Genomic DNA, 114286 nt, shown 5'->3' on the forward strand with positions numbered 1-114286 from the left:
CTCGTCGGGCTCATAACCCGAAGGTCGTCGGTTCAAATCCGGCCCCCGCAACCAACATAACAAACACCCTCAAGGGTGTTTTTTTGTTTCTGCCGCCGGCAAAACCTCTGCCGAAAACGGGAACGGCCATTGCCGCCCCCTCGCCGGTTTGCTTTATGTCATCCGTAACAGCCCCTGAAATACAAGAAACCGCAATTTATCAACGTTTTTTTATACTTCCCTGTATCTCTCAGGAGATCCACAGATGATGCGTGGACAAATGAGTGTACGGCTAAAAGCCACTTACTTAATCCACTCATTTAGAGTTTTGCGCAATAAAAGGACTAAATTCCCGGAACTACCGTTATCTTTACGTTTGTAATCGGCCCCTGGCCAACAAGAATGAAGATAGCAGACTTGATATAATCATTATATTTCGGTGCTTATCTTGCCAGACAGGGCACTGCAACAAACAGGATTTAATTGAGATAATGTATCTATGATAGTTTTCATTATAAGTCAGCACCATACTTTCATTACTGAATAAATCATGATAATTGATGCAAATGTTATATTTTTGATACCAGAGCTTCTTCTGATTGTTTTAAATCATGGTATTAATCCCATCTTTTCCCTTCTGTACTTCACTAATCTCGCAGTAGATGGTCGAACTTTTTGCCACCAAATCATTCACAGCAAAAATATCATTTATTAAAGAAGCTTTTATTTATTCCGAAAAAGTGGCGTTGCGATATTATTACGCGATCGTTTATCGGTATTTTATGCTTATACTTAGCCATAACCAAGCAGATTGCCCTTGATGGTCAATAAATTGAGAAACTTCATATAAATAAAACTATCTTAGGATACGAGCCAAATTATTTATAGTAGTAATAATAACGATCTTTCAGACACTGACCACATTGCACCACGCTTTATTTAACTGTTAAATTGGATCAAGGTCAGATACTTAAACAGGGGTTAGTTAGACAGGGAGAAGCTACATGGCTAAAAAATTTCTAAACGATGTTCCCGAAACTCGCTTTAACATAAAGCCGGGCCTGAAAACAGGAAGCGCCATGAATGTGAAGTTACCTCTACATCTTCTCTCCGCCAGGGATTGTAGTGTCCACCAGACATTTATTAACTATAGCCCCAATAATTGGCCTTAATTTAAACCAAAACAACTTCACTAACGCCATGACTGAACCTGGAGCGATGGAAGAATTAACAAGAATGTCGTTACAGGAGAGGGGTTAACCTGCACGCCTGGGAAAGTCATTGGGCAAAACCGGATAAAAGTTTCAAAAGGGAAATTTTGATGTCTGCAAAGGAACATATTTCTTCATCTGCGGCTATGTCAACAATGATGGGATCAGACGGTATTTATCAGTCGTTGTTTAGAAAAATACATCTGACGGTAGCTATCCATACTCCACTTTCCTGTCTGGCGAAATCTGCAGAGGATGTGGTTATGCATCAGCCAGACGTCCAGCACGTTAAGTCACGCTGGCACGGTCTCAGGTTTCTCAAATGCCAAAAGCAAAAACCTGACCGGGCGGTGGTGTAGTATGAAAATTCATCGACCACTATGGGCTGAGGGAACGTTCCTGTCCTCACAACAGTTTCAGCAGCAGGCCCGCTGGGAAACGTACAGTAACAACAGCATTGCACAGCTGGGTATCCGTCATCCATGGGGTGTGGCGAGAGTCGAGTTTGACAGAGAAGCGCTGGCGTTAGGGAAGTTAAAATTACGTACCCTGCGCCTGCGTTTTTCCGATGGCTCGTTGATCGACTCCGAAGTTTCCGATGCGCTGCCTCTGGCTTGTGATTTACATACTCTGGCGGTGGAAAATACGGCAATAGTTGTCCTGGCGTTACCGCTGGAACATGCGAATGGCGGTAATCTGGGACAGGAAAAGCATACTGAAAGACCCCTGCGTTATCGTCAGGAATGGCATAAAGTACAGGATATTTATGGCAGCGACAGTGAAGAAATGGCCGTTGAATGCCATGCGCTGTCATTGCGTTTCGCCCATGATAACAATCAGGATTACATCACCTGCCCGCTTGCACGTCTGACGCGGAATGGTCAGGGTAACTGGTCTCAGGATGAAAGCTACATCCCGCCGCTGCTTGCCCTCAGCGCACATATTGGTCTGGTGGAGCGACTGGATACGTTGCTGTTGCAGCTACAAGCGAAGTGCCGGCGTCTGATGGCCCTGCGCCGGGAAAGCAATCAGCGTATGGCGGACTTCGCGGTAGCGGATGTGTCCCTGTTCTGGTTACTCAATGCGTTGAACAGCGCTGAACCGGTTCTAAGTGATTTTTTACGGTATCCGAGCATCCATCCTGAACTCGTCTGGCGCGAACTGGCTCGTCTGGCCGGCGCGTTGCTGACCTTTTCCCTTGAACACAACGTGAGCGCCATTCCCGCATATGTCCATGATGCTCCAGCCTCCGTTTTTCCGCCGCTTTTTACCCTGCTCAGCGAACTGCTCGAAGCCAGCCTGCCGTCGCGGGTGATTGCGCTCGAGCTGGAATCCCTTCCCGGCAACCGCTGGAAAGCCGAACTTCACGATCCACGCCTGCGGGAAGAGGCGGATTTTTACCTTTCTGTTCGCTCCTCGCTGCCGACGCACGTCGTTCTGCAACAGTTACCACGGCTCTGCAAAATCGGGGCGCCGGATGACGTTACGTTGTTGGTTAATGTTGCGCTGAACGGTGTCCCTGTTGTTCCGCTGACGCAGGTTCCGGCTGCATTGCCATTACGGCTGGAGAATCAGTACTTTGCGCTGGATATGCAGAGCGCTCCGGCTAAAGCCATGCTGGATGCCGGGTGCTGCATGATTTACGCGCCGGGTACGCTGGGCGATCTGAAACCCGAGCTTTTTGCGGTACTGCGGTCATGACACAGGAACGGAAAATCGACATTGACGTACTACTTCGCGACACCTTTCTGACGGTGGTGGAACTGCGTCAGGGCACTTCTGCAAGACACGGACAGGAACTATATCGCCATTGTCTGCAGCAGGTGGAAGGGGTACGCGAGCGTCTGACAGCGGCCGGATTCAGCCAGCAGGACATAGAACATATCACTTACGCTCAGTGCGCGCTGCTGGACGAAACCGTTCTCAGCCGGGACGTGATGGATGATGGCCAGATGGTCTGGCTAAAAAACCCTCTCCAGTCGCATTTTTTCAATACCCTTCAGGCGGGCGAACTACTGTATGAGCGTATGAAGCGGTTTTTACAGGAGCCAGCCCCCACGCCGGCGGTCCTGACCTGTTTTCATCGCGTGCTGTTGCTGGGGTTTCGCGGGCGCTATCAGGACCCCGAATCTGATGAACGGCAGCATCTCATTGCGATGTTCAGCAAGCGGGTTGAGCCATTCAGGGTGCAAGAAGATTCGGCAGTGCTGAACGTGCCTTTGACCAGGCGTCAGCATTACCTGTGGCAGTCTCCTTTTTGCTGGCTGCTACTGCTAATGCTTGTGCTGGTTGGCGTCTGGTGGGGGTTGCATAGCTGGCTGAATGTACTGGTGGATGAACTGCTGCCAACAGGCAAGTCTTGAAGATGAGCCGGGTGAGTAACACGCTGAAACAGGCGCTTTTGCTGTGGAGCATGCTGCTGGTGCTGGCGCTATGGCTGGGATTCAATCAGGCCTCTACGGCGATGAAATTTGGCGTGACAGTGGCGCTTATCATCATCGCAGTAGGCCTGCTGGCGTGCTGGCGCGGAAAAAAAAGACAGACTGAGGCCGACAGCGCATGGCTGTCCCGATTGCCGCCCAAAACATATCGGCAGCCCGTAGTGCTGGTGTGCGGCGACGCGGCAGCATCGTTATTCACAGAAAACCCGCTGCGGCAGGTCGCGGGAGGGCTGTACCTGCACGTTGCGGATGAAGAGCAACTTATCAGACAGGCTGAAGTGCTGCTAGCTGACCGCCCCGCATGGGCTTCTCAGTTATGTGTGGCCTGCACGGTCGTGCCGGTTGTTCATCTGGATATGGCTGTTCTGGCGGGACGATTGCGACGCTTTGTCGGCGGTCTGGCGACAGTGCGCCGCAGGGCGGGCATAAAAGTGCCGCTGCTGCTGTGGAGCTGGCTGCCCGGCACAGGGCGAGAGGATGATCTACCGTGGTTTATCTGCGCCGGCGGCAAGGTTCAGGTGGTGACACCCGCCGGAGAAAGCTCTCCGACGGCATGGGCGGCACAGCCCGGAACCGATGGGAGCAGCCTGCGGCTTTGCCATCTTCTGCGGATGGAAAGCCTGATGCAGTGGCTCAATCAGATGGTGTTACCAGAGCTGAACGGGTATCCGCCGCTGGCGGCGGGCATGGGGCAGGCGCCATCGCTGCCTGCGCTGGAAGGCAATCTGTGGCAGACATGGACAACGGCAAAAACGGGACTGACGCCGGAGGCGATACCGAAGATCGGCGCATCTCCCCTGCCGTTCCCGGACATGATGCTGCCGCTGTTACCACGTCAATCAGGATTTACGCCAGTGCGCCGCGCCTGCGTGGCGGCGCTGCTGATGACCACCGTGGCAGGAGTGGCTGCGCTCTGTCTGTCAGCAACCGCAAACCGCAGCCTGCTGCTGCAGGTGAGCGACGATCTACATAAATATGATGCCGTTCCGGCAGACAACGACGCCGCTAAAGCCCACCACCTGTCGGTCCTGAAGGACGATGCAAATATTCTGGATAGCTATTTTCGCGAAGGGGAGCCATTACGTCTCAGTCTGGGCTTATATCCCGGCGAACGGCTACGCCAGCCGGTATGGCGGGTTATTCGCGATTACCGTCCACCTGAGAAAAAAAGGGATGTAGCAGACGCATTACCGGTACAGAGCGTGCGTCTCGACAGCATGGCGTTGTTTGACGTCGGACAGGCCCGTCTGAAAGACGGCTCGACAAAAGTGCTGATTAACGCGCTGGTAAATATCAGGGCAAGGCCGGGCTGGCTGATTGTGGTCACCGGATATACCGATACCACCGGCAATAAAAAAGCCAATCAGCAATTGTCGCTGCGACGCGCGGAAGCCGTGCGCGACTGGATGCTACAGACCAGCGACATTCCGGCCACCTGTTTTGCCGTACAGGGGCTGGGCGAAAGCCATCCTGCGGCAACTAACGATACGCCGGAAGGCAGGGCCGCTAACCGGCGCGTCGAAATCAGTCTGGTTCCCCGCACTGACGCCTGTCAGGACGTGAAACAGAACATGCTGCCAGAACCGGCGTTATCTCAGTTAAATCCACAAGGAGTTTCAGCCATCTAACCATGGCCGGCAGGAAGCCTTCTGCTTTTTTGGCACGGGTTCGATATGCGGCTCGCTGAATATCGGTGGTACCGGTACCGAGCAACCGCTATTCACAATTTAGCCTGATGTAAACCTGATGGGCACGAGGTCATGGCTATGGGCGGTAGCGTGCCTGAACAGGGCCCCGCAAGAGGAAATTCTGTGGAATTTGTTACGAAATAAGGAAGCCCACGATGGATGTACAGAACTTCGACCACTCACACCACGCGTTAAAAATCCGCGGCCTGAGCAGCGGCGTGGACGTACTGTCCTTTGAAGGCAAGGAGCAATTAAGCGCCCCGTTCCGCTATGACATTCAGTTTACCAGCAGCGATAAGTTTATTGCGCCGGAGTCGGTACTGATGCAGGACGGGGCATTCAGCCTGACCGCCCCGCCGGTGCAAGGGATACCGACGCAGACTCCCCTGCGTACCTTGTACGGGGTGATCACCGGATTTAAGCAATTGTCTTCCTCACGGGACGAGGCGCGGTATGAGGTGCGGCTGGAGCCCCGTCTGGCGCTACTGTCCCGCAGTCATCAGAACGCGATTTATCAGAACCAGACGGTGCCGCAAATCGTGGAGAAAATACTCCGCGAGCGGCATGAGATGCGCGGTCAGGACTTTGTGTTTAACCTGAAAAGCGACTACCCGTCACGCGAGCAGGTCATGCAGTACGACGAAGACGATGTGACATTCATCTCACGGCTGCTGTCGGAGGTGGGTATCTGGTTCCGGTTCAGTACCGACGCCCGACTGAAAATCGGGGTTATCGAGTTTTACGACGACCAGAGTGGCTATGAGCGCGGCCTGACGCTGCCGCTGCGTCACCCTTCGGGGATGAGCGACAGCGGAACCGAAGCAGTGTGGGGTCTGAACACGGCCTACAGCGTGGTATCGAGGTCCGTCACGACGCGGGATTACAACTACCGTGAAGCGATGGCGGAGATGACAACAGGCCAGTTTGACGTAACAGGCGGGGATAACACCACCTACGGTGAAGCCTATCATTACGCTGACAATTTTCTGAAAACGGGTGACAAAGCGACGCCGGAGAGTGGTGCATTCTATGCGCGTATCCGCCACGAACGCTACCTGAACGGACGCGCCATCCTGAAGGGACAGAGCACCAGTTCTCTGCTGATGCCGGGGCTGGAGATAAAGGTCGAGGGTAATGATGCGCCAGAGGTATTCCGCAAGGGCATTCTGATAACCGGGATTACCGCCAGCGCAGCACGAGACCGCAGCTACGAACTGACATTCACCGCCATCCCCTATTCCGAACGCTACGGCTACCGCCCTCCTCTCATTCGCAGGCCTGTGATGGCAGGGACACTCCCGGCGCGGGTGACCAGCACCACGGCAAATGATGTCTACGCTCATATCGACAAAGACGGGCGCTATCGAGTGAACCTGGACTTTGACCGGGATACGTGGAAGCCGGGTTTCGAGAGCCTGTGGGTACGGCAGTCACGCCCCTATGCGGGAGATACTTACGGTCTGCACCTGCCGCTGCTGGCGGGAACCGAGGTTAGCATCGCGTTTGAGGATGGCAACCCGGACAGGCCATATATCGCCGGGGTGAAACACGACTCGGCGCACACCGACCATGTGACCATCCAGAACTATAAGCGCAACGTGCTGCGCACCCCGGCGAATAACAAAATCCGGCTGGACGATGAGCGGGGTAAGGAGCACATCAAGGTTAGCACAGAGTACGGCGGAAAGAGCCAGCTGAACCTGGGACATCTGGTGGATGCTGGGAAGCAGCAGCGCGGTGAGGGTTTCGAACTGCGCACCGATATGTGGGGTGCGATAAGAGCGAAAAAAGGTGTCTTTATCAGCGCCGATGCGCAGGAAAAGGCGCAGGGGCAGGTACTGGATATGCAGGCAGCAATAACGCAACTGGAAAATGCGTTATCGATAGCAAAAAGTCTGTCACAGGCGGCGGAGGTGGCGAAGGCGCATGGTGCGGATCTTGATGGGCATACGTCGCTGAACGGCGCGCTGTCGGAGCTTGTAAAGGCAGGGATAGTGCTGAGCGCGCCGGAAGGCGTGGGGATTGTAAGTCCACAGGGCGTCAGACTGGGTTCGGGAGAGAGCAGTATAGGGCTGATGGCGGGAACAAATATTGATGCAGGGGCGATGGAGAAGGTGACTGTCTCGGCGGGAGACGCGGTGAGTGTATTTGCGCGCAAGGGAGGGATAAAGCTGTACGCAAACCAGGGAAAAGTTGAAGTGGAGGCTCAGAACGAGAGAATGCGGCTGACATCGCGCCATGGGATGAAGATAAGCAGTACGGAAGATGTGGTGGAGATAGAGGCAGAGAAGGAACTTGTGCTGAAATGCGGCAAGGCGTACATCAGGCTGAGCGGCGGCGGGGTGGAGGTAGGAGGACCGAAGAATATCCTGTTGAAATCAGCGAATGTGCAGAAGATGAGTAAAGCGCAGTTGCCGGTTGAGATGCCTGTGCTGCCGGGAAAAGGTAATTACGATCTGTCGCTGGATCTGCGGGACTGGGATGGTATTCCCATTGGTGGCGCGAAGTACACAATCGCTTTTGAGTCAGGGGCTGTATTGTCGGGCATGTTAGATGATAAAGGGTACGCACTGCATACCATTGTCCTCCCCGAATCAGCAACGGTGGAATACGAATTTCCAGAGCCGGAACCGGACAAACCTTGGGATCCCTATTCGTCCCTGCTTGCCTCAGTAGATGCTGAATTAGGGGCGGATGGACAGGGAGCATAATAATGGATACAGACACTGATTTAGACAGAGCGCTGGCTTTTTATCAGCCGCCACCAGAAAGCTGGTATTCTGGCATACATAAGAAAATTGAAGCGACCGGGCAGTGGATTTGGGAAACCATTCAGGGGGATTTTAACGATAACCAGAGTACCGGGCAGGTAGTAACAGGTACTGTTATTTCTATGATCCCTCTGGTGGATCAGATTTGCGATGTCCGTGATCTGGTTGCTAACTGCATGAAAATAAAGGAAGGAAACGATAAAAAAACAGATACCACCTGGGCATGGGTGGCAATGATCCTCACTCTGGTTGGTCTTATTCCAGTTGCGGGTTCCCTGATTAAAGGGATTTTCAAAGTGCTATTTAATTCGATAAGAAAAGCTGCTCTTGCTGGGAAGATAACCTTAAAAGCTATTGATGCTGCTGTCTCGTTATTTAACAGATTCATTGATATGACCGTAGTGCAGGCCACAATGAAATATATGAAGATTTATAACCCCTACCAATATGCCGAGAAGCAGGTCAGAGAGCTGATTGCGCAGCTAAATGTGTCCGTGCTGTTGACGAAATTTGATGAATTAATGGAAGTCACTGGAAGCCTGCTGGATAAAGCCAAATCTTGGGGGCCGGAATCTATTCGCCAGCCGATTGAGACGACCTGGAAATTGCTGGTTTCTATTCGTAGTCAGGCCAATACTATGCTGGAGAAGGCACTGGCTCCGCTGAATGAGACACTGGAAAAGCTGGCCGCGCGTCTACGACAGGAAGGCGATAATTATTATAAGGCGCATACTGGCGCTAATCCGCATCGCCCGACTCGTCTTAAAGATGCAGAAGAGGCTGAGTTATTGGTTCATAATAAGCCGGACTGGGTGGATGTGGGGGTAACTGAGAAATATCCAGGGTTGAAACAGGCGAGCGCAGAACAGAAGAGTCTGATGCGACTGGAAAAGGATAAGGAAGGCTGGCCTGCTTTGTCGGAAGATAATATAAAAAGCTTTCATCAAATGCGTTATGTTGAGCTGCCACAGAATGAAAAATTGTACCGTGTATTGGATCCTGCCAGTAGTGATAACAGTTTTTGCTGGATGCGTGAGGCTGAGTTTATGGCTCTGAAAAGCAAATCGCAGTGGCGGCGACGTTTTGCGGTATGGAAGAGCTGGAATGAAAATGGCGAATATGTTGTGTATACCGTCCCGCCAGGCACCACAATGAAAGTCTGGGAAGGTCCCGCTGCCTCACAGTCGCGTAGTGTGACTGATAATGGTAAAAATGTGGACATAGTGTTGGAAGGTGGGGGAATTCAGATAGTGATAGACCCGGCCGATCTGAATCTGAATTATCTGGGGAAACGTCAGCACACAGGGTGGGGATATAGGGATTTTTCTGATGAAGTGGATATGTATATCGGCATTCCCCAGTTGCAAACTAAAATTTTCGTGCCTGAAGAGTGATAACCACAGGAAAGATTGATAAATAAAGAAGGAGGTAATATGGCGATATTGCACCCCCAAGAGTGCTGGCTGCTAGAGCGAGCAATGTCGGTGGAATATTATCGGAAGCGTTATGAGGCGTGGCGGGCATTGGTTGAGTTATGTGAGTATCAGGTGGCTGAATGGGCAAAAAGCATGCCTCTGGATATCCGTCGGCGCCCGCTGTATGAACAGATTGATGCTGTCTGGGGGGGGCGGGTACTGCCCAATATTCGCGGTACATTAAAGTCGGTACATTATGATTTTCTACAGCGTCAGCAAAACGATCCAAATGCACTGCATTCTGGGGGAAATATCAGTAGTGATCGGCGGGGGTTGATAGATTATTTCCCGAACTGGATGCCTGATGTAGCTCAGAAGCAATATCAGAAACTACTCTGGCGGGCGGGGTTCTATGATGATCTGATAAAAGACACTTCGACGGGTTATTGGTACGAAGGTTCGCTGACTTATTACTATGAAGAGAGTCTTTATGGTCCACTGGCGCTACCTATGCAACTGCCACTCTATGAACTGGATCACAGCGTGTATCTCCGGGAAGGCGATCCGGTGACGATTGACGGTTTGTACCTGCCGGATCTGCTTGATGCGGGGGCGCGCCTGATGTATCTGAGGGAGAATATTCCTGATGCATGGCAGGGACGTGTGCGAACTCAGTATGTCAATGATGTTGGTCAGCAGGAGTATTACTGGGAGGAAGGGGCATGGACAAAAACCAACTGGATACGGATACGGCGGGTGAAAAACCGGTTTATCAACGTGCCGCTGGAAGGCTTTTTCCCGCGGGGAACCCCGGAGGAGCTTTACAACTGGCCGCAACGTCAGCAACAGTACATCACGGAACAGCAGCGGATAAGCGCGTCCAGCGGCGAACCCTGTCCACACGGCGGTGAATGGTCGATTTTTGTGGAGGACAAACCGGTCACGGTAACGCTGGAGCAGGGGGAACTGATGCCGGAATGGGAAGACAGAACAATGGAGGAGGAGCATAAACAAGGCGAAAAGTTTCATGTTTTGTGGTCCCTGATGGCGCGACACGACGGCGGCCCGGTGTGGGTTTCTGAAGCGGGATAACGTCCGTCAGAAAGAAATGGCAGGCGGGGATAAAAACGCGGAAAGAAATAATGTCCCCTACACTCACTGGGGACATAAAAGGATTTTATTCTGACAGGAGAAAGCGTAATGCTGAAATCATTATTGACAGGATTGTTCTTTATATATTTTCTAGCAGGCAATGCATATGCCGAGGATTATAATGATATTTTCTGGGGCATGTTAAAAAAAGAAAATCAGGAGATTGTTTTTGTCCGTTGCGACAGTCCGCCATTAAAAATGAAAATAGTCAGAACCGCAGATGCTAATCAAGAAAATATAGAAAAGGCGTACCAGACGTTTAATCAGAGTAAAGGCCAGTCGATGTATTTTGCGTTTATCGGAAACGTCAAAGATACCGGGAATGGCAATTATGTATTTAATATGTATGACGTGATGGAGACGAAAACGGGGCGCTGTAATCTGACAGATGCGCTCAATAACTGGAATGTGTCACAGTGACATTTAGCGTAACGTATTTTTCCGTTTAATCACGCCACCTGATAAAGATAAAATCATGTTCAAACGGTGGTGAAGCTGTTTATTTCGAGTTGAATGAAGTTGGCTTTAATGAATTCATTTTCAAAAATCATACTTCAGGCGCTATCAATGATGAAAGATGGAAGCTACATGTGGGCGGAAACTGGTTTTTATAGATCGCAAGGTAAATATGACTGGTGAAGTTGAGCATATTTACATTCTTAAATAGCTCACTGCTAATACCTTCCACCGATTGATGACTTATTTTTATTAAATGGATAAACTTTATGGCATGGAAAAGAAAACATATTGAAGAGCCAGATAGGCCACTGAAAATACCTCTTTATAAATGGCTTCTCACCTTCCTTATTCTTAGTGCGTTTTTATTGCTACTCTTTTATCTCTTTCGTGATGAAATCATTAGAGATAATGTTACTTTATTAATCTTGTTTTCTCCTCTAACCCTGTGTCTTTTCCTCTTCTGTTTACAAATATATTTTTATGCCAGAGCCATGCAAAATTATACGGTAATAATGCATAACATCAATAATATCAACACAGAATGGGAAAAATGGGGAGGCCGTTATGTCTCTGTACTGGGCAGTAAACTTTTCCTTCCCGGTGAAGTGGATGGATCGTCACTATCAGATAATCAATCAGAGGTAATGTATGGTCTAGCCGTGAGGATTGATTATTTTAGATGGGAAACTAATGACTGGTTTTCTTTCTTTACTCTTCTTATTAATGAAAATGATATTTTTAATCTTCCCGTTCGGATTGCAAAAGAGTTTATTATCCTTACGGACTGTAATGAAAGAGAATATACCCGTATGGAGGCCGATTTTTCCAGAGTGCTGGCGGAGATGAACATCATGTTGCCGTCCGGATCTATCCGTCTTGTTCCTTCTCTTTTATTTGAACAACTTGACGCCTGGCTGAAAGTGACAGAAGAAAAAATATATATTGTTCTGGTTTTACAGCTTAACGGCAAAGAAAATTATTCAGATGGCATAGTTTCCTTTTTATTCGCAGCAGATGATGTAGTAAAAAAATATCAACTGGATGAAAAAGCCAGAATTTTTCGTCCGATGGTTGTGGTAGCCGATCGTTTTGATAAAGATCTGGATATTTTTATTGATACGCAAAAAATAGCCAGAAATGCCACAGGACTGACAGGGGACTGCGCTGGTCTGTTACCCGTCAGCGGTAGTATTCTTCAATGCTTCAACGAAAAAGAAGGGAAATTACAAGTTGATAATATCCACGTAATGGAAAGCCTCAGTGGTCTACCCGGATTGAATTCGGTCTGGTTAACTGCGGCGTTAGCAGTCTCGGCGGCGTCTTATCAAAAATCAGATTATCTGATGATGGCCAGATATGAAGACGACTGGATAATTACTACTGTCCACCCGGTGGAGGCTTCATGAAATCTGCAAACAATAAGTTAACGATTATTGCAGACGTATTGCTGCTCCTGCTTTTTGCGGCTGTATTGGGTTTTATTATCTGGCGTTTTGGTGATCTTTTTGGATTAACCGGGGATAAAAATAAGTTTTATATATGGCTGGCTGGCATAATGTCGTTTATTTTTCTGCGGGCATCCTGGTATTTTTCCCGTTTATACAGGGTTCGCAGGGAACGGCGGCAGTCTGAGGAACAGGGGGAATACCCGGAAAAAGAAATTCGTTATGAACCTGGGCAAAGAACATCTTTGTATTCTGAACTATTTTTTCATCTTCGCGACCGTTACGGTCTGTTCTGGCAGCGTCAGGTCCGTCTGCTGCTGGTGACGGGCGAGCCTGAGCAGGTGGAAGCCATCGCGCCGGGGCTGACAGAGCAGCGCTGGCAGGAAGGCGACCATACGGTGTTGATATATGGCGGCAAGGCGTCGGCAGAGCCGGATACCACCCTGCTGGCCTCCCTGAAAAAACTGCGCCGCTTCCGCCCGCTGGACGGTATTATCTGGCCGCTGACGGAGAAACAGAGTTCCCAGACGGCGCAACTGGATAAGGGCTGGCGCGAACTGGGTAATGGTGGAAAATTGCTTGGCTTTCAGGCTCCGCTGTATCTGTGGCAGGTCTGTGATGACGGAGGTTATCAGGCCGGGCGCACACTACAAAGCGTCGGCTGCCTGCTGCCGGAGCGAAGCACACCGGAACAACTGGCTACACAACTGGAAGCACAGACCCCGCAACTGACGGAACAGGGAATGTCGCAGTTGCTGACCAATAACCGGCACGATTTTCTGTTGCGTCTTGCCCACACACTTACAGAGCGCGGCATCGCTCACTGGCAAACCGTCCTGAAGCCCTTGCTGGCAGGCGGCGCATTCCCTTCTCTGCACCTGCGCGGCCTGATGTTCAGCCCTCCACTGGCCGCCGTGCCGGAAGCGGCTCCCCACGCGTGGCTGTCATCGCTGGTGTGGGCGGGCGTTACTGGCGACAATGCAAAAGGCCGCACCGTGGGCTTTCCGTGGCTGCGCACCGCGCTGATGGCCTGCTTCTGCGTGCTGGCGATATGGTGGACCGGAATGATGACCTCGTTCTTTGCCAACCGCGCCCTGATTCAGGAAACCGGGACGCACACAGCGCGGGCCATCAATACCCGACTGCCGCTGGCAGAGCAACTGGTTGCGCTGCACACCTTGCAGGGCGAGCTCGAGCGTCTGCAGTATCGTATCCGCCACGGTACGCCGTGGTATCAGCGTTTCGGTCTGGAGCGTAATGCTCAGTTGCTGAACACGGCGTTCCCCGGCTATGCGCAGGCGGCAAACCGACTGGTACGCGATGTAGCGGTCGCCCACCTGCAGCAGCAACTGAACGCCTTTGTCGCCCTGTCTCCGAACAGTCCGCAACGCACCGCAACGGGAGAACTGCGTTATAAGCAACTGAAGGCGCTGCTGATGACGTCCCGTCCCGAAAAAGCCGACGCCGCCTTTTTCAGTACCACGCTGAAGGCAGATAACCTGCGCTATGCAGATGTAACGGAAGGTACCCGGCAAAGCGTGCTGCCGTCGCTGCTGACCTTCTGGATGGCGAATCTGCCGGAGCATCCACAGTGGAAAATCGCCCCGCAGCCGGAACTGGTCGGCGCGGTACGCAAAATTCTGCTGCGCCAGATTGGGGTGCGCAATGCGGAAAATACCCTCTATCAGAACGTCCTGAAACAGGTCTGCCGCAACTACGCCGATATGACGCTGGCGGATATGACCGGCGACACGCAGGCCGGCTCGTTGTTTGGTACTGAGCAAACGGTGCCGGGAATGTTCACCCGCCAGGCATGGGAAGGTCAGGTTAAGGAGGCCATAGAGCAGGTGGCGACGGCCCGACGTGAGGAAATCGACTGGGTACTCAGCGACCGTCAACAGGACGCTTCCGCCGATATTTCGCCGGAAGCCCTGCGTACCCGCCTGATGGAACGTTACTTCACCGACTTCGCCGGAAGCTGGCTGACATTCCTCAATAGCATTCGCTGGAAGAAAGAGGACTCGCTGTCCGGCGTGCTGGACCAACTGACGCTGATGGCCGATGCCCGCCAGTCGCCGCTGATTGCGCTCACGGATACGGTGGCATGGCAGGCGGCGGCAGGAAGGGAAAGCCGTAGTCTGTCAGACTCGCTGACACAATCAGCAAAAGAGTTGTTTAGCGGTAAAGAAAAAACACCGCAGAACACCCGTGCCGCCCGTGAAGAAGAAGCACCAACGGGACCGATGGACAAAACCTTTGCCCCGCTGCTGCGGCTGACCGGTGATAAAGCCGGAGGCACTGGCGACAGCCAGCTCAGTCTGCAAACTTACCTCACCCGCGTGACCCGCGTGCGCCTCAAGCTGCAACAGGTCACCAACGCCCCGGACCCGCAGGAGATGACGCAGCAGCTGGCGCAGACGGTATTGCAGGGCAAAACCGTCGACCTCACCGATACCCGAGATTATGGCCGTCTGATAGCCGCCAGTCTGGGCGAGGAATGGAGCGGCTTCGGCCAGTCGCTGTTTGTTCGTCCGGTGGAGCAGGCGTGGCGGCAGGTGCTGACGCCCGCAGCGGACAGTCTGAACCGGCAGTGGCAGCGGGCCATTGTCAGCCACTGGAATCAGGATTTCGCCGGGCGTTATCCGTTTAAGAACACTCCGAACGACGCCTCTCTCCCCCTGCTGGCTAAATATCTGCGCGATGACGGACGTATAAGTCAGTTTATCGCTACCAACCTTGCAGGCGTTCTGGAACGCGAAGGTCGTTATTGGGTGGCTGACACCATGAACACGCAGGGACTGACGGTCAACCCGGCGTTTTTACGCGCCCTGAATCGCCTGCGCGATGTGGCCGACACAGCCTTTGCCAGCGGCGATGCCGGGGTACATTTTGAACTGATGGCAAAACCGGCACGTGACGTGATGAAAACGCATCTGGTGATTGACGGCCAGCAACTGGAATATTTCAACCAGAAAGAACGCTGGCAGCGTTTCAGCTGGCCGGATGAGCAGTGGCAGCCCGGCGCATCGCTGAGCTGGACCAGTACGCAGAATATGGAACGTATTCTGGCCGACTTCCGGGGAAGCTGGAGCTTTATTCGTCTGCTGGAACAGGCGCAGGTCACACAGCTGGACAGCAGCAGCTTTATGCTGCAGTGGCAAGCGCCGGACGGTCTGCCGCTGCATTACCTGATGCGCGTCGAACAGGGTAAAGGGCCGTTGGCGCTGCTGGCGTTGAAAAACTTCCGCCTGCCGGGACAGGTGTTTCTGACCGGGAAAGCCATAAGTGATGCAGAAGAATACAGGGACAACGCAGATGAGTGAGTTACTGCAACAGTTAACCCGGAATTGTTTCTCTGACCGGGATGCGACGGCCGTCGCACAGGAGCAGGCTGCACTGTGGCAGAGCTGGCTGCTGCCGGTGACGGAGGATTCGCCGGTGGGTGAAGACCCCGGCTATCATGACGATTTTTTGCTGATGCGCGACGAAATGAACAAATCCACCGCGCAGGGGCTGACGCTGACGCAGTGGGAATCGGAACTGCTGTTTGAGGTAAAAACGCGGCAACTGAAGCTGTTGCGCCTGCGGGCGCACCGCCACGCGGACAAAGCGGCGCTTGCCCGGAAAATGGGAAACCTGCTGGGAACGCTGGTGGTAATGGATCCGGCACGGGCGGCGGTACTGTGCGACACGCAGCATAAGGACTGATGGCGTTTATCAGAAGGACTAATACCTGCTGTCTGTGATCAAGGGCTTAGGGGGACTAAGAGGGAAGGAGTTATGGCGCGAAGGCTGGCAAGACTGGGAGATAAAACGACATACGGCTATGTGGCAAGCGCTACGTCATCGATCATAGACGGCAAAAAACTGGCGCTGAATGGCGACAGGGCGTGGTGTAACAAGTGCAAAGGGATGTTCGGGATTGTCGGCACGGCGCGTGGGTGGTCTGAGGATTCGCTCTTTGTCGGTAACGGCGACCGTGTGGCGTGTAAATGCGCGAACAATCAGGTGATTGCCACTTCGGATTTGTTTGATGAATGAGGTGGCACGGAAAACCATACCACATCAGGCAAGACGAATAATCTTACCGCAGCAAGTACAAAGCCGCAGAATAAAAAATACAGCCATCAGATAAAACTTTTAACGAAAGAGGATGACGTTGGTTTAGAGGGTATCCCTTATGTATTCATTCTGAGTGATAGTACCTTCAGAAAAGGGAAAACGAATCCGAACCGGGAAACGGAGCGAATTTATACGGATGCGGCGGAGAAGGTTACGGTGTTAGTTGGTAAGCTGGCGTATTCTTGGGAAAAAAGAGGCGGCAACTTCGGTTCATTAAAGGAGATAAATGAAAGAAAAATTGAACTGATGACAGCTGAGCAGGAGCCGGTTGAAAATGTTCAGTGGGTTACTGGCCGGGATTATATTGTGGTGGTGGCCGCAAGGACGAAATTTAAAGATTCTATGGGGAATCAGTATCGTTTTGTAAACTGCGGATTAAGACAGCTACGGCTTTTTCCTGAAGTGAATAAAGATAATTATTCTATACAGCGTATTTTCCTGATGTTTCAGCAGGGATATGTGGAGAAAGGCATTGAATTAATTAATGAATATGTTGAAGAATTAAGTGGTCGCGTGGTTTATGTGAAAGACAAGGCTGAATTTATTAAATTCCTGAACAGCTGAAAAGACAAGAACAGAGTAATTAAGGAGATGGTTATTCTGTGTCACGGAATTATCGACACTGCATCATTTGATTATCATCATGAAAATAAAGGAAAGGAAAAGACCGGTGAGTTTAAATCCAGAGATGTCGTTGACGTTCAGGAGGCTGTCTTTGATTATGATGCCGTTGTCACAACCTATGCCTGCCGGGCCGGTATTTCTGTTGATGGAAAAGACCTGACCGGAATGGATGCCGGACAGGAAAACAGTCCGGCACAAAAGATGGCGGATTGCTGGGACGTGAGTGTCAGAGCGTTTGAAATGCGGTCGGATTATTCATCGATTTACGGAACGGAAAAAGAAATACGTGCAGCAGAAAATTATGAAGATGTTATTGAAGAATACGAGGAAAGCCTGAGTGGATATAATAAGAAAAAGGCGAATGGTGATGTCGATATTACGCCGCCCCAGAAACCCGAAAATTATGATGAGATGTCAAAACGCTATGATGATGTCACAGCGAGAGATGCTAACGCTAAACGCGGTGCTGGTCCAATTGCGCCAAATGGTGCGTGGCGTATGCCGGGAACCGGGGATAGCCCAGAGGGGCTGAAAGAAGGATTACAGACCTATCAACCCGGAGAGTGGACATTGTGAACTCTTTAAAAATGAAGGGATATTACTTTCTGGTTGTTCTTTTGCTGACAGCCTTATGTGGTGGAGGATATGTTATGTATCAACAGCAATACAGAATGGCGGTGCATGTGACACCGGAGAGTGAAAACGATCCGGAGTGGCCGTCGAAAAAGAAGTGGTTTGATGCCAGTGAATGGTTAAGTACTCCACAGTATATAAAAATCAATGATTTTTATGTGATAAATACCCGCTATGTTCCAATTGGTGATCTTAACAGCGATCAGATAATATTTTATCTAAAGAAAGGTATTAATGGTTCAGAAAAAAGATTTTCAGAGTTATCTGTATTATCTGATCTGGATAATCAAGAGTTTCGGGAACTAATGAAAGATAAGCTATCCTCTGAATATCTCGAAACTCAGTTTGACAAAGAGACCTTAACGCCAACTATTGATTTCTTTCTTATCTATTTTATCTTCAATAATAAGAGGTATGAGGTGCCGATCCGTAGGGAGTATTCGGGGAATAAATATCATTATTGGGTATTAGAGGGTTCGGTGAAAAAAGCCGGATACTGGCATGAAAGATTTCCCGCCTCATATTCATACAGAAAGTATCTGAATAAGTAAAAAATTAAATAAACGCAACCGTAAAAAACATGATTTAATTATTATATATTGATAATTGCTCGCGATATATTTTTCGTAAAATAATATCAACATCGGTTTTACATCTGAAGACTTGCACTATATTTACTTTTAATGAAAGGAGAATAACTCCTGCTTATGGACGACCTGACCCAACGCTATTACGAAGCCGAAATGCGCTACCTGCGTGAAGCGGGTAAAGAGTTTGCACAAGCGTATCCTGATCGCGCCGCTATGCTCAATCTCGATAAGCCCGGCGCGCGCGACCCTTATGTCGAACGTCTCTTCGAAGGTTTCGCCTTCCTGATGGGCCGCCTGCGGGAAAAACTGGATGACGATCTACCTGAACTGACTGAGGGGCTGGTGAGCCTCCTGTGGCCTCATTATCTGCGTACAATCCCGTCGCTGTCGGTGGTGGAACTGTTAACCGATCATCGGCAAATGAAGCAGAGCGAAACACTGAGTGATTTTCAGGTGCTCTCGAGGCCCGTCGGCGAACACCGGACACGTTGCTGCTACAGCGCCACGCGGGATATCACCCTGCTTCCGCTGGCTTTACCAGAGGTGTCGTTACAGTACGAACAGGATGGACGCTCGGTTATCCGTCTGCGCTTTGAGTGCAGCCCGCTGGCTGGCGACGGGTCACAGATTGATTTATCGAGACTGCCGCTCTATCTCAATGCGGACAGTCCGCTGGCTTGTGCATTACACCGGGCGCTGACGCTGGGGGTGCAGCAAATCTGGTTTCGCCTGCCGGGGGAGGAACGTCGGACACTGGACGGCTATTTTTCCCCGATGGGGTTCGGTAAGGACGATCCGCTCTGGCCAAAAGGCGAATCGGCCTTCAGCGGCTACCAACTGCTGCTGGAGTATTTCACCTTCCGCGAGAAGTTTATGTTTGTCGCCCTCAACGGGCTGGAGAATGTGGTCTGGCCAGCAGGAATGAGTGGATTCGAAATTGACGTGGTGCTCGCGGAAAGCTGGTCTCACGATCTGCCGTTCAGCACCGAAAATATCCGCCTGCACTGCGTACCGGTGATCAACCTGTTCCCGCTGGAAGCCGATCCACTGCATCTTTCTCCGCTGGAAAATGAATACTTGCTGCGCCCCATGCGTATTCAGGACGGGCATACGGAAATTTACTCCGTCGATAATATTATTTCTTCGCGACACACCGGCAGTCAGGCATATGTGCCCTTTTCCAGTTTTCGCCACCGGGGCGGGATGTTGCGTCACGATTCGCCGGAACGTTATTACCATACGCGGGTAAAACGCGGCCCTTCCGGTTTGCATGATACCTGGCTGATCCTTGGGGGCGACGCATTCGATATCGACCGCCTGCTGGAAGACGAAACCCTGTCCCTGAGCCTGACCGGCACCAACGGTCAGCTTCCGCGTAAAGCGCTGCAGAGCACGGTGCTGGACACCCCCGTCTACGCCACGCAGCATACACTGCGGGTGCGCAACCTGTGCGCGCCGACGCAGCCCTGTTATCCCCCGGCGCGTGACCGTTTCCACTGGCGGGTTCTCAGCCACTTAGGCTCCAACTTCCTGTCAATGATGGACAACGCCGAAATCTTGCGCGGCACGCTGGCGCTGTACGACTGGACGGAAAGCGAAATGAACCGACGCCGTCTGGAGGCAATCGTTGACGTTCAGCATCACCTGATTCAGCGTTTTGAAAAAGGTTTTCTACTGCGCGGCGTGGATATTCAGGTCACGCTGGACAGCAACGGTTTCGCCGGCGAAGGCGATATCACCCTGTTTGGCGAACTGCTGCACCGCTTTTTCGCCCTGTATGCCGACATCCACTTATTTACTCAGTTGACGCTGATTCTGCAACCTACAGGAAAATGTTTGCAATGGACAGAACACCACAGCCAGCGCGTACCGGGCTGACGGAAAGGCTTGCTCCGGACATTAACCGAATTAACTTTTACCGTTTCTGCCAGCTTCTTGAACAAAGCCAACCACAGACGCCACTGCTGGGGAGCACAACCAATCCGGCAGACGATCCTGTCCGTTTTCGTCCACATCCGGGGATGGGGTTCCCGGTAAGCGAACTAAAAAGCGTCGAACAGGATTTGGATCATCCTGACGCGCCACCCACGGTGCGCACCACGTTTCTGGGGCTGTACGGTGTGGATTCACCGCTGCCGACAGCCTATCTCGACTACATCGCGCAGCGCCGGGACGGCCATGAAGCGATGATGGCGTTTCTGGACATTTTTAACCATCGCTTTATCACTCAGTACTATCGTATCTGGCGCAAATATAATTACCTTACGTCGTTTGAACCGGGAGCCGTGGATAATATTTCCCGCTGCCTGCTGGGGTTGATTGGTCTGGGCATTCCCGGCAGCGAAAATCATATCGCCACGCCGGTCTCGCGTTTTCTGGCATTACTCAGCGTGATGCGTCTGCCGACGCGTACAGCAGAAGGCATAACGGCGCTGGTCAGATTACTGGCCCCCCAGACGCAAGCGACAGTTATCCCGCACGATCCACAACAAATTGTCCTGCCTGAACCTGCGGGTTTATCAAAAAGATCACGTATTTGCCTGAAAACTCGGGCACTGCTGGGCAACACCGGCACTGACGTTAACAGCCAGTTACTGATGAAGCTGTATACCGAAGACGACGGAGAGGCACGCGGCTGGCTGCCGGGCGGGCAACTACATACCGACCTGCTGGTGCTGTTGCGTGTCTATCTGGGCTGGCGCTACCAGGCCCGCCTGCAACTGACCTTGCCCGTCAGTCTGCTGCCTCCGGCACAGTTAGGAAATCAGCGCGTTCAGGTAAGCCGAACGGGCGTGCTGCGGGCGTCTTTTGCTGCCCCAGTCGCCGGTACGGTCACGGTCAGTCTCGGGCGTTATCAGGGACTCATGCCCACATCATCCACCCGCGACAGGGAGAGTGTTACTCATGTTTCTTACACCCTATAAACGACATGCAATCAGCGTACTTGCCGCCGTGACGCTGCTGAGCGGCTGCGGTCTGACTCAGAGAGTGACTGACGGCACTAAAGAAGTGGCATCGGCGATTTTCTACAAGCAGATCAAAACGCTGCATCTCGATTTTGTATCGCGCAGCGCGCTGAATACAGATGCGCAAGACACACCGCTTTCCACGATGATCCATGTCTGGCAACTGAAAACACGTGAGCGTTTTGACGAGGCCAACTATGACACGCTGCTTATGCAGGAAGAAAAAACGCTGAAATCAGATGTACTGGCCAAACATACCGTCTGGATGAAGCCAGCGGGTGCGGTTTCCCTGAATGTCCCTCTGGATAAAGAGACCCAGTTTATCGCCATCGTTGGTCAGTTTTATCACCCCGATGAACAAAGCAACAGTTGGCGATTGGTACTCAAAAGGGATGAACTGGAAGCTGACAGGCCCCGCACCATAGAGCTGATGAGAAGCGATCTCCGCCTGCTCCCCCTTCAGGATAAGTAACCGATGGCAGCATCTTCTTTATTTGAAATGCTGACTTTCAGCTTCAGTGGCGAGCTGCCGCTGGAGCAGGTCAGCGAGCGGGATCAGCTTATTCTCTCCGTTATGGACAACATGCAGCGCATCATCAACTGCCGGGCAGGAACGCTGGCGCATTTACCGGATTATGGTTTGCCGGACCTCAGCATGATTCATCAGGGAATGACCGCGGGTATTCATGGTTTGATACACCAGATAGAAGAGACGTTACTGCGCTACGAACCCCGCCTGAGCCAGTTGCGCGTGGAGTTGCAGCCGCAGCCACGTCCGGGGCATCTCAATTATCTTATTTATGCCCAACTTCCCGATACCGGCTGGATACGCTTTGATGGTATATTTTCTGCGGAAGGCCGGATTGTGCTGCGTCATCTTAAACAGCAGGAGCGCGCGTGACTTATGTCAGGTAGCGCACCTTCATTGAGCTTGCAGATTGCGCCAGAAAAGTAACAAGGAAAATCAATTTATTGATTTTCGGCTGATAACCACAAAGGAGGAAAAACCACGCTTTTTCCTTTTTTGCCAACAACCTGAAACACCCTCAAGGGTGTTTTTTTGTTTCTGCCGCCGGCAAAACCTCTGCCGAAAACGGGAACGGCCATTGCCGCCCCCATCTCCTGCTTACCCCTTCGGTAACACAATATTGCTTGCCGCCAGCATGCCCATGCGATGGTACATCGCGCAGGCCGCCTCGACGATCGGCATCGCCAGCGCCGCGCCGCTGCCTTCTCCCAGACGCATGCCCATATTGAGATACGGTTCGAGACCCAGGTGCGCCAACGCGATACGCGCCCCCTTCTCCGCCGAATAGTGGGACGGGATCAGATACGGTTTCACCTCCGGCGCTATCTGACACGCCGCCAGCGCCGCCGCGTAGGAGAGAAAGCCATCCAGCACCACCGGCAGCCCACAGGACGCCGCCCCCAGCATGACACCGGTCATCCCCAGCAGATCGAAACCACCGACTTTGCTCAGCACATCGAGGCCATCATTCGGGTCGGGCTGATTGACGGCGATAGCCCGCCGCACCACCTCCACCTTGTTGCCAACCTTCGCCAGCGGCAGATTGGCGCCAATCCCGACCACCTCCTGCGCATCGCTGCCGGTCAGGACGCTGACGATCGCCGCCGCCGGCGTGGTATTGGCCATCCCCAGTTCGCCGACGCCAAACAGGGTAACGCCCTCCTGGGCCAGCGCGCGGGTGTAGCGCATCACCTCCAGCAACAGCTCCTGCCCCTGCTCACGGCTCATCGCCGGACCGCGGGCAATATTGCCGCAGCCCCGCGCCACCCGCATATTCACCACGCCGGGCAGCGGTTCGCTATCGATACCGACATCAATTACATGCACTTTCGCCCCGGCCTGGGCGGCGAGCACGCAGACGCCGGTGGTGCCGCGGGTCATATTTGCCGCCTGGATGGCGGTGACCGCCTTCGGCGAAATCGCCACCCCTTCGTCCCACACTCCATGGTCGGCGCACATCACCAGCAGGGCCTTTTTCGCCACCTGCGGCTGGCCGCCCAGGCCGGGCATTCCCGCCAGCTGCACCGCCAGCGCCTCCAGACGCCCGAGGCTGCCGGGGGGCTTGAGTAAGCCGTCGATGTGTTGCTGTGCCCGCGCCATGGCGTCGGCGTCCGGCGCGGGGATCGCCCGCAGAACCGTGTTTAAATTTTGCATACAGAATCCCTGCCAGGGCTGGCCCGGTCAGCCAGCGATTGAGTTATTTGATTTTGACGCCGATGCCGGAGACCACCAGCCAGACCGCATCCGCCGCGGCCGCCAGGCGCTGATTAACCCGCCCGGCAATATCGCGAAAATGCCGCGCCAGGCGGTTCTCCGGCACAATGCCCATCCCCACCTCGTTGGTCACCAGCACGACGTGCGCCGGACAGCGCTGACAGGCGGCAATCAGCACGCCAATTTCGTCATCAATAGCCCGTTCCATGGCGGCGTAATCCCAGCCGTCGGGGTCGCTGTCGCCGCCGAGCGCGAACAGCAGGTTGGTGACCATGGTGGTGATGCATTCCAGCAAAATCGCCTCCGCTGGGGCGATAGCCGGGGTGATCAGTTCATCAAGCTGCTGCCAGCGCTCGGCGGTGCGCCAGTGGGCGGGCCTGCCGTCGCGATGATGCTGGATCCTTGCGGCCATCTCGTCGTCAAAGATTTGCGAGGTGGCGATATATAACACCTGCGGCGCATCGGCAATCAGCGCCTCGGCATGGCGACTTTTGCCGCTGCGCGCGCCGCCGGTAACCAGAGTCAGCATAGGGGCTCCTGATGTTGGCGCATGATGGCGTAAATTTTATCGATGGCGATATGTTCGCGCATGGCCTCGGCCAGCCGATCAAACTGGCGGGTTTTATAGCGGGCATACTCCAGGGCGCTGTCCAGCGGCGCCAGCCCTTTGCGCTGGCGCAGGCCGTTGAGCAGCGCCCGGGTAAAGGCATCGCTGTCGAACAGGCCATGGAGATAGGTGCCGAACGCCAGGCCGTCGTCGCTTATCGCCCCGTCGTCTACTGCCTGCCCCGCTTTATGCAGTTGCAGCAGGGGCGGGCAGCCTGCCTCGCGGCGCGTCTCGCCCATATGAATTTCGTAGCCACTGACGCGCAGCCCCGCCGCGTCGGCTAACCAATCCGGGAGCGCAGACCCCAGGGTCGCCTGCACCTGGGTGGTGGTTTTGTGCTGGGCGAAGTGGGTCACGGTCTTCAGCACCCCCAGCCCGGGCTGGGCGCCAAGGCCAGACTCCACCTCATCGATAATGGTTTCGCCCAGCATCTGATAGCCGCCGCAGATCCCCAGCAGCGGCACCTTGCGCTGCCGGGCCTGCTCGACCGCGTGCGCCATGCCGCTCTCGCGCAGCCAGCACAGATCGCCGAGGGTATTTTTACTGCCCGGGAGAATGACCAGGTCGGCGTCGGCCAGCGCCTGCGGATCGCGGACATAGCGCACCCGGACGTCTGGCTGTGCCGCCAGGGCGTTAAAGTCGGTAAAATTGGCAATATGCGGCAGGTGAACCACGGCGATGTCGATATCGCGCCGGTCGGTGCGATGGTATTTCCCGGCCTGCAGCGCGACGCCGTCCTCATCCTCAAGATCCACGTCAAGCCATGGCATAACGCCCAGCACCGGCACCCCGGTCAACGCCTCGATTTGCTCTATCCCGGAGCGCAGGAGCGCCACATCGCCGCGGAATTTATTGATGATCACCCCTTTCACCCGCGCCCGCTCCTGAGGCTGCAGCAGCGCCAGCGTGCCGTAAATCGCGGCAAACACCCCGCCGCGGTCGATATCGGCCACCAGGATCACCGGGCATTGCGCCATCTCGGCCATGCCCATATTGACGATATCGCGGTCGCGCAGGTTAATCTCCGCCGGACTGCCGGCGCCTTCCAGCACCAGCGCCTCATACTCTCCGGCCAGGCTCTGGTAGACCGCGAGGATCTGCTCGCGCAGGCGCGGCTTGTACTGGTGATAGCTCACCGCATCCATGCTGGTCGCCACCTGCCCCATCAGGACCACCTGCGCCTGACGGTCGCTGGTGGGCTTGAGCAAAATCGGATTCATGCGGACATCCGGCGCAATCCCGGCCGCTTCGGCCTGGAAAATCTGCGCCCGGCCCATCTCTTTGCCATCCGGCGTAATGCCGGAGTTCAGCGCCATATTCTGTGATTTAAACGGCGCGGTACGCAGCCCATCCTGATGAAAAATGCGGCACAATCCCGCCACCAGCACGCTTTTCCCAACGTCGGAAGCCGTGCCCTGCAACATCACTGCCAGCGTCATGACGCCTCCTTTATCGCGCCTATCGCGTTGTTGTGCATCCGCTGAAAAAACTCCGCCTCGGTTTTACACAGCGGCAGCCCCAGTTCGCTATGAAGTTTCACCAGCCACGGCTGCGTCAATCCCGCCCTGTCCATCGTCTCCGCGCAGGCAAATACCTCGCCGGGATCCCCCGCGGCCAGTACTTCGCCGTGACGCAGCACGTAAACGGCGTCGCTCACCTCATAGATCAGATCGATATCGTGGCTGGAGATCACCACGCGCCGCCCCTGCCCGACAATGCGGCGGATGATGGCGATCATCTGCGCCCGCCCGCGTGGATCGAGGCCCGCGGTGGGCTCGTCAAGCAGCAGGTAGCGCGCCTGCAGCACCAGCGCCCCGGCGATTGCCACCCGTTTTTTCTGCCCATGGCTGAGGCACTGGATCGGCTGCTGGCGAAACCCCTGGGCATCGACGAGGGTCAACGCCTCATCCACCCGGCGGGCGATCTCCTCTTCCGCCACCCCGAGGTTACGCAGACTAAAAGCGATATCGCTGTCGATATCGGTATAGAATATTTGCTGGTCCGGATCCTGAAACACCGTCGCCACCTGCTGGCGCAGCGCCAGCAGACCGCGCTTGCTGTAATTCAGCGCCTCTCCCTGCCACAGCACCGCCCCCTGCTGCGGGCGCAGCAGGCCGCTCAGGTTCATAAACAGCGTCGACTTTCCGCAGCCGTTGGCCCCCACCAGGCCGGTCACCGCATGGCGGGAAAAATCCAGCGTCAGCCCTTTAAGTACCGGCTCATCCTGATAGCGAAACCAGAGATCGGTTGTGGCAAGCATACTTATCCTTAGAGGTGAAAATCACCCTGGTACAATTTGATATCCAGCGCCGTGCTCATCTGCTGATAGCGCAGGAGGACGCGGGTGAACAGCAGTCCCACCAGCATCGCCAGCGAGCGATAGCCCTGCGGCACGCTACCATAGCCAAAACGCAGGGTTTGCGCGCGGTGAATCGCCATCGCCTCGTCCAACAGAATAAAAATGAAGCGCCAGGTCAGCAGGATCTGCTCCGTCAACAGCCGCGGTACGCGACCGCGCTTGAGCAAGATAATCAGCTGTGGGAAAGGCAGATTAAGCACCAGCCAGAGCGTGGCCGCCATCGCTGCCAGGCTGCGCCAGAAGGTCTCCCCGGCCACGGCCAGCCCCGGAGCGGAAATCCCTATCGAGAAAGCGCCCAGCCGCAAGCTCGCTAACAGCATCTGCGGGTCGCGGCTAACGCTGAACAGAATGGTCAGCACGCCGACCAGCAAAAAGCCAAAGGGTAGCGCCATCCAGCGGCACCAGCGCCAGAATGAGACCCGCAGCAGCCAGCAGGTCAGCGCGGCGGTCAGCGCCAGCGTCAGCGCCTGGCCCCACGCCGGCAGCGTAAAGGCCAGCGCCATCAGCAGTAGCCAGAGCAGAAACTTCCGCTCTGGCGCCACCTGCAACCAGCGGCTCTGGTAGCTGAGTCGGTCAAACCCGGTCATCACGGCGCTGTCTGCCCCTCGCATATCCGAGAATGTAAAAAATCACCGCCGCGCCAAGCGAGCCCTGCAGGGTAAACAGCAGACTCTCAATCTCGCCGCTCGCCGGTTCATATAGCGGCTGGAACCAGGGTTGATAATCCGGCGCCACCACCTGGATCTGGCTCTCCGCTTCGCCGTCCGAGCCGCCAAACTCGCCGCCGTGGTTAATAAAAAATGGCAGGATCATCAGGGCGGCCACCATCGCCAACAGGATCAGGGTCTTTTTCATATTAATGTGCCTCCGCGGCGATCAGTCGCCGTTTGGTTAGCTGATCGTAGATCATCACGGTGAGCAAGCCTTCCGCGATGGCGATCGGGATCTGCGTCAGGCAGAAGATGCCCATAAACTTGGCGATCGATCCGCCTGCCCCGGTTGCCGGATCGGGAAAAGCCACCCCGAGCTGGACGGAGGTGACAAAGTAGGTCATCAGATCCGCCAGCATGGCGCAGAGAAAGACCCCGACATCGCGACGGATCCCCGCCCGACAGGCCAGCTTCCACACCAGATAGCCGACCATCGGGCCGATCACCGCCATCGACATCCCGTTGGCGCCAAGGGTGGTCAGGCCGCCATGCGCCAGCAGCAGCGCCTGGAACAGCAGAACGATCGCCCCCAGCACCGCCACCACGCCCGGCCCGAAGAGGATCACCGCCAGACCGACGCCGGTCGGATGCGAGCAGCTGCCGGTCACCGACGGGATCTTCAGCGCCGAAAGAACAAAAATAAACGCCCCGCAGAGGGCCAGCAGCACCTTCTGATTGCTCTCTTCCTGAACGATACGCCGCAGGCGCACCAGGCCGTACCACAGGCAGGGTAAAAACAGCAGCCACCACGCCAGCGCCCACATCGGCGGCAAAAAGCCCTCCATGATATGCATGGCGAACGCCTCCTGCGGGACGATGATCAGCAGAACAGCGGCCGCCAGCCCCCCATACGAAAGCTGCTTCAGCGATTTCACCTGATTCATTACGCCTCCTCCCACTGTTTGTTAACCAGAATGGTCGAGAAATAGGGCAGCGGCTGGTCATCGCTGACCTCGCGCAGACGACGCCAGCACTGCTCGCCCGGCAGGGTGGCCTCTGACATCATCAGCGCCGCATCCAGCAGCCCCGCCTGCGCCAGCAGCGCCTTAATGCGGGCGAAGCGGCCGTAGACTTTCATCAGCACCAGACTGTCATGCTGGCGCAGCGCCGCGGCAATGTCCGCTTCCGGCGCGGTGCAGGAGATCACCGCCAGCGACTGCTGCTCCATGGCCAGCGGGGTTTTCGCCCGCGCGGCAATGGCGGCGAAGGAGGTAACGCCAGGGACAATCTCCAGCCACTCCGGGCAGCCAATCCGCTGCAGCAGAAAGACCCAGGTGCTGAACAACATGGCGTCGCCGAGGGTGATAAACCCGACCTGCCTGCCCGCCGCCACCTCCTGGGCCAGCGCCGCGGCAACGTCGTTCCACACCGCCTCTTTTTCCGCGCTGTCGGCGCTCATCGGAAAATGGCAGCAGCGGACCTCCGTGTGTGCGCCCAGGTACTCGCGTACGATGGAGAGCGCCAGGCTGTCGCCGCCTTTGCGGCCGGCTGGCGCATACAGCACATCCAGCTGGCCGAGGATCCGCGCCGCACGCACGGTGATCAGATCGGCCGCCCCCGGCCCGCTGCTCAGGGCGTATAGTTTGCCGCTCATGCTGCTTTCTCCATCGTGTCGTTCAGCGCCTGCTGCAGATGGGCGACAAACATCGCCCGCACCGCCGGATTCTCCCCTAACCCGTTAAGCCACGGCGTGGCGGGGATACCGGCGGCATTGAAGCGGGTTTTCCACGAATCGTCTTCGTCGGAGGCCATATCATTAATGGCATGATCGCCGGCCACCAGCATCAGCGGCATCAGATGCACGCCGGTCACGCCCTGGCGGGAGAGTTCGTTAATGACGATGTCCACTTCGGGATAGCTTTCCACCGCCCCCACCCGCGCCGGAAAACCCTGCACCGCCATCATATGATCCAGACAGGCGTAGGCCGCGAAGGCGTGGTGGCTGGCGCCGTGCCCCATAAACACCACTCGCTCCGTCGCCGCCAGCGGCGGCATCTGCTGGCGCAGGGCCTGCATCAGCTGCACATAATCGCCATTACCGCTCAACAGCGGCGCGCCCAGCGTCAGACGCTGAAAGCGCGGGCGCATGCTCTGCACTTCGCGAACGATCTTCTCGTACTCGTCGCCGTTGATAATGTGCAGGGACTGGATCGCCACATCCTGGTATCCCTGCTCGGCCAGCTTTTGCAGAGCCTGCAGCGGAGTATCGATATGAATACCGTCGCGCTGCTGCAGTTTGCGAATAATCATCCCCGAGGTGAAGGCGCGGAACAGCGTGCGGTCCGGGCAGCTGGCGGCCAGATCGCGCTCGCAGGCGGCGATGTTCTTCTCGCGGGTGTCGTGATAGCTGGTGCCAAAGCTCACCACCAGAAGTGCTTTTTTCATATCCTCTTCCTCAAGTCGCCGACAGCCAGCGCGTCAACCGCGTAGTGAAATCGGCCTGGCTTTGCAGTAGTTCATCGCCCGTCACCAGCGGCGCCGGACGGGTAATGACGATGCAGGGGATCCCCGCATCAAGACAGGGTTGTACTTTTTCCTGATAGCCTCCTTCCGCCCCCGAGGCTTTCGTCACCACAACATCGGCCCGGCACTGGCGATAAAAGGCGGCGTTAAATTCGGCGCTGAACGGCCCGCAGAGGGCGAAGATCTCCCCGACGCCAAACCCCAGATCGCTACAGTGCTGAACCACCTCCGGCACCGGCAGCACCCGGGCGAGCAGCGTTTTCTCCGCCAGTCCCGCCCGCCAGGCCGCCAGATCTTTGCTGCCGGTGGTCAGCAGGATCCGCTCGCCGAGGCGACGAGCCACCGCGCAGGCCTCGTTCAGATCGCCGACCACGTGAAGTAGCGGATGGCGCAGATCGCTCAGCTGCTCCGGCCTTTGATAGCGGCTGAGCAGAACCCCGACGCTGGCGCAGGCGCGCACAATATTCTGGCTGACCACCTCGGCGTAGGGGTGAGAGGCATCGATCACCCAGCGGGTGCGCTGCGCTCTGAGCCACTCCGCCATCTGCTGCCACTCCATTCGCCCGCAGCGTATCTGCCCGCGGATATCGCCGGCCAGCCGCTCGCCGGTAGGGGTCGCCACCGACAGGGTGTAGCGCACGTCGGCGGCGTCCAGCTGCTGGCAGATCGCCCGCGCATCGCTGGTGCCCCCGATAACCAGCACGTCGCCGTGATTCACAGCGCGTAGCCTCGCGGGGTGATCATCAGGCCGTTGTCGATGTAAGTCGCTTTGTTGCCAACGATCACCAGACTGGTCATATCCACTGGGGCAAAATCCATCTCCCCGAGGGTGGTCAGCCATTTCTCCTGCTTTTTGCGTCCGGCGGATTTGACTACGCCGACCGGCGTATCTGCGCTTTTACTGGCCGCCAGCAGCGCAAAGGCGCGCGCCAGATGTCCTTCGCGGCCGCGGCTGCGGGGGTTGTAGAAACAGATAACGAAGTCCGCTTCCCCGGCGGCGACTATGCGTTTTTCAATCACCGGCCAGGGCGTCAGCAGATCGCTAAGGCTGATATGGCAGAAATCATGCATCAGCGGCGCGCCGAGCAGCGAGGCGGCGGCGATACTGGCCGTCATCCCTGGGATCAGACGGACCTCAATGTCCAGCTGCTGCTTATTGACCAGCTCCAGCACCAGCCCCGCCATGCCGTAGATGCCGGCGTCGCCGCTGCTGATCAGCGCAACGTTGTGCCCGGCCTGCGCCAGCTCGATGGCCGCCTGGCAGCGCTCAATCTCTTTGCACATGCCGGTTTTGATCACCTGCTTGTCGCCGGTAAAGGCTTTTACCAGGTGGGTGTAGGTCTTGTAGCCCACCACGATCTCTGCCGCCTGCAGGGCCTCCACGGCTTCCATGGTCATCATCGCCTGCGAGCCAGGGCCAATTCCGATTACGCTTAACATCAGTGTGTTACTCCCAAAGTAATGGTCACGCCCTGCTCACGCAGGGTTTCGCCGGACAGGTTTCCCTGACTCAGCAGCCAGGCCACCGGGCCGGAGACGCTGCCGACGCCGACCGTCTCCCGGACAAAAGACGAGGCCGGAAAGCGGTGCTCGTGCTCGCGCAGCGCCTCGGCGCTGAAGGTTTCGAACGGCACCCGGCAGCGGCGAGCCAGCTGGCGCAACCCCGGCTCGTTTGCCTTCAGGCTCACGCTGCCGATCGCTTTCAGCGCCAGCGGGTCAAGACGCTGAGCGGCAAGCTGGCGATCCAGCAACGTACTGAGCAGCGCGCAGGGGGTGTCGCGCCGACAGCCGATCCCCGCCACCACCCGCTGGGGCACCAGCTTCCAGTGAGGCACCGGCAGCGGCGGCAGCGACCGGCGCAGGGTGACGCAGATCAGGGCGTCGAGCGCCGGCAAGCGCGCCAGGTCGCTTACCGGGATAAACCCGCGCCGGTCGCAGCGGCTTAGCGCCCCGGTGAATTCGCCGTCGCACCACAGCCCCACCCGCTTACCGCTCACCAGCATCTGGTTAACAGTTTTCACCGCCGCGCGAAAATCGGTCATCCGGGCGTTCAGCTGGAAGGCCAGCGTGTCGAGGGCGGCCAGCTCGTTGACGTCGGTGGCGGTGGTGATCACCGGGTCGGCGTCGAGCATCCCGGCGAGATAGCGGGTCAGCGCATTGGCCCCCCCGGCATGGCCGGAGAGCAAGCTGATGACGTGCCGGGCGCGCTCATCAATCACCACCACCGCCGGGTCGCTGAGCTTGTCATTCACCAGCGGGGCCAGCACCCGCACGGCAATCCCGGTGGCGCCGATAAAAATCAGCGCCGAGAAGCTGCTGAACGCCTCGCGGGCAGCGCTGGCAACGCCGCCGTTGAAGGGGATAAACCCCTCTTCCTGCAGCGCTTCGCTGGTGTAACAGGTAAGCGGCAGCATGGCCGCCAGCCGTTTTGCCAGCCGCACGCCGCCGGGCGTCAGGCAAAACAGGGCAATGGATTCAGGCTTTACGGTATTCATGGCTAAAATCCGCTGCGTACAGTTTTGAGTAGTGATACTCATCGCCGAGGAAGGGGCCGACCAGGATCAGCGCCGTTTTGCGGATCCCGGCGTCGCGTACTTTGTCGCCGATGTCCGCGAGGGTACCGCGGACGGTCTGGCTTTCCGGCCAGGTGGCCTTGTAGATCACCGCGACCGGGGTGGTCGCGGGGTAGCCGCCCTCCACCAGCCGCTCCGCCACCCGGTGAATACGTTGCACCGACAGGTAAATCGCCATCGAGGTTTGATGGCTGGCAAAGGCTTCCAGCTGTTCGCGCGCGGGAACCGGCGTGCGCCCTTCCAGACGGGTAATAATCAGACTCTGCGAGACTTCGGGTACCGTGTACTCCACCCCCAGCTCCGCCGCCGCGCCGAGGAAAGCGCTGACGCCCGGCACCACCTGCCAGCGGATCCCGCGGCGGGTCAGCTCTTCGCCCTGCTCGCGCACCGAGCCATATAGCGAGACGTCGCCCGTCTGCAGACGCACCACCGTTTTTCCCGCCTTCACCCCCGCCTCCATCAGGTCGAGGATCTGCTCCAGATGCAGCGCGGCGCTGTCGTGGCACTCCGCCTGTGGCGGACAGTAGGCCAGTAGCTCGGTGTTGATCAGCGACCCGGCGTAGATCACTACCTGCGCCTGCTGTAGCAGACGGTAGCCTTTGAGAGTAATCAGTTCGCGATCGCCTGGACCGGCGCCGACGAACCACACGCAATGGGGATCAAAAGTCTCAGCCATGGTTTTCTTCCTTCTGACAGGCGATGACAAAAACGGGATTATGGGGTTTGAAGTAGTGGCCGCTGCCCAGGGTAGCCAGGGTGGAGACCGCCAGCTGCTGGCAGTCCACCTCGTGGATGCCGCTCTGCCGCAGGTGCGCCAGAGCGCTATGAAGGTTTTCCTGCAAAATAAAAGTCATCACCAGCCGGCCGCCGGGATGCAGCTGCGCCAGCGACCAGTCGATCAGCGCCGTCAGGTGGCCGCCGCTGCCCCCCATAAAGATCGCGTCGGCTTTGTCGGCGACCGCCAGCGGCGCAACGCCCGCCACGATAGCGATGTTGTTGCAGCCAAAGCGCTGCCGGTTCTCCGCCAGCAGGCGCAGCGCGTCGGCCTGACGCTCAATCGCCGTCACCCGCAGCGCCGGGTTCTGTAGAGCAGCCTCAATGCTGACGCTGCCGGTGCCCGCGCCGATATCAATCAGATGGCGCGCCCGGTGCAGCTCCAGCTTCGCCAGCGCCAGCGCGCGCACGGCCTCTTTGGTCATCGGCACCTGGGCGCCGCGCAAAAACAGCTCATCTTTCATCGAGGATCACCACCGCATTCATCTCATATTCGTCCTCCACGGCGCTGACCGGCAGCCAGTGGATCCGCTCGTTTTCCATCGCCAGGTTCTCGCCTATCACCATCCAGCGATGGCCTTTGCCGCGGGCCATCAGCTGGGCGGCTATCTCCCGCGGTCCGCAGCGGCCGTCGGTCACCATGGCGACTTTCCGGTGGGCGGCCAGAGCATCGAAGCTCACCGCCCGGCCATGGCTGCTGGTCAGCCACATATCGTTCATGTCGATGCCCGCCCGGGCGCAGAGGTACTGCACCGCGCTGATGCCGGGGATCACCTGCACTCGTTCCCGGCCAAAATGGGCAATCAGCCGGGTGCCAATGCCATAGAACAGCGGATCGCCAGAGGCCAGCACCACGACGCGGCGCCCGGTACGGGCCTCAATCCACGCCAGCAGCGCCGGCATATCGGCCCCCAGCGCGAAGCGCTCGCCGGCGAAGTCGGGAAACTGCTGGAGATGGCGGCTGCCGCCCACCAGCGCCTCAGCGGCGGCGATTGCCTCGCGCGCGGCCGGGATCAGCCACTGCAGCCCCGCCGGGCCCATTCCCACAACCGTCAACATGTCAGCTCCCGGGCAATCGCCTCCAGCGGACGGCTGCTGCCCAGTACCTGGTTATCAAAAGAAAACAGAACCGCGTCGCAGGTGGGCGGTTGCTGAGTGAAGCGCAGCATCTCAAGAACACGCTGGCAGATTCGCTCAGCCAGATGGTTATAGAGGCGCTGGTATCCCCAGGCGTCGATATGCTCCATTGCCGCTTCGGTAGTGTCGCACTCGCTGACCAGCGTCAGCAGCGGCAGCGGCGCGCCAAGCAGCGCCAGATGAGCGACGAGAGTTTCCATCCGCGCATCGGCGATATGGCTGTGGGTATGAAAGATCCCGGCGGCGATTTTGATCAGTTTGCCGGGATGGCCAATGAGCACAATCTGGCGGAAACCGAGCCGAACCGCCTCTTCAATCATGTAGCCGACGAAGTTGCTCATGGTGACCACCATCTGCGGGTCGATGCCCATCTGCTCGCGGACAAAGCGCTCACCGTGGTTGCCCGGCACCAGCACCACGCGCTCCAGCCCGGCGGCGCGTTTTATCTCCAGCTCGAGGGAGAGCGAGCGCTTCCAGCTCTCTTCCGACATCGGGGTAACGATCCCCGTGGTGCCGATAATCGAGATGCCGCCGAGGATCCCCAGCCGGGCGTTATAGGTTTTTTGCGCGCGAAGCGCGCCTTCCGGGGCAAAAATCTCCACCTGCGCGCCGCGGGTAGGACCTATCGCTTCGCGCACGGCGGTCTCGATGGTGTGCCGCGGAGTGCGGTTTATCGCCGGGCTGCCTGTCGGCAGGCCGATCCCTTTGCGGGTCACCGTGCCGATACCCTCCCCGCCCTGCAGGCTAATCTCTCCGCTGTCATTGAGGGTGACCCGGGCAAAAATCAGCATGCCGTGGGTGGCGTCGACATCATCGCCGCCGTCTTTACGGATCGCGGCGACCGCCTGCTGCCCTTCGACGTGCGGGGACTCAACGTTCAGGCACAGGGTGACGCCGGAGGGGGTGACGATCGAGACCTGATGAATCAGATGCTGGCGCATCACCATCAGCGCCGCCACTTTTGCCGCCGCTGTGGCGCAGGAGCCGGTGGTGTAGCCCTTGCGCAGCGCTTTGCCGTGATGCCACACCGGGGCGTCAAAGGTCTGATCGCTCATTGCGCCTCCCGCAGGTGGTAAAGCAGAGCGTTCACAATCGCTGCCGCCACGTTGCTTCCCCCTTTGCGGCCGAGCGCGGCGATGGCCGGCAGGCCGCTCTCGCTGAGCGCCGCTTTCGACTCCGCCGCGCCGACGAACCCGACCGGCACCCCCACCACGCCGCCGATGGCGGTCTCGCGATGTTCCAGCAGGCGAAACAGCGCGGTTGGCGCATTGCCGAAGACGAACACTTTCTCCCCGGGCTCCTGCACCGCAATATCCACCGCCGCCATCGAGCGGGTCATCCCCCGGCTTTGCGCCTCGCGCACCACCCGCGGGTCGCTGATATAGCAGCGGCATTCGCCGCCAAAGCGGGCCAGCAGGGTTTTGTTGATCCCGGACAGCGCCATGGTGGTATCAGTATACAGCGTGCAGGGCCGGCTCAAGGCCTCACTCAGCGCGATCAGGGCATCCGGAGAAAACCACAGAATATCCAGCCAGTCGAAGTCAGCGGTGGTGTGGATCACCCGCTTGATAATCGCCTCGTGCAGCGGGCTGGCGAAACGGTAGTCCGGTCGCGTTTCGGCGATGATCTCGCTGATGATGTCGAAGCTTTTCGCCTCGATCGCCTGCGGTTGTTGGATGTACTGCATCAGGTTCTCCTCAGGCCGCGCCGACCAGCCAGTAGCGCACGCCGATAAACAGCGCCAGCGCCAGGCTTGACGCCACCCACATTAATCGAATGGTTCGGGAAATATCGTCCACCGCGATGTCGCGGACGGCGTCGCCTATCCAGGGCTTTTCAACGCGCTGGCCGAAGTAATCGTTCGGGCCGCCAAGGCGGATCCCCAGCGCGCCGGCGACGGTCGCTTCCGGCCAGGCGCAGTTAGGACTGCTGTGCTGATAGCGATCGCGCCAGCCCGTACGCAGCGCCCGGGCGCCATCTTCCCGGCATAGCACCGCGGCAAGGCTGAGCAGCAGCCAGCTCAGCCGGGCGGGAAGGAAGTTGGCTACATCATCAAGACGAGCGCTGACCATGCCGATCGCCCGGTATTTTTCGTGTTTATAGCCGACCATGGAATCGAGGGTGTTGACCGCTTTATAGGCCATGGCCAGCGGCGCGCCGCCGAGGAGCAGGAAAAAGAGCGGCGCGATAATGCCATCCACCGTGTTCTCCGCCACGGTCTCCACCACCGCACGGTTGATCTGCGCTGGCTGGAGCTGAGAGGTATCGCGCCCGACAATCCAGGAGAGCTTATGCCGGCTTTCGGCGAGATCTCCGGCCTGCAGCGGCCGGGCCACCGCCATCGCCGACTGTGCCAGACAGCGTCCCGCCAGCGCGGTGAAGATCATCCACACTTCCACCAGCCATCCAAGCCAGGGGTGGATCCCGTGCGCCAGCGCCAGTACGCCCCAGGCCACGCCCCATGTCAGGCCGATAACCACCAGCCACATCACCCCGCCGCCGATGCGCAGCGCCCGGTCGCTATGGCAGACGCGTCGCACTACACGCTGGCTGACGGCGATCAGGCGACCTATCCAGCGCACCGGATGCGGCCAGTGCGGCGGATCGCCAATGACGACATCAAGTATCCAGGCTACACACCAGGCGAGAAGGGTCATAGCGCCCTCCTTGCTGCCCGCAACCAGTGGTTGAGCATGGTGGGACGCTGGGCAAAATGGACATGGAGATAGCTGGCAAAGGCGCTGCCGGACTGCCATCCTCCCTGCCACTGCTGGAGCGTCTTACCGTCTCGCTGTTTACGGCAGGCCAGTACGGCGGGGGTGGCGGGAGAAAAATCGGAGTAATGAAATTCATGGCCGCGCAGCCACTCGCCAGGGGCTGCCAGCAGCGTCTGCTGCTGCGCCTGCGCTTCGCAGTAGCCGAACCGGGTCAGACGCGTCCCCATTCGGCTGTGTCCGGGAATAATATCCGCCATCGTGTAGCGCTCGCCGCTGGTGACTTCCAGGGTCGTGCCCAGATACATCAGGCCGCCGCACTCGGCGTAGATCGCCACCCCGCGCCGGTGCGCCGCGCGAAGCTGTGTCAGCATCTCGTGGTTAGCGGATAGCCCGGCCGCATGCAGCTCCGGATAGCCGCCGCCGAGCCAGATCATCTGGCAGGCCGGCAGCTGGCGATCGCGCAGTGGGCTAAAGCGCACCATCTTCACGCCGCAGCGCGCCAGCAGCGCCAGGTTATCGGGGTAATAAAAATTGAAGGCCTCATCGTCGGCGAGGGCCAACGTCAGTCCTTCGCCGGCATCGGCGGCAAGCTGTTCTCCCCACTCGCCGATCGGCATGGCGGCCAGTTCGCTGAGGGCCAGCAGCCGGTCTATGTCGAGGGTGCGCCCCAGCAGGCTGGCAAAATCCCGCCATGCCTGCTGATTGACCATCGACTCGCGGGCGGTCACCAGTCCCAGATGTCGTTCGGGCAGCGCCACGCCTTCCACGCGCGGCACATAGCCGAGCACTGGCACCTGACAGTAGCGCTCAATGGCGCTTTTCAGCAGCTGGAAGTGCGCGTCGCTGTTGACCCGATTGACGATAACGCCAGCGATGTCGAGAGCCGGATCAAAATGTTGAAAACCCATCACCGTGGCGGCGATGGAGGTCGACACCGCTTTGCCATCCACCAGCAAAATCACCGGGCAGCCAAGCTGCTTAGCCATTGCCGCGCTGCTGCAGTAGTTAGGGTCGGTGCCGTAGCCGTCATACAGGCCCATCACCCCTTCGATAACCGCGATATCGGCCTGCTGTAGCTGTTCGGTAAACAGCGCGTTGAGTATCGGGGCGGGAAGCATAAAGCTGTCGAGATTGCGGGAAGCGATGCCGCTGATGGCGGTGTGCCAGGCGGTATCCAGGTAGTCAGGCCCGACTTTACAGGGTTGCACCCGCATACCGCGCTGTTGGAGCAAGCTGAGCAGGCCGAGCGTAACGGTGGTTTTGCCACAACCGCTGCCGGTACCCGCAAGAATGAACGCACGCCTGGTTGCCATACCCTGTCCTGTTCTGGCGGTCAGGGTATAGCTACGCGCATGCCTGGTCCTGCGACCACGCACCGCTAAGCCACCCACTTCCCACCGAAGTTGTTGGTCAGTTACCGGCAGGCAGGTCTTCTGGCTTAGCCTCGTTCTCGCCCGCCCTTCCCAATCTTTCGATCAGTGGTTTTTGCGGGGTCGTCAGCATCACAGCAGCGGGGGCTGCGGGGGATTTACACCCCCTTCCCTGACACCAAACTGGTGTCGAACCTGTCGGTTTGTTTCGCCGATGCGCCCTGCATCGACGGGTATTACTTTATGTTTTCTTTTACCGTTTCATCACTCGTCACAATGACGTCAGTGAAGGAAAGCGGTGTTGTGATAATCAGCTGTCTCGTATTAACGGACACTCTATCTCATCACAAAAATAAAAACTGGTGTAGTTTATCCCTCGAATATCACTATTTTGTTGCGCTATGACAATTTATTGCTCTACTGTCGTTTTTTTCATTTTATATTGATGAAGATACTCGGGGATATCAAAAATCGGCAATAGCAAAATATTGTCATTTAAAAAGACTCAGTTTGTGATCCGGCATTAATTTGCTGACGAAATGCCTGCGGCGTTACCTGATAGGTCTGGCGAAACACTTTGCAAAAATAGCTGGTTTGCGAAAAACCTAAATTCCGCGCGATGCTGGCGATGCTCCAGTCGCTGTGGCATAGCAGCTCTTTTGCGCTCGCCATCCGCTGCTGATTGACCCAGGCGTTAAAACCGATCCCCTGATACTTTTTAAACAGTTTGCTGAAGTAGTACGGGCTGAGATAGACATGCGCCGCCACATCCTCCAGACGCAGCTCATCGGAGAGATGCGCGTCGATATAGCGCAGCGCCTTCTTCATTTTGCCATCGTGCGGCGAGGGCGCCCGGCTGGCCTGCGCCGGGTCGTTCTGCGACGGGTTATCTTTGATAACCACAAAGTTGAGCTGTTTTTTCAGGCAATTCTCGACGATCAGCTTCAGCAGATCCGCCGAAGCGATAACCCGCGAATAGTCCATCTCCGGCACATCGCGAAACGCCTGGACCAGCGCCGGATCGTCCTGCCAGCGGTCATCGACGTTCAAGATATCAACCAGTTCAACATCATTGCTCAGACGCACCTGCCCGCACAGCACGAAGCCGACCAGGTGGCCGGCGATCACCAGCGGGATGGAAAAATCGGTTAACCCCGCATGACAGCGGTAGATACACAGCTGGTCTTTTTTCGAGGCTTCCAGCCCGCCGCAGCGGTCGCTCATGCGACAGCGTCCGCTGTGCTCCGGGTGCTGACGCATCAGCTGGCAAAACGGCGTGAAATTAAACAATTCAGAAATCTCATCACCGTGAATATTGACGACCACAACCGCCAGACTGGTGGCTTGCGCAAAATCCTGTGCGATTTTATTGATGAGTTCTGAGTTTAGGGTACTCGCAGAAATCATGATAAAACCCCTCAGTTAATTTTTTGTTATAAATAAAACATATTTTTCATATTTACCTTTTTTAGCATCAGATCCCATCGACGATAAAAAAGTGCATTGACAATAACAAAAGTCTCCCAACCCGGGGAGACTTTTTGAGCGGTTCGTGATATCGGTTCATGAAATTAGCCTGGCTATTTCACAGATACATTCCCCTTATGACGCTAACGCGTATTTTCTTCCTCCACGCAGGTATGACAGGGCAGATTATTGGCGATAAGAAAACGATAAATTGCGGCGCCGAGGCAGGCCCCTAACAACGGTGCGATAATGGGCACGATAAAATAGGGAATATCTCTTCCCCCGGTCATGGCGATATTGCCCCACCCGGCGAACCAGGTGAACAATTTCGGGCCAAAATCGCGTGCTGGATTCATCGCGAAGCCGGTAAGCGGCCCGGTCGAGGCGCCGATCACCGCCACCAGAATGCCAATCAACAGCGGCGCCAGTGGGCCCTTGGGTACGCCGTTGCCATCATCGGTGAGCGCCATGATCATCCCCATCAGCATCGAGGTGATCACCACCTCCACCAGCGCCGCATGCCAGATGCTGAGCTCAGGCGCCGGGTAGGTGCTGAATATACTGGCCAGCTGCAGGCTTTCCAGGCTGCCACGCACCATATGATGCACCGTTTCAAATTGCGTAAACAGGGTGCTGTAAAGTATCCAGGCCAGCACGGCGCCGCCAAACGCGCCGGCGACCTGAGCCAGGATATAGGGCACCACTTTTCTGCCCGGGAAGCAGGCAAACAGCCACAGGGCGACGGTGACCGCGGGGTTCAGATGTCCCCCCGAAATGCCGGCCGTCAGGTACACCGCCAGAGAAATACCCAGTCCCCAGATAATACAGATCTCCCACAGCCCCAGGCTGGCGCCGGTCAGTTTCAGGGCGCTCAGGCAGCAGATACCAAAAAACAGAAACAGCCCGGTGCCTAATAACTCGGCGATACATTGCGCGCGTAAAGAACCATTCATTGTGACACCTCGTGACGAAGTTCGTGTCCAGGCCAGCCAACCATCCGCTGGCTCGTTGGGTACGGCGAGGCCCACTATAGAAACCGGCAGCGGCAAAGTGTTGGCATCCTGCGGAAATCGGGCGGCGTAAAGTCGCCGAAGAAGAATAATTTATTGCTATTTGTTCGCGAATCCATGCAGCAATGGCGGGCGTTCAGGGGGTATTTTAATTTCCAACTAAATGATAAAAAATTGCGAAAGCGCAGTGCTTATTTTCCAACAAATATCACATCACGCAAAATATCGCATAGCAAAAACAATTTAAAAAATCACCTCTTAAAATGTAAATACGGAGCGTGAATTGCAATATAATCACATTTATACAAACAATAAAATCAAATAAAAACAACGATATAAAATAAAATAAATCCATTTTATATTATATAAAAACCACTATTTTTTCGCTCTCCACCATCAACTCAGCCATTCTTTTTCGCCGCTCCGCCATATAGTTCCCTCACTGGCACATATCCTGCGAGGTCTTTATGCAACAAGAAGCATTAGGAATGGTAGAAACCAAAGGCTTAACCGCAGCCATAGAGGCCGCTGACGCAATGGTTAAGTCGGCCAACGTTTTATTAGTTGGCTATGAAAGGATCGGTTCAGGCCTGGTGACCGTCATCGTGCGTGGCGACGTGGGGGCAGTTAAAGCCGCCACCGACGCCGGTGCCGCCGCAGCCCGCCACGTGGGCGAAGTGAAAGCCGTACACGTCATTCCCCGCCCCCATACCGATGTTGAAAAAATCTTACCGAAGGGGAATAGCCAATGAGCAGCAATGAGCTGGTTGAACAGATCATGGCGCAAGTCATAGCCCGTGTAGCGACGCCAGAGCAGCAGGCGCTTCCCGATACCCCCCATCCCACAGGAGAGACGGCTATGGCAGAGAAAAGCTGCAGCTTAACGGAATTTGTCGGGACCGCCATTGGCGACACCCTCGGGCTGGTCATCGCCAACGTGGATGCCGCGTTGCTGGAGGCGATGAAGCTCGAAAAACGCTATCGCTCTATCGGCATCCTCGGCGCCCGCACCGGCGCCGGGCCGCACATCATGGCCGCCGATGAAGCGGTCAAAGCCACCAACACCGAAGTGGTCAGCATTGAGCTTCCTCGCGACACCAAAGGCGGCGCCGGCCATGGCTCGCTGATTGTGCTGGGCGGGAATGATGTTTCCGACGTCAAACGCGGGATTGAGGTCGCGCTGAAAGAGCTGGACCGTACCTTCGGCGATGTCTACGGCAACGAAGCGGGTCATATTGAGCTGCAGTATACCGCGCGCGCCAGTTATGCCCTGGAAAAAGCGTTCGGCGCCCCACTGGGCCGCGCCTGCGGCATTATCGTCGGCGCCCCGGCGTCCGTTGGCGTGCTGATGGCCGATACCGCGCTGAAATCAGCCAACGTCGAGGTGGTGGCTTACAGCTCACCGGCCCACGGCACCAGTTTCAGCAACGAAGCCATTCTGGTAATTTCCGGCGACTCTGGCGCGGTGCGCCAGGCGGTGATCTCCGCCCGGGAAATCGGCAAAACCGTACTGGCGACGCTGGGCGCCGAACCGAAAAACGATCGCCCCTCCTACATTTAATACCCGCGAGGCTGATTCATGAGATCGAAAAGATTTGAAGCACTGGCGAAACGCCCTGTGAATCAGGATGGTTTCGTTAAGGAGTGGATTGAAGAGGGCTTTATCGCGATGGAAAGCCCTAACGATCCCAAACCTTCTATCCGCATCGTCAACGGCGCGGTGACCGAACTCGACGGTAAACCGGTTGAGCAGTTCGACCTGATTGACCACTTTATCGCGCGCTACGGCATTAATCTCGCCCGGGCCGAAGAAGTGATGGCCATGGATTCGGTTAAGCTCGCCAACATGCTCTGCGACCCGAACGTTAAACGCAGCGACATCGTGCCGCTCACTACCGCGATGACCCCGGCGAAAATCGTGGAAGTGGTGTCGCATATGAACGTGGTCGAGATGATGATGGCGATGCAAAAAATGCGCGCCCGCCGCACGCCGTCCCAGCAGGCGCATGTCACTAATATCAAAGACAATCCGGTACAGATTGCCGCCGACGCCGCTGAAGGCGCATGGCGCGGCTTTGACGAGCAGGAGACCACCGTCGCCGTGGCGCGCTACGCGCCGTTCAACGCCATCGCCCTGCTGGTCGGTTCACAGGTTGGCCGTCCCGGCGTCCTCACCCAGTGTTCGCTGGAAGAAGCCACCGAGCTGAAACTGGGTATGCTGGGCCACACCTGCTATGCCGAAACCATTTCGGTATACGGTACGGAACCGGTGTTTACCGATGGCGATGACACCCCGTGGTCGAAAGGCTTCCTCGCCTCCTCCTACGCCTCGCGCGGCCTGAAAATGCGCTTTACCTCCGGTTCCGGTTCTGAAGTACAGATGGGCTATGCCGAAGGCAAATCGATGCTTTATCTCGAAGCGCGCTGCATCTACATCACCAAAGCCGCCGGGGTGCAAGGCCTGCAGAATGGCTCCGTCAGCTGTATCGGCGTGCCGTCCGCCGTGCCGTCCGGGATCCGCGCCGTACTGGCGGAAAACCTGATCTGCTCAGCGCTGGATCTGGAGTGCGCCTCCAGCAACGATCAAACCTTTACCCACTCGGATATGCGGCGTACCGCGCGTCTGCTGATGCAGTTCCTGCCAGGCACCGACTTCATCTCCTCCGGTTACTCGGCGGTGCCGAACTACGACAACATGTTCGCCGGTTCCAACGAAGATGCCGAAGACTTCGATGACTACAACGTGATCCAGCGCGACCTGAAGGTCGATGGCGGCCTGCGGCCGGTGCGTGAAGAGGACGTGATCGCCATTCGCAACAAAGCCGCCCGCGCGCTGCAGGCGGTATTTGCCGGCATGGGTTTGCCGCCTATTACGGATGAAGAAGTAGAAGCCGCCACCTACGCCCACGGTTCAAAAGATATGCCTGAGCGCAATATCGTCGAGGACATCAAGTTTGCTCAGGAGATCATCAACAAGAACCGCAACGGCCTGGAGGTGGTGAAAGCCCTGGCGAAAGGCGGCTTCCCCGATGTCGCCCAGGACATGCTCAATATTCAGAAAGCCAAGCTCACCGGCGACTACCTGCATACCTCCGCCATCATTGTTGGCGAGGGCCAGGTGCTCTCGGCCGTGAATGACGTGAACGATTATGCCGGTCCGGCAACAGGCTACCGCCTGCAAGGCGAGCGCTGGGAAGAGATTAAAAATATCCCGGGCGCGCTCGATCCCAATGAACTTGGCTAAGGGGTGAAAAATGGAAATTAACGAAACGCTGCTGCGCCAGATTATCGAAGAGGTGCTGGTGGAGATGAAATCAGGCGCAGATAAGCCGGTCTCCTTTAGCGCGCCTGCGGCTTCTGTCGCCTCTGCCGCGCCGGTCGCCGTTGCGCCTGTGTCCGGCGACAGCTTCCTGACGGAAATCGGCGAAGCCAAACCCGGCACGCAGCAGGATGAAGTCATTATTGCCGTCGGGCCAGCGTTTGGTCTGGCGCAAACCGCCAATATCGTCGGCATTCCGCATAAAAATATTCTGCGCGAAGTGATCGCCGGCATTGAGGAAGAAGGCATCAAAGCCCGGGTGATCCGCTGCTTTAAGTCTTCTGACGTCGCCTTCGTGGCAGTGGAAGGCAACCGCCTGAGCGGCTCCGGCATCTCGATCGGTATTCAGTCGAAAGGCACCACCGTCATCCACCAGCGCGGCCTGCCGCCGCTTTCCAATCTGGAACTCTTCCCGCAGGCGCCGCTGCTGACGCTGGAAACCTACCGTCAGATTGGCAAAAACGCCGCGCGCTACGCCAAACGCGAGTCGCCGCAGCCGGTGCCGACGCTTAACGATCAGATGGCTCGTCCCAAATACCAGGCGAAGTCGGCCATTTTGCACATTAAAGAGACCAAATACGTGGTGACGGGCAAAAACCCGCAGGAACTGCGCGTGGCGCTTTAACAAAGGATATCCCGATGAATACCGACGCAATTGAATCCATGGTACGCGACGTGCTGAGCCGGATGAACAGCCTACAGGACGGGATAACGCCCGCGCCAGCCGCGCCGACAAACGACACCGTTCGCCAGCCAAAAGTTAGCGACTACCCGTTAGCGACCCGCCATCCGGAGTGGGTAAAAACCGCTACCAATAAAACGCTCGATGACCTGACGCTGGAGGACGTATTAAGCGATCGCGTTACGGCACAGGACATGCGCATCACTCCGGAAACGCTGCGTATGCAGGCGGCAATCGCCCAGGATGCCGGACGCGATCGGCTGGCGATGAACTTTGAGCGGGCCGCAGAGCTCACCGCGGTTCCCGACGACCGAATCCTTGAGATCTACAACGCCCTGCGCCCATACCGTTCCACCCAGGCGGAGCTACTGGCGATCGCTGATGACCTCGAGCATCGCTACCAGGCACGACTCTGTGCCGCCTTTGTTCGGGAAGCGGCCGGGCTGTACATCGAGCGTAAGAAACTCAAAGGCGACGATTAACAGGGGGGTAAGCATGCGCTATATCGCTGGCATTGATATTGGCAACTCCTCGACAGAAGTCGCCCTGGCGACGGTCGATGACGCAGGTGTGCTGAACATTCGCCACAGCGCGTTGGCTGAAACCACGGGTATAAAAGGCACATTACGAAATGTGTTCGGTATCCAGGAGGCGCTAACGCAGGCGGCAAAAGCGGCCGGCATTCAGCTCAGCGATATTTCGCTTATTCGCATTAACGAAGCCACGCCGGTCATTGGCGATGTGGCGATGGAAACCATCACGGAAACCATCATCACCGAGTCCACCATGATCGGCCATAACCCGAAGACACCCGGCGGCGTCGGACTGGGGGTCGGCATCACCATCACACCAGAGGCGCTGCTGTCCTGCTCCGCGGACACTCCCTATATTCTGGTGGTCTCCTCGGCCTTTGACTTTGCCGATGTCGCCGCGATGGTCAATGCGGCAACGGCAGCGGGCTATCAGATAACCGGCATTATTTTGCAGCAGGATGACGGCGTGCTGGTCAATAACCGGCTACAGCAACCGCTACCGGTGATCGACGAAGTTCAGCATATCGACCGGATTCCACTTGGCATGCTGGCGGCCGTCGAGGTCGCTTTACCCGGTAAGATCATCGAAACGCTCTCCAACCCTTACGGTATTGCGACCGTTTTCGATCTCAACGCCGAGGAGACCAAAAATATCGTGCCAATGGCGCGGGCGCTGATTGGCAACCGCTCGGCCGTGGTGGTGAAAACCCCCTCCGGCGACGTCAAGGCCCGCGCTATTCCGGCAGGTAATCTGCTGCTCATCGCTCAGGGGCGCAGCGTACAGGTTGATGTGGCCGCCGGGGCGGAAGCCATCATGAAAGCGGTTGACGGCTGCGGCAAACTGGACAACGTCGCGGGAGAAGCGGGCACCAATATCGGCGGCATGCTTGAGCACGTGCGCCAGACCATGGCGGAGCTTACCAATAAGCCAGCTCAGGAGATCCGCATTCAGGATCTGCTGGCCGTTGATACGGCGGTGCCAGTCAGCGTGACCGGCGGTCTTGCGGGAGAGTTCTCGCTGGAGCAGGCGGTGGGTATCGCCTCGATGGTCAAGTCGGATCGCCTGCAGATGGCCCTCATCGCCCGTGAAATTGAGCACAAACTGCAGATTGCGGTTCAGGTGGGCGGCGCCGAAGCGGAGGCGGCCATTCTTGGGGCGCTCACCACTCCCGGCACCACGCGCCCGCTGGCGATCCTCGATCTGGGCGCCGGGTCGACCGACGCCTCCATTATCAATGCGCAGGGAGAGATCAGCGCCACTCACCTGGCCGGCGCCGGCGATATGGTCACGATGATCATCGCTCGCGAGCTGGGGCTTGAGGACCGTTATCTGGCGGAAGAGATCAAAAAATATCCGCTGGCAAAAGTCGAAAGCCTGTTTCATCTGCGTCATGAAGACGGCAGCGTCCAGTTTTTTCCGTCGGCCTTACCACCGACGGTATTTGCCCGCGTCTGCGTGGTGAAACCGGATGAACTGGTTCCCCTGCCCGGCGATCTGCCGCTGGAGAAAGTGCGCGCCATTCGCCGTAGCGCCAAATCACGCGTCTTTGTCACCAACGCCCTGCGAGCGTTACGCCAGGTGAGCCCTACCGGCAACATTCGCGACATCCCGTTCGTGGTGCTGGTGGGCGGCTCGTCCCTCGATTTCGAGATCCCCCAGCTGGTCACCGACGCGCTGGCGCACTACCGGCTGGTTGCCGGGCGCGGCAACATCCGCGGCTGTGAAGGCCCACGCAATGCGGTCGCCAGCGGATTACTCCTTTCCTGGCAAAAAGGAGGCACACATGGAGAGTAGCGTAGTCGCCCCCGCCATCGTCATTGCCGTCACTGACGAATGCAGCGAACAGTGGCGCGATGTCCTGCTGGGCATTGAAGAGGAAGGCATTCCTTTTGTTCTGCAGCCGCAGACCGGCGGCGATCTTATCCATCACGCCTGGCAGGCGGCGCAGCGTTCGCCGCTGCAGGTAGGCATCGCCTGCGACCGGGAACGGCTCATCGTGCACTACAAAAATTTACCCGCATCAACTCCGTTGTTTTCGCTGATGTATCACCAGAACAGGCTGGCCCGGCGAAACACTGGCAACAATGCGGCTCGTCTCGTCAAAGGGATCCCATTTCGGGATCGCCATGCTTAATCCACAGGAGAACGCAGTATGAATAACGCACTAGGACTGGTTGAAACGAAAGGCCTGGTTGGCGCCATTGAAGCCGCTGATGCAATGGTGAAATCCGCCAACGTGCAGTTGATTGGTTACGAAAAAATTGGCTCCGGGCTGATTACCGTGATGGTCCGCGGAGACGTCGGCGCGGTCAAAGCCGCCGTTGACGCCGGCAGCGCGGCGGCCAGCGTGGTCGGCGAGGTCAAGTCCAGCCATGTGATCCCGCGCCCGCATAGCGATGTTGAGGCCATTCTGCCGAAATCTGTCTGACCCTCAAAAAAGGAGCACCGCGTGAAGCAATCACTGGGATTACTTGAGGTCAGCGGTCTGGCCCTGGCCATCACCTGCGCCGACGCTATGGCGAAAGCGGCCGCCATCACGCTGCTCGCCCTGGAAAAGACCAACGGTTCCGGCTGGATGGTGGTGAAGATCGCCGGTGATGTGGCCTCTGTCCAGGCGGCGGTGATGACCGGGGCCGAACTCGCCGAACGGCAGCAGGGGCTGGTAGCGCAGAAGGTTATCGCCAGGCCCGGGGAAGGCCTGCTGCCGGCCCGCGTCCAGGCGCCTTCACCAGCGCCTGACGTCGCCGTGACGGAGGAGAACACGGCCCTCACAGACGCCCCCTCCCACTCTACGGAGCGGGTGACCTGCAACCTGTGCCTGGACCCACACTGCCCACGACAAAAAGGCGATCCCCGCTCGCAGTGCCTGCACGCCGGTAAACGAGGTGACGCGTAATGGATAAACAACAGCTGGCTTCGACAGTCAACAAAGTGCTGGATGAGATGCGCCAGCGTCCCATTCCAATCGGTATCTCCAGTCGCCATATCCATTTAGTGGCGGCTGACTATGCCAGGCTTTTTCCCGCGCAGCCCATCCAGCCGAAAAAAGCGCTGCTGCAGCCGGGACAATATGCTGCAGAGCAGACGGTGACCCTGGTTGGCCCCAAAGGGCGATTAAACAACGTGCGCCTGCTCGGCCCTTTGCGCCAGACCAGCCAGGTGGAAATCTCACGCACCGACGCCCGGATCCTCGGTATCGCCGCGCCGCTGCGCATGTCCGGCAATCTGCAGGGCACGCCGGGGATCCGCCTGATAAGCCCCTTTGCCGAACTGGAGTTGAGCGGCGGGACGATTGTTGCCCAGCGACATATTCATATGTCGCCACTTGATGCGTTGATCCTGCGCGTCTCCCATGGCGATAGCGTCGCGGTGGCGATCGAAGGCAGCGACAGGCGGCTTATCTTCGACAACGTGGCGGTCCGCGTTGCCCCGGATATGCGTCTTGAGATGCACATCGATACTGACGAGGCCAATGCGGCAGGCGCTGACGCTGCGCAAGCCTGGGCAACGCTGGTGACGAAGCCATGAACCACGCGATGCTGCAGCGTATCGTCGAAGAGGTCGCCGCCCGTCTGCGCCATCGCGCCCTCAGCACGGCCACGCTCAGCGTGGCCCAGCTCGGCGAAGCGGATATCCGCAGCCTGCTGTGCCAGCACGCTTCGCTGCGCATCGTGCAGGTGGATTTACCGCTGCTGGAGCAGCTTGCCGGCCAGCGTGCGCTGGCGGCAGCCGGTTGCGCACTGCATGAGGCGATGGCCTGGGGCGTTCGGGTACAGCTAACGCTGCTTCCCGCCCTGCTCCCCGCGCTGGCGGTAAAAAAACTCGCCCGCTTGCCGCTGACGTTCAGCGATCCGCTTGGCCAGCCCGTCAGGCTTCACGCCGCGTCGGTGCTCACCTATGCCGACGTAGCCCGTTTCAGTGGCGGCTATCTGGTGCTGCGCCGCCGTCCCATTATCACCGCCCTCGCCCGCGAAGCGGCCGTCGCGCGGCATGTTCAATTGATTAAGCAGGAGTGAACTATGCATCTGGCACGCGTGACCGGCGCCGTCGTCTCGACGCAAAAATCGCCCTCTCTGAACGGCAAAAAACTGCTGCTGGTGCGCCGGGTAAGCGCGGACGACGATCGTCCGATTCTCCCCACGAGCGGCGATGAAGTGGCGGTAGATTCGGTTGGCGCTGGCGTCGGCGAGCTGGTGCTGCTCTGCAGCGGCTCGAGCGCACGCCACGTTTTCAGCGGCCCGAATGAGGCCATCGATCTTGCCGTCGTGGGCATTGTTGACTCACTTTCACGCTAAGGGGGCGCCTGTGGCTATCTATACCCGAACCGGCGATGCCGGCAGTACATCACTCTTTACCGGCCAGCGGGTCAGCAAGACGCATCCGCGCGTCGAAGCCTACGGCACCCTGGATGAACTGAACGCCATGCTGAGCCTGTGCGTCTGCGCCGTCGCTGAAGAGGAACAGCGCACCCTGCTCGAAGCCCTGCAGCAGCACATTTTTTGGTTCAGCGCGGAGCTCGCCAGCGACAGCGAACAGCCATCACCGGGTAAGCGCTATATCAGCAGCGAAGAGATTGCCCTGCTGGAGCAGACCATCGATCGCGAGATGGCCCGCGTGCCGGCGCTGCACCAGTTTGTATTGCCCGGACGCTGTGAAGCCGCCAGCCGTCTGCACCTGGCCCGCACCGTTGCCAGACGGGCGGAGCGCCGGCTGGTCGAGCTGGCGGCAGAGGTTACTATCCGTCAGATACTGCTGCGTTATCTGAACCGCTTATCTGACTGCCTGTATGCCCTGGCGCGCAGCGAGGATCATGCCGCTCACCAGCGCCGCCTTGTGACGGAGATCGCGGCCCGCTATCTGGCCGCCAGCGGGTCGCCTGCGCCCGACGCGCCCAAAGCCCAGGCCGGGTCGCTCTCCTTTCACGAGCTGCATCAGCTCATCCGTCAGGCCATTGAACACGCCCGCCAGCTGCAGGTGCCGGTGGTGGTCAGCATCGTTGACGCACACGGCACCGAAACCGTGACCTGGCGAATGCCCGATGCGCTGCTGGTCAGCAGCGAGCTGGCGCCGAAAAAAGCCTGGACCGCCGTCGCCATGAAAACCGCCACCCACGAGCTCGCGACGACCGTACAGCCAGGCGCTGCGCTGTACGGTCTGGAGAGCCATCTGCAGGGCAAAGTCGTCACCTTTGGCGGCGGATATCCGCTGTGGCGCGATGGCCAGCTAATAGCCGGCCTCGGCATTAGCGGCGGCAGCGTCGAGCAGGATATGGCTATTGCACAGGCTGCCATGGCGGCCATTAACGTGAGAACTCATCAATGAATACAGCAGAACTGGAAACCCTTATCCGCACCATCCTCAGTGAAAAGCTCGCGCCGACGCCCCCTGCCCCTCAGCAAGAGCAGGGCATTTTCTGCGATGTCGGCAGCGCCATCGACGCCGCTCATCAGGCTTTTCTCCGCTATCAGCAGTGTCCGCTAAAAACCCGCAGCGCCATTATCAGCGCCCTGCGGGAGACGCTGGCCCCCGAGCTGGCGACGTTGGCGGAAGAGAGCGCCACGGAAACCGGCATGGGCAACAAAGAAGATAAATATCTGAAAAATAAAGCCGCTCTTGAAAATACGCCGGGCATAGAGGATCTCACTACCAGCGCCCTCACCGGCGATGGCGGGATGGTGCTGTTTGAGTACTCGCCGTTCGGGGTTATTGGCGCCGTGGCGCCCAGCACCAACCCAACGGAAACCATTATCAACAACAGTATCAGCATGCTGGCGGCGGGTAACAGCGTCTATTTCAGCCCCCATCCCGGCGCGAAAAAGGTCTCGTTGAAGCTTATCGCCAGGATCGAAGAGATCGCCTACCGCTGCAGCGGGATCCGTAACCTGGTGGTGACCGTTGCCGAGCCGACCTTTGAAGCCACCCAGCAAATGATGTCCCACCCGGTGATTGCCGTTCTGGCTATCACCGGTGGCCCTGGCATTGTGGCGATGGGCATGAAAAGCGGTAAAAAAGTGATCGGCGCTGGCGCCGGCAATCCGCCGTGCATCGTTGATGAAACCGCCGATCTCGTCAAAGCCGCCGAAGATATCATCAGCGGCGCCGCCTTCGATTACAACCTGCCCTGTATCGCCGAAAAAAGCCTGATCGTCGTCGCCTCCGTCGCTGACCGCCTGATCCAGCAGATGCAGGATTTTGACGCGCTGCTGTTGAGCCGACAGGAGGCCGATACCCTGCGTGCCGTCTGCCTGCCCGACGGCGCGGCGAATAAAAAACTGGTCGGTAAAAGCCCGGCTGCGCTGCTGGCGGCGGCGGGTCTCGCCGTTCCGCCTCGCCCCCCTCGCCTGCTGATAGCCGAGGTGGAGGCGAACGACCCCTGGGTGACCTGCGAGCAGCTGATGCCGGTGCTGCCGATCGTCAGGGTCGCCGACTTTGACAGCGCCCTGGCGCTGGCCCTGCGCGTTGAGGAGGGTCTGCACCACACCGCCATTATGCACTCGCAGAATGTCTCGCGGCTCAATCTGGCGGCACGCACCCTGCAGACCTCCATTTTTGTCAAAAATGGCCCGTCTTACGCGGGAATCGGCGTCGGCGGCGAAGGGTTTACCACCTTCACCATCGCCACGCCAACCGGAGAAGGCACCACCTCCGCGCGGACGTTCGCCCGCCTGCGGCGCTGCGTGTTGACCAACGGTTTTTCCATTCGCTAACCGGGGGCGCCATGCATACCTTTTCTCTGCAAACGCGCCTCTACAGCGGCCCGGGCAGCCTGGCCGCGCTGCAGCGCTTTAGCCATCAGCACATCTGGATCGTCTGCGACGGCTTCCTGGCGCGCTCGCCGCTGCTTGACCGACTGCGCGCCGCGCTGCCCGCCAGCAACCGCGTCAGCGTGTTCAGCGATATTACACCGGATCCGACCATTCACACCGTGGCGAAAGGGATAGCGCAGATGCAGACCCTGCGTCCGCAGGTGGTGATCGGCTTCGGCGGCGGCTCGGCGATGGATGCCGCCAAGGCTATCGTCTGGTTCAGCCAGCAGGGCGGTCTGCCTGTCGACACCTGCGTGGCGATCCCCACCACCAGCGGTACCGGTTCGGAAGTGACCAGCGCCTGCGTCATCAGCGACCCGGAAAAAGGGATCAAGTACCCGCTGTTCCATGAGGCGCTCTGTCCCGACATGGCGATCATCGACCCGACGCTGGTGGTTAGCGTACCGCCCACCATCACAGCCCATACCGGGCTGGACGCGCTGACCCACGCCCTGGAGGCATGGGTCTCGCCGCAGGCCACCGATTTTACCGATGCGCTGGCGGAAAAGGCCGTAAGGCTGGTGTTTCGCGCCCTGCCCGTTGCGATTCGTCAGGGCGACTGCATTGCGACCCGCAGCAAAATGCACAATGCATCAACCCTCGCCGGTATGGCCTTTAGCCAGGCTGGCCTTGGGCTCAATCATGCGATCGCCCATCAGCTTGGCGGCCAGTTTCACCTCCCCCATGGCCTGGCCAATGCGCTGCTGCTGACCGCGGTGATCCGCTTCAATGCCGGCGAGCCGCGAGCGGCTAAGCGCTATGCGCGCCTGGCCAGGGCCTGCCGCTTCTGCCCGCCCGCAGCTGGCGAACAGGAGGCTTTCCAGGCGCTGCTTACCGCGGTGGAAACGCTGAAACAGCAGTGCGCCATTCCCACCCTCAAGGGCGCACTGCAGGAAAAGTATCCCCTTTTCTTATCGCGAATTCCCGCCATGGTGCCGGCCGCGCTGGCCGACGCCACCCTGCGCACCAACCCGCGTCCGGTCGATGGCGCGGCCATCGCGCAACTGCTGGAGAACCTGCAATGAGTGAAGCGATAGGGCCACTATCAAGCATTGATGCGGCGGAGATCCGTGAACGCGTTCGGGCCGCTGGCGTCGTAGGAGCCGGTGGCGCAGGCTTTCCGACCCACATCAAACTGCAGGCCCGGGTGGACACCGTGCTGGTGAACGCCGCCGAATGCGAACCGATGCTGAAGGTTGACCAACAGCTGATGGCTCAGCAGGCTGACCGACTGATTCGCGGCCTGGGTTACGCGATGACCGCCACCGGCGCCCGGGAAGGGATCATTGCCCTGAAGGCGAAATATGCTCCGGCGATTGCGGCATTAACCCCACGACTCCCGGAATGGGCCCGGCTGCATATTCTGCCTGACGTCTATCCGGCCGGGGATGAGGTGCTCACTATCTGGCTGGCGACGGGACGCCGCGTACCACCTGCCGCGCTGCCGGTCAGCGTCGGCGTGGTGGTCAATAACGTGCAGACGGTGCTCAATATCGCCAGAGCCGTGGAACAGGGCTATCCGGTGACTCGCCGGACGTTGACCGTCAATGGCGCCGTCGCCCGTCCGCTGACGCTGGCCGTACCACTGGGTATATCGCTGCGCGAGGTGCTGGATCTGGCCGGCGGCGCGACGGTTGACGATCCGGGGTTTATCAACGGCGGTCCGATGATGGGCTCGCTTATTACCTCCCTCGAGACACCGGTCACCAAAACCACCGGCGGCCTGCTGGTGCTCCCGGGCAACCATCCATTGATCCAGCGACGGCGGCAGGATGAACGAACGCTGCTCGCCATCGCCCGCACCGTCTGTGAACAGTGCCGTTTATGCACAGATTTATGCCCCCGGCACCTGATCGGCCATGAGCTTTCCCCTCATCTGCTGGTGCGGGCGGTGAACTATCGCCAGGCGGCCACCCCGTCGCTGCTGCTCAGCGCCCTGACCTGTTCGGAGTGCAACGTTTGCGAGAGCGTCGCCTGCCCGGTGGGTATTTCCCCCATGCGCATCAACCGTCTGCTGAAACGTGAGCTGAGGGCGAAAAACCTGCGCTACGACGGACCGCTGCGTCCGGCGGACGAGATGGCGAAGCACCGCCTGGTGCCGGTCAAGCGGCTCATCAGCAAACTGGGACTTGATCCCTGGTATCAGGAAGCGCCGCTGACGGCGGTGGAACCGGAGGTGGCCTGCGTCACCCTGCCCCTGCGCCAGCATATCGGCATCAGCGCCGTGCCCTGCGTCGCGCCGGGAGAGCGGGTAACGCGCGGCCAGGTGCTGGCGGATATCCCCGCCGACGCCCTCGGCGCGCCGGTGCACGCCAGTATTGACGGCCTGGTCTCCGCCATCACGGAGCAGGCCATTACGCTTGTAAGAGGTTAATCATGACCCAGGCTATCGGAATTTTAGAACTGACCAGCATCGCCAGGGGGATGGAGCTGGGCGACGTCATGCTGAAAAGCGCGAACGTACAGCTCCTGCTCTGCAGAACCCTTTGCCCCGGGAAATTCCTGCTGATGCTCGGCGGCGACGTCGGCGCCGTGCAGCAGGCAATCGCCGCCGGCACCGCGCGCGCCGGGGAGATGCTGGTGGACAGCCTGGTGCTGGCCAACATTCACCCCAGCGTACTACCGGCGATCAGCGGTCTCAACGTGGTCGGGCAGCGGCAGGCGGCGGGGATCGTCGAAACCTGGAGCGTGGCGGCGTGCATCAGCGCCGCCGACCACGCGGTGAAAGCGGCCAACGTCACCCTGGTGCGGGTCCATATGGCGTTTGGTATCGGCGGCAAATGCTACATGGTGGTGGCGGGTGATATCGCCGATGTCGACAACGCCGTCACGGTGGCCAGCGACAGCGCAGGCGAGAAAGGATTACTGGTTCACCGGGCAGTGATCCCGCGACCGCACGATGCGCTGTGGCAACAGCTGATGGAGGGATAATGGAACCGCAAACCCCTACCGAACGCATGATCCAGGAGTATGTCCCGGGCAAACAGGTCACTCTGGCGCATCTCATTGCCAATCCTGGCAAAGATCTGTTCAAAAAGCTGGGTCTGCCGGACGCGGTCTCCGCCATCGGCATTCTTACCATTACCCCCAGTGAAGCATCGATTATCGCCTGCGACATCGCTACCAAGTCCGGCGCGGTGGAGATCGGTTTTCTCGATCGCTTCACCGGCGCGGTGGTGTTGACCGGCGATGTCTCCGCCGTGGAGTACGCGCTCAGGCAGGTCACCCGCACCCTCGGTGAGCTGATGCGCTTCACCGCTTGCCCAATTACCCGGACCTGAGCCCATGAAACGCCTGATGCTAATCGGACCCAGCCAGTGCGGTAAAACCTCGCTGACCCAGGTATTGCGTGGCGAAACCCTGCGCTATCAGAAAACCCAGGCCATCGTCTGGACGCCGGCCGCCATCGACACCCCCGGGGAATATCTGGAAAACCGCTGCCTGTACAGTGCACTGCTCACCAGCGCCTGCGAGGCCGATGTCATCGCGCTGGTACTGAATGCCGATGCGCCCTGGTCACCCTTTTCTCCGGGGTTTACCGCCCCAATGAACCGCCCGGTTATCGGGGTGATCACCAAAGCCGATTTAGCCGCCCCGCCCCGTCTGCAACAGGTCCGGACATGGCTCGAGGCGGCGGGCGCCGGACATATCTTTATCACCAGCGCGTTAACCGGCGACGGGCTTGATGACCTGTTCGCCTGCCTGAATGCAGAGGAATATCAATGACCTATAAAATCATGGCGATTAACGCCGGCAGCTCCTCCCTGAAGTTTCAGCTGCTTAACATGCCGCAGGGGGCGTTGCTCTGTCAGGGGTTGATCGAACGTATCGGCCTGCCCGAGGCCCGCTTCACGCTGAAAACGTCGGCACAGAAATGGCAGGAGACGCTGCCCATCGCCGATCACCATGAGGCAGTGACCCTCCTGCTGGAGGCGCTGACCGGCCGCGGGATCCTGAGCAGCCTGCAGGAGATCGACGGCGTTGGCCACCGCGTCGCCCACGGCGGCGAACGCTTCAAAGACGCCGCGCTGGTCTGCGACGATACCCTGCGGGAGATCGAGCGCCTGGCGGAGCTGGCGCCGTTGCATAACCCGGTCAATGCGCTGGGCATACGTCTCTTTCGCCAGCTGTTACCCGCGGTACCGGCGGTGGCGGTTTTTGATACCGCCTTTCACCAGACCCTGGCGCCGGAGGCCTGGCTCTATCCCCTTCCCTGGCGCTATTACGCCGAGCTGGGCATTCGCCGCTACGGTTTTCACGGTACCAGCCATTACTATGTCAGCAGCGCGCTGGCGGAAAAGCTGGGCGTACCGCTGAGCGCCCTGCGGGTAGTAAGCTGCCATCTGGGCAATGGCTGTAGCGTCTGCGCCATCAAAGGCGGGCAGTCGGTGAATACCTCAATGGGCTTTACTCCCCAGTCCGGGGTGATGATGGGCACCCGCAGCGGCGATATCGACCCGTCGATCCTTCCCTGGCTGGTGGAGAAAGAAGGGAAATCCGCCCAGCAGCTCAGCCAGCTGCTGAATAATGAATCCGGGCTGCTGGGCGTCTCCGGTGTGTCATCTGATTACCGCGACGTCGAACAGGCAGCTGACGCCGGCAACGAACGGGCGGCTCTGGCGCTGTCGCTGTTTGCCGAACGCATTCGCGCGACTATCGGCAGCTATATCATGCAGATGGGAGGTCTGGACGCGCTGATCTTTACCGGCGGCATAGGCGAGAATTCCGCCCGGGCGCGGGCGACGATCTGCCGCAATTTGCATTTTCTCGGCCTCGCGCTGGACGACGAGAAAAACCAGCGGAGCGCGACCTTTATTCAGGCGGATAATGCGCTGGTCAAAGTGGCGGTGATCAACACCAATGAAGAGCTAATGATTGCCCGCGACGTCATGCGTCTTGCATTGCCGCAGGCGCGCGAGCTGGCGGTGTCGGCATAAACGACGCGCCTCCTCTTGCGGAGAATCATGGTAACCGGCGGGTCGCCATGCCACTATGCGCCCTGGCGAAGGTAAGCGGAAAGGTGAAAACGTGGCTGTTGCACAATGTCCCGCCTCGTGCGGAGAACTTATCCAGGGCTGGATCCTCGGCAGCGAAAAGCTGGTCTCCTGTCCGGTGGACTGGTACAGCACCGTCGAGGTCGAGACCGGGGTACCGCGAAAAGACGAGCGGCCGCTGTCGCGGGCGATGGTCGACCAGCTGCTGGCCCACTGGGGCTACCCCCCAGCGCTGAGCCAGCAGATCCGCATCACCCTGCACTCAACGATCCCGGTGGCCAAAGGGATGGCCAGCAGCACCGCCGATATCGCTGCCACCGCCGTCGCCACCGCCCATCATCTGGGCCATCTACTGGATGAGCCGACGCTGGCGCGCCTGTGCGTCGCGCTGGAGCCTACCGACAGCACCCTGTTTCGCCAGCTGACGCTGTTCGACCATAATACCGCCGCCACGCAAATCGCCTGTCCCCCTCCGCCGGCGCTCGACCTGTTAGTGCTGGAGAGCCCGCTGACGCTGCGCACCACCGACTATCACCAGCTGCCGCGCGAGCCGGGCCTGTTGGCAAACGCCTCCCGGCTGCAGCTGGCGTGGGAGAAAGTACAGCAGGCCTGCCACTGCGGCAACCCGCAGCTGCTGGGCGAAGCAGCGACCATCAGCGCCATTGCCAGCCAGCAGCTGTTGCCTAAGCCGGGGTTTGACGCGCTGCTGGACCTGGTGGAAAGCGCAGGGCTCTATGGTCTCAACGTGGCGCACAGCGGCAGCGTCGTCGGCCTGCTGCTGGACCGCCGTCGGCATGACGTCGAATTTCTGCAATGGCGGCTGGCAGACAGCGACATCGCCGCCCACTGGCCGCAGCAGCATCTGTTGGCGATGGTGCCCGGGGGCGTCATCCTGCAGTAGGCCTCAGGCCAGCACCCGGCGCAACGCCGCCAGCAGCTGGTCGTTTTCCTCGGCGCTGCGGATCGCCACCCGGAAATAGCGGCTATCCAGCCCCGGGTAGTTGGCGCAGCTGCGGATCAGCACATGCTGGCGCAGCAGGGCATATTGCAGGTCAAAATCGGCTCTGTCGCAGCGCAAGAACAGGTAGTTAGCACGCCCGGGCCACACGGTCAGCCCGGCCATCTCCTGCAGCTGCGCATAGAAACGCGCTCCCTCCTCCTGCAGCCACTGCCAGGTGGCCCGCTGATACGCCCGATCCTGGAGAATAATTTCCCCGGCCAGGGCGGCATAGGCGTTGATGGACCACGGCATTTGTCGCGCGCGCAGTCGGGCCACCGCCTGGGCATCAGCGTTCAGCAGGTAGCCGAGACGCAGCCCCGGAATGGCATAAAATTTGGTCAGCGATCGCAGAACCCAGACGTGCGGATGCTGCGCCAGCAGAGGAATAAACCCCGGCTGGTCGGGGATAAAGTCGAGGAAGGCCTCATCGAGGATCAGGCTGATGTTCAGCGCCCGGCAGCGCTGCGCAATGGCTTCCAGCAGGCCCCGCTCCGGCAGCAGGCCGGTGGGGTTGTTCGGGGTGCAGAGAAACAGGCAGTCCAGCGCCGGAGTCAGGGCATCGAGGATCGCGTCGGTCAGCTGCCAGCCATCGCGCTCCCGCAGGGCATACTCCACCACCTCACAGTTCACCGTCTGCAGCGCCCGCCGGTACTCCGCAAAACCGGGAATGACGATCATCGCCCGCCGCGGCTTAAGGCCGTGGACGAGGGTGAAGATCGATTCAGTTTCGCCGTTGCCGGCGAGGATATGCGCCGCCGGCAACTGATGGTGGGCAGCCAGCGCCTGATGCAGCTGTTGATACTCGACGTCAGGGTAGCGTTCGGCGCAGCCTGGGTTGTCAACGATCGCCTGCCTGAGCGAGGCAGGCATCCCCAGCGGATTGATGTTGGCGCTAAAATCCAGCAGCTCGCCGGGGGCTATGCCCAGCAGGGCGGCGGCCTCGCGGATATTGCCGCCATGGGCGCTTTTCAGTAAGGCCATGTCCCTTTCCTGTGTGGTTATCCGCGGCGGGCCAGCGTCGCGCCGTCGGCGAAGTAGGCTTTAATCCCGGCGAGGATCGACTCGGCCACCTCCTGCTGGAATTTGGCCGTTTTCAGTTTCCGCTCTTCTTCCACGTTACTGATAAACGCCGTCTCCACCAGAATGGAGGGGATATCAGGCGCCTTCAGTACCGCAAAGCCCGCCTGCTCTACCCGATTCTTGTGCAAATTATTGATATTGCCCATTTTCTCCAGCACCGCCTTTCCGAATTTGAGGCTGTCGGCGATGGTGAGGGACTGCACCATATCGAACATGGTGTGGTCGACATAGCGGTCGCCGCTCTTGCTGACCCCACCGATCAGATCCGAGGCGTTCTGCGTCTGGGCGAGATATTTTGCCGCGGTACTGGTGGCCCCCTTGGTGGAGAGGGCAAACACCGAAGAGCCGCTGGGCTGGCGGCTGGTAAAGGCGTCGGCGTGAATCGACACGAACAGGTCGGCGCGCTGCTTCTGCGCCTTGGCGACACGCACTTTCAACGGGATAAACACGTCTTCGTTGCGGGTCATATAGGCCTTCATATTGCCTTCTTTGTCGATCAGCGCCCGCAGGCGACGGGCGATCTGTAGCACCACGTCTTTTTCGCGGGTGCGATACTTCCCCACGGCGCCGGAGTCTTCGCCGCCGTGCCCGGGATCGAGCATGATGACAATCGGCCGGTCGCGCCCGGCTTTGCCCGGCTGCGGCCCGCTTTGCGCCGGCGGCACCTGCCGCTCCAGATCGCCTTTGTTGTAATCCTCGAGCAGCGCCAGCAGCGGATCCTGAACATCGGTAGCGTTGGCGGGGTAGAGATCCATCACCAGACGCTCTTTAAAGCCGGCCACCGGCGCGAGGGCAAACAGCTGCGGCTTAACGTTCTGCTTGAGCTCAAAGACCATGCGCACGGTTTGTGGATCAAACTGGCCCACGCGGGCGGACTTAATAAAGGGATCGTCATCGCGGATCTGGCCGCCCATGCCTTTCAGCACAGAGTTCAGGTTAACCCCTTCCAGATCCACTACCACTCGTTCCGGATTACTGAGGGCAAACTGCCGGTATTTCAGCACATGATTCGATTCTACCGTGACACGCGTGTAGGTCGATGCTGGCCAGACGCGAACGGCGACCACCCGCGCGGCGGCGGCCAACCCGACAGGGCTCACGCTCATTAACCACATGGCGCCCGCGCCCTGCAACAGACGGCGACGGCTTAATCCTGAGTTGTTTCCCGACATGCCACTCCCAAGCAATAAAAACGCATTTGTACCCAAAACAAACAGATTGACCAGAAACTTTAACGAAAGGCATATAACCTGTCATCTATAAAAGGGTAAACATTCATTGACACCCTGCGCCGGGTCACATGTTTTTCGCGACTTAGCCTAAAATTGGCACTTGCGTTTAACGGCAAAACAGAATAAAAATACAATAATTACGAATAATCATGCATTGAGGGTTTGTCATGGTGAAGGAACGTCGCACTGAACTGGTAGAAGGATTCCGCCATTCTGTTCCCTATATTAATGCCCATCGGGGAAAAACGTTTGTCATCATGCTGGGCGGCGAAGCCATTGAGCATGAGAATTTTTCGAACATTGTCAATGACATAGGATTATTGCATAGCCTGGGCATCCGTCTGGTGGTGGTCTATGGCGCTCGACCGCAGATTGACGCGAACCTCGCCGAGCACCATCACGAGCCGATCTATCACAAGCAGACGCGAGTGACTGACGCCAAAACGCTGGAACTGGTGAAGCAGGCGGCGGGCATGCTGCAGCTGGAGATCACCGCCCGTCTGTCGATGAGCCTCAACAACACCCCGTTGCAGGGGGCCCATATCAACGTCGTCAGCGGCAACTTTATCATTGCCCAGCCGCTGGGCGTCGATGACGGCGTCGATTATTGCCACAGCGGACGCATTCGCCGCATTGACGAAGAGGCGATTCATCGTCAGCTCGACAGCGGCGCCATTGTCCTGATGGGGCCGGTCGCGGTGTCGGTCACCGGCGAGAGCTTTAACCTGACTTCGGAAGAGATAGCTACCCAGCTGGCCATCAAGCTGAAGGCGGAGAAAATGATCGGCTTCTGTTCGTCGCAAGGGGTTTACAACCAGGCCGGGGAAATTGTCTCAGAACTGTTCCCTAATGAGGCGCAAGCCCGCGTCGAAGAGCTGGAAGCAGACGAAGACTATAACTCCGGCACCGTGCGCTTCCTGCGCGGGGCGGTGAAGGCCTGCCGCAGCGGCGTACGGCGCTGCCACCTGATCAGCTATCAGGAAAATGGCGCGCTGCTGCAGGAGCTGTTTTCACGCGACGGCATCGGCACCCAGATCGTCATGGAGAGCGCGGAGCAGATCCGTCGGGCGACCATCAATGATATCGGCGGTATTCTTGAGCTGATAAGCCCGCTCGAGCAGCAGGGCATTCTGGTACGCCGTTCCCGCGAACAGCTGGAGATGGAGATCGACAAATTCACCATTATTCAGCGCGATAACACCACCATCGCCTGCGCCGCCCTCTATCCTTTCCCGGAAGAGAAGATCGGCGAAATGGCCTGCGTGGCGGTGCATCCGGATTACCGGAGCTCGTCGCGGGGAGAGGTGCTGCTGGAGCGTATTGCCGCTCAGGCCAGGCAGATGGGACTGAGCAAACTGTTCGTGTTAACCACCCGCAGCATCCACTGGTTCCAGGAGCGCGGCTTCACGCCGGTGGATATCGACCTGCTGCCGGAGAGTAAAAAGCAGATGTATAACTATCAGCGCCGGTCGAAGGTGCTGATGGCCGACCTCGCTTAAGCCCTTCTCCTCTCTATCTAACGGCCCGGGATAGCGCGACGCTTATCGCTTTATCCCCGGCCGGTCTCCCGCCCCTCTTCCCGCCAGCCTGGCGTACGCACGCGGGCGAAATTCCTGGTTTCCGCGCAGGCCATTTCTTTCTCGCTGGCTCACCGATATGCTATTGGCTGTCGACAGGACGTCGACTGGCGCCGCGGCCGCCACCCGCCCAGCAAGGATCGCTTAAAGAATGGAAACCAAACCGAACTGGCTGGTCAGACATATTAATCTCATTACCACCGCGGTCGCCCTCTATCCGTGGTTGCTGATGATACTGCTCCTCTGGGATAACCAGCGCCATCATCAGCATGGCTATGCCGCGCTCGGCGCCGCCATCGCGATATTATTTCTGCTGGCCCTGACGTCCGGCATGAATCTTCTCATCTCCTCGCTGGTGATTTTTTGTGCCCGCTGTTCCACCCCACCGCTGGCCGGCGGCGCAGCAGTCCGCTTTTTCGCCATGAACTCGATCTCGGCGCTCTGGCTTATCCCTCTGTTCTTCAGTTACTGATTTTTCCGCCAGCCCGGGCAACGGCTGCAGCATTTTCCATCGCCCGGACCCGGCGTCTCAGGGGGCTTCGCGCCCGGCGAAAATCTCCGCCAGGCCGCTGCGCCGTTCGGTGCGCGTCACAATGGCCTGGGAGAGCACCTGCTCGTCGGCATAGAGCGACAACCGCCGTTTCGCGCGGGTGATCGCCGTGTAGACCAGTTCGCGGGTCACCAGCGGGACGCTGCGCGCCGGCAGGATCAGCGCCGCGTGTTCGAACTCCGAGCCCTGCGATTTATGCACGGTCATCGCCCAGGCGGTGTCATGCTCCGGCAGACGGCTCGGCTGCACCGACTTGATGGCGCCGTCGGGCATCAGGAACCACACCCGCAGCTCGCCGTTGCGCTCCAGGGCGATGCCGATATCGCCGTTAAACAGCCCCAGCGCGCTGTCGTTGCGCGATATCATGATCGGTCGGCCATCATACCAGCGAGAGTGGCGCGGCAGGGCGATCGCCCGCTGGCGGTTGAGCCGCTGCTCCAGCCGCTCATTGACGCCGCTCACGCCGTACGGCCCCTCGCGCAGCGCGCACAGCAGCTGGAATTCGCTGAAAGCGGCCAGCATGGCCTGCGGTTCGGCCCGCTCGCGGCGCAGCTGCAGGTAGCGCTCATAGCCCTGCTGAGCCGCGCCGAGCATGGCTTCGTACTCTTCGGTCGTGCTGAGGGGATGAAGCGCGATATCGTCAAACGGCTGGCGCAGCGTGGCCTTCACCTCCGCGCGCGCGCCAGCGTTCACCGCCCGCGCCAGGCTCCCGATGCCGGAGTGACTGCCGAAGCGATAGCTCTTTTGCAGCAGGCACAAACTGTCTCTCAGCGCGCCCGCGATAGCCCCCTCGCCCGCCGGCACCGGCGAACCGGTCAGCCGGGTCAGCTCCTGCGCCCGCGCGGCGGTATAGCCCGAACTCGCCCACGCGCAGATATCCCCCAGCACCGCCCCCGCTTCTACGGAGGCCAGCTGGTCGCGGTCGCCGAGGAAGATCACCCGCCCGTGGGCCGGCAGCGCGTCGATAAGCCGCGACATCATCGGCAGGTCGATCATCGAGGCTTCATCCACCACCAGCACGTCCAGATGCAGCGGGTTGCCGGCGTGATAGCGCATCCGCTGGCTGCCTGGCTGGGCGCCCAGCAGACGATGCAGCGTGCTGGCCTCGGTGGGAATCAACGCTTTCTGCGCGTCGGTCAGCGGCAATTTTCTCAGCGCCGCGCCCAGCGATTCGGTCAGTCGCGCCGCCGCTTTCCCGGTTGGCGCCGCCAGGCGAATACGACAGCGCGGGCTGTCTTCGATCTGGATCAGCGCCGCCAGAAGCTTCGCCACGGTGGTGGTCTTCCCGGTCCCGGGACCGCCGGAGATCACTGAGATGCGGCGGGTCAGCGCCACCGCCGCGGCCACTTTTTGCCAGTCGGTTTCGCCGGTGGCAGGGAACAGGGCATTCAGGGTTGACGCCAGCCGGGCCTCATCCATCTCCAGCACCCGGTTGGCTTCATTGAAGAAGCGGGCGACGGTCAGCTCGTTGCGCCACATCCGGTTGAGATAGAGCCGGTCGCCGCACAAAATCATCGGCGCCGGAGCATCGCCGCAGCTCACCGCCGACGAAGCGAGCAGCAGTGCGGGCCAGTCCTCCGGCGCGCCGGCTTCGGCCAGCAGCCGATCGCGGATCTCCCCGGCTTTACCGCTCAGCGCCTCGTCGCCGCTCAACCGCGAGAGCGGCAGACAGACGTGCCCCTCGCCGGCATCCCGGCTCAGCAAGGCCGCCGCCAGCTTGACCGCCGGCGGGTCGTTTTGCGCCACCATCAGGGCAAACTGGACGTCCAGCGGCCGCAGCAGACGCTGCTCCACCGCCGCCAGCAGTAGTTGTTCGAAAGTCATGAGGCCTCCTCCTGAGTTTCTCCGGCAAAAAGCTGATCCAGACCGTCAATCAGCGGTCGCACCGGCCGGGTGGTGAAGATCCCCTGCCCCCCCTCCTGCCCGTCCATGCCGCGCAGGAAAAGATAAATCACGCCGCCGAAGTGGCGGTCATAGTCATAATCGGCCAGCCGGTGGCGCAGATAGCGGTGCAGCGCCAGGCTATACAGCTGATACTGTAGATCGTAGCGGTGGGCACGCATCGCCTGCTCCATCGCCGGCCGGGTGTAGGCCTCGCGATCTTCCCCCAGCCAGTTGGATTTGTAATCCAGCAGGTAATAACGGCCTTCGTGACGGAAGACCAGATCGATAAAGCCCTTCAGCATGCCGCGCACCTGGCGGAAATCCAGCGGCGGCGTGTCGGCAGAGAGGGGATCGTACTGGCGGATAAGCGCGTCAAGGCGCTCCGCCGTCAGCAGCTGGGCGATGGGCAGGTAAAATGCCATCTCCACCTGTTTATCCCGCGCCGCAAGCTGATTGAGCGCGATATCCGGCCCCGGCAGGCGGGTCTTCAGCACGCCCCCCAGCCAGTCGGTCAGCACCGGCGCCCACTGCGCGTCAAACCCGCTCAGCTGCAGCTTCTCCGCCATCCACCCTTCCTGCACCGGCTGGGTGAAGTCCAGCTCCTCAAACAGGCTGTGCAGGAAGGTCCCCGGCGCGGCGCCGCGCGGGAACTGGTGCGGAGTCAGCTGCGGCTCTTCCACGACTTCGCCGACGCCGGCGGCATCAACATCCAGACGCGGCAGCAAATCCTGCCCGCCGCTGAAACCATGCTGCTGCAGTCCGGAGTAACTGGTCACCCGCCAGTCGTCGGCGATGCGGCGCTGCAGCTCACGCGCCGACAATCGCGGGATGGTCGCCGCGGGCGCCTGCCACGGGGTGAGATCCAGTTCGCCCGGTCTCTGTAATGCAATATCGCCATGACAGAAGTCCGCCAGCCGCGCAGCCAGCCCGGCGGCGTCCATGGCTTCGCCCGCCTGCAGCAGCCGTCCCAGCGCGCTGAGGTGGAAATCGCTGTTGCCGGATTTCCGGCTGCTGAGCGGCGCCACGCCGAGGCTGCAGTGCCAGACCGCGCGGGTCAGGGCGACGTACAGCAGGCGCAGATCTTCCGCCAGTCGTTCCGCCTCCGCCAGCTCGAGGCTGGCCTCATCCTGGCCCAGATCCAGCACCGCCGCGAACGTCTCGCGATCGTGGTAAAACGCCTGGTCCTGTTTACGAAACCGGGCGATAAACGGCAGCCAGACCAGGGGGTATTCCAGCCCTTTTGACTTGTGAATGGTGACAATTTGCACCAGGTGCTTATCGCTTTCGAGACGCATCTGCTGGCTGGCGGCGTTGCTGTCCGGCTCGGCGATATGCTGCGCCAGCCAGCGCACCAGGGCATGCTCGCTTTCCAGCTGGCTGGCCGCCTCCTGCAGCAGTTCGCTGATGTGCAGAATGTCGGTTAAACGCCGCTCGCCGCCGCGGGTCGCCAGCAGGTTCTCGGCGATATGCCGGGCTGTCATCAACGCCCGCAGCATCGGCATCACCCCGCGCTGCCGCCAAATCTGGCGGTATTCGCTGAACTCTTCCACCAGCGCGTCCCACGCCTGCTCGTCCTGGTTCAGGTTTTCAATATCCAGCGCGGTCAGGCCAAACATCGACGTCGCCAGCGCGCTGCGCAGGGTATTTTCCCGCTCCGGGGCCAGCACCGCCTGCAGCAGCCAGAGCAGCTCCTGGGCCTCCAGCGTCTCAAAAACGCTGTCGCGGTTCGAGAGGTAGACTGAGGGAATGCCCAGCGTCTGCAGCGCTTCACGTACCTGCGCTGCCTCCAGCCGGTTGCGCACCAGCACGGTAATATCCGAAGCCTGTACCGGGCGCGAGGTTTCCCCGCGCCACAGCAGCGCGCGCCCCTGCTGACCGGCGCTCAGCCAGTCGCGGATCTGCGTGGCGCAGAGCTGCGCCATAAAGGTCTGATAATCGCCAGACCCGACGGTGTCGCCGGGCATCAGCCAGACGTTCATCGCCGGTACGTCCGCCGCGTCAACGGTAAAGCGCAGCCCCTTGTTCTTCGCCGCCGCCTTCACCGGCAGGAACGGGATCTCGTGGAACATGAAGGGGTTATCGCTGAGGCTGAACAGCCGATTGACGCTGCCCACCATGCCCGGCGAGGAGCGCCAGTTGGTATCGAGGGTGTAGTGCGCGGCAACGTCGCCGCGCGCTTTCATATAGGTAAAGATATCGGCGCCGCGAAAGGCGTAGATGGCCTGCTTCGGATCGCCGATCAGCAGCAGAGCCGTCTCCGGCTGCCGGCGCCAGATGCGGCGAAAAATCCGGTACTGTTGAGGGTCGGTGTCCTGAAATTCATCGATCATCGCCACCGGAAAACGCTGGCGAATGGCGCTGGCCAGCGTCTCGCCGCTGTCGCCGCGCAGCGCCTCGTCAAGCCGGCTGAGCATATCGTCAAACCCCAGCTCGCCGCGGCGGCGCTTTTCGCGGGCGACCGCATCGCGGATCTCGACCATCGCTCTCGCCAGCACCAGATCGGTGAGCGTCAGCGAGGAGGCCAGCAACGACTCTACGGCGCTAAACAGGGGATGCACCGGCGGTTCGCCACCGGCTTTGGTGCGCTCGAGCAGAAACGACTGGGCAAATTTCTCCAGCGCGTCGGGCAGCTGGTAGCTTAACGTCTCTTCCTGCGCCCAGGCGTTCACTTTCTCCATCCACTTGCCCTGGTTGCCGCGATTAAACTTCCGCCGGTCAAGGCCGGAATTTTCCAGCACGCCTTCGATCTCGCCCACCTGCTCGCGCCACTGCTGCTTGAGCGAGTCAATGCGGGCGATGATCTGCTGATGGCGTTCGGCCAGCGTCTCGTTAGGGGCTGGCGGCGACTTAAGCTGCGGCGCTTCGCCCTGCAGCCAGCGGTCAAGGGACTTCAGCAGATCGCGCGGCCCTTTCCAGACGTCGTGGATCACCGCCGCGATATCGCGGGTCAGGGGATAGCAGTGGCGGCGCCAGAAATCGGCGCAGGCCTGATAGCGCAGGCGGGATTCATCCTCGATCAGCTGTTGCTCGAACAGCATGCCCGACTCGAAGGCGTTAAGGCTCAGCATCCGTTGGCAAAAGCCGTGGATGGTGAATACCGCCGCCTCGTCCATCTGCCGTTCAGCCAGCAGCAGCGTCTTCGCAGCGTCATCTTTATCGGCGATCTCCGCCAACAACGCGCTGTAGAGCGGATTGTCGGATTCGCCGCGCAGGCAGGCGATGCGCAGTTCGTGGATGTTGCTGCGGATACGGCCGCGCAGCTCTTCGGTCGCCGCCTCGGTAAAGGTCACCACCAGCAGTTCTTCAACGCTGATGGCGCGGGGATAGGCGGCCTCACCGCCCAGCCCCAACAGCAGCCGCAGATACAGCGCGGCGATGGTAAAGGTTTTTCCGGTGCCCGCAGAGGCTTCTATCAGGCGCTCGCCGATCAGGGGCAAGCGCAGGGGATCCAAAGACTCAGCGGTGTCGGTCATTCATTCTCTCGCATCAGGGGTAAGGATTGCTGCAATGCGCTGACGTTTTCCCACACTTTGCCGCCTTTCGGCTGGGCATAGTCCGCTTTGCCATTCTGGCTACCGGAAATCTGGGACAAGATCGTCATGCCCTGCGGATCCACCACCGTCTGATGGAAGAAGTCGGCAAGTTTTTGCGGCGTCAGCAGTTTAATCTGAGCCACTACTTTATCACGTGAATCAAAACGCATATTACCGCGATCGAAATCTTTGCTCAGTTTCGAGGCTTCATCGCCCAGCGTCTGCGGCGCCTGCAGCATCTGGCTTATCACCGCCTGCTGGAGCTGAGCAAACTCTTCCGGCTTCATCGCCCGCAGCTTCGCCTCCGCGGTGGGGAAGAAGGCCTGGAACCGCTGCCAGAGGAAGGCCGGCTGCTTATCGCTACTCTGCAGCAGGAAGCCCATGCCCCACTGGCGCCCCACGTTCATCGGGAAGGCAAAGACCGCGTAGCCGAGCTGCTCTTCAGTACGCAGCTGGTTGTAGAACCACGGCTGAATGATCTGCCCCAGCAGGGTGCTGGCGGCGGTGCTGCTGAACTCATCCACGTTGGGCGGCGCAAACACCGCGGCCAGCGCGGAGTCGGTGCTATTGCCCGCTTTGTTGAAGATCGCCAGCTGCTGCCGGTTCACCACCACGTCTTTATTGCGGCACCATTCGTTGCCGTCGGCGCCCAGCTGCTGCTGGATCTGGCGGGCCAGGGTCGTGGCGGCATCGGCGGTCATATTGCCGATCACCATCAGTTCAGGACGCCCCCTGGTTTTCAGGTTGGCGCGGTAGTCGAGCACCTCTTTAAGGGTAATGGAGGGCAGCAGCGCCCGGCGCACTTCGCGCTGGAAGTACGGCACCTGCGAGACCATCTGGATCGGCATAATCGCCTGATCGTAGGCTTTGCCTTTCTCGGCGGAATCCATCATCTGCGCATACCAGGATTTGGCCTGCTCCAGCTGCTCCTCAGTCGGCGTATAGCTGAAGTATCCCTGCAGCAGATCGCTGAACAGCGCCGGAAGATGCTGGGTATAGCCGTTGGCATTGACCATTAATCCGTTATTAGCGCCGGTAGAGAACGAAATGCCGCCAACCGCCGCCTGGTTACTGAGCTGGTCGAGGGCGATGCCGGCGAGATAATCGTTGAGGGCAAACATCACCTGCCGGCGAGCGCTGTCCATCGCCTGGGGATTACGCAGCACCAGGGAGATGTCCGCCTTCGGCTCGCTGGCAAAATACTGGCTCGGGGCATACACCACCCGCAGCGTCGGTTCATCCAGGATCAGCTGCGGATGCGGCCAGGCTTTATCGCTTTTGATAAGGGTGAAGTCATCCGGAATATAGGGGTTGAGCGCCGGCAGCTGCAGCTGGATGGCCTGCGATTTGTGCTGCCAGTCAGCGAACGTCTGCTCGCTAATCTTATCCACCTGATACGGCGCATCGACAAAGTAGGCCGTCTTGTTATGCGGCTCCTGGGGGCTGATATACCAGATACGGGCGTTCTGCGGGGTCATCATCGCCAGCCGGTCTTTGATCGCCTGCGGGTCGTACTGGTCGGCAATATTTACCACGTCCAGCGCATGCTCGACCGGCACCCGGATCATGGTGTCCGCCAGCCATTCCACGTAGTCCATGTCGCGGTTGATCGACGGATAGCGGAAATCGAGCGCCAGCACATGCGCCAGTTCGTCGAAATAGCGTTTGTCGATGCCCTGAGTACGCAGGAGGTCGAGGTAGCTGAAAATGGCCGCCGTCACTTCATCGCGGTGCGCCAGGCCTTTGTCGGTGAGGGTGGCTGAGATCGCCAGTACGCCGCTGTTGCCGTTTACCACCGGATCGGAATCGGCGCGGATACCTTCCGCCAGACCCTGTTTTTGCAACCAGTCAGAGAGCGTGCCCGGGCTGCGGTTGCCGATAAGATAGGTGACCAGCTCATCGGTTTTGCTGCGGAAGCGATCGCTGTTGTTGTCGATGCGAAACTCGACGCGCAGCACTTTACGCGGCATCGCCGGCACATAGTGAATAATGATGCCTTTTTGCGCATCCGTGACCACCGGGACGGTAATTTCCGGCCTGCTGATCTGACGATTCGGCACGCGGCCAAAGGTGTCCGCAGCCATGCGCGCCAGCGCCGGCAACGGCTTGTTGCTGTAGATCACCGCTTTCATCAGATTGGCGGAGTACCAGCTATCGCGGAAGGTGTGCAGCGCATCAAGCACCGGGCTGCCGGGCTTATCGCTGAGCGTCTCGAGGTTGCCACCCGAGAAGTGGGCCGCCGGGTGAGCCGGGTTGATGGTCTCCGCGCTGACCTGGGCCATGCGCATCCCGTCTCGCGTCCGGGCCATCGTCAGCTCGGCGTTGACCGCGTTACGTTCGCGGTCGGCATATTTTTTATCCAGCAGCGGCGCGGCGATGGCGTCGGCCAGGCGATCTACGGCCCCGTCCAGCGCATCATTTTCCACTTCAAGATAAAACGCGGTGCGGTAGGGCGCGGTACTGGCGTTATGGCTGCCGCCGTGCAGCTTAAGAAACTCTGCAAGGCTGTCAGGCTGGGGATATTTTTGCGACCCCATCAGCGTCATATGTTCCAGAAAATGCGCCAGCCCCTGATGATCGGCCGGATCCTGCAGGGATCCCACCGGCACCACCAGCGCCGACAGCGATTTCACCGCCTGCGGATCGGAAACCAGCAGCACGACCATGTCGTTATCAAGGCGGATCGCCTGATACTGACGCGTATCTTTTTCGCTTTTGCGGATCGTCTCCTGAATCGGCTGCCATCCGGTGTCGGCCTGACTAAACGGCGCCCAGAGGGCGGCCAGCACAACAAAAACCTTGAACCATAAACTGCGGGGCATTCACGAACCTCATCATTAACAAACTTGCGCTGCACAGCGTGCAGCCTTTTATGTCCATCAGTCCGTGATACGTTGCGCATATTAAATGAACCGCCATTCACTGCGCAATTTTTATACTATTTAAATTTGTGTGGACCGATGGTAACGATATAGCGGTAACAGATAACGCTGCGTCTGGGCAATGATTTCTTCGTAATGCGCCGGCTCCAGCGAACGCCACAGGCGTTGATACCAGATATCGGCGCCCTCCCCGCTGACCACCATGTTCCCTTCGTAGGTCTGCAGGAATTTGCTCCGCGCTTTCTGCTGCGTCTCTTCGTCCATTAAGATGACATCCTTTTCGGCGTCGTAACAGGCTTTCAGCCAGGCGCCACCGCTTTCCGGCAGCAGCAGCAGCGGCTGCGACATCCCCAGCAAATAGCCATCCACCAGCTCGTTAAGGTACGCCTGCGCCTCGGCGGGCGCCAGCGCCAGAAAGCGCCACTCTCCCTCTTTCCGCACAAACAGCCGGCTCTCGCCGGTGCCGCCGCTGGCGCAGTAGACAAGGTGTTCCAGCCAAAGTTGCATCCCCTGGGAGACGCTCAGCAGCGAAGGCCGCCAGCGCAGCAGACCGTCCGGCTGCACCTGCTGCAGCCAGCCGGTCAGGTTCACGCCGCCGCACTGCAGATCGATCTCCATGCTCTGCGCCTGCTGGCGCTCGGCCATCACCCGCTCGGCCAGCGCCTGCATCTCCAGGCGCTGCGTCTCCCAGACCAGCTCGCCAAAGGCGCCATACGGCAGCTCGCCGGCGGCGCGAAAGCGGCGGAACATAGCCGAGACGTCCTGCTCCTCAATAAGCGTATTGAGCAGTTGCTGATTCAGTTGATAACGGCTCAGCCCTTCAAGAGTGAACGGCTCGTCGTCTGGAATATCGTCCTCTTCGGCGCGGAAATTGACCCGCAAACGCTGCTGAAAGAACGCGCGTACCGGGTGCTGCCAGAAGCGCAGAAGCTGATCGAACGGCAGGCTGTCAATCGGCGGCGCGGTGAGCGGCTGTATAAAATCGCTATGCGCCTCTCCCTGCTGGCCGGCGGCCGCCAGCCATTCACGAGCGTAGCTCTTGTTCTCGTCTTCCTGGAAATTGGCAACGTCGAACGGCATGCGCGTATGCAGATGGGTGATGTGGGCTTTAACCCGCGCTTCGCTGGCGTCGCAGTCAAGCTCTTCGTCACCGGCGAGACAGTGGCTCTGGCCGATATAATCCACCAGCTCCTGCACCAGCACCGAAGGAAAACGCTCGCTGTTGTCCTGGATCGAACGGCCGATATAGCTGATATACAGCGTCTGCTCGGCGGACATCAGCGCCTCGAGGAACAGATAGCGGTCATCATCGCGCCGGCTGCGGTCGCCGCGCTGCGGCTTCTGGCTCATTAAATCAAAGCCCAGCGGCGGTAGCGTGCGCGGATAAACCCCGTCATTCATCCCCAGCAGGCACACCACCTTAAAGGGGATCGAACGCATCGGCATCAGGGTACAGATATTGACCGGGCCGGCAAGAAAGCGCTGGCTGATCCGCTGCTGATCGAGGCGCTGGGCCAGCTCATCGCGCAGCAGCGTCAGCGGCACCTGCTCGCCATACTGCGCCTCCAGACCGCTATCAATAACCGCCAGCCACTGCTGCTCAATCAGCGCCAGCGCCGCTTCGGTCTCACTGTCCGGCAGGAAAAAGTCATTCAGCAGATCGCGACAGACCGGTAGCCACTCCGCCAGCGGCCGCTGCTGGGCCAGGCCGCGTCGCCACAGATTAAGCTGCATCAGCAGCGACGCGAGGTTGCCCACCAGCTCGGCGATCAAACCGCTGGATTCGTCATACGGCAGCACCGACTGCCATTCTCCCTCGCGGCTGTCCATCGCGTAGCCCAACAGCATGCGGGTGAGGCCGAACCGCCAGGTATGCTGCCCGGTCGCCGGCAGGTCCAGCTCACGGACGTTGTCGTCATCCATTCCCCAGCGGACGCCGGACTCGTTCACCCACTGGCGCAGGTAGCGCAGCCCTTCTTCCGTGATATTAAAGCGCGCCGCCAGCACCGGGACGTCCAGCAGCGCCAGCACATCTTCACTGGCAAAGCGGCTGTCCGGCAGTGAGAGCAGCGTAATAAACGCCTGCAGCACCGGGTGCGACTCTCGGGCGCGACGGTCGGAGATCGCCCACGGCAGCCAGCGATCGCCGCTGGCGGCGCCAAACACCGCCTGTATATAGGGGCTGTAGCTGTCGATATCCGCCACCATGACGATGATATCCCGCGGCGTGAGCGTCGGATCCGCCTCCAGCATCGCCAGTAGCCTATCGTGCAGAACCTCCACTTCGCGCTGCGGACTGTGGCAGACGTGAATGCTCAGACTGCGGTCATCCAGCGTCAGCGGACGTTTGTCGCGACTGTGGGCAAATGCCTCTGCGCTCTGCCCGGCCACCGCCGCGTTGCGTAGTTCAAGGATATCCGACTGCAGGTTATGCAACAGGTTATCGGGGGCGATGTCGACAAAAGCGTCCAGCTCCTCATAGCGCTCCAGCCCCGCCAGCAGGTAGATATAGTCGCGCCCCAGTTTCCCCCAGGAGGCGAGCAACGGGTTGCCGACATCCTGTTCCCCGGCGTCATTAAACAACCCCGGCGCCTGCTCGGTGTCGCGAAACAGAGGTAGCGCGCGCGCCTCGCGGTGATGGCGCCGCTGACGCGACAGCAGCTTCGCCAGAAACGCCGGATCCTTAATGTCTCCCCAGTAGTAGCGGCAGGGGTTGGTAAACAAGACATAGACATCGACATGCTTACCCAGCGCCTGCAGCGCCTGAAGATAGACTGGCGGCAGCGCGGAAATCCCGCAGATGAAGACGCGCGACGGCAGCCCGGCGGGCGGTTCGTCCGCTTTTTCCAGGGTACTGATAAAGCGCTGGTAGAGATTGGCGCGGTGCCACTGCGGCTGCCCCAGCTCGGCGGTGTAGCTCACCAGCGCCTGCCACAGCGGCGCCTGCCACTGCTGGGCATCGCCGAGACCTTCCACCCGCTGGCCGGCCTCCCAGCGCATCAGCCACTCCGGGCGATAGACGAGGTACTGGTCATAGAGGTCCGCCACCCGGGCGGCCAGCTGAAACAGCTTGCGCTTGTCGCCGTCATCACTCAGATACTGGCGCAGCAGGATAAAATCGTCTTCCTCCAGGTGCTGCGGCAGGAGGGTCATCAGCTTCCAGCTCATGCTCTGCTTGCTGAAGGCGCTTTCGCCAGGAATATCTTTCAGGACGCGCACGAACATATCCCAGATAAAGCTCGCCGGCAGCGGGAACTCGATATTGGCGGCAATCCCAAAGCGCGCGGCCAGGGTCATCTGCAGCCACTGCGCCATGCCGGTACTCTGCACCAGCACCATTTCGGCCTGAAAAGGGTCATCCAGCCGCTGGCGCTCGACGATAAACTCCATCAACGCCTCGAGAACATCCAGCCGGTTTGAGTGGTATACCCTTAACATAATTGCTCCTGACTACTGGCTGACCGGGCAATGCAGCCGGGTCATCTGCACCCGCTTTGCAACGGGTCTACTGATCGTTACCGTGATGCTGACACATCTTTGCCTCGATGTCTGCATACGGCTTACCTGCCCGCGTGCCGGCGACGGCGGCGCGGAGAGCTGGCTATAGCGCCACGCGTCGCGCCACAGTTGACGGGTCTGGTTCAACTGGACAATTCCTTGCGCCATTCCGCGCTGATAGCCGCCCAGCGCGGTGACCGTCAGCACCATCAGCGCCATCGCCAGCACGGTCTCCGGCAGGCTAAACCCCCGCTGACGCTTCAGGGCATTTGACATAAGCTCGCCTCCCTGAGCGGGCAAAAATCGCTCCAGCCGTGGGCGGAAAAACGCACCTGCCCGCCGCGCACCTCGCCGGACTGCCAGACCTGCACCTCGCCGCTGGCGCTGCTGAGCACCAGTGAACCGTCGCCGAAGATACGCAGACAGGCGCGCCAGCCCTGCGGCGCCTGCTCCCGGCAGGCCAGCGCCACCTGCGCCGACCAGACCTGCTGTTTTCCCCACTGCAGCGCGGAATGGGCTATCGCCGTATCGCGGATCGCCTGCGTTTCGCTGGCGGTTTGCGCCAGCAGCGCCCGCTGCTGCAGGTTAAGCCCCTCGAGTAACAGGCTGCCGAGGGTCAGCAACAGGAGCACCATCAGCAGCGACGACATTCCACGCTGGCGGATCACAGGTTATACCCCGTCACCCGCTGCTCAACCTCGCTCGTCAGGCCCGTCTGTTGCGCGGAGCGCGCCGCCAGCGTCACGCTCAGCTCCGGCGCGAAGCCCGGGGTGACCTGACGTTGTACCGAGAAGCGCGTCACCACGATGGCGGCCGGGTTGGTGATTTTCTCCCATCCGCCGCCGCGGCAGTCGCTGGCCCCGCGCAGGGTCTCCAGCGCGCCGTCGCGCAGGCGAAAGCCGGTGCTCTCCGCCGCTGCCGCGGGGGAGGTTTCCCATCTCCCGTTGCTGTTCGCATCCCAGCGCACAATCAGACACTCGCCGCCAGCGGCTAGCTCCAGCCCGGCTCCGCCGCACGCTCCCCGGCAGTACCCGGCGCGCTGCAGATGTTTTCCCACGGCATGCACGCGCTGCCACAGCTCGTTCTCCAGGGCCAGCTGTTCGCCCTGGCGCAGAATATGACGCTGCAGGGCAGGCAGAAAGCGGCAGGCCCCCATCAGCAGCAGCGAGCCGATGGCCATGGCGATAAGCGCCTCCGCCAGGGAAAATCCGCGGCGGCTCACTGACACCCTCCTGCGCTGTCGCTGCGGCATAAACGAATCCGCCCCCAGTGTGAGATCACAATGCTCCAGCTGCCGGCCGCGCTCTGCAGCCGCAGATTCCCCGCCCAGGCGGTGCTGCGCAGACCATAAAACCCCAGACCAGGCGTAACGCCAGCCAGCGTGATCCCCGGCCAGCGCGGGCGCAGCGTGAAGGATGTCCCCGAGGCGCAGTCAGGCCCCTCCCCCTCCGCGCTCAGGCACCAGCCCACTTCGTCCTGGCCGACGCGAAGCACGCGGTCCCGGTTGTAGGCGTTGGCGTCATCGCGCAGAAAGAGCAGAAAATCCCGCACCTGGACGGCGGTTTGCCACAGTCGTTGCTGCTGCTGCCAGCGCTGCCAGCCGTACAGGCCGCCGACGCTAAGGATCATCATCAGTGTCAGCGTTACCAGGGTTTCCATCAGGGTGTAGCCATGTTCTCTGTTCATGGCGTCGAGTATGCCGCGGCGATTGGCTCTGGCGCGACGACGGAAAATAGCTTTCCCGGCCAGATACGCAAAAAAGCTTTGCATACTCGACAGAAGGACATTTTTTTGCGAGCGTCTACCCAACTTCGCCCACCGCAACCACCTGTGGCCTGGGGGGCAGGAGAAAACAACCTTCTCCCGGTGGTAACGGAAAGCGCTCCCATCGGGTGGTGCGAAGGGCATAAAAAAACCGGCGCCATCGGGCGCCGGTTAGTCAACTCTGCTGGGGGTTAAATCGCCACCGGCGCTTTAATGCCCGGGTGCGGATCGTAACCTTCAATCTCGAAGTCTTCAAAGCGGTAGTCGAAGATCGACGCCGGCTTGCGTTTGATGACCAGCTTCGGCAGCGGACGCGGTTCGCGGCTTAGCTGCAGGTTGGTCTGCTCAAGATGGTTGCTGTACAGATGGGTGTCTCCGCCGGTCCAGACGAAATCACCGACCTGCAGATCGCACTGCTGCGCCACCATATGCACCAGCAGCGCATAGCTGGCGATATTGAACGGCAGGCCGAGGAACACATCGCAGGAACGCTGATACAGCTGGCAGGAGAGCTTGCCGTCGGCGACGTAGAACTGGAAGAAGGCGTGGCACGGCGCCAGCGCCATTTTATCCAGCTCGCCGACGTTCCATGCCGAGACGATGATCCGGCGGGAGTCCGGGTCGTTTTTCAGCTGGTTCATCACCGTGCTGATCTGGTCGATATGGCGGCCGTCCGGCGCAGGCCAGGAACGCCACTGTTTGCCGTAGACCGGCCCCAGGTCGCCATTCTCATCCGCCCACTCGTCCCAGATGGTGACGTTGTTCTCGTGCAGATAGGCGATGTTGGTGTCGCCCTGCAGGAACCACAGCAGTTCATGGATGATGGAGCGTAAATGACAGCGCTTGGTGGTCACCAGCGGGAAGCCTTCCTGCAGGTTAAAACGCATCTGATGGCCGAAAATGGAGATCGTGCCAGTGCCGGTGCGGTCATTTTTTGGCGTGCCCTCGGTGAGCACTTTCTGCATCAAATCAAGATACTGTTTCATGGTTCCTCAAGAATTCTGTTGCTGCGGACGGTGGCGGTAAGCCCAAACCATCATAATGATACCCGCAAGCACCATCGGGATCGAAAGAATCTGCCCCATGCTGATGTACTGCACCCAGCCGCCGGTGAACTGGGCGTCGGGCTGGCGGAAGAATTCCACGATGATGCGGAACAGGCCGTAGCCAATCAGGAACAGACCGGAAACGGAGCCGGTCGGGCGCGGTTTACGGATAAACAGGTTGAGGATCAGGAACAGTACCACGCCTTCCAGCGCCAGCTCGTACAGCTGCGACGCGTGACGCGGCAGCGCGCCGTAGGTATCGAACAGCGATTGCCATTCCGGATGCGTCGGCAGCAGCGCCAGGTCTTCGGCACGGGAGCCCGGGAAAATCATCGTGTAGTGGAAGCTCGGGTCTACGCGGCCCCACAGCTCGCCGTTGATAAAGTTGCCCAGACGCCCGGCGCCAAGACCAAACGGGATCAGCGGCGCGATAAAATCGGAGACCTGGAAGAAGGTGCGTTTGGTGCGTCTGGCGAAGATAATCATCACCAGGATCACGCCGATCAGGCCGCCGTGGAACGACATGCCGCCGTCCCAGACGCGGAACAGATACAGCGGATCGGCAAGAAATACCGGCAGGTTGTAAAACAGCACGTAGCCGATACGACCGCCCAGGAAGACGCCGAGGAAGCCCGCGTAGAGCAGGTTTTCCACTTCATTTTTCGTCCAGCCGCTGCCCGGACGATTCGCCCGACGGGTGGCCAGCCACATCGCAAAGACAAAGCCCACCAGGTACATCAAACCGTACCAGTGGAGGGAGACCGGGCCTAGAGAAAAAATGACCGGATCGAACTCCGGAAAATGCAGGTAGCCACTATTCATCTGTCACCATAAAGACTTGTTATTCCGCCGAAAGTGGACAGCGGTGATGATCCATACCCGAACAAAACGGGCACGCCGAAGGAGGCGAATCATAGCATAAGCCACAAGAGCGATCCGCGCCGAACGTGTAAAAGATATGTATACGGATGCTAACAGAATGCCGTTTTCCCGGCGGTACCCTACTTTGCCGGAGGGTGCGAGCAGAGGATCCCCGGGTTACGGCTTACGCCTCACCCGGGCTAGCGCTACCGCCCGCCGCGGATCAGGCCGCCGAGACCGCGACGCTCCATAAAGGCCGCCACCTGATGGCGCACCTCGGCGGTCATCTGCGCATCGAGGCTGCGACGCGACAGCTCCTGCGCCTCTTCGATATCAATGCGGCGCAGCAGATACTTCACCCTCGCCACCGAGCGGCCGTTCATCGACAGATGGCGGTAACCGAGGCCGATAAGGATCGTCACGCACATCGGGTCGCCCGCCATCTCGCCGCACAGGCGCAGATCGATGCCAAAGCGCTCCGCGTCATGGGCGATCATCGCCAGCGCCCGCAATACCGCAGGATGCAGGCTGTCATACATGCTGGCGACCCGGGTATTGTTGCGGTCGACGGCCAGCAGGTACTGGGTCAGGTCGTTCGTCCCTACCGAGATAAAATCGATCCGGCTGGCCAGCTGCGGCAGCATAAAGACCATCGACGGGACCTCCAGCATCACCCCCAGGCGCGGACGTGGGATGGCGTAGCCGATCATCTCTTCCACTTCCCGGCTGGCGCGATCGATCAGCCGACGGGCCTCATCCACCTCCTCCAGACTGGTCACCATCGGCAGCAAAATGCTGAGGTTGCCGGTGGCGGCGTTGGCGCGCAGCATCGCCCGCACCTGGATCAAAAAGATCTCCGGCTGATCGAGGGTGATGCGGATCCCGCGCCAGCCGAGGCACGGGTTCTCTTCGCTGATCGGCATATACGGCAGCTGTTTATCCGCGCCGATGTCCAAGGTACGCAGGGTCACCGGTTTGCTGTTAAACATCTGCAGCATGCCCTGATACTGGGCGACCTGCTCCTCTTCTGAGGGGAAGCCGCTCTGCAGCATAAAGGGAATTTCGGTGCGGTAGAGGCCAATGCCGTCAACAAAGCTGCCGAGCTTCTCTTCGTGCTCGGGGCTTAAGCCGGCGTTAAGCATGACTTTCACCCGCTCGCCGCTTTTCAGCTCCGACGCGCGCTGGAGATCGTCCTCCGCCAGGCGGCTGAGTTCGTTCTCTTCGCTGATAAGGCGCTGATACTCCTGCAACAGGACAGGTTCAGGATCCACCAGCAGCTCACCGCGATAGCCATCGACAATCAGCGTATGGCCATGCAGCAGCGAGGGCTGAATATCGGCGCCCATCACCGTTGGGATGCCGAGGGCCCGCACCATAATAGCGGCATGGGAGTTGGCGGCGCCATCGCGCACCACCACGCCGGCCAGGCGATCCTGCGGCACTTCGGCGAGGGTGGTGGCCGACAGCTCGTCCGCCACGAGGATAATGCGCGCCGGCCAGGTGTTGGGCCCCTGAATACTGTCGTCGAGATGGAACAGCAGACGCTGGCCCAGGGTACGCAGATCGCCGGCCCGCTCTTTCAAATAGCCGTCGCTCAGCGCGGCAAACTGTTCGGCGAACTTCTCAATGATCTTTTTGACGGCCCACTCGGCGACGGCGCCTTTGTCAACTTCGGCAAACAGCTCGCGACGCAGGCGGGCGTCAGAGAGCAGGTGCGAGTAGAGATCGAAGATCGCCGCCGTCTCTTTTTGCGCCCCGGCGGCGTAGCGTTTGCTGTAGCGACGAAACTCGTTGGCCGCCTCTTCCAGCGCACCGGTCAGGCGTTCGCGTTCCGAGGCGGTGTCCAGCGTCGAGGCTTCATACACCTGCTCCATCAGCGGCAGGCTGACGTCCATCCAGCCCTCGGCGATCGCCACCCCGGAAGAGGCCGGCAGAGCGCGAATGCGCGTTTGACGATACTGGCCGAACAGGGCGTTCAGCTGGGACTGGGAGAGGATCGCCGCCATCTGGGTGGCGAGGGTGACGAGGAAAGACTCTTCGCTTTCATCAAACTGACGCAGCTCGCGCTGCTGGACCACCAGCACGCCCAGCAGCTGGCGGCGCTGAATGATCGGCACGCCAAGGAAGGCGCGGAAGCGGTCCTCTTTGACGGCGGGGATATATTTGAAGCTGGGGTGTTTTTGCGCATCGGCGAGGTTGATGGGTTCCGCCAGGCGGCCAACCAGCCCCACCAGGCCTTCATCGAACGCCAGCGCAACGGTGCGCCCGCGAGGTTTTTTTAACCCGCGGGTGGCCATCAGGTAATAGCAGCGTCGGTCATTGTCAGCCAGGTAAACCGAGCAGACTTCCGTCTCCATCGCCTGGCAGACATCCGTCACCAGAATATCCAGCGCCTCGTTTAAACGCGGCGCGCTCGCGACCTTCTCGACTATTTCTCGCAACCGAGTGAGCATAATGTGCGTGGCTTAACCTCTTTTACGTCGATAAGCAGGCGCGTTTTGCGGCTTAGGTGCGCTCTCCGCCAGCGACATGGTCACGCTGGCGAACTCTTTCATCACCCGGCGGTAGACGTCGCGCTTAAACGACACCACCTGGCGAACCGGGTACCAGTAACTCACCCAGCGCCAACCATCAAATTCAGGTGTACTGCTGGTTTGCATATTGATGTCCGCATCATTGCCGATCAACTGCAAAAGAAACCACTTTTGTTTCTGGCCGATACAAACCGGCTTTGTGTCCCAACGCACCAAACGTTTAGGCAACTTGTAACGCAGCCAGTTACGGGTTGAGGCCAGGATCCGCACATCTTTACGGCTTAACCCGACCTCTTCAAACAATTCCCGATACATCGCCTGCTCTGCGGATTCTCCTGGATTAATGCCCCCTTGCGGGAACTGCCACGAGTGCTGACCATAGCGCCGGGCCCACATCACCTGGCCCTGACGATTACAGATTACAATACCGACATTTGGGCGGTAGCCATCGTCATCAATCACCGGACTACCTCAAGATAAGCTTCAATGTGAATGATTGTTTCACACTCGCCGGAAACGGTAAACCACTCTGTTCGCACACTGAGAACGGATAACATTTGAATAACTCACAGTAATTGCCAGAGTTATAAACAATGAAAGCGCGTGACAGCCGATTTTATTCACTTTTTCTGTGGATAGAGTTGTGAAGAAGTACGGAATTAACCCGGGAAAACCCAGAGTAATCCGAACATCGCATCGCTAGCATCTGAAAATAATAGTATCATATTCATAAAGTTAGAATATATTCCTTTCACACATTACAGCATAACGTGACGATCATCACACATGCGATCCGCCGACTGATGAAAGATCGAGCAATGTCGATTTTATCCACAGATTACGCGCAGGCCACCGGCAGATTTTCTCTAAAAATTCGATTTTCGTCGCACGTCAAGGCTGTAAATCGAACCAGTAGTGAGTCTTTTCCCCAGTTATCCCACTTTTCTGTGGATAACATGGTGTAAGATCCTGTTTATTGTCAGTGACCAGTTCTGGAAAACCCGTTTACACCGTTTTCATAAGCCGCATGATGAGTTTAAAAAGCCATATAAATCATGAGATTGGTATAGTTACTCAGAAAACGGTAAACTCTATCCACAACGCGCAAAATTAGCGCTCACTTTTTAACCAAAGGTATTACCCTATGCCCGCTATCGCTCCGCTCGCCTCACCGCCGCAAAGTCAGGAACAGCTGCTGGCCCAGGCCCGCCAGCTGGCCGGCTATTCGCTGGGCGAGCTGGCGGCGCTGGCGGGGATCCCCATTCCGCGCGATCTGAAGCGCGATAAAGGCTGGACGGGCATTCTGCTGGAGCTGTGGCTGGGCGCCAGCGCAGGCAGTAAACCCGAGCAGGATTTCGCCGCGCTGGGGGTCGAGCTCAAAACGATCCCCATCGACAGCCGGGGACGCCCGCTGGAGACCACCTTCGTCTGCGTCGCCCCGTTAACCGGCAATAGCGGCGTCACCTGGGAGAGCAGCCATGTACGGCATAAGCTGCAGCGCGTCCTGTGGATCCCGGTGGAGGGTGAACGCACCATCCCGCTGGCGGCGCGGCGCGTCGGCGCACCGCTGCTGTGGAGCCCGGACGAAGACGAGGAGCGCCAGCTGCGCATGGACTGGGAAGAGCTGATGGATCTCATTGTTCTCGGTGAGGTCGAGCGCATTACCGCCCGCCACGGCGAGGTGCTGCAGTTAAGACCGAAAGCCGCCAACAGCAAGGCGCTGACCGAAGCCATCGGCGCCCGCGGGGAGACAATCCTCACGCTGCCGCGCGGTTTCTATCTGAAAAAGAATTTTACCGCCGCTCTGCTTGCCCGCCATTTCTTGTTACAACACGATTAATTTTTTGTTCTGCGTTGGGGGTTGCATATAATTGCTGCTTTCTATTTTGCAGGACTTTGAACAATGTTATTTGCATGGATAACCGATCCTAACGCCTGGTTGGCGCTGGGCACATTGACGCTGCTGGAGATCGTGCTCGGGATCGACAATATTATTTTCCTCTCTCTGGTCGTGGCTAAGCTCCCCACCGCCCAGCGCGCCCATGCGCGCCGGATCGGTTTGATGGGCGCGATGGTCATGCGTCTGGCGCTGCTGGCCTCAATCGCCTGGGTCGTTAAGCTTACCAACCCGCTCTTTACCGTTTTCGGTCAGGAGATCTCGTTTCGCGATCTGATCTTGCTGCTCGGCGGGCTGTTCCTTATCTGGAAAGCCAGTAAAGAGATCCATGAATCTATCGAAGGTGAAGAGGAGGGGCTGAAGACCAACGTCCACTCCTTCCTCGGCGCCATCGTGCAGATCATGCTGCTGGATATCATCTTTAGCCTCGATTCCGTCATCACCGCCGTCGGCCTGTCGGATCATCTGTTCATCATGATGGCGGCGGTGGTGATCGCGGTGGGGGTGATGATGTTCGCCGCGCGACCTATCGGCGATTTTGTTGACCGTCATCCTTCGGTGAAAATGCTGGCGCTGTCGTTTCTGATCCTCGTCGGCTTTACCCTGATGCTGGAAAGCTTCGACGTCCATGTGCCGAAGGGATACATCTATTTCGCCATGTTCTTCTCTATCGCGGTGGAGAGCCTTAACCTGCTGCGTAATAAGAAAAACCCGCTGTAAACCACAAAATTGCAGCCTGGTCACAGGCTGCAACCCTTTTTCAGACTTTACTGCTTTTTATGTCTCACAAATCAGGCTATTAATAGACGGGTATGGGGTGCAGCTACTGAAGAGGTGTTGACGATGAAGAAATGGGCAGTATTGATTTCCGCCGTAGGACTGGCGTTCTCGGTTTCCGGTTGCAGCAGCGATTACGTCATGGCGACCAAAGATGGGCGAATGATCCTGACCGACGGTAAACCTACCGTGGATGACGATACCGGTTTAATCAGTTACGAAGATCAGCAGGGTAATAAAATGCAGATCAATCGTGACGACGTTTCGCAAATCATTAAGCGTTAATCTTTCCCTGTCGGCCCCAGCTTCTGTTGACGCTGCGCTTACCGACCACCAGTCTTTTGAGAAGAGTCGGGATATACCAGGACGCCGCGGGTTTCACCCACCGCCCCTCCTCGTCACCCGGCTTTTTTGATTTTTTACTTCCTCTTTTTCTCACCCTCTGCCATGTTGATACTCCTTTGTCGGGGAATGCCTGACCTTATAAATAAAAAGGAAGCTGGCTATGCAGTATCACCGTATCCCACACAGTTCTCTTGAAATCAGCACCCTCGGGCTGGGAACCATGACTTTTGGCGAACAGAATAGCGAGGCCGATGCCCACCAGCAGCTCGATTACGCGGTTGCCAACGGCATCAACCTGATCGATGTCGCTGAAATGTACCCGGTCCCGCCGCGCCCGGAAACCCAGGGGCTGACTGAAACCTACGTCGGCAACTGGCTGGCGAAACGCGGCAATCGCGAAAAGCTGGTGCTCGCCTCGAAAGTCAGCGGGCCCGCGCGCAATAACGACAGCAGCATTCGGCCCAATCACGTCCTGGACCGCAAAAATATCCGCGAGGCGCTGCACGCCAGCCTGAAGCGGCTGCAGACCGATTATCTCGATTTATATCAGGTTCACTGGCCGCAGCGGCCAACCAACTGCTTTGGCAAGCTGGGCTATACCTGGGCCGACGCCGCGCCCGCCGTGACGCTGCTGGATACCCTCGAAGCGCTGACCGAGTTCCAGCGCGCCGGGAAGATCCGCTACATCGGCGTGTCGAACGAAACCGCCTTCGGCGTGATGCGTTATCTGCACCTGGCGGATAAGCACGACCTCCCGCGGATCGTGACTATTCAGAATCCTTACAGCCTGCTGAACCGCAGCTTTGAAGTCGGCCTCGCGGAAGTGAGTCAGTTCGAAGGCGTGGAGCTGCTGGCCTACTCTTGCCTGGCTTTCGGCACACTGACCGGCAAGTATCTCAACGGTGCGAAGCCGGCGGGGGCGCGCAATACGCTGTTCAGCCGCTTTACGCGCTACAGCAGCGAGCAGTCGCAGAAAGCGGTAGCGGCCTATGTGGATATCGCCAAACGCCACGGCCTCGATCCGGCGCAAATGGCGCTGGCCTTTGTGCGTCGGCAGCCGTTTGTCGCCAGCACCCTGCTGGGGGCGACGACCATGACGCAGCTGCAGGCCAACGTGGAAAGTTTGCAGCTTGAGCTGAGCGAAGAGGTATTAGCGGAGATTGAGGCGGTGCATCAGGTTTATACCTACCCGGCGCCGTAAGAAAGCAAAGCCCCGGGTAGCGGCGTATACGCCTTACCCGGGCTACCGAAGAGCAGATATTGGCGACCCCCTCGCCCAGTCAAGCGCAGCGTAAGCCGGGAGGTTATTTACGCCGCCCCCAGACCCACAGCGCGGCGATGGCCACGGCGAATACCGCGCCAAAGCCTATCCCCACGGCGACCGGTGGAACGCCCACGCTCACCGCCAGGGAATAGAGCCCCAGCATCAGCAGCATCGCCACGTTCTCACCGAGGTTCTGTACCGCAATGGCGTTACCTGCCCCGACCGAATGTTTCCCACGCTCCTGCAGCAGCGCGTTCAGCGGTACGATAAAGAACCCGCCGAACACCCCGAGCAGCAGCAGCAGACCGAACGCCGGCAGCAGCGACTGCTGCACCGCAAAGGCTATCACCGCGATACCGATCAAAATCCCGGCCGGCATACAGCGCGACACCGTCTCCAGGGTCACCAGCTTCGCCGCCGCCCCGGCACCCAGCACAATCCCCACCGCCACCATCGCATTAAGATAGGTGGGCATGGCGTTGCTGGTAATGCCCAGCGCCACCGGCACCCAGATCACCAGCAGGAAACGCAAGGTCACGCCAGCGCCCCAGAACAGGCTGGTGCCCATCAGCGAAAAGCGGGTTTCGCCGTTGCGCCACAGCGTCCGGCAGGCGCTGAAGAAGCTGTGCGTCATTGGCTTAAAACGCCACGACTGCCCCGGACGCGCCGCCGGCAGCCTGGGTATCCACAGGTTAGCCACTACCGCCCCGCCGTAGACCAGCGCGCAGACGATCAGCGCCGCCAGCACGTGCCAGTCGGCGAGGATCCCGCCGGCCATGGAGCCCAGCAGGATCGCCGCGATGGTCGAGGACTCCATCAGTCCGTTAGCCTTCACTAACTTATCGCCGGTGGTGAGTTCGCCGAGAATGCCATACTTGGCCGGCGAATAGGCGGCGGCGCCAATCCCCACCAGCGTATAGCCGATAAACGGATTGACGCCGAAGCAGATGCAGCCGGCGCCGAGCAGTTTCAGGCCGTTGGCCACCATCATCACCCGGCCTTTGGCAAAGCTATCGGCGAACTGGCCGACAAAGGGGGCAAAGAGGATGTAAGCGCCCACAAACAACATCTGCAGGACCGGCTGGCTCCACTCCGGATAATAGAGCTGCTTCATCAGCGCCAGGGTGGCGAAGAGAAGCGCATTGTCGCCGAAGGCCGACAGGAACTGGGCGCAGATCACCGCCACCATCCCTTTCGAGTACAGCGAAGGGTTAGTATGTACTGACTCACTCATGGGTTGTTTCCGCCTCGTCGACCATATTTTTCAGGGTGACATAGTCTGGCTTGCCGCTGCCGAGCACCGGTAGCTGTTTCAGCCAGCGTATATCTCGCGGCACCGCCAGCTCCGGTACGCCGTGCTGGCGAGCGTAGCGCAGCAGGGCTTCACGAGTCAGTTCATTATCGGTGGTAAACAGCACCAGCGCCTCGCCTTTGCTGGCGTCCTGTTTAATCGCCGTGGCGTGCATTTTGTCCGGCGACGCGCCGAGGGCCACCTGCTCCACCATCTCGAGGGAGATCATCTCGCCGGCGATTTTGGCGAAGCGCTTCGCGCGGCCCTGAATGCGGACATAGCCCTGCTCGTCGAAGGTAACGATATCCCCGGTGTCATACCAGCCCGCTTCCATCTCGCCGTGCTGGTTTTCCGCCGCAGGCGCTTCCAGCATGCCGGGGTTTTCCACCCGCAGGTAGCCTTTCATGATGTTCGGCCCTTTCAGCTGCAGCCGCCCCCCTTGCTCAATGCCTGGCATCGCCAGCAGGCGGGCGTCCATCCCCGGCAGGATGCGGCCCACGGTGCCGACCTTCGCCGCCATCGGCACGTTAATCGAGACCACAGGCGCGCACTCGGTCACGCCATAGCCTTCGAGAATGCGCAGGCCGAATTTATCCTGCCACAGCTGTTTGGTGCTCTCCTGCAGCTTCTCCGCCCCGGCGACCACGTAGCGCAGGCGGTAGAAATCGTACGGATTGGCGAAACGGGCATAGTTGGCGAGGAAGGTCGAAGTGCCGAACAGCACCGTACAGTTGCGATCGTAGACCAGCTCCGGCACCACGCGATAGTGCAGCGGGCTGGGATAGAGAAACACTTCCGCCCCGGTAAGCAGCGGCGTCAGCAGGCCGACGGTGAGGCCAAAAGAGTGGAACAGCGGCAGCGCCGACATAAAGCGGTCATTGGCGGTAAAGTCGGCGATAGTTTTGATCTGCTCGACGTTGGACAGCAGACTCTTATGGCTGTGCACCACCCCTTTCGGATTGCCCTCGGAACCGGAGGTGAAGAGGATCATCGCCGCGTCTTCCGGCTGCTGCTTAACCTGCGCCAGACGCGGCGCCAGCAGATGAGCAAAAATCCACAGTTTGTCAGCGAGGGTGATATCGCCTTTAAGATCTTCCAGGAATACCCAGCGCACCTGGGTCAGTTGCTCCGGCAGGTGCCAGAGTTTGCCTTTATCGAGGAAGGTGCGCGAGGTGAAAATGGTGTTGAGCTCCGCGGCGGCTATCGCGCTGCTGAGCCCTTTCACCCCGGCGGTATAGTTCATCATCGCCGGAATACGCCCGCGGGCGATAGCGCCGAAAATCACCGCCGCGCTGATGCCGGCGTTAGGCAGCATCAGGCCGATCTTCTCGCCCGGCTGGCTGTATTTTTCCAGAATGCGGGCGACAAACAGGGTTTTGGTCAGCAGCTTGCGATAGGTATCCGGCTGGAAGTTGATATCCTCCACGCAGGGTTTGCGCGCGCCGAAGCGGTCCTGCGCCGCCAGCAGCGACTCATACAGGGTTTCCCGCGGGCGCACCGCCATCCGGGCTTCCATCATGATCTGATGCAGCATCTCCCCGGCGATTTTGCGCCGGTCGCGGGCGCGCGGCGCCTCGGGCATCGGCAGATGGGTGGGCGGCAGGAGATGCAGCTGAATACGCGGGAACAGGCGACGTTTCACCAGCCCCTTCAGCCGGCTGAAGGGTGTCAGTTCGGCGCCTTCAATACGCAGCGGCACAATGGTCGCCTGCGATTTGGCGGCGACAAAGGCGGCGCCGTCATAAATTTTCATCAGCGAGCCGCTGACCGAAATTCGCCCTTCCGGGAAAATAACCACCGGCCGCCCCTGCTCAATCAGGCGCACCAGATGTTTGATCGACATCGGCTTGGTCGGGTCCAGCGGCACAAAATCGATAATCGGCGTCAGCGCGCGCATAAACCAGCGCTGGCTGATTGAGGTATAGACCGCAAAAACCGGTCGGACCGGCAAAAACAGCGCCAGCAGAATGCCGTCGAGGAAAGAGACGTGGTTCGGGGTGATTAAGACCTTTTGCTGGTATAAAGCCTGCGTGTCGCCGGTCAGTCTGACCCGGTATAACCCCTTGAACAGCAGTCTGAAAAATCCCAAAAGCATAACAACTCCATGTGACCGGTTGATGAGTCAAAGCAGGTTACACGAGAAGGCATGGGAAAGCAGTGCAGCGGGGGGATTTTCGGAATAAAAAAAACCTGCGCATCCGCGCAGGTCGGTGTAAGACGTTCAGTACGAAGAGCGTACCTGAGAAACTCACCTATCAATACCTCTGGGATCTCGATTGTCACGTTTTTTGGCCGTAACGGGCCAGCGGGAAAACGCAAGGGAGTGAGCCTAAGTGCAACGAGGTATTACGATTTTCGCTATCTGTAACAACGCCGATAGCGGGCAAAAAAAAACCTGCGCATCTGCGCAGGCTGGTGTAAGTAAAGTGGTCAACGTGACGTTGACTCCACCTATCAATACCTCTGGGATAGCCAGAATATCAACCGGATCCGCGAACAAACCAGCGAACATTCGCAACAGCGCATCGCAAAGTGTAAGCAAAGGTTTGTATTTTCCTGCGCCGGTTTCAATTACCGATCGCGTCAATGTAAACAGGTCACCGATAAGCCCGCGCTGAATCACATTTGCGCCATTCCTTCGCCGCCGCGCCTTGAATCTGCCGCTCTTTCCCGTAACATAGCAGTATGTAAACGCTTACCCTAGAAAAGGCATGGTATGGCGACTATTAAGGATGTAGCCCGACTCGCAGGAGTCTCCGTCGCTACCGTCTCCCGCGTCATCAACAACTCTCCCAAAGCCAGCGAAGCCTCGCGTCAGTCCGTGGGCGCGGCGATGGAAACCCTGAACTATCACCCCAACGCGAACGCCCGGGCGCTGGCCCAGCAGTCAACGGAAACCGTCGGCCTGGTGGTGGGCGATGTCTCCGACCCCTTCTTCGGCGCGATGGTCAAAGCCGTCGAACAGGTGGCCTACCGCACCGGCAACTTTTTGCTGATTGGCAATGGCTACCACAACGTGCAGAAGGAGCGCCAGGCGATAGAGCAGCTGATCCGCCATCGCTGCGCGGCGCTGGTGGTGCACGCCAAAATGATCCCCGATGAGGAACTCGCCGGGCTGATGAAACAGATCCCCGGCATGGTGCTGATCAACCGCATCCTGCCCGGATATGAAACCCGCTGCGTGGCGCTGGACGACCGCTACGGCGCCTGGCTGGCGACCCGCCATTTGATCCAGCAGGGGCACACGCGTATCGGCTATCTGTGCTCAAACCATGATATCTCCGATGCGGAAGATCGGCTGCAGGGGTACTACGCGGCGCTGGAGGAGAGCGGCCTGCCGTGCAACGACCGGCTGGTCACGTTTGCCGAGCCGGATGAAAGCGGCGGCGAACAGGCGATGACCGAACTGCTTGGCCGCGGCCGCCACTTTAGCGCCGTCGCCTGCTATAACGACTCGATGGCCGCCGGCGCGATGGGGGTGCTGAATGACAATGGCATCGACGTTCCGCGGGAGATTTCGCTGATTGGCTTCGACGATGTCCTGATTTCGCGCTATGTCCGCCCGCGGTTGACTACCGTCCGCTATCCGATCGTCACGATGGCGACCCAGGCGGCCGAGCTGGCTTTAGCCCTGGCGGAGCAGCGGCCGGCGCCGGAGATCACCCATCTGTTCAGCCCGACGCTGGTCCGTCGTCACTCGGTGGTCGCCCCGCAGGAAGGCGATAAGTCATAGCGATAGAGGTGCACGGCGGTGGCCGGGTAATCCAGCCCCTCGCCGATGTAGCGCCAGCCGAAGCGTTCATAGAAATCCCGGCAGGTGGAGTAGAGATAGAGCTCCCGAAAGCCCGCGCGGCGGGCATAATCGATCACATGCCGCTGCAGTTTTCCGGCCAGCCCCTGACCGCGGGCGGCGGGCGCGACGTACAGCGCCGCCAGCCAGGGAAACAGATCCTGGCGGCTGATCAAATCGCAGCGCCAGAGGCCAATCGTGCCGAGCAACTGCTCGCCTTCCACGGCAATAAAGGTCAACGGCAGCGCCTCCGCCGTCTGGCTATGCTGCACGATGCTGGCGAAGAATTGCCGCGGCAGCGTCTCGCCGCCAAAGGCCTGCCACAGCCAGTCGGTCACCTGCGGGGCATACTGCGGCGCAGCGTACAGCGGCAGGATCGTCATACCAGCTTCCCCTGAAAAATCGGCACTGAGTCGAACAGATAGCCGTCAAAGTCGGGGGCGTCCTCATCGGACAGCTCCAGCAGGCTGTTTTTGACGTTTTCCAGATGCTGCCACATCGCCTGCCAGGCGCCCATCACATCGCGACGCCGCAGCGCGGCGAGCAGGGTCTGCCGGTCGCCGAGCCATTTCAGCCGCCAGGCGCGGCTGGCAATATGCACATTGAACTGCTGCCACAGCGGGCTGCTGTCCATCTGCAGCCAGATCCGCTCTACCGTCGCCAACAGCATCTGGTTCTGCGTCGCCCCGGCGAGCACCAGATGGAACAGACGAGCGTTATCCTGCGCGGTGTCGTTGAGAGCGATTGCCCGCTGCTCCTGTTCAATAATCCGCTTCAGATTGTCGATATCGGCGCGGGTGGCCATTTTCGCGGCAAAGGCGGCGATGTTGCTCTCCAGCAGCTGGCGCGCCTGGAGAATTTCAAACGGGCCGACGTCGCTGCTGAGCAGCTGCTCCTCTTCGCTGTCGTTCTCGTGGGGAATGCGCATGACATACACCCCGGATCCCTGACGAATATCCACCGTCCCCTGCAGCTCCAGCATCAGCAGCGCTTCGCGCACGATGGTCCGGCTGACGCCATAGGTTTCGGCAATATGGCGTTCCGGCGGCAAACGCGACCCGACCGGGTAGCGCCCCTGCGCGATCTGGGCGCGCAGGTCATCACCAATCTCCTGATAGGGCTTCTTTTCCGGCGGAACTATCGCTTTTTCCACAAAATCACCTGTGCGTTACATGCCTGCGAGTCAAATACGCCGCTATCTTAGCAAATATTGCCCCCGGCTAGCGGTATTCATCATCGATATCCAGCACCAGTTCACGCCGTTCGCCCAGTTGACGAAACCAGTGCGCCGAGGCTTTGGGTCGCCGGGCGCGATGGTTTTGCAGATCGATTTCGATAAGCCCGTAGCGGTTTTTAAAGGCGTTCATCGGCGATACGTTGTCGGTAAACGCCCACAGCATATAGCCCTGGCAGTTGGCCCCTGCCTCGCGGGCGCGCAGGGTGTGCCACAGATGTTCGCTGATAAAACGAATGCGGTAGCTGTCATCGATGACGCCTTCGCGGTTACGGAACTGGCCTTCGTTTTCCACCCCCATCCCGCTCTCCGCCACGAACCACGGGATGTTGCGATAGTCATTTTTTATCCGCATCGCCATATCAAAGATGATTTGCGGGTAGATTTCCCAGCCGCGGGAGGCGTTCATCCGCCGGCCGGGCAGCTCAAACGGCTCATAATACCAGGCCGGATGGAACGGGGTGTGCGGATGCCAGGCCCGCGACGGGGCTTTGACCCGGTGCGGGTAGTAAAGATTAATCCCCAGCTCATCGACGGTGTGCTCGCGGATAACCGCCAGATCCTCCTCGCTGGTCTCCCACGTCACCTGATGCTGCTCAAGCAGCGCGAGAAGCTCCGGCGGCCAGACGCCGTGCACCAGCGGGTCGAGGAACATGCGGTTGTAGAACAGATCGTAGATCTCCGCCGCGCGCAGGTCATGGGGGGCGCGTGAGCGTGGGTAGGTCACCTCCGGATTGAGGATGCAGCCGACGGTCCCGGGATAGCCGAGCTCACGAAACCGCTTCACGACGCTGGCGGTCGCCAGCACCTTATGATAGTTCCACTGCATCCAGATGCTGGTGTTCTGCTCATAGGGCCAGCGCAGAGCATCCAGATAGACCCGGGTCTGCACCACAATTGGCTCATTAAAGGTAAACCAGCGCGTCACCTTCGGGTGGTAGCGGGCAAACACCTTCTCCGCGTAGCGCACAAACAGCTCAACCACCGTTTTCGACCCCCAGCCGCCATACTTTTCCAGCAGATAGCCGGGCAATTCATAATGCTCAAGGCAGATCATCGGCGTGATGCCGTTGGCCAGCAGCGCATCGAACAGCTGGTCATAATAGGCCGCATACTCCTCATCCACCGTGACGTTTTCATAGTCGGTCAGAAAGCGCGACCAGTTGATTGAGGTGCGGTAGTGGGTCAGCCCGGCCAGCTTCATCAGCTGCACATCTTCCTGAAAGCGGTTGATAAAATCGGTGGCCACCGCCGGGCCATAGCCGTTATGCCAGACGTGGCGATCGTTTTTGTACCAGAGATCGGGCCAGGAGTCCTGCCCTGGTTTTTTCCCGCTCCAGCCTTCGGTCTGCCAGGCGGAAGCCGCCGCGCCAAGGATAAAATCATCGGGAATGGTCATCCGTACGGTAGTCATAGGCTCCTCAGACAGGGTTGGCGGTTTGTTGATTGTCTACCTGACGCTGCGCGGCATCGGCACGGCGGGAGGCGATTTTGACGAAAGGCAGATAGATAAGCACCGCGACGACGATGCAGATAAGCTGGGTCACCACCGCCCCCATCGAGCCGGCGGTGGAGAGCCAGGCGTTGATCAGCGGCGGTGTGGTCCAGGGCACCATCACCACCGCCTTGCCGGCGAAGCCGGTCAGGGTGGCGAAATAGCCGATGCTGCCGGTCACCAGCGGGGTGATGATAAACGGGATGGCGAGGATCGGGTTAAGCATGATCGGCATCCCGAAGATCACCGGCTCGTTAATATTGAACAGCCCCGGGCCTATCGACAGCTTGGCGATCTCTTTCATCTCTTTGCGCCTGGTGGCGATCATCACCGCAATCAGCAGGCCGATGGTCAGCCCCGAGCCGCCGATGCTCATGTAGACATCCCAGAAGGGCATCGTGATGATGTTCGGTACCTCTTTCCCCTGCTCAAAAGCGCTCATATTGACAGTGATCGCTCCCAGCAGCAGCGGCTCGCGGATCGGCTTGATCATCTGGTTGCCGTGAATGCCGATCACCCAGAACAGCTGGGCGACGAACATCAGCAGCAGGATCCCCGGCAGGCTCTGCACCACCCGCTCCAGCGGCTGCTGCACCACCTGGTAGACCGCATCGTAGAGATACATTCCCGTCAGCTGGTGAAAGAGAAAACCAAAGGTGGCGATCGCGGTGGTGGTGATGATCGCCGGGATCAGCGCGGAAAAAGAGGCAGAGACGTTCGGCGGCACGGTATCCGGCATTTTGATCTTCAGTCCCTTACGCCCCTCCAGCCAGCAGTAAATCTCCACTGACAGAATGGCGATGAACATCCCAAGGAACAGACTGCGGGTATCGGAAAACTGGCGCAGCAGGACATCTTTCACCACGTGCATCTGGCCATCGACCATCATCTCTACCGTGGTCGGCGTGACGCAGATAAAGCAGATCACCGCCAACAGGCCGGGAAACAGGCTTTTGATGCCGTTGATCCGCCCCAGCTCAATACCGATCAGAAACACGGCGCCGATATTGAGGAAGTTGAGCGTAGCGTAGTTTAGCGCGCTGGTGATCGGCTTCAGCGCCGCAAGAAAGGAGAGCGAGGAAAAGCTGGCGAGCCCATTCTTCGGATCCAGCACCATATTGGAGATCAGCACCGAAAAGGCCCCGACGATGATCACCGGCATCAGGGTAATAAACGCCGATTTGATCGCCATAATGTAGCGATAGCTGTTGAATGTCGTCGCGAAACGCCCCAGCGCGTCGATCAGTTTGTCCTGTAATGCCATAAAAGAGTACCTCAGTGTAAAGGGCTTATTGCGGCCAGGTGAACAGCCAGAGACTTTTGGCATACCAAAACATAGTCGCCAGGCAAAAATAGTTCTGTGACAGCGCTCGCAACGCGCACAGTGGTATCCCAAATATCCAATAAAATCGACATTGGCATACCAGAGTCTGTCGGCTCGTCAGTTCCTGCCAAAAGCGTGATCGCGATGGTTTTTCCGCCCCGCCCCGTCGATATGTCCCTTTTCGGTCTGTGATAAACTGCGCTTTACCACGTGAAATCAGGAATCGATGAATGGCTACAATGCTGGATGTCTCAATTCGCGCAGGCGTCTCGAAAGCGACGGTTTCCCGCGTGTTGAACGGCACAGGTCAGGTGAAAGAGAGCACCCGCCAACAGGTCTTTAAAGCGATGGAAGAGCTGGGCTACCGGCCCAATTTCCTTGCCCGTTCGCTGGCCAATCAGACCAGCAATAGTATCGGGCTGGTCGTCTCCACCTTTGACGGCTTCTACTTTGGCCGTCTGCTGCAGCAGGCGTCACGCCAGACCGAAGCCTGGGGAAAGCAGCTTATCGTCACCGACGGCCATGATACGCCGGAGCGCGAAGAGGAAGCGGTGCAGATGCTCGCCGACCGGCAGTGCGATGCGATCATCCTCTATACCCGGCACATGAGCGAGAAGGCGATCATGTCGCTGATTAACTCGATCGCCATGCCGCTGGTGGTGATTAACCGCGATGTGGCGCAGGCCCGCGAACGCTGCGTGTTCTTCGAACAGCAGGAAGCCGCCTTCCAGGCCGTGGAGTATCTGATTACCCAGGGCCACCGCGATATCGCCTGCATCACCGTCCCGATGCATACCCCTACCGGCCAGGCTCGCCTGCAGGGCTACCGCAACGCGCTGATAAAACATGGTATTGAGTGGGATCCGAGCCGGGTGAAGTATGGGGACTCGACGATGACCCGCGGCTACGAACTGTGCCGGGAACTGCTGGACGAGAAAGCCCGCTTCAGCGCGCTGTTTTCCTGTAACGATGATATGGCGCTGGGGGCGTCAAAGGCGCTGCATCAGGCGGGGCTGCGTATTCCACAGGATGTGTCGCTGTTTGGCTTCGACGATGCGCCAAGCGCGAAATGGCTGGAGCCGGGGCTGTCGACGGTTTATCTGCCCATCGACAACATGATCACTACGGCTATCGACCAGGCGATCAAGCTTGCCAATCAGCAGCCGATAGAAACGATCCCGCCGTTTACCGGCACGCTGGTGCTTCGCGAGTCGGTGACGACGGGACCTTTTTTTAAATAAGCTCTAAGGCCAGCAGCTCCTGGATGGTCTGGCGACGGCGGATCAGCCGCGCCTTGCCGCCATCAAACAGCACCTCCGGCAGCAGCGGACGGCTGTTATAGTTGGATGACATCGAAGCCCCGTAGGCGCCGGTGTCATGGAGCACCAGATAATCCCCAGGCGCTACCGCCGGCAGCAGGCGGGTCTCGACTTTGCCCCCCTCCTGCTGGGTAAAGACATCCCCGGATTCGCACAGCGGCCCGGCCACCACGGTTTCGACCTGCGGCGCGGCGCTGAGATCCCGGCCATCCGCCGCCAGAGCGGTGATATGGTGATAGCTACCGTACATTGCCGGGCGCATCAGGTCGTTAAAGCCGGCGTCAATCAGCACGAAGTGACGGCTGCCCATCTCTTTCACGCTGCGCACCTGCGACACCAGCACGCCGGACTCGGCCACCAGGAAGCGTCCTGGCTCAATCTCCAGTTTCACCGGGTGCCCCAGATGGGCCGCGATCTGCTCCCGGGCGCGGTTCCACAGGCCATAATAGTGGGCGGTGTCGATGGCCTCTTCACCTTCGCGGTAAGGAATCGACAGACCGCCGCCGGCGGAGATGGCCTGCAGATCCTGGCCAAAGTCGACGACCTGGCGCACCATCGCGCCGCACACCTGCTCCAGGTGACCATAGTCAACGCCAGAGCCGATATGCATATGGATCCCGACCAGCTGCAGCTGATAGCGACGCATCACTTCCAGCGCCGCCGGCAGGTGGCTGTACCAGATGCCATGCTTGCTATTCTCACCGCCGGTATTGGTTTTCTGGCTGTGGCCGTGACCAAATCCCGGGTTGACGCGCAGCCAGACGCGATGGCCCGGCGACACCTCGCCCAGCTGGCTCAGCATGTCGATCGAGCCGGCGTTCACCGGGATCTGTAACGCCTTCACCCGATCGAGGGTGGCGTCGTCGATCAGATCGGCGGTAAAGACGATATCCTCTGGATTCTGCTGCGGATCGTAGCCTGCCGCCAGCGCCCGCTCGATCTCCCCCAGCGACACCGAGTCCACCTTCACCCCCTGCTCACGCATCAGACGCAGAATATGAATGTTAGAGCAGGCTTTTTGCGCAAAACGCACCACGTCGAACTGGCTGAGCTGGGCAATCTGGCGGCGAATAATCTGCGCATCATAGACCCAGACCGGACAGCCAAATTCCGCGGGCAGGCGCAGCAGGTTGTCTGCGGTCAGGTCAGTATCGGTGGCGTAAAGCGAGTGTGGCATAAGAACTCCGGTGCAGTGCGTGTGTTGGTCGCTGTTTTTTTTCGATTACGCCACAGTGGCGGACGAATAAAAAATATCGTTTTATCGCGACTCTATGCAAAAATGATATGGTTCCAGCCGAGCCTCACGGAGACCGCATGCCAGCCGTCAATTTGCGTCATATCGAAATCTTTCACGCGGTGATGACCACCGGCAACCTGACCGAAGCGGCGCGGATGCTGCACACCTCGCAACCCACGGTCAGCCGCGAGCTGGCGCGCTTTGAGAAGGTGCTCGGCCTGCAGCTGTTTGAGCGGACCCGCGGTCGCCTGCAGCCGACGGTGCAGGGCCTGCGTTTGTTTGAGGAGGTTCAGCGCTCCTGGTATGGCCTGGACCGTATCGTCAGCGCCGCCGAGAGCCTGCGCGAGTTCCGCCAGGGCGAGCTGTCGATCGCCTGTCTGCCGGTGTTTTCCCAGTCCTTTCTGCCGCTGCTGTTGCCGCCGTTTCTCGCTCGCTACCCGGAGGTCAGCCTGCAGATCGTCCCCCAGGAGTCGCCGCTGCTGGAGGAGTGGCTCTCCGCCCAGCGCCATGACCTTGGCCTGACGGAGACCCTGCATACCCCCGCGGGCACCGAACGCACCCCGCTGCTGACGCTGAATGAAGTCTGCGTGCTGCCCGCCGGCCATCCGCTGGCGGCGCAGGCGACGCTGACCCCCGCCGATTTTCAGGGCGAAAACTACATCAGCCTGTCGCGCACCGACAGCTATCGCCAGCTGCTCGACGCCCTGTTCCTTGAGCATCAGGTTAAACGGCGGATGGTGGTCGAAACCCACAGCGCGGCCTCGATCTGCGCCATGGTGCGCGCCGGCGCCGGGATCTCGGTGGTGAATCCGTTAACCGCCCTGGACTATGCCGATAGCGGCGTGGTGGTGCGCCGCTTCAGCGTCGAGGTGCCGTTTACCGTCAGCCTGATCCGCCCCCTCCACCGCCCGCGCTCGGCGCTGGTCGACGCCTTTGTTGCCCACCTGCAGCAGAGTCTGCCGCAGATCCTCACGCCGCTGGCGTCGGTCCTGCAGAGAGCATAAAGTTGACCGCGTCTTCCGCGTGGATCGCCGCGGTGTCAAAGACCGGCAGCGGGCTGAGCTCGGCAGGCACCAGCAGGCCAATCTCCGTACAGCCGAAAATAACCCCTTCCGCCCCCTGCTCCGCCAGGGCGGCGATCGTCTGCAGATAATAATCCCGCGACGCCTCGCTGAAGGTGCCGAGACAAAGTTCGTCGAAGATGATCTGATTGATCTGCGCCCGATCGTCAGCCTCAGGGATCAGCGTCTCGATGGCAAACTGCTCCTGCAGACGACCGCGGTAAAAGGTCTGCTCCATGGTATAGCGGGTGCCCAGCAGCGCGACCCGGCGCTGACCTTTGGCGGCAATCGCCCGTCCGGTGGCATCGGCAATATGCAGGAAGGGAACCTGGCAGCGGGCGGCGATGGCATCTGCGACTTTATGCATGGTGTTGGTGCACAGGACAATGCCTTCGGCCCCCGCCTGCTGCAGCCCGACCGCGGCCTCAGCAAGGATCTCTCCGGCGCGATCCCAGTCGCCGGCGGACTGGCAGGCTTCGATGTCGTGAAAATCGACGCTGTGCAGCACCAGGCTGGCAGAGTGCAGGCCGCCCAGTCGCGCCTTAACGCCCTCATTGATCAACCGATAATAGGGGATCGTGGACTCCCAGCTCATGCCGCCTAACAGGCCAATGGTTTTCATCTTCTGCTCCTTATGTCGTTTCTGCCAGTGAAGCAAACTTGTGATCAACTTTCCACTTCTCTGGCCGCGTATTTCTTTTTCATGAAGAGTGGGATAAGTTAAATGAAACAATGTTTCACTTTAACAACAGGATCGCCAGATGTTTATTTTTCATAAAGACACCACCCTTGAAGACCTCGGCAATGGCGTAACCCGCCGCATTCTGGCCCACGACGGCAAAATGATGGCCGTGGAGGTGAATTTTGCCGCCGGCGCCGTCGGCCCGATGCATAACCATCCTCACGAACAGCTCACCTATGTGCTTTCCGGCGAGTTCGAGTTCACCATCGGCGAGGAGACGCGCGTCGTCAGCGCCGGCGATACGTTGTATAAGCGGCCGGGGATTATGCACGGCTGCGTCTGCCTGCAGCCCGGCACGCTGCTCGATACCTTTACTCCCATTCGCGAAGATTTTCTTGAAGGCTAATCCATAACGGGGGCGTTCGCCGTCCCCGGTTACTGCCCGGCGCCCTTCAATAAAAAGATGCTGCCATAATCATTATCCTGGTAATTATATTTCCCGCTCAGTTAAGCCTAATTTTTCATTCCTTTCAGGCGCCCTTTACGGCCAAAATGCTTACCACCTCACCTTTTTGAAACATCGTTTCGACTTTGATCACATTTCCATCCTGATCTGCATGACGCAGAAACAAATCGCAATAAAATGAAATTAAAACGGTGTTTTATAAAAAACAGTTCAGCATAAAAAAAGGGGCTGTCAGCCCTTACCTGCTAGACCAGTTAAAGAATAACCCATTAATTAACAAGGACATGTTAAGCAGAGGAAGCGTTCAGACATTTTTGCGTTGTCAGGCGTAAAAGGCCGACAGCGCGGCGTCACCGGATCCGTATTACAACTCGTAAGCCAGGTAGGTATGTATGAATGAAAACAAGCTGCTGGGATTGGCATGGATATCGCCCTATATCATCGGGCTGATCGTCTTTACCGCTTTTCCCTTTGTTTCATCTTTCTTTCTCAGTTTTACCGAGTACGACTTGATGAGCCCGCCGGTATTTAACGGCATCGAAAACTATCGCTATATGTTGACCGAGGATAGCCTGTTCTGGAAATCGATGGGGGTGACCTTTGCCTACGTCTTTTTAACCATCCCCTTAAAACTGGCTTTCGCCCTCGGCATTGCTTTTGTGCTCAATTTCAAACTGCGCGGCATCGGCTTTTTCCGCACCGCCTATTACATCCCGTCGATCCTCGGCAGCTCGGTGGCGATTGCCGTGCTGTGGCGCGCCCTGTTCGCCATTGACGGCCTGCTGAACAGTTTTCTCGCCGTCTTTGGCATCGATGCCATCAACTGGCTGGGGGAACCCTCCCTGGCGCTGATGTCGGTCACCCTGCTGCGCGTCTGGCAGTTTGGCTCCGCGATGGTCATCTTCCTCGCCGCGCTGCAGAACGTTCCGCAGTCGCAGTATGAGGCGGCAATGATTGACGGCGCCTCAAAGTGGCAGATGTTCATGAAGGTCACCGTGCCGCTGATCACCCCGGTGATTTTCTTCAACTTTATTATGCAGACCACCCAGGCGTTCCAGGAGTTTACCGGCCCGTACGTGATAACCGGCGGCGGTCCGACCTATTACACCTACCTGTTCTCGCTCTATATCTACGATACCGCCTTTAAGTACTTCGACATGGGCTATGGCGCCGCGCTGGCGTGGGTGCTGTTCCTCGTCGTGGCGGTCTTTGCGTCGATCGCCTTTAAGTCATCGAAATACTGGGTCTTCTACTCCGCCGATAAGGGAGGCAAAAATGGCTGATATTCAACAGATGGCGCCGGTGATGAGCGACGCCGATCGTGAGGTCGCCCGTACGCTGCGCCGGGAAAAGGTGAGCCGGGTGGTGCGCTACGTCGTGCTGATATTCGTCGGCCTGCTGATGCTCTACCCGCTGGCGTGGATGTTCTCCGCCTCGTTCAAGCCGAACCATGAGATCTTCACCACCCTCGGGCTGTGGCCTGCCCACGCCACCTGGGACGGGTTTATCAACGGCTGGAAGACCGGCACCGAATACCATTTCGGCCACTATATGCTGAACACCTTTAAGTATGTGATCCCGAAAGTGGTGTTAACGATCATTTCCTCCACCATCGTGGCGTACGGCTTCGCACGCTTTGAGATCCCGTGGAAGAAGTTCTGGTTCGCAACGCTTATCACCACCATGTTGCTGCCGAGCACCGTCCTGCTGATCCCGCAGTACCTGATGTTCCGCGAAATGGGGATGCTGAACAGCTATCTGCCGCTGTACTTGCCGCTGGCCTTCGCCACCCAGGGATTCTTCGTCTTCATGCTGATCCAGTTTCTGCGCGGCGTGCCGCGCGATATGGAAGAGGCGGCGCAGATCGACGGCTGCAACTCCATCCAGGTGCTGTGGTATGTGGTGGTGCCGATCCTCAAGCCGGCCATTATCTCGGTGGCGCTATTCCAGTTTATGTGGTCGATGAACGACTTTATCGGTCCGCTGATCTACGTCTACAGCGTCGATAAGTATCCCATCGCGCTGGCGCTAAAAATGTCTATCGACGTCACGGAAGGCGCGCCGTGGAACGAAATTCTGGCAATGGCGAGCATCTCCATTCTGCCGTCCATCATTGTCTTCTTCCTGGCTCAACGCTACTTCGTGCAGGGCGTGACCAGCAGCGGAATCAAAGGTTAAGAGGGAAATATCATGGCTGAAGTGATTTTCAACAAACTGGAAAAAGTCTACTCCAACGGGTTTAAAGCGGTGCATGGTATCGACCTGAAGATTGCCGATGGCGAATTTATGGTGATCGTCGGCCCCTCCGGCTGCGCCAAATCGACCACCCTGCGCATGCTGGCGGGCCTGGAGACCATCAGCGGCGGCGAGGTGCGGATTGGGGACAAAATCGTCAACAACCTGGCGCCTAAATCCCGTGGCATCGCGATGGTGTTCCAGAACTACGCCCTCTATCCGCATATGACGGTGCGCGAAAACCTCGCCTTTGGCCTCAAGCTAAGCAAGCTGCCGAAGGCGCAAATCGACAGACAGGTGGAAGAAGCGGCGAAAATTCTCGAACTGGAAGAACTGCTCGATCGCCTGCCGCGCCAGCTCTCCGGCGGCCAGGCGCAGCGCGTGGCGGTGGGCCGGGCGATCGTCAAAAAACCGGACGTCTTCCTGTTCGACGAACCGCTCTCCAACCTTGACGCCAAGCTGCGCGCCTCGATGCGGATCCGCATTTCCGATCTGCATAAGCAGTTGAAAAAATCTGGCAAACCGGCGACCACCGTCTACGTCACCCACGATCAGACGGAAGCGATGACCATGGGCGACCGCATCTGCGTGATGAAGCTCGGCCACATTATGCAGGTTGATACCCCGGACAATCTCTACCACCAGCCGAAAAATATGTTTGTCGCCGGGTTTATCGGCGCGCCGGAGATGAATATTCGTCCCAGCCAGCTGGTTGAGCACGGTGGTCGCCTGCATTTGACGCTGGGCGATCAGCGGCTGCCGCTCAACGATCGGCTGCAAAGCAAAGTTGAAACCCATAAGAATCAGCAGGTGTTCTTTGGCGTGCGCCCGGAGTTTGTCTCTCTCTCCGATGAACCCTTTGCCGAAGGTTCCTGCGCGGGTGAAATGGTACGCGTAGAAAACATGGGACATGAATTCTTTGTTTATCTCAGGGTTGCTGATTATGAGCTGACCGCCCGCGTGCCGTCGGACGATGCGAAGCCGATGATTGCCAGGGGACTGAATCGCAAAGTCTATTTCACCTTTGATCTCAACAAGTGTCACATCTTTGACGCCAAAACCGAACAGAACCTCTCTCTGTGAACCCTGGAGCATAACAATGAAAAACGTGCTGATAAGCGCCACCCTCTCCGCCACCCTGGGCCTTAGCGCCTTCTCTTCGCTAGCGCAGGATGTCGACATGCGTATGTCCTGGTGGGGGGGCAACGGCCGCCATCAGGTCACCCTCAAGGCGCTGGAGGAATTCCACAAACAAAACCCAGACATCAACGTCAAAGCAGAATACACCGGCTGGGACGGCCATCTTTCACGCCTGACCACCCAGATTGCCGGCGGTACCGAGCCTGACGTGATGCAGACCAACTGGAACTGGCTGCCGATCTTTTCGAAAAATGGCGATGGCTTTTACGATCTGAATACCCTGAAAGACGAGATCGACCTCAGCCAGTTCGACGCCAAAGAACTGCAGTCCACCACGGTCAACGGCAAGCTTAACGGTATTCCAATTTCCGTCACCGCCCGCGTCTTCTACTTTAACGACGAAGCATGGAAAAAGGCGGGCATCCCCTTCCCGAAAACCTGGGATGAACTCATGGCGGCGGGAAAAACTTTCGAAAGCAAGCTCGGGAAACAGTACTACCCGGTGGTGCTCGAACACCAGGACGTGCTGGCCCTGCTCAACTCTTATATGGTGCAAAAATACAATCAGCCGGCCATCGATGAGAAAGGGCGAAAATTCTCCTACAGCAAAGCGCAGTGGGCGGATTTCTTCGGTATGTATAAGAAGCTTATCGACAGCCATGTGATGCCGGACACCCGCTACTATGCCTCCTTCGGCAAGAGCAACATGTACGAAATGAAGCCGTGGATCCAGGGCGAATGGGGCGGGACCTACATGTGGAACTCCACCATCAACAAATATTCCGATAACCTGAAGCCGCCGGCGAAGCTGGTGCTGGGGGAATACCCGATGCTGCCGGGCGCCACCGATGCCGGACTGTTCTTCAAGCCCGCGCAAATGTTATCGATTGGCAAATCGACGAAAAACCCGCAGGCGGCGGCGAAAGTGATTAACTTCCTGCTGAACAGCAAAGAAGGGGTGGATATTCTTGGACTGGAGCGCGGCGTGCCGCTGAGTAAAGCGGCGGTCACCTACCTGACCGAGGATGGGGTAATCAAAGCCGACGATCCGGCGGTGTCCGGCCTGAAGCTGGCGCAATCCCTGCCCACCGCTCTGCCGGTCTCCCCGTACTTCGACGATCCGCAGATCGTCGCCCAGTTCGGCACCACCCTGCAGTACATCGACTACGGTAAAAAGTCGGTGGAAGAAGCGGCCGAGGACTTCCAGCGCCAGACCGACCGCATTCTGCGCCGCGCGATGCGCTAACCTGCCCGCCTGAACTCTCCCGTGGCGTCCGCCGCGGGAGAGCCTGCCTGAGTATCCTGTCAGAAGAAATATTTGAAGCGCACCCGGGCGCCGTAGCGGTCATCGGGATTCCCGCTCTTCGCTGCCGTGGAATCGAGCCACGAGGCATAGGCGCCAAGGTAAATATTGAAGTTCGGCATCGCCATGATATTCGGCAACTGCCAGGAGGTGTGCAGGGTATGGATGTCATAGCGCCCCGGCGCCAGGATAGCGCAATCGCCATCGCATTCGCTGGTCACCCCGGCCATATTGAACTGGTCGATTTTATTGTGCGCATAGATATAGCCCAGCTCCACGCGATGCCAAAGGGCGTTGATCCCGGCGCTGAAGTCGGTTTCGTCCGCCGCGTCCAGCAGGGCGGTACTCAGATTAACCACCGCCCCATCCTGCGGATCGCTTTTCAGGGTGTTCCAGCTCATGGTCAGCCCGTAGCCGGTGCGGTTTGACTGGTCGACCCAGCGTCCGCTCTGGCTCTGATAGCCGTAAGCATTGTTGACGAGATTGCTCTCTATCGCCGCGGCCGCCGACCAGGCGCCGGACTGCCACGCCGCCACCGGCCGCACGTACACCACATTTTTGCGGTTTTCCAGCGCGTTACCATGATAGTTCTGATCGACAAACAGCGAACTGCCGTCCTCCACCAGGGTGTTAACTTCGAAATACCAGTTATCCACCGTTTTGCTAAACAGAAGGTTACCGCCGCTGCTGCTGCGCCCGCGCCCCTCTTTCATCATGTAAATATAGCCATAGCCATCGGAATAGAGATCGTTGGCGGTATTACCTGAATATTCAATAAAGGTATCCTGATTCAGCGGGAACATATCCCAGGCTTCAAAGCGGCCTATTTTTATTTTCCAGTCATCCTGCTGGCCGAAGAAAAATACCGCATCATCAAGATTCATTTTGCCATCCGTATCCGCCAGAGGCTGCACGCTGAATCCGGCATATTGCCCGTCGGCGCCATTCCGTCTGCCATCGAAACCCAGCAGAATACGACCGTTAATATCCCAGCGCTCTTTATCGCCGGGCGCCCAGCTTTTATTCGCGCTGGTTTTGACCGACGTCAGACTGCCGGTGCGACTGGCGCCATCGAGGTTAAATTCGACGTCGCCATAAAATTTTAATTCGCCATTGTCATTTAGCTGCAAACGCGGCGAAGCAGGCGCCGCGCGGGCGACCGTCGCGGCCTGCTGCTGGCCTTTCAGCGTCTTAATTTCCGCCTCTGCGCTGGCGGCGCGCGCCTCCGTCGCCTTTAGCCGCTGCTCCATTTGCGCCAGTCGCTCCTCCAGCGATAACGGCGCCTGCGCCATAACGGATGGCAGATACAGAGACGTCAGAAAACACCCGACCCAGATTTTATTCATCGGTAAACCCTTTTATTATGGAATGAACTGAATTTTTTATTAATGGGTAACGCACGACGATGCAGGCAATAATAACCCGCCCATCGTCAAAGACGGGTTATTAACGACAACAGCCTTATTATTATTCGAGCTGCCAGGCGCCGGCTTCGGTTAATGCCGCCGAGCCGCTCCAGGCAAATAACGCTAATTCACGGCGGGGAGCCTGCGGATAGATACGGCTGCTCAGGCAGGCTTCGCCGTCATTGACAAAAACCTCCACCGAAGAGCTATCGAAAAATATTCGCAGGTTGAGATCCGCCCCGGCGGTCAACGGCACGCTGCGCGTCCCGCACAGGCCATACTGCGGATAATGCCGCTCCAGCACCAGACGCTGCTGTTGGGCATCCACGTAGATGCGCAGGCCATCGCCAAAGCGCAGACCATACTGCTCGGCGCTGCTGCGGGCGCAGTCCCAGCGCAGATTCACCTCCATCGCCTCGCAGTTGTCGACCATCGTCGTCTGCTGGTTGTTCAGGGTGCTGACCGGCCACGGGAACCAGGCGCCGCGCAGGCTCTCCACTTCTTTCGCCGGGCGCATCTGCAGGCGGTCATCCGCGCTCAGGCTCAGCTCGCGCGGCAGGGAGAGCATGCCCGCCCAGCCGTCCTGCTGCTCCGGCAGCGGCGATTCCCACATATCCAGCCAGCCAATCACGATCCGCCGGCCATCGGGGGTGGCGAAGCTTTGCGGGGCATAGAAATCGTGGCCGTTATCCATCTCCCGGAATTCGCCATGGCGAATAAAACGCTGGCCTGGCTGCCACTCGCCGATCAGATAGCCGCTCTGGAACAGATTACGGTTGCTGAACCCCGCGGCCTGCATCCCCTGTGGGGAAAACATCAGAACGCGTTTGCCGTTGAGGGTGAAGAAGTCCGGGCACTCCCACATATAGCCCATGGTGCTTTCCGCTTCATCCAGCACCCCCGCGTCCTGCCACTGGCGCAGATCGGCTGAACGGTACAGCCGCACCTGGCCGGTATCGCCTTCGCGCGCGCCGACGATCATGTACCAGCTATCTCCCTCACGCCAGACCTTCGGGTCACGGAAGTGGTGCATACCCGGCGGGGTGTCGACCACCATCCCCTGGCGCTCAAAGTGGATCCCGTCGCGGCTGGTGGCCAGACACTGCACCTGATACAGATTGGCTTCGTCGCCAGGATCGCCGTGGAACTTATGCCCGGTGTAAATCAGCGCCAGGGTATCGCCATCGACCACCGCCGAGCCGGAGAAGCAGCCGTCTTTATCCTCCGGGCCCTCCGGCGCCAGGGCTACCGGCAAATGCTCCCAGTGCACCAGATCCTTACTGCGCGCGTGCCCCCAGTGCATCGGCCCCCACTGGGTGGAGTACGGGTGATGTTGATAAAAGGCATGGTACCAGCCGTCGAACCACACCAGACCGTTTGGGTCGTTGATCCACCCGGCGCGGGCCGCCAGGTGATAGTGCGGATACCAGCGCAGATTCAGCGCCTGGCGTTGTGTCTGGAGTACCTGTTCAGCCCGGGAGATTGTGTAAGTCATCATTTTCACTCTTTTTGATTCAGATAGCGGTAGGTTGCGACACCAGCGGATCGGCGGAGGATTTGCCGGAGCGCAACAAGAAGATGGAAATAAAGGTGGTGCAGAACACCAGCAGGCCCATGATCAGGTAGGACTGGGCGAAGCCATATTTTTCATAGCTGTAGCCCGCCAGCGGCGACAATACGCTGGCGATAATCGAGCTGGTGCAGGCGAAGCCCACCAGATAGAGGGTGGAGGAGAGACGTTTATCGAAGTTGAGGCTGTTGTACTTAAAGATAGCCACCAGCAGTATCGGCAACTCCACCGCGTGCAGCAGTTTGGTGATGGAGATCAGCAGCGGCCCCTCCACCAGACCGGAGGCCACCATGCGCATCGCCATCACCATGCCGGCGAAAATCAGACCGTTTTTGGCGCCGATGCGGTTCACCAGCCACGGCGCGCAGAACATGCCGGCCGCCTCGAGGAACACCTGGAAGGAGTTGAGGTAGCCATACATCTCATTGCCTTCCTGCAGGGTCGCGAACTGCGATGAGAAATAGACCGGGAACTGCTGGTCATAGACGCCGTAAATGCAGGTGCCGATGACGAAGAAGACCAGCGCCCAAAAGCGCGGCAGCGTCAGCAGGCGCAGCGCATCTTCGAGGGTCACCTTACCGCCCGATACCGCCTCCTGCATCGCATGCGGCGCCGAGGAGACCCGCAGCCGCGCCAACAGGATAAAGAACACCAGCCCGGAACAGCTGGCGACGAGGAAGTTTAGCTGCGGATTGATGTTAAACAGCAGGCCGGCGAAGAAGGTGGCCACCGCCCAACCCAGCGAGCCCCACATCCGCGCCCTGCCGAATTCAAACTGGCTCTGACGCGCCACCCTCTCGGTGTAAGATTCCAGCACGCCGATGCCGCCGTTAAAGGTCAAACCGATATAGATCCCGCCAAAGATGCTGCCCAACAGGACGTTGATTTTCAGCAGGTGGCCGAACAGCAGATACGCCGGACCAGAGAGGATCAGCAGCGCGGTGATATACCAGAGCAGATGTTTGCGCAGCCCCAGCTTGTCCTGGATAAATCCATAGCAAACTTGCGCAAACAGCGCGGAAACCGACAGTACGGCATAGATAATACCGGTATCGCCTGCCTTCAGCCCAACCTCCTGGTGAAGCCAGATAGAGAGCAAGGAGCCGGATGACGACCAGGTCACAAAAAAGAAAAACAGTAAGGCACTGAGCAACGGGTAGCTGTGTGAGTGAGGCGCTTTCATCATGACATTCTCGTGTTAGAGGAATGCAATTATGGTAACGTTAACAAAAAACAAAACGCAGGTGGATTCGCTGCGATATATGATGTTAATCACAAAAGTTAACGTTAACATAATGAAGATGCGATCGCGATCAAAAATCAACCGCAACATAGCTCACGACGGCGATAGCAGAAAATCGTTTCACTCTTTTACATCAGCGACTTAGTTGTATAGCCTGTACTCTGCGGCAATGGCGGAGGAAAAAATGGCGTCCCTGAAAGATGTAGCAAAACTGGCGAATGTATCTCTGATGACCGTCTCACGGGCGCTGAACACCCCGGAGCGGCTGAAGCCCGAGACACTGGCCCGCGTGCAGGCCGCCATCGCCGAGACCAACTACGTCCCCGACCTGTCGGCGAAGAAGATCCGCGGGGCGCGCGCCACCCCCAGCACCATCGGCGTGCTGGCGCTGGATACCGTGACCACGCCCTTTTCGGTGGAAATCACCTTATCGATCGAAGAGACGGCCCGCGCCCACGGCTGGAACAGCTTTGTGGTCAATATGTTTTCTGACGATCGTCCGGAAGCGGTGGTCGACCTGCTCCTCTCCCACCGTCCGGACGGCATTATCTTTACCACCATGGGCCTGCGCCAGGTACCGCTGCCGGAAAAACTGCTGACTCTGCCCTGCGTGCTGGCCAACTGCGAAAGCCTCAGCCAGCCGGTGGCCAGCTATATCCCGGACGATGAACAGGGGCAGTACGACGCGGTGAAAGCCCTGCTTGCCGCTGGCTATCGTCGTCCGCTGTGCCTGCACTTACCCGCCAGCCAGCCGGCGACGATCCGCCGCCGCCGGGGGCTGGAGCGCGCCTGCCGGGAGGCCGGTATCGAACCGGACCATCTGAGCCATTCGTATATGGGCCAGGGCGATGAGCATTACCACGATATCCCGGCGGTGGTGCTGGCGCATATCCGCGAGGGTAAACCTGGCTTTGACTCAGTGATCTGCGGCAACGATCGCATCGCGTTTATGGTCTATCAGACGCTGCTGGGCCAGGGGTTACGCATTCCACAGGACGTGGCGGTAGTGGGATACGACAACATGGTGGGCATTGGCGATCTGTTTCTACCGCCGCTCTCCACAGTGCAACTGCCGCATTATGACATCGGGCGCCTGAGCGCCCTGCATATCATTCACGGCGACAACCATCGGGAGACGCGCAAAGTCGCCAGCCCGTGGTTGCCGCGCGCCTCACATTAACGATTACCGATGTTACGCAGCTTCTCGCCCGCCATCAGGTTGCGCTCAATGTGCTCGAGGGTGACATTCTTGGTTTCCGGGATCAGCCAGAAGGTGATGCCGATAAAGGCCACGTTGAGCGCCGTGTAGAGCCAGAAGGTGCCGGCGGCGCCAATCGCGTCAAGCAGCGTCAGGAAAGTGGCGCCGATGATCATGTTCGACACCCAGTTGGTGGTGGTCGAGCAGGTGATACCGAAGTCGCGGCATTTTAGCGGCTGGATCTCGGAGCAGAGGATCCACACTACCGGCGCCGCGCTCATCGCATACCCGGCAATACACATCATGGTCATGCCGACGGAGAGCCAGGAGAGGCCGCTGGATGCGGTGCCATTGTCGAACTGCATCAGGCAGTAGCCCAGCACCAGAGTGCCCAGCGCCATCACGCTAAAGCCGATTTTCAGCGCTGGCTTGCGGCCCGCTTTATCCACTGTGAACACCGCAATAAAGGTGGCAAACATAAAGGTCAGGCCCACCACCAGGGTGGCGATCATCTGCTGTTCAGTAGTGGTAAAGCCCGCCATTTTAAAGATACGCGGCGCATAGTACATGATGATGTTCATGCCGGTGAACTGCTGCATCGCCTGCAGCAGCATGCCCAGGAACACCGCCCGGCGCACGTTACGATTGACCTTAAACAACGCCCAACCGCCCTGCTTCAGCTTGAGGCTCTCACGGATCTCGTTAAGCTCGTCGCGCGCCTTTTCCGAGGTATCGCGCAGCATCCGCAGCACTTCTTCCGCTTCGATATGGCGTCCCTTCTCCGCCAGCCAGCGCGGGCTGTTCGGCAAAAAGACGACCAGAATGATCAGGATCACCGCCGGCAGCGCCAGCACGCCCAGCATGGCGCGCCAGTTACCGCTGTAGCTAAAGGCGGTATCGGAAAGAAACGCCAGCACAATGCCAAGGGTGACCATCAGCTGATACATACTGATCATTTTCCCGCGCACGTTCTCGCTGGCCATCTCGGAGAGGTACAGCGGCGCGGTATAAGAGGCAATCCCGACTGCCACGCCCAACACCACGCGGGCCACCAGCAGCACCTCCACGCTGGCGGCAAAAGCGGATCCGATAGAGCCGGCCACAAAGAGTACGGCCCCCGCCATCAGGCTGTATTTACGACCAAGGCGGAACGACAGCCAGCCGTTAAACAGCGCGCCTATCGCCGCCCCCAACATCATGCTGCTAACCACCCACTCCTGAAGCTGGCTGGATAAGGTGAAATGGTCGGTTATAAAGGGCAACGCTCCGGATATCACGCCGATATCCAGGCCAAAGAGCAAGCCCGCCACCGCCGCGGCGATGGAAACAAACCAGTTCATCCGCCGGGTATCACGTTGCGTCCGCGGCGATAATGTAGAGTCGTTACTGATTGAAGTCATTTTTTTCCTGCCACACAGAGTAAGACATAAGACGAAAGTACGTGACTGGTGGATGAATGGGTCAGGCAGGATAAGCCAAAGATATGGACTATATTGCTGGCAGGATGGGTTTTGTGATGGACATTAAACTTTCAAAGTAACAAAAAATGCGTTTCCAATAGTTAATAACCCTGTTTATACAGAGCGGTAACATTATACCTGTGTTCAGGAGTATGGACGATCCGCACTTTTGCGTATGGACAATAATTGCTCAGAAGGCCGGAGCGATACCACAGACCCCGGCCATCGCGGACGGTTAGCGCGCCAGCCAGCCGCCGTCCACCGCCACCGTGTAGCCATTGATGTAATCGGAGGCTGAGGAGGCAAGGAACACGACTGGCCCCATCAGATCGGCCGGTAGCCCCCAGCGCCCGGCGGGAATGCGATCGAGGATTTCGCTGCTACGCTGCTCGTCGGCGCGCAGCTGCTGGGTGTTGTTGGTCGCCATATACCCCGGGGCGATGGCGTTGACGTTGATGTTGTGTTTGGCCCACTCGTTGGCCAGCAGGCGGGTGACGCCCATCACCGCGCTTTTGGATGCGGTATACGACGGCACGCGGATCCCCCCCTGGAACGACAGCATGGAGGCGATGTTAATGATCTTCCCGCCGCTGCCCTGGGCGATAAAGTGTTTCGCCGCCGCCTGGGACATAAAAAATACGCTCTTGATGTTGAGGTTCATCACGTCGTCCCAGTCTTTTTCGCTGAACGCCAGCGCGTCCTCGCGGCGAATCAGGCCGGCATTGTTGACCAGAATATCAATATGGCCGAACTCCGCCACCGCCCGCTCCAGAAGCTGAGGAATACCGTCGATCTGGCGCAGGTCGGCGGTCAGGCTAAGAAAACGGCGTCCCAGCGCGGTTACTCGCTCGATAGTCTCCACCGGTTCGACGATATTGATACCGACAATATCGCAGCCCGCTTCCGCCAGCCCGAGGGCCATCCCCTGACCTAAACCGGTATCGCATCCGCTCACGACGGCCACTTTTCCCTGCAGGGAGAATGCATCAAGAATCATATTATGTTCCTTAGTCGTTCAGAGCCTGCTGTTTGCAGGCAAGGTTCTCTCGGCCCGGTCCGCGCCGGCGGCGCGACTGAGCGTGGGGCGAACTCTCGGGCATAGCCCACCATAATGAAAATAAAACAGAGTTCCGTTTTGCTGATGGGTGCCATCTTAGCCCCGCCCCCAGCCATTTTCAATATTATTTAAAACGATGTTTCATTTTTTATGATGATGATTACAAAAAAAGAAAAAGCGAAGGAGCCTCCCGGCACGCGCCAGGCCGGAAAAGGTTTTGAAAAGATGAAGATTCAACCGATTGTCTGCAGAGGTGCCGAAGCGAAGCCAGCAGCCCGCTGAAAACGCGGGAATTACGCTGAACTGCGTGAGCCATCACAAATAATGAAACAATGTTTTGATAAATTAATACCCGTCTTTTAAAACATATCACTCAGCGACACGCCTCTGGTCCAGCGGCATCGCAGGAAAGAAAGGAGCACTACATGGCTAAAGGCATGCGGGTCAAACTGAATTATCACGTCAGCCACGATCCGGATACCGGGGCGGAAGTCACCCGCTTAACCCCCCCGGAGGTCACCTGTCATCGCAACTACTTCTATCAGAAGTGCTTTTTTAACGATGGCAGCCATTTACTGTTCGCCGGCGAGTTTGACGGCCACTGGAACTACTATCTGCTGAATATCGCCAGCGCCGAGGCCGTCCAGCTAACCGAAGGCGCCGGGGATAACACCTTCGGCGGCTTCCTCTCCCCGGACGATAAGTCGCTTTATTACGTGAAAAATGACCGTATCCTGCTGGAAGTCAACCTGACCACCCTCGCCGAGCGCGAAGTTTATCGCGTTAGCGATGACTGGGTAGGGTATGGCACCTGGGTGGCAAACAGCGATTGCAGCAAACTGGTGGGCATTGAGATTGCCAAAAGCGACTGGACGCCACTCAACGACTGGCAGATTTTCCATGATTTCTTCCATAAAGGACCGCACTGCCGCCTGCTGCGCGTCGACCTGCGCAGCGGTGAGAGCCAGGTGATCCATGAGGAAAAAATCTGGCTGGGACACCCGATCTATCGTCCCTTCGACGACCATACCGTCGCCTTCTGCCATGAAGGGCCGCACGATCTGGTGGACGCCCGCATGTGGCTGGTCAACGAGGATGGCAGCCATGTTCGCAAAGTCAAAGCGCATGCTCCAGGCGAAAGCTGTACTCATGAATTTTGGGTGCCGGACGGTTCGGCGCTGATCTACGTCTCCTATCTGAAAGGCCAGCAGGGACGGACGATCTATCGCTTTGATCCCGAAAGCGGCGTCAACGAGGCCCTGATGACGATGCCGGCCTGCTCGCATCTGATGAGCAATTTCGATGGCACGCTGCTGGTAGGCGATGGCTCAGGTACACCGGTGGATGTCAAGGATACCGGCGGCTACTCCATTGATAACGATCCCTGGCTGTATGTCTTTAACGTGGCGGAAAAGCGCTACTTCCGCGTCGCGCGCCATGATACCTCGTGGGCGACGGTGGCCAACAGCCGCCAGGTAACGCACCCGCACCCCTCATTTACCCCGGACGATAGCGCCATTCTGTTCAGCTCCGATAAAGACGGTAAACCGGCCATCTATATCGCGAAATTACCCGCGCACCCGTCAATGCTGAGCGCCTGATCCACGCCACACTTCTTTCTGTAACTGGCCTTGCCCTCCTTCATGGAGGGCTTTTTTTGTCCCTTCTCTTTCCCCCATAAAAAAACCCCGGCTGACGGCGCCGGGGAAAACAAACGATGAGGGATGAATGGTCGGTCAGAACGAGTAAGCCACCCCAACGCGGAAGCGGGTCTGGCGATCGCTGCGGTCATTGACCCCGACGTTGCCAATTTCGCCATACGGCGACCAGTTATTATCCAGCTTATAGGCCACCTTCACGTTATATTCCTGCGAGTAGGGTTTATTGTCGTTGCGGCTGACCCCTTCCGAGCTGCGGGCATAGACATAGTTCAGCTCTGTACGCCAGTCGCCGAGGACAAATCCGGCCCACGCGTCGCCGCGGTTAACTTTGTCATCATCTTTGCCGGCGTTGTTCGGATAGCGGGTGTATTCATAGCGATAGCGAGCGGCGACATAGAAGCCGTTGTCGAAGCTGTACTGCGCGTGCAGGTGCGGCTTGTAGATGGAGCGGCTGTCGTTGCTCTCAATGGTAAACCCGGGGGTGAGGAAAAAGTTCGACGTTGCTTTCCAGCGCCAGCTGATGGTGTCTTCATGACCATTGCCCACCACGTCCGAATAGGGTTGCGAACCGTTGTCGCCACCCGAACGCCATTTGGCCTCGACGGTAAAGCCTAAGCCGTTGGCAAAGCGGTGAGAAACGGAGACGCGGTCAGCATTACTTTTATCACTCTTTCCGCCATCAATAAATTCATGACGTAAATCTATCGTTACCGCGGTTGCCGCAAAAGACATACCGCAGAGGGCGGCGAGAACCAGAGATCGTTTTAACATAGGGTACCCTTACAATAAATAAAATGACATTTCGTTTTTATGAAACATCATTTTATTTTTTAGACACCATAGTTTTAGTGACCAGGATCGTAGTTATTTGTTTCAAAAAAGGTGGCACAACAAGACGTGACGAAGCTCAATAATTTCGCCGGGGAGAGTGAAAGAGGGAGGGGAAAAATAAGGGTTCGGCAAAGCACGGCGCATAAAAAAGGCCTCCCGCAGGAGGCCATGGAAATCGAGGTATAGCGCTATGCGCGTTCTACCGCCAGCGCCACGCCCTGACCGCCGCCAATGCACAGCGTCGCCAGACCTTTGCGGGCATCGCGCTTGATCATTTCATGCACCAGCGACACCAGAAT

The 114286-nt window shown here is 58.7% G+C and carries 110 protein-coding genes, 1 pseudogene and 1 riboswitch (1 of these 112 cut by a window edge); of the genes and pseudogenes, 59 read left to right on the top strand and 52 right to left on the bottom strand.

All coding sequences use genetic code 11. The features are described 5' to 3' along the window. The 20 genes and pseudogenes from RRF55_RS10510 to tssE all read left to right on the top strand — a co-directional run. On the top strand, positions 1-248 hold a 248-nt coding region (locus tag RRF55_RS10510; protein ID WP_205318101.1), incomplete at its 5' end, for a hypothetical protein. A gap of 1052 nt (positions 249-1300) precedes the next feature. Then, a complete protein-coding gene (locus tag RRF55_RS10515; RefSeq protein WP_020325078.1) occupies positions 1301-1549 on the top strand; it encodes a hypothetical protein in 249 nt (82 codons plus the stop codon). Position 1550: 1 nt separating this feature from the next. Beyond that, complete coding sequence (gene tssK, locus RRF55_RS10520) at positions 1551-2891, top strand: type VI secretion system baseplate subunit TssK (RefSeq protein ID WP_004142901.1); 1341 nt, start codon at positions 1551-1553, stop codon at positions 2889-2891. Beyond that, positions 2888-3553: a type VI secretion system protein TssL, short form gene (tssL, locus tag RRF55_RS10525; protein WP_004181140.1), complete on the top strand. Its 666-nt coding sequence runs from the start codon at positions 2888-2890 to the stop codon at positions 3551-3553. The genes tssK and tssL overlap by 4 nt, the downstream gene beginning before the upstream one ends. Before the next feature lie 2 nt (positions 3554-3555). Beyond that, a complete protein-coding gene (locus tag RRF55_RS10530; protein ID WP_016530256.1) occupies positions 3556-5259 on the top strand; it encodes an OmpA family protein in 1704 nt (567 codons plus the stop codon). Positions 5260-5474: 215 nt separating this feature from the next. Then, a complete protein-coding gene (locus tag RRF55_RS10535; RefSeq protein ID WP_102007254.1) occupies positions 5475-8030 on the top strand; it encodes a DUF2345 domain-containing protein in 2556 nt (851 codons plus the stop codon). 2 nt (positions 8031-8032) lie between these two features. After that, positions 8033-9484, top strand: coding sequence for a hypothetical protein (locus tag RRF55_RS10540; RefSeq protein ID WP_032104126.1), 1452 nt, complete (start codon positions 8033-8035; stop codon positions 9482-9484). A gap of 39 nt (positions 9485-9523) precedes the next feature. After that, on the top strand, positions 9524-10597 hold the full coding sequence (locus RRF55_RS10545) for a hypothetical protein (RefSeq protein ID WP_009485630.1): 1074 nt from the start codon (positions 9524-9526) through the stop codon (positions 10595-10597). Between the two features lie 108 nt (positions 10598-10705). Then, the gene (locus RRF55_RS10550) at positions 10706-11077 is read left to right on the top strand and encodes a hypothetical protein (protein ID WP_016530473.1); all 372 of its coding nucleotides are present in this window, start codon (positions 10706-10708) and stop codon (positions 11075-11077) included. Between the two features lie 305 nt (positions 11078-11382). Then, on the top strand, positions 11383-12522 hold the full coding sequence (locus tag RRF55_RS10555) for a hypothetical protein (RefSeq protein WP_064153077.1): 1140 nt from the start codon (positions 11383-11385) through the stop codon (positions 12520-12522). Next, entirely contained in the window at positions 12519-15884 is a 3366-nt protein-coding gene (locus tag RRF55_RS10560; protein ID WP_064153076.1) for an ImcF-related family protein, read from the top strand. The genes RRF55_RS10555 and RRF55_RS10560 overlap by 4 nt, the downstream gene beginning before the upstream one ends. Positions 15885-16062: 178 nt before the next feature. Next, positions 16063-16269: pseudogene (locus RRF55_RS10565) on the top strand (ImpA domain protein); the annotation flags it as partial. 72 nt (positions 16270-16341) lie between these two features. Further along, positions 16342-16602 (top strand): PAAR domain-containing protein, encoded by a 261-nt coding sequence (locus RRF55_RS10570; RefSeq protein WP_009485635.1) that lies wholly within the window; start codon positions 16342-16344, stop codon positions 16600-16602. 237 nt (positions 16603-16839) lie between these two features. Next, a complete protein-coding gene (locus RRF55_RS10575; protein ID WP_223371290.1) occupies positions 16840-17247 on the top strand; it encodes a hypothetical protein in 408 nt (135 codons plus the stop codon). 27 nt (positions 17248-17274) lie between these two features. After that, the gene (locus tag RRF55_RS10580) at positions 17275-17883 is read left to right on the top strand and encodes a hypothetical protein (RefSeq protein ID WP_223371288.1); all 609 of its coding nucleotides are present in this window, start codon (positions 17275-17277) and stop codon (positions 17881-17883) included. Next, complete coding sequence (locus RRF55_RS10585; protein WP_223371287.1) at positions 17880-18491, top strand: hypothetical protein; 612 nt, start codon at positions 17880-17882, stop codon at positions 18489-18491. The genes RRF55_RS10580 and RRF55_RS10585 overlap by 4 nt, the downstream gene beginning before the upstream one ends. Before the next feature lie 156 nt (positions 18492-18647). After that, complete coding sequence (gene tssF, locus RRF55_RS10590; protein WP_009485639.1) at positions 18648-20408, top strand: type VI secretion system baseplate subunit TssF; 1761 nt, start codon at positions 18648-18650, stop codon at positions 20406-20408. After that, positions 20372-21454, top strand: a complete 1083-nt coding sequence (tssG, locus tag RRF55_RS10595) for a type VI secretion system baseplate subunit TssG (RefSeq protein ID WP_004181150.1) — start codon at positions 20372-20374, stop codon at positions 21452-21454. Before tssF ends, tssG begins: the two co-directional genes overlap by 37 nt. Further along, positions 21435-21968: a type VI secretion system lipoprotein TssJ gene (gene tssJ / locus RRF55_RS10600; RefSeq protein WP_032104130.1), complete on the top strand. Its 534-nt coding sequence runs from the start codon at positions 21435-21437 to the stop codon at positions 21966-21968. The genes tssG and tssJ overlap by 20 nt, the downstream gene beginning before the upstream one ends. Before the next feature lie 3 nt (positions 21969-21971). Continuing rightward, on the top strand, positions 21972-22397 hold the full coding sequence (gene tssE, locus RRF55_RS10605; RefSeq protein WP_004181152.1) for a type VI secretion system baseplate subunit TssE: 426 nt from the start codon (positions 21972-21974) through the stop codon (positions 22395-22397). A gap of 68 nt (positions 22398-22465) precedes the next feature. Here the strand turns inward: tssE and RRF55_RS10610 are convergent, their stop codons facing one another. The 22 genes from RRF55_RS10610 to pduF all read right to left on the bottom strand — a co-directional run bounded on the left by RRF55_RS10610 (position 22466) and on the right by pduF (position 40868). Beyond that, positions 22466-22603, bottom strand: coding sequence for a hypothetical protein (locus RRF55_RS10610; RefSeq protein WP_153582952.1), 138 nt, complete (start codon positions 22601-22603; stop codon positions 22466-22468). Positions 22604-22622: 19 nt separating this feature from the next. Further along, complete coding sequence (gene cobT, locus RRF55_RS10615; protein ID WP_004143920.1) at positions 22623-23678, bottom strand: nicotinate-nucleotide--dimethylbenzimidazole phosphoribosyltransferase; 1056 nt, start codon at positions 23676-23678, stop codon at positions 22623-22625. Between the two features lie 43 nt (positions 23679-23721). Beyond that, positions 23722-24267, bottom strand: a complete 546-nt coding sequence (cobU, locus tag RRF55_RS10620) for a bifunctional adenosylcobinamide kinase/adenosylcobinamide-phosphate guanylyltransferase (RefSeq protein ID WP_002915611.1) — start codon at positions 24265-24267, stop codon at positions 23722-23724. Continuing rightward, positions 24261-25784 carry a cobyric acid synthase gene (locus tag RRF55_RS10625; protein WP_004174595.1) on the bottom strand — a complete coding sequence of 508 codons (1524 nt, stop codon included), beginning with the start codon at positions 25782-25784 and terminating at the stop codon, positions 24261-24263. The genes cobU and RRF55_RS10625 overlap by 7 nt, the downstream gene beginning before the upstream one ends. Further along, positions 25781-26605, bottom strand: coding sequence for an energy-coupling factor ABC transporter ATP-binding protein (locus RRF55_RS10630; RefSeq protein ID WP_002915614.1), 825 nt, complete (start codon positions 26603-26605; stop codon positions 25781-25783). Before RRF55_RS10630 ends, RRF55_RS10625 begins: the two co-directional genes overlap by 4 nt. 8 nt (positions 26606-26613) lie before the next feature. Further along, positions 26614-27291: an energy-coupling factor ABC transporter transmembrane protein gene (locus tag RRF55_RS10635; RefSeq protein ID WP_002915616.1), complete on the bottom strand. Its 678-nt coding sequence runs from the start codon at positions 27289-27291 to the stop codon at positions 26614-26616. Then, a complete protein-coding gene (locus RRF55_RS10640) occupies positions 27278-27559 on the bottom strand; it encodes an energy-coupling factor ABC transporter substrate-binding protein (RefSeq protein ID WP_002915619.1) in 282 nt (93 codons plus the stop codon). The genes RRF55_RS10635 and RRF55_RS10640 overlap by 14 nt, the downstream gene beginning before the upstream one ends. Before the next feature lies 1 nt (position 27560). Further along, a complete protein-coding gene (gene cbiM / locus RRF55_RS10645; RefSeq protein WP_002915621.1) occupies positions 27561-28298 on the bottom strand; it encodes a cobalt ECF transporter S component CbiM in 738 nt (245 codons plus the stop codon). Beyond that, on the bottom strand, positions 28298-29008 hold the full coding sequence (locus RRF55_RS10650; protein ID WP_002915624.1) for a cobalt-factor II C(20)-methyltransferase: 711 nt from the start codon (positions 29006-29008) through the stop codon (positions 28298-28300). The genes cbiM and RRF55_RS10650 overlap by 1 nt, the downstream gene beginning before the upstream one ends. Further along, the gene (gene cbiK, locus RRF55_RS10655) at positions 29005-29799 is read right to left on the bottom strand and encodes a sirohydrochlorin cobaltochelatase (RefSeq protein ID WP_064153075.1); all 795 of its coding nucleotides are present in this window, start codon (positions 29797-29799) and stop codon (positions 29005-29007) included. The genes RRF55_RS10650 and cbiK overlap by 4 nt, the downstream gene beginning before the upstream one ends. Positions 29800-29809: 10 nt before the next feature. Continuing rightward, positions 29810-30595 (bottom strand): cobalt-precorrin-6A reductase, encoded by a 786-nt coding sequence (locus tag RRF55_RS10660; protein WP_023285512.1) that lies wholly within the window; start codon positions 30593-30595, stop codon positions 29810-29812. Then, on the bottom strand, positions 30592-31317 hold the full coding sequence (locus RRF55_RS10665; protein WP_004143930.1) for a precorrin-3B C(17)-methyltransferase: 726 nt from the start codon (positions 31315-31317) through the stop codon (positions 30592-30594). Before RRF55_RS10665 ends, RRF55_RS10660 begins: the two co-directional genes overlap by 4 nt. Continuing rightward, complete coding sequence (gene cbiG, locus RRF55_RS10670; protein WP_064153074.1) at positions 31317-32372, bottom strand: cobalt-precorrin 5A hydrolase; 1056 nt, start codon at positions 32370-32372, stop codon at positions 31317-31319. The genes RRF55_RS10665 and cbiG overlap by 1 nt, the downstream gene beginning before the upstream one ends. Further along, positions 32353-33126 carry a cobalt-precorrin-4 methyltransferase gene (locus RRF55_RS10675; RefSeq protein WP_004149602.1) on the bottom strand — a complete coding sequence of 258 codons (774 nt, stop codon included), beginning with the start codon at positions 33124-33126 and terminating at the stop codon, positions 32353-32355. Before RRF55_RS10675 ends, cbiG begins: the two co-directional genes overlap by 20 nt. Next, entirely contained in the window at positions 33119-33688 is a 570-nt protein-coding gene (locus RRF55_RS10680) for a decarboxylating cobalt-precorrin-6B (C(15))-methyltransferase (RefSeq protein ID WP_020804170.1), read from the bottom strand. The genes RRF55_RS10675 and RRF55_RS10680 overlap by 8 nt, the downstream gene beginning before the upstream one ends. After that, the gene (locus RRF55_RS10685) at positions 33678-34283 is read right to left on the bottom strand and encodes a cobalt-precorrin-7 (C(5))-methyltransferase (RefSeq protein ID WP_004174583.1); all 606 of its coding nucleotides are present in this window, start codon (positions 34281-34283) and stop codon (positions 33678-33680) included. The genes RRF55_RS10680 and RRF55_RS10685 overlap by 11 nt, the downstream gene beginning before the upstream one ends. Further along, entirely contained in the window at positions 34277-35416 is a 1140-nt protein-coding gene (cbiD, locus tag RRF55_RS10690; protein WP_004900269.1) for a cobalt-precorrin-5B (C(1))-methyltransferase CbiD, read from the bottom strand. Before cbiD ends, RRF55_RS10685 begins: the two co-directional genes overlap by 7 nt. Further along, the gene (locus RRF55_RS10695) at positions 35413-36048 is read right to left on the bottom strand and encodes a cobalt-precorrin-8 methylmutase (protein WP_002915711.1); all 636 of its coding nucleotides are present in this window, start codon (positions 36046-36048) and stop codon (positions 35413-35415) included. The genes cbiD and RRF55_RS10695 overlap by 4 nt, the downstream gene beginning before the upstream one ends. A gap of 10 nt (positions 36049-36058) precedes the next feature. Beyond that, positions 36059-37018 carry an adenosylcobinamide-phosphate synthase CbiB gene (cbiB, locus tag RRF55_RS10700; protein ID WP_002915724.1) on the bottom strand — a complete coding sequence of 320 codons (960 nt, stop codon included), beginning with the start codon at positions 37016-37018 and terminating at the stop codon, positions 36059-36061. Continuing rightward, the gene (locus RRF55_RS10705; protein ID WP_439419123.1) at positions 37015-38391 is read right to left on the bottom strand and encodes a cobyrinate a,c-diamide synthase; all 1377 of its coding nucleotides are present in this window, start codon (positions 38389-38391) and stop codon (positions 37015-37017) included. Before RRF55_RS10705 ends, cbiB begins: the two co-directional genes overlap by 4 nt. A gap of 93 nt (positions 38392-38484) precedes the next feature. After that, positions 38485-38662, bottom strand: a riboswitch (cobalamin riboswitch). Positions 38663-38943: 281 nt separating this feature from the next. After that, positions 38944-39855, bottom strand: coding sequence for a transcriptional regulator PocR (pocR, locus tag RRF55_RS10710; RefSeq protein WP_004181164.1), 912 nt, complete (start codon positions 39853-39855; stop codon positions 38944-38946). A 203-nt stretch (positions 39856-40058) separates the two neighbouring features. Then, positions 40059-40868, bottom strand: a complete 810-nt coding sequence (gene pduF, locus RRF55_RS10715; protein ID WP_021312846.1) for a propanediol diffusion facilitator PduF — start codon at positions 40866-40868, stop codon at positions 40059-40061. Between the two features lie 524 nt (positions 40869-41392). On the opposite strand from pduF, the gene pduA reads away from it, so the two are divergent. The 21 genes from pduA to RRF55_RS10820 all read left to right on the top strand — a co-directional run bounded on the left by pduA (position 41393) and on the right by RRF55_RS10820 (position 58161). After that, a complete protein-coding gene (pduA, locus tag RRF55_RS10720; RefSeq protein ID WP_002915737.1) occupies positions 41393-41677 on the top strand; it encodes a propanediol utilization microcompartment protein PduA in 285 nt (94 codons plus the stop codon). After that, positions 41674-42486: a propanediol utilization microcompartment protein PduB gene (pduB, locus tag RRF55_RS10725; protein ID WP_002915739.1), complete on the top strand. Its 813-nt coding sequence runs from the start codon at positions 41674-41676 to the stop codon at positions 42484-42486. The genes pduA and pduB overlap by 4 nt, the downstream gene beginning before the upstream one ends. An 18-nt stretch (positions 42487-42504) precedes the next feature. Then, positions 42505-44169: a propanediol dehydratase large subunit PduC gene (gene pduC / locus RRF55_RS10730; protein WP_002915744.1), complete on the top strand. Its 1665-nt coding sequence runs from the start codon at positions 42505-42507 to the stop codon at positions 44167-44169. 10 nt (positions 44170-44179) lie between these two features. After that, entirely contained in the window at positions 44180-44869 is a 690-nt protein-coding gene (gene pduD, locus RRF55_RS10735; protein ID WP_002915746.1) for a propanediol dehydratase medium subunit PduD, read from the top strand. Between the two features lie 14 nt (positions 44870-44883). Further along, the gene (pduE, locus tag RRF55_RS10740; RefSeq protein WP_016946079.1) at positions 44884-45408 is read left to right on the top strand and encodes a propanediol dehydratase small subunit PduE; all 525 of its coding nucleotides are present in this window, start codon (positions 44884-44886) and stop codon (positions 45406-45408) included. Between the two features lie 13 nt (positions 45409-45421). Next, positions 45422-47254, top strand: coding sequence for a diol dehydratase reactivase subunit alpha (locus tag RRF55_RS10745; RefSeq protein ID WP_004174565.1), 1833 nt, complete (start codon positions 45422-45424; stop codon positions 47252-47254). Next, positions 47244-47594, top strand: coding sequence for a glycerol dehydratase reactivase beta/small subunit family protein (locus RRF55_RS10750; protein ID WP_002915803.1), 351 nt, complete (start codon positions 47244-47246; stop codon positions 47592-47594). Before RRF55_RS10745 ends, RRF55_RS10750 begins: the two co-directional genes overlap by 11 nt. 18 nt (positions 47595-47612) lie before the next feature. Then, a complete protein-coding gene (gene pduJ, locus RRF55_RS10755) occupies positions 47613-47888 on the top strand; it encodes a propanediol utilization microcompartment protein PduJ (protein ID WP_002915806.1) in 276 nt (91 codons plus the stop codon). A gap of 21 nt (positions 47889-47909) precedes the next feature. Next, positions 47910-48356, top strand: a complete 447-nt coding sequence (locus tag RRF55_RS10760; RefSeq protein WP_002915808.1) for a BMC domain-containing protein — start codon at positions 47910-47912, stop codon at positions 48354-48356. Beyond that, positions 48356-48988, top strand: coding sequence for a phosphate propanoyltransferase (locus RRF55_RS10765; RefSeq protein WP_094315938.1), 633 nt, complete (start codon positions 48356-48358; stop codon positions 48986-48988). Before RRF55_RS10760 ends, RRF55_RS10765 begins: the two co-directional genes overlap by 1 nt. Next, positions 48985-49476, top strand: a complete 492-nt coding sequence (gene pduM, locus RRF55_RS10770) for a microcompartment protein PduM (protein ID WP_004900288.1) — start codon at positions 48985-48987, stop codon at positions 49474-49476. Before RRF55_RS10765 ends, pduM begins: the two co-directional genes overlap by 4 nt. 3 nt (positions 49477-49479) lie before the next feature. After that, a complete protein-coding gene (locus RRF55_RS10775; protein ID WP_002915814.1) occupies positions 49480-49755 on the top strand; it encodes a EutN/CcmL family microcompartment protein in 276 nt (91 codons plus the stop codon). A gap of 10 nt (positions 49756-49765) precedes the next feature. Then, positions 49766-50782 (top strand): two-domain cob(I)yrinic acid a,c-diamide adenosyltransferase PduO, encoded by a 1017-nt coding sequence (pduO, locus tag RRF55_RS10780; RefSeq protein WP_004185478.1) that lies wholly within the window; start codon positions 49766-49768, stop codon positions 50780-50782. Further along, on the top strand, positions 50779-52167 hold the full coding sequence (gene pduP / locus RRF55_RS10785) for a CoA-acylating propionaldehyde dehydrogenase PduP (protein ID WP_048332159.1): 1389 nt from the start codon (positions 50779-50781) through the stop codon (positions 52165-52167). The genes pduO and pduP overlap by 4 nt, the downstream gene beginning before the upstream one ends. An 11-nt stretch (positions 52168-52178) precedes the next feature. Beyond that, on the top strand, positions 52179-53291 hold the full coding sequence (gene pduQ, locus RRF55_RS10790; protein WP_087847668.1) for a 1-propanol dehydrogenase PduQ: 1113 nt from the start codon (positions 52179-52181) through the stop codon (positions 53289-53291). After that, entirely contained in the window at positions 53288-54640 is a 1353-nt protein-coding gene (locus tag RRF55_RS10795) for a 4Fe-4S dicluster domain-containing protein (protein ID WP_004174545.1), read from the top strand. Before pduQ ends, RRF55_RS10795 begins: the two co-directional genes overlap by 4 nt. A 2-nt stretch (positions 54641-54642) precedes the next feature. After that, complete coding sequence (gene pduT / locus RRF55_RS10800) at positions 54643-55197, top strand: propanediol utilization microcompartment protein PduT (RefSeq protein ID WP_004181171.1); 555 nt, start codon at positions 54643-54645, stop codon at positions 55195-55197. Then, positions 55197-55547 (top strand): propanediol utilization microcompartment protein PduU, encoded by a 351-nt coding sequence (pduU, locus tag RRF55_RS10805; RefSeq protein ID WP_002915850.1) that lies wholly within the window; start codon positions 55197-55199, stop codon positions 55545-55547. The genes pduT and pduU overlap by 1 nt, the downstream gene beginning before the upstream one ends. 4 nt (positions 55548-55551) lie before the next feature. Then, positions 55552-55992, top strand: coding sequence for a propanediol utilization protein PduV (pduV, locus tag RRF55_RS10810; RefSeq protein ID WP_004185483.1), 441 nt, complete (start codon positions 55552-55554; stop codon positions 55990-55992). Continuing rightward, positions 55989-57203, top strand: coding sequence for an acetate/propionate family kinase (locus tag RRF55_RS10815; protein WP_032438962.1), 1215 nt, complete (start codon positions 55989-55991; stop codon positions 57201-57203). The genes pduV and RRF55_RS10815 overlap by 4 nt, the downstream gene beginning before the upstream one ends. Before the next feature lie 91 nt (positions 57204-57294). Next, on the top strand, positions 57295-58161 hold the full coding sequence (locus RRF55_RS10820; protein WP_004193729.1) for a GHMP family kinase ATP-binding protein: 867 nt from the start codon (positions 57295-57297) through the stop codon (positions 58159-58161). Between the two features lie 3 nt (positions 58162-58164). Here RRF55_RS10820 and cobD read toward each other — a convergent pair whose 3' ends face one another. Further along, positions 58165-59241, bottom strand: coding sequence for a threonine-phosphate decarboxylase CobD (gene cobD / locus RRF55_RS10825; protein ID WP_130974833.1), 1077 nt, complete (start codon positions 59239-59241; stop codon positions 58165-58167). 17 nt (positions 59242-59258) lie between these two features. Then, on the bottom strand, positions 59259-60512 hold the full coding sequence (gene amiC, locus RRF55_RS10830; RefSeq protein WP_004900318.1) for an N-acetylmuramoyl-L-alanine amidase AmiC: 1254 nt from the start codon (positions 60510-60512) through the stop codon (positions 59259-59261). A gap of 227 nt (positions 60513-60739) precedes the next feature. Between amiC and argA the strand changes: the two genes are divergently transcribed. Together argA and RRF55_RS10840 are read left to right on the top strand one after the other, a co-directional pair. Beyond that, positions 60740-62071: an amino-acid N-acetyltransferase gene (gene argA / locus RRF55_RS10835; protein ID WP_009308565.1), complete on the top strand. Its 1332-nt coding sequence runs from the start codon at positions 60740-60742 to the stop codon at positions 62069-62071. A 229-nt stretch (positions 62072-62300) separates the two neighbouring features. Further along, positions 62301-62621, top strand: a complete 321-nt coding sequence (locus RRF55_RS10840) for a hypothetical protein (protein ID WP_002915873.1) — start codon at positions 62301-62303, stop codon at positions 62619-62621. 57 nt (positions 62622-62678) lie between these two features. Here the strand turns inward: RRF55_RS10840 and recD are convergent, their stop codons facing one another. The 12 genes from recD to rppH all read right to left on the bottom strand — a co-directional run bounded on the left by recD (position 62679) and on the right by rppH (position 81163). Then, the gene (gene recD / locus RRF55_RS10845; protein WP_004149617.1) at positions 62679-64523 is read right to left on the bottom strand and encodes an exodeoxyribonuclease V subunit alpha; all 1845 of its coding nucleotides are present in this window, start codon (positions 64521-64523) and stop codon (positions 62679-62681) included. Beyond that, entirely contained in the window at positions 64520-68056 is a 3537-nt protein-coding gene (gene recB / locus RRF55_RS10850) for an exodeoxyribonuclease V subunit beta (RefSeq protein ID WP_023287965.1), read from the bottom strand. The genes recD and recB overlap by 4 nt, the downstream gene beginning before the upstream one ends. Continuing rightward, positions 68053-70938, bottom strand: a complete 2886-nt coding sequence (ptrA, locus tag RRF55_RS10855) for a pitrilysin (RefSeq protein WP_004181181.1) — start codon at positions 70936-70938, stop codon at positions 68053-68055. Before ptrA ends, recB begins: the two co-directional genes overlap by 4 nt. A 120-nt stretch (positions 70939-71058) precedes the next feature. After that, positions 71059-74436, bottom strand: coding sequence for an exodeoxyribonuclease V subunit gamma (gene recC, locus RRF55_RS10860; protein ID WP_130974832.1), 3378 nt, complete (start codon positions 74434-74436; stop codon positions 71059-71061). 12 nt (positions 74437-74448) lie between these two features. Further along, positions 74449-74772: a prepilin-type N-terminal cleavage/methylation domain-containing protein gene (locus tag RRF55_RS10865; protein ID WP_002915888.1), complete on the bottom strand. Its 324-nt coding sequence runs from the start codon at positions 74770-74772 to the stop codon at positions 74449-74451. Continuing rightward, positions 74757-75164 (bottom strand): DUF2509 family protein, encoded by a 408-nt coding sequence (locus tag RRF55_RS10870; protein WP_004181182.1) that lies wholly within the window; start codon positions 75162-75164, stop codon positions 74757-74759. The genes RRF55_RS10865 and RRF55_RS10870 overlap by 16 nt, the downstream gene beginning before the upstream one ends. Beyond that, a complete protein-coding gene (locus tag RRF55_RS10875) occupies positions 75161-75718 on the bottom strand; it encodes a prepilin peptidase-dependent protein (RefSeq protein WP_004143963.1) in 558 nt (185 codons plus the stop codon). The genes RRF55_RS10870 and RRF55_RS10875 overlap by 4 nt, the downstream gene beginning before the upstream one ends. Next, complete coding sequence (locus RRF55_RS10880) at positions 75715-76266, bottom strand: prepilin peptidase-dependent protein (protein WP_002915932.1); 552 nt, start codon at positions 76264-76266, stop codon at positions 75715-75717. The genes RRF55_RS10875 and RRF55_RS10880 overlap by 4 nt, the downstream gene beginning before the upstream one ends. Before the next feature lie 185 nt (positions 76267-76451). Next, entirely contained in the window at positions 76452-77246 is a 795-nt protein-coding gene (gene thyA / locus RRF55_RS10885) for a thymidylate synthase (RefSeq protein WP_002915933.1), read from the bottom strand. A gap of 6 nt (positions 77247-77252) precedes the next feature. After that, positions 77253-78128: a prolipoprotein diacylglyceryl transferase gene (gene lgt / locus RRF55_RS10890; protein ID WP_002915934.1), complete on the bottom strand. Its 876-nt coding sequence runs from the start codon at positions 78126-78128 to the stop codon at positions 77253-77255. 245 nt (positions 78129-78373) lie between these two features. Then, entirely contained in the window at positions 78374-80620 is a 2247-nt protein-coding gene (ptsP, locus tag RRF55_RS10895; RefSeq protein WP_002915935.1) for a phosphoenolpyruvate--protein phosphotransferase, read from the bottom strand. A 12-nt stretch (positions 80621-80632) separates the two neighbouring features. Further along, positions 80633-81163 (bottom strand): RNA pyrophosphohydrolase, encoded by a 531-nt coding sequence (rppH, locus tag RRF55_RS10900; RefSeq protein ID WP_002915936.1) that lies wholly within the window; start codon positions 81161-81163, stop codon positions 80633-80635. 453 nt (positions 81164-81616) lie between these two features. On the opposite strand from rppH, the gene RRF55_RS10905 reads away from it, so the two are divergent. The 5 genes from RRF55_RS10905 to RRF55_RS10925 all read left to right on the top strand — a co-directional run bounded on the left by RRF55_RS10905 (position 81617) and on the right by RRF55_RS10925 (position 84921). Further along, positions 81617-81760 (top strand): hypothetical protein, encoded by a 144-nt coding sequence (locus tag RRF55_RS10905; RefSeq protein WP_004218186.1) that lies wholly within the window; start codon positions 81617-81619, stop codon positions 81758-81760. 85 nt (positions 81761-81845) lie between these two features. Next, a complete protein-coding gene (mutH, locus tag RRF55_RS10910) occupies positions 81846-82541 on the top strand; it encodes a DNA mismatch repair endonuclease MutH (protein ID WP_004143967.1) in 696 nt (231 codons plus the stop codon). Positions 82542-82604: 63 nt separating this feature from the next. Then, positions 82605-83318 carry a TerC family protein gene (locus tag RRF55_RS10915; RefSeq protein ID WP_002915973.1) on the top strand — a complete coding sequence of 238 codons (714 nt, stop codon included), beginning with the start codon at positions 82605-82607 and terminating at the stop codon, positions 83316-83318. Between the two features lie 123 nt (positions 83319-83441). After that, on the top strand, positions 83442-83660 hold the full coding sequence (locus tag RRF55_RS10920; RefSeq protein WP_002915974.1) for a YgdI/YgdR family lipoprotein: 219 nt from the start codon (positions 83442-83444) through the stop codon (positions 83658-83660). Between the two features lie 220 nt (positions 83661-83880). Beyond that, entirely contained in the window at positions 83881-84921 is a 1041-nt protein-coding gene (locus tag RRF55_RS10925) for an NADP(H)-dependent aldo-keto reductase (protein ID WP_002915975.1), read from the top strand. 103 nt (positions 84922-85024) lie between these two features. On the opposite strand, the gene lplT is transcribed toward RRF55_RS10925, so the two are convergent. Both lplT and aas read right to left on the bottom strand, forming a co-directional pair. After that, complete coding sequence (gene lplT, locus RRF55_RS10930; protein WP_004185495.1) at positions 85025-86218, bottom strand: lysophospholipid transporter LplT; 1194 nt, start codon at positions 86216-86218, stop codon at positions 85025-85027. After that, a complete protein-coding gene (gene aas, locus RRF55_RS10935; protein ID WP_020802360.1) occupies positions 86211-88370 on the bottom strand; it encodes a bifunctional acyl-ACP--phospholipid O-acyltransferase/long-chain-fatty-acid--ACP ligase in 2160 nt (719 codons plus the stop codon). Before aas ends, lplT begins: the two co-directional genes overlap by 8 nt. 621 nt (positions 88371-88991) lie before the next feature. Between aas and galR the strand changes: the two genes are divergently transcribed. Then, entirely contained in the window at positions 88992-90008 is a 1017-nt protein-coding gene (galR, locus tag RRF55_RS10940; protein ID WP_002915981.1) for an HTH-type transcriptional regulator GalR, read from the top strand. Here galR and RRF55_RS10945 read toward each other — a convergent pair. From RRF55_RS10945 to RRF55_RS10960, 4 genes are all read right to left on the bottom strand, one after another. Next, positions 89969-90448, bottom strand: coding sequence for a GNAT family N-acetyltransferase (locus RRF55_RS10945; protein WP_032433583.1), 480 nt, complete (start codon positions 90446-90448; stop codon positions 89969-89971). The two genes, galR and RRF55_RS10945, sit on opposite strands and share 40 nt — an antisense overlap. Next, positions 90445-91218 carry a GntR family transcriptional regulator gene (locus RRF55_RS10950; protein WP_002915985.1) on the bottom strand — a complete coding sequence of 258 codons (774 nt, stop codon included), beginning with the start codon at positions 91216-91218 and terminating at the stop codon, positions 90445-90447. The genes RRF55_RS10945 and RRF55_RS10950 overlap by 4 nt, the downstream gene beginning before the upstream one ends. Positions 91219-91285: 67 nt before the next feature. Then, entirely contained in the window at positions 91286-92713 is a 1428-nt protein-coding gene (locus RRF55_RS10955) for a glycoside hydrolase family 1 protein (protein ID WP_130974831.1), read from the bottom strand. Positions 92714-92720: 7 nt separating this feature from the next. After that, on the bottom strand, positions 92721-94058 hold the full coding sequence (locus RRF55_RS10960) for a PTS sugar transporter subunit IIC (RefSeq protein WP_004174520.1): 1338 nt from the start codon (positions 94056-94058) through the stop codon (positions 92721-92723). 299 nt (positions 94059-94357) lie between these two features. Here RRF55_RS10960 and RRF55_RS10965 point away from each other — a divergent pair, with 299 nt between their 5' ends. Continuing rightward, a complete protein-coding gene (locus tag RRF55_RS10965) occupies positions 94358-95359 on the top strand; it encodes a LacI family DNA-binding transcriptional regulator (RefSeq protein WP_004229436.1) in 1002 nt (333 codons plus the stop codon). On the opposite strand, the gene lysA is transcribed toward RRF55_RS10965, so the two are convergent. Further along, entirely contained in the window at positions 95352-96614 is a 1263-nt protein-coding gene (gene lysA / locus RRF55_RS10970) for a diaminopimelate decarboxylase (RefSeq protein WP_004181191.1), read from the bottom strand. The two genes, RRF55_RS10965 and lysA, sit on opposite strands and share 8 nt — an antisense overlap. Positions 96615-96751: 137 nt before the next feature. Here lysA and RRF55_RS10975 point away from each other — a divergent pair, with 137 nt between their 5' ends. After that, on the top strand, positions 96752-97678 hold the full coding sequence (locus RRF55_RS10975) for a LysR family transcriptional regulator (protein WP_002915991.1): 927 nt from the start codon (positions 96752-96754) through the stop codon (positions 97676-97678). On the opposite strand, the gene RRF55_RS10980 is transcribed toward RRF55_RS10975, so the two are convergent. Then, positions 97644-98357, bottom strand: coding sequence for an aspartate/glutamate racemase (locus RRF55_RS10980; protein WP_002915992.1), 714 nt, complete (start codon positions 98355-98357; stop codon positions 97644-97646). The genes RRF55_RS10975 and RRF55_RS10980 overlap by 35 nt on opposite strands. Before the next feature lie 139 nt (positions 98358-98496). Between RRF55_RS10980 and RRF55_RS10985 the strand changes: the two genes are divergently transcribed. The 5 genes from RRF55_RS10985 to RRF55_RS11005 all read left to right on the top strand — a co-directional run bounded on the left by RRF55_RS10985 (position 98497) and on the right by RRF55_RS11005 (position 103504). After that, on the top strand, positions 98497-98823 hold the full coding sequence (locus RRF55_RS10985; RefSeq protein WP_002915993.1) for a cupin domain-containing protein: 327 nt from the start codon (positions 98497-98499) through the stop codon (positions 98821-98823). 452 nt (positions 98824-99275) lie between these two features. Further along, on the top strand, positions 99276-100166 hold the full coding sequence (locus RRF55_RS10990; RefSeq protein WP_002915995.1) for a carbohydrate ABC transporter permease: 891 nt from the start codon (positions 99276-99278) through the stop codon (positions 100164-100166). Continuing rightward, entirely contained in the window at positions 100159-101061 is a 903-nt protein-coding gene (locus tag RRF55_RS10995; protein ID WP_002915996.1) for a carbohydrate ABC transporter permease, read from the top strand. Before RRF55_RS10990 ends, RRF55_RS10995 begins: the two co-directional genes overlap by 8 nt. 12 nt (positions 101062-101073) lie before the next feature. Continuing rightward, a complete protein-coding gene (locus RRF55_RS11000; RefSeq protein WP_004211903.1) occupies positions 101074-102201 on the top strand; it encodes an ABC transporter ATP-binding protein in 1128 nt (375 codons plus the stop codon). 16 nt (positions 102202-102217) lie between these two features. Beyond that, complete coding sequence (locus RRF55_RS11005) at positions 102218-103504, top strand: ABC transporter substrate-binding protein (protein ID WP_009308582.1); 1287 nt, start codon at positions 102218-102220, stop codon at positions 103502-103504. 59 nt (positions 103505-103563) lie between these two features. Here the strand turns inward: RRF55_RS11005 and RRF55_RS11010 are convergent, their stop codons facing one another. From RRF55_RS11010 to RRF55_RS11025, 4 genes are all read right to left on the bottom strand, one after another. After that, positions 103564-104907, bottom strand: coding sequence for a carbohydrate porin (locus RRF55_RS11010; RefSeq protein WP_439419124.1), 1344 nt, complete (start codon positions 104905-104907; stop codon positions 103564-103566). A 121-nt stretch (positions 104908-105028) separates the two neighbouring features. Beyond that, on the bottom strand, positions 105029-106462 hold the full coding sequence (locus RRF55_RS11015) for a glycoside hydrolase family 32 protein (protein ID WP_026005853.1): 1434 nt from the start codon (positions 106460-106462) through the stop codon (positions 105029-105031). Between the two features lie 19 nt (positions 106463-106481). Further along, the gene (locus RRF55_RS11020) at positions 106482-107723 is read right to left on the bottom strand and encodes an MFS transporter (protein ID WP_002916000.1); all 1242 of its coding nucleotides are present in this window, start codon (positions 107721-107723) and stop codon (positions 106482-106484) included. Between the two features lie 12 nt (positions 107724-107735). Continuing rightward, the gene (locus RRF55_RS11025) at positions 107736-107870 is read right to left on the bottom strand and encodes a hypothetical protein (protein WP_004143987.1); all 135 of its coding nucleotides are present in this window, start codon (positions 107868-107870) and stop codon (positions 107736-107738) included. Between the two features lie 94 nt (positions 107871-107964). On the opposite strand from RRF55_RS11025, the gene RRF55_RS11030 reads away from it, so the two are divergent. Then, complete coding sequence (locus RRF55_RS11030; protein ID WP_004149647.1) at positions 107965-108960, top strand: LacI family DNA-binding transcriptional regulator; 996 nt, start codon at positions 107965-107967, stop codon at positions 108958-108960. On the opposite strand, the gene araE is transcribed toward RRF55_RS11030, so the two are convergent. Beyond that, the gene (araE, locus tag RRF55_RS11035) at positions 108957-110378 is read right to left on the bottom strand and encodes an arabinose-proton symporter AraE (protein WP_002916001.1); all 1422 of its coding nucleotides are present in this window, start codon (positions 110376-110378) and stop codon (positions 108957-108959) included. The genes RRF55_RS11030 and araE overlap by 4 nt on opposite strands. A 295-nt stretch (positions 110379-110673) precedes the next feature. Beyond that, a complete protein-coding gene (gene kduD / locus RRF55_RS11040; RefSeq protein WP_002916003.1) occupies positions 110674-111435 on the bottom strand; it encodes a 2-dehydro-3-deoxy-D-gluconate 5-dehydrogenase KduD in 762 nt (253 codons plus the stop codon). A 210-nt stretch (positions 111436-111645) separates the two neighbouring features. Between kduD and RRF55_RS11045 the strand changes: the two genes are divergently transcribed. Both RRF55_RS11045 and RRF55_RS11050 read left to right on the top strand, forming a co-directional pair. Then, the gene (locus RRF55_RS11045; RefSeq protein ID WP_004154563.1) at positions 111646-111777 is read left to right on the top strand and encodes a hypothetical protein; all 132 of its coding nucleotides are present in this window, start codon (positions 111646-111648) and stop codon (positions 111775-111777) included. A gap of 143 nt (positions 111778-111920) precedes the next feature. Then, a complete protein-coding gene (locus RRF55_RS11050) occupies positions 111921-113096 on the top strand; it encodes an oligogalacturonate lyase family protein (protein ID WP_002916048.1) in 1176 nt (391 codons plus the stop codon). A 135-nt stretch (positions 113097-113231) separates the two neighbouring features. Here RRF55_RS11050 and ompK26 read toward each other — a convergent pair whose 3' ends face one another. Both ompK26 and RRF55_RS11060 read right to left on the bottom strand, forming a co-directional pair. Continuing rightward, entirely contained in the window at positions 113232-113927 is a 696-nt protein-coding gene (gene ompK26, locus RRF55_RS11055; protein WP_002916050.1) for a KdgM family porin OmpK26, read from the bottom strand. A 248-nt stretch (positions 113928-114175) separates the two neighbouring features. Further along, positions 114176-114286, bottom strand: the 3' portion of a protein-coding gene (locus tag RRF55_RS11060; protein WP_002916052.1) for an acetyl-CoA C-acetyltransferase. The gene runs 1068 nt beyond the window's last position; 111 of the gene's 1179 nt are visible here — the last part of the coding sequence; its start codon lies off the right edge, out of view; the stop codon is at positions 114176-114178.

The sequence above is a fragment of the Klebsiella sp. K47 genome, from assembly GCF_051858335.1.
Classification (GTDB): Bacteria; Pseudomonadota; Gammaproteobacteria; order Enterobacterales; family Enterobacteriaceae; genus Klebsiella; species Klebsiella pneumoniae.

Excerpts from the sequence above, each read along its gene's own strand:
- RRF55_RS10515 (WP_020325078.1), top strand. The coding sequence starts at position 1,301 with ATGTCTGCAAAGGAACATATTTCTTCATCTGCGGCTATGTCAACAATG.
- tssK (WP_004142901.1), top strand. The coding sequence starts at position 1,551 with ATGAAAATTCATCGACCACTATGGGCTGAGGGAACGTTCCTGTCCTCA.
- tssL (WP_004181140.1), top strand. The coding sequence starts at position 2,888 with ATGACACAGGAACGGAAAATCGACATTGACGTACTACTTCGCGACACC.
- RRF55_RS10530 (WP_016530256.1), top strand. The coding sequence starts at position 3,556 with ATGAGCCGGGTGAGTAACACGCTGAAACAGGCGCTTTTGCTGTGGAGC.
- RRF55_RS10535 (WP_102007254.1), top strand. The coding sequence starts at position 5,475 with ATGGATGTACAGAACTTCGACCACTCACACCACGCGTTAAAAATCCGC.
- RRF55_RS10540 (WP_032104126.1), top strand. The coding sequence starts at position 8,033 with ATGGATACAGACACTGATTTAGACAGAGCGCTGGCTTTTTATCAGCCG.
- RRF55_RS10545 (WP_009485630.1), top strand. The coding sequence starts at position 9,524 with ATGGCGATATTGCACCCCCAAGAGTGCTGGCTGCTAGAGCGAGCAATG.
- RRF55_RS10550 (WP_016530473.1), top strand. The coding sequence starts at position 10,706 with ATGCTGAAATCATTATTGACAGGATTGTTCTTTATATATTTTCTAGCA.
- RRF55_RS10555 (WP_064153077.1), top strand. The coding sequence starts at position 11,383 with ATGGCATGGAAAAGAAAACATATTGAAGAGCCAGATAGGCCACTGAAA.
- RRF55_RS10560 (WP_064153076.1), top strand. The coding sequence starts at position 12,519 with ATGAAATCTGCAAACAATAAGTTAACGATTATTGCAGACGTATTGCTG.
- RRF55_RS10570 (WP_009485635.1), top strand. The coding sequence starts at position 16,342 with ATGGCGCGAAGGCTGGCAAGACTGGGAGATAAAACGACATACGGCTAT.
- RRF55_RS10580 (WP_223371288.1), top strand. The coding sequence starts at position 17,275 with ATGGTTATTCTGTGTCACGGAATTATCGACACTGCATCATTTGATTAT.
- tssF (WP_009485639.1), top strand. The coding sequence starts at position 18,648 with ATGGACGACCTGACCCAACGCTATTACGAAGCCGAAATGCGCTACCTG.
- tssG (WP_004181150.1), top strand. The coding sequence starts at position 20,372 with ATGGACAGAACACCACAGCCAGCGCGTACCGGGCTGACGGAAAGGCTT.
- tssJ (WP_032104130.1), top strand. The coding sequence starts at position 21,435 with ATGTTTCTTACACCCTATAAACGACATGCAATCAGCGTACTTGCCGCC.
- tssE (WP_004181152.1), top strand. The coding sequence starts at position 21,972 with ATGGCAGCATCTTCTTTATTTGAAATGCTGACTTTCAGCTTCAGTGGC.
- RRF55_RS10610 (WP_153582952.1), bottom strand. The coding sequence starts at position 22,603 with ATGGCCGTTCCCGTTTTCGGCAGAGGTTTTGCCGGCGGCAGAAACAAA.
- cobT (WP_004143920.1), bottom strand. The coding sequence starts at position 23,678 with ATGCAAAATTTAAACACGGTTCTGCGGGCGATCCCCGCGCCGGACGCC.
- cobU (WP_002915611.1), bottom strand. The coding sequence starts at position 24,267 with ATGCTGACTCTGGTTACCGGCGGCGCGCGCAGCGGCAAAAGTCGCCAT.
- RRF55_RS10625 (WP_004174595.1), bottom strand. The coding sequence starts at position 25,784 with ATGACGCTGGCAGTGATGTTGCAGGGCACGGCTTCCGACGTTGGGAAA.
- RRF55_RS10630 (WP_002915614.1), bottom strand. The coding sequence starts at position 26,605 with ATGCTTGCCACAACCGATCTCTGGTTTCGCTATCAGGATGAGCCGGTA.
- RRF55_RS10635 (WP_002915616.1), bottom strand. The coding sequence starts at position 27,291 with ATGACCGGGTTTGACCGACTCAGCTACCAGAGCCGCTGGTTGCAGGTG.
- RRF55_RS10640 (WP_002915619.1), bottom strand. The coding sequence starts at position 27,559 with ATGAAAAAGACCCTGATCCTGTTGGCGATGGTGGCCGCCCTGATGATC.
- cbiM (WP_002915621.1), bottom strand. The coding sequence starts at position 28,298 with ATGAATCAGGTGAAATCGCTGAAGCAGCTTTCGTATGGGGGGCTGGCG.
- RRF55_RS10650 (WP_002915624.1), bottom strand. The coding sequence starts at position 29,008 with ATGAGCGGCAAACTATACGCCCTGAGCAGCGGGCCGGGGGCGGCCGAT.
- cbiK (WP_064153075.1), bottom strand. The coding sequence starts at position 29,799 with ATGAAAAAAGCACTTCTGGTGGTGAGCTTTGGCACCAGCTATCACGAC.
- RRF55_RS10665 (WP_004143930.1), bottom strand. The coding sequence starts at position 31,317 with ATGTTAAGCGTAATCGGAATTGGCCCTGGCTCGCAGGCGATGATGACC.
- cbiG (WP_064153074.1), bottom strand. The coding sequence starts at position 32,372 with ATGAATACCGTAAAGCCTGAATCCATTGCCCTGTTTTGCCTGACGCCC.
- RRF55_RS10675 (WP_004149602.1), bottom strand. The coding sequence starts at position 33,126 with ATGGCTGAGACTTTTGATCCCCATTGCGTGTGGTTCGTCGGCGCCGGT.
- RRF55_RS10680 (WP_020804170.1), bottom strand. The coding sequence starts at position 33,688 with ATGAAAGATGAGCTGTTTTTGCGCGGCGCCCAGGTGCCGATGACCAAA.
- RRF55_RS10685 (WP_004174583.1), bottom strand. The coding sequence starts at position 34,283 with ATGTTGACGGTTGTGGGAATGGGCCCGGCGGGGCTGCAGTGGCTGATC.
- cbiD (WP_004900269.1), bottom strand. The coding sequence starts at position 35,416 with ATGAGCGATCAGACCTTTGACGCCCCGGTGTGGCATCACGGCAAAGCG.
- RRF55_RS10695 (WP_002915711.1), bottom strand. The coding sequence starts at position 36,048 with ATGCAGTACATCCAACAACCGCAGGCGATCGAGGCGAAAAGCTTCGAC.
- cbiB (WP_002915724.1), bottom strand. The coding sequence starts at position 37,018 with ATGACCCTTCTCGCCTGGTGTGTAGCCTGGATACTTGATGTCGTCATT.
- RRF55_RS10705 (WP_439419123.1), bottom strand. The coding sequence starts at position 38,391 with ATGGCAACCAGGCGTGCGTTCATTCTTGCGGGTACCGGCAGCGGTTGT.
- pocR (WP_004181164.1), bottom strand. The coding sequence starts at position 39,855 with ATGATTTCTGCGAGTACCCTAAACTCAGAACTCATCAATAAAATCGCA.
- pduF (WP_021312846.1), bottom strand. The coding sequence starts at position 40,868 with ATGAATGGTTCTTTACGCGCGCAATGTATCGCCGAGTTATTAGGCACC.
- pduA (WP_002915737.1), top strand. The coding sequence starts at position 41,393 with ATGCAACAAGAAGCATTAGGAATGGTAGAAACCAAAGGCTTAACCGCA.
- pduB (WP_002915739.1), top strand. The coding sequence starts at position 41,674 with ATGAGCAGCAATGAGCTGGTTGAACAGATCATGGCGCAAGTCATAGCC.
- pduC (WP_002915744.1), top strand. The coding sequence starts at position 42,505 with ATGAGATCGAAAAGATTTGAAGCACTGGCGAAACGCCCTGTGAATCAG.
- pduD (WP_002915746.1), top strand. The coding sequence starts at position 44,180 with ATGGAAATTAACGAAACGCTGCTGCGCCAGATTATCGAAGAGGTGCTG.
- pduE (WP_016946079.1), top strand. The coding sequence starts at position 44,884 with ATGAATACCGACGCAATTGAATCCATGGTACGCGACGTGCTGAGCCGG.
- RRF55_RS10745 (WP_004174565.1), top strand. The coding sequence starts at position 45,422 with ATGCGCTATATCGCTGGCATTGATATTGGCAACTCCTCGACAGAAGTC.
- RRF55_RS10750 (WP_002915803.1), top strand. The coding sequence starts at position 47,244 with ATGGAGAGTAGCGTAGTCGCCCCCGCCATCGTCATTGCCGTCACTGAC.
- pduJ (WP_002915806.1), top strand. The coding sequence starts at position 47,613 with ATGAATAACGCACTAGGACTGGTTGAAACGAAAGGCCTGGTTGGCGCC.
- RRF55_RS10765 (WP_094315938.1), top strand. The coding sequence starts at position 48,356 with ATGGATAAACAACAGCTGGCTTCGACAGTCAACAAAGTGCTGGATGAG.
- pduM (WP_004900288.1), top strand. The coding sequence starts at position 48,985 with ATGAACCACGCGATGCTGCAGCGTATCGTCGAAGAGGTCGCCGCCCGT.
- RRF55_RS10775 (WP_002915814.1), top strand. The coding sequence starts at position 49,480 with ATGCATCTGGCACGCGTGACCGGCGCCGTCGTCTCGACGCAAAAATCG.
- pduP (WP_048332159.1), top strand. The coding sequence starts at position 50,779 with ATGAATACAGCAGAACTGGAAACCCTTATCCGCACCATCCTCAGTGAA.
- pduQ (WP_087847668.1), top strand. The coding sequence starts at position 52,179 with ATGCATACCTTTTCTCTGCAAACGCGCCTCTACAGCGGCCCGGGCAGC.
- RRF55_RS10795 (WP_004174545.1), top strand. The coding sequence starts at position 53,288 with ATGAGTGAAGCGATAGGGCCACTATCAAGCATTGATGCGGCGGAGATC.
- pduT (WP_004181171.1), top strand. The coding sequence starts at position 54,643 with ATGACCCAGGCTATCGGAATTTTAGAACTGACCAGCATCGCCAGGGGG.
- pduU (WP_002915850.1), top strand. The coding sequence starts at position 55,197 with ATGGAACCGCAAACCCCTACCGAACGCATGATCCAGGAGTATGTCCCG.
- pduV (WP_004185483.1), top strand. The coding sequence starts at position 55,552 with ATGAAACGCCTGATGCTAATCGGACCCAGCCAGTGCGGTAAAACCTCG.
- RRF55_RS10815 (WP_032438962.1), top strand. The coding sequence starts at position 55,989 with ATGACCTATAAAATCATGGCGATTAACGCCGGCAGCTCCTCCCTGAAG.
- cobD (WP_130974833.1), bottom strand. The coding sequence starts at position 59,241 with ATGGCCTTACTGAAAAGCGCCCATGGCGGCAATATCCGCGAGGCCGCC.
- amiC (WP_004900318.1), bottom strand. The coding sequence starts at position 60,512 with ATGTCGGGAAACAACTCAGGATTAAGCCGTCGCCGTCTGTTGCAGGGC.
- argA (WP_009308565.1), top strand. The coding sequence starts at position 60,740 with ATGGTGAAGGAACGTCGCACTGAACTGGTAGAAGGATTCCGCCATTCT.
- RRF55_RS10840 (WP_002915873.1), top strand. The coding sequence starts at position 62,301 with ATGGAAACCAAACCGAACTGGCTGGTCAGACATATTAATCTCATTACC.
- recD (WP_004149617.1), bottom strand. The coding sequence starts at position 64,523 with ATGACTTTCGAACAACTACTGCTGGCGGCGGTGGAGCAGCGTCTGCTG.
- recB (WP_023287965.1), bottom strand. The coding sequence starts at position 68,056 with ATGACCGACACCGCTGAGTCTTTGGATCCCCTGCGCTTGCCCCTGATC.
- ptrA (WP_004181181.1), bottom strand. The coding sequence starts at position 70,938 with ATGCCCCGCAGTTTATGGTTCAAGGTTTTTGTTGTGCTGGCCGCCCTC.
- recC (WP_130974832.1), bottom strand. The coding sequence starts at position 74,436 with ATGTTAAGGGTATACCACTCAAACCGGCTGGATGTTCTCGAGGCGTTG.
- RRF55_RS10865 (WP_002915888.1), bottom strand. The coding sequence starts at position 74,772 with ATGTCAAATGCCCTGAAGCGTCAGCGGGGGTTTAGCCTGCCGGAGACC.
- RRF55_RS10880 (WP_002915932.1), bottom strand. The coding sequence starts at position 76,266 with ATGCAAAGCTTTTTTGCGTATCTGGCCGGGAAAGCTATTTTCCGTCGT.
- thyA (WP_002915933.1), bottom strand. The coding sequence starts at position 77,246 with ATGAAACAGTATCTTGATTTGATGCAGAAAGTGCTCACCGAGGGCACG.
- lgt (WP_002915934.1), bottom strand. The coding sequence starts at position 78,128 with ATGAATAGTGGCTACCTGCATTTTCCGGAGTTCGATCCGGTCATTTTT.
- ptsP (WP_002915935.1), bottom strand. The coding sequence starts at position 80,620 with ATGCTCACTCGGTTGCGAGAAATAGTCGAGAAGGTCGCGAGCGCGCCG.
- mutH (WP_004143967.1), top strand. The coding sequence starts at position 81,846 with ATGCCCGCTATCGCTCCGCTCGCCTCACCGCCGCAAAGTCAGGAACAG.
- RRF55_RS10915 (WP_002915973.1), top strand. The coding sequence starts at position 82,605 with ATGTTATTTGCATGGATAACCGATCCTAACGCCTGGTTGGCGCTGGGC.
- RRF55_RS10920 (WP_002915974.1), top strand. The coding sequence starts at position 83,442 with ATGAAGAAATGGGCAGTATTGATTTCCGCCGTAGGACTGGCGTTCTCG.
- RRF55_RS10925 (WP_002915975.1), top strand. The coding sequence starts at position 83,881 with ATGCAGTATCACCGTATCCCACACAGTTCTCTTGAAATCAGCACCCTC.
- lplT (WP_004185495.1), bottom strand. The coding sequence starts at position 86,218 with ATGAGTGAGTCAGTACATACTAACCCTTCGCTGTACTCGAAAGGGATG.
- aas (WP_020802360.1), bottom strand. The coding sequence starts at position 88,370 with ATGCTTTTGGGATTTTTCAGACTGCTGTTCAAGGGGTTATACCGGGTC.
- galR (WP_002915981.1), top strand. The coding sequence starts at position 88,992 with ATGGCGACTATTAAGGATGTAGCCCGACTCGCAGGAGTCTCCGTCGCT.
- RRF55_RS10945 (WP_032433583.1), bottom strand. The coding sequence starts at position 90,448 with ATGACGATCCTGCCGCTGTACGCTGCGCCGCAGTATGCCCCGCAGGTG.
- RRF55_RS10955 (WP_130974831.1), bottom strand. The coding sequence starts at position 92,713 with ATGACTACCGTACGGATGACCATTCCCGATGATTTTATCCTTGGCGCG.
- RRF55_RS10960 (WP_004174520.1), bottom strand. The coding sequence starts at position 94,058 with ATGGCATTACAGGACAAACTGATCGACGCGCTGGGGCGTTTCGCGACG.
- RRF55_RS10965 (WP_004229436.1), top strand. The coding sequence starts at position 94,358 with ATGCTGGATGTCTCAATTCGCGCAGGCGTCTCGAAAGCGACGGTTTCC.
- lysA (WP_004181191.1), bottom strand. The coding sequence starts at position 96,614 with ATGCCACACTCGCTTTACGCCACCGATACTGACCTGACCGCAGACAAC.
- RRF55_RS10975 (WP_002915991.1), top strand. The coding sequence starts at position 96,752 with ATGCCAGCCGTCAATTTGCGTCATATCGAAATCTTTCACGCGGTGATG.
- RRF55_RS10980 (WP_002915992.1), bottom strand. The coding sequence starts at position 98,357 with ATGAAAACCATTGGCCTGTTAGGCGGCATGAGCTGGGAGTCCACGATC.
- RRF55_RS10985 (WP_002915993.1), top strand. The coding sequence starts at position 98,497 with ATGTTTATTTTTCATAAAGACACCACCCTTGAAGACCTCGGCAATGGC.
- RRF55_RS10990 (WP_002915995.1), top strand. The coding sequence starts at position 99,276 with ATGAATGAAAACAAGCTGCTGGGATTGGCATGGATATCGCCCTATATC.
- RRF55_RS10995 (WP_002915996.1), top strand. The coding sequence starts at position 100,159 with ATGGCTGATATTCAACAGATGGCGCCGGTGATGAGCGACGCCGATCGT.
- RRF55_RS11000 (WP_004211903.1), top strand. The coding sequence starts at position 101,074 with ATGGCTGAAGTGATTTTCAACAAACTGGAAAAAGTCTACTCCAACGGG.
- RRF55_RS11005 (WP_009308582.1), top strand. The coding sequence starts at position 102,218 with ATGAAAAACGTGCTGATAAGCGCCACCCTCTCCGCCACCCTGGGCCTT.
- RRF55_RS11010 (WP_439419124.1), bottom strand. The coding sequence starts at position 104,907 with ATGAATAAAATCTGGGTCGGGTGTTTTCTGACGTCTCTGTATCTGCCA.
- RRF55_RS11015 (WP_026005853.1), bottom strand. The coding sequence starts at position 106,462 with ATGACTTACACAATCTCCCGGGCTGAACAGGTACTCCAGACACAACGC.
- RRF55_RS11020 (WP_002916000.1), bottom strand. The coding sequence starts at position 107,723 with ATGATGAAAGCGCCTCACTCACACAGCTACCCGTTGCTCAGTGCCTTA.
- RRF55_RS11025 (WP_004143987.1), bottom strand. The coding sequence starts at position 107,870 with ATGTTGCGGTTGATTTTTGATCGCGATCGCATCTTCATTATGTTAACG.
- RRF55_RS11030 (WP_004149647.1), top strand. The coding sequence starts at position 107,965 with ATGGCGTCCCTGAAAGATGTAGCAAAACTGGCGAATGTATCTCTGATG.
- araE (WP_002916001.1), bottom strand. The coding sequence starts at position 110,378 with ATGACTTCAATCAGTAACGACTCTACATTATCGCCGCGGACGCAACGT.
- kduD (WP_002916003.1), bottom strand. The coding sequence starts at position 111,435 with ATGATTCTTGATGCATTCTCCCTGCAGGGAAAAGTGGCCGTCGTGAGC.
- RRF55_RS11045 (WP_004154563.1), top strand. The coding sequence starts at position 111,646 with ATGATGATGATTACAAAAAAAGAAAAAGCGAAGGAGCCTCCCGGCACG.
- RRF55_RS11050 (WP_002916048.1), top strand. The coding sequence starts at position 111,921 with ATGGCTAAAGGCATGCGGGTCAAACTGAATTATCACGTCAGCCACGAT.
- ompK26 (WP_002916050.1), bottom strand. The coding sequence starts at position 113,927 with ATGTTAAAACGATCTCTGGTTCTCGCCGCCCTCTGCGGTATGTCTTTT.